Consider the following 115,343-nt stretch of genomic DNA (forward strand, 5'->3'; position numbering starts at 1 on the left):
ACTAGTTTTTCACGGCTTGCCGCTAACAATGGTGCTGGCACTGTGGAAAGCGCGGTAGACATCGCAGCTGTTTTTAATAATTGACGGCGGGAAAGGCGTGGCATTTTAGTTTCCTTTTGCTATCTCTTCATCAAGTTCGGCAATGCGTTTTTCCATTAGATCATGACAATAAGCCGCAAGATCGCGAACATTGTCTTTGGTATAGCCTGAAACATCGATTGGATCCATTATTTCGCAAATCACTTTGCCATTATCCCAACGATTTAAATTAATTTTGTTATGCGTGGTTGAACACACCACTGGAATAATTGGTACACCTGCTGAAATCGCCGCATGGAATGCACCCGTTTTAAAGGGTAATAAACCGCGACCGCGATTGCGAGTGCCTTCTGGGAACATCCAAATTGATAAATTATCTTTATTAATTCGTCGTGCAAGCTGTGACATCGTATTATGCGCTTTTGTGCGGTTTTCTCTATCCAAGAAAATATTGCCCGTTACCCAATATAAAATGCCGAAGAAGGGGATCCAAATTAAACTTTTTTTACCCACGCTTACTGTACGAGGTTGCACCATATAAGAGATTGTCACCATATCATAATTATTTTGATGATTACCGATATAAATGGCACGGCCAATCTGCTCTTGATTTTGAGGAACACGATGTTCTACTTTTAAGCCAAAAAGTGGATATAAACGCCCAAACCAACGAGCAACAATGCCTACGTTGCTTGGATTTTTAAAACGGATAAAAGAATAAATCGTACCCAGTACACAAATTAGAATACAGCAGATTAATACAAGGAAAATTCGAAGTAGTTTTAACATAAGGATGCCCTATACAAAATTTCGTTAAAGTATAGCAAATTCGATCTCAATATGTGCTAATCTAAACAAAAATCGTGGAATTTTTATGAAACATAGCTATTTTATTTCTGATTTGCATTTAAGCGAAACTCAGCCAGAATTGACCGCACTTTTTGTCGATTTTATGCAGAATCTTGCACCACAGGCTGAACGGCTTTACATTTTGGGTGATCTTTTTGATTTTTGGATTGGTGATGACGAGCAGTCTACATTGATTCAACAAGTTAAAGATTTAATTAAGTCTGTAAGTAATCAAGGTGTGCAATGTTATTTTCAGCACGGTAACCGTGATTTCTTGATTGGCGAACGTTTTTCAAAAGAAACAGGGATTCAGTTTTTACCTGATTATCAACTAATCACACTTTATGATAAAAAAATCTTACTTTGTCATGGTGATACACTTTGCATTGATGACGTGGCTTATCAACAGTTTCGTCGTAGAGTTCATCAAAAATGGCTACAACGTTTGTTTTTGTGCTTGCCATTAAAAGTGCGGTTGAAAATTGCGGAGAAAATTCGGGCAAAGAGTAATCAAGATAAACAAGCCAAATCACAGGAAATTATGGATGTAAACCAAGCCTTTACGACAGAAAAACTACAAGAGTTTGGAGTGAATTTATTAATTCACGGACACACACACCGTGAGGCAATTCATCAACAAGAAGGATTTACCCGAATTGTATTAGGGGATTGGCGAAAAAATTATGCATCAATTTTAAAAATTGATGAAAGCGGAGAATTTGGTTTTATTAAAGATTAGAAGTGCGGTAAAGCAAAAACTCGTTATTTTACTTAATGATACTAGAATAATATTTATCCATAAAATCGTACCTAAAAGCTGGCGGATAAGCCCAACTTTTAGATACAGATAAAAGTGCGGTTAATTTTAGGATTAGTTTTCTTTCGGTAAGCGAAGCAACGCATAAATTAATCCTCCCCACAATAAAGTAAGGGCTATGATCATCATAATAATTGCACCAGTAGTCATTTTATTCTCCTTTAGTTTCATCAATCGTTAATTTGGTTTCGCTTTTCCATTTTAAGCGAGAAAGGAAAAATGCCACGACAAGTAAGCTAATGGACATTCCCCAACCAAAGGTATTTACAAACCAGTTTGGATAACCTTCATAACCTTCAGAGAAGACTTTTGCCCCTTCGCTGAAAAGCATAAATGCTAAAACACCACTCGTTAATACAATGCATAAACGCCAGAAGAAACCTACTTTGAAAGATGACGTTTCATTTAAGTGATTACCCAATAAACCGAGTTTTTCATTTGCTACAATCGCAATTAAAGACGCAAATGCTACGGCAACAATACCGAAATAGTTCACAAATTTATCGAACACATCTAACATCGGTAAGCCAGTTGTTGTGCCGAATAAGATGACAGAAACTAGCATCATTGGTACACCCACGATGAATGTCACTTTTCCACGGCTAATGCGAATTTTATCCTGAATTGCGGAAATAATTACTTCGATAACTGAGATGAATGAAGTCAATGCGGCAAAGGTTAATGAACCAAAGAATAACATGCCTAGCACTTCGCCAAATGGTGCTTTGTTGATGATGGTTGGGAACGCAAAAAATGCTAAACCAATTCCGCCTTTTGCTACTTCGCTGACTTCTTGACCTTGCGCTGTAGCAATAAAACCTAATGCTGCAAATACGCCGATACCTGCTAACACTTCAAAGCTACTGTTAGCAAAACCTACAACCAAGCCACTACCCGTCAAATCGGATTCTTTTTTAAGATAAGAGGCGTAAGTCACCATAATCCCAAAGCCGATTGAAAGAGAGAAGAAGATTTGTCCATAAGCGGCAATCCACACACTCGGATTGGATAATTTTGTCCAATCTGGCGTAAATAATGCATCTAAACCTTTTGCCGCACCTGGTAAGAATAAGGAATAAATCACAAGCACCATAAACATCACGACGAGCACTGGCATTAATACGGAAGAGACCTTAGCAATTCCTTTTTGAACACCCATAGAAAGCACGCCTAAGGCAACAATCCACATCGCAATTAATGGTGCGGTTACCATACCAACAAATTCAAAGCTGATACCGTTTTTAATATCGCCCATTTTTAAAAATTCACCGATGAAGAAATCAATGGGTTTATCGCCCCACGCACCAGTGAAAGAAAAATAGGTGTAGCTTGCTGCCCAGCCTAATACTACAGCGTAATATAATCCGATGATGACATTCACCATCATTTGCCACCAGCCAAACACCTCAAAGTGAGGGCTAAAACGACGATAAGAAAGTGGTGCACCACCACGATGACGGTGCCCAATGGCATAATCTAAGAATAAAAGAGGAATCCCTGCGGTTAACAACGCGATAAGGTAAGGGATAATAAATGCGCCACCACCGTTTTCATAAGTGGTGTAAGGAAAACGCCAAATATTACCAAGACCAACGGCAGAACCAATTGCTGCCAGAATAAATGCGCGACGACCAGAAAAAGTCTCACGTTTTTGTGCTTTTGGGGCTGAGTGAGCCATAAATTATCCTATGTAAAAAATGAAAAGAGTTTCAATATAATGAAATCTAATCATCAGTCAATAAATAAGCCAAAAGAGCGGTAAAAATTCACGAATTTTTTAGGGGAAGAACAGGAATATTCAAAGCAAGCCAATTTTCACCGCACTTTTTTCGTTTTTTTTCGTGCCAAGCCCTACCAATGACTCGAAATTTCGCTACAATGCTGAACTTATCCCAAAATAAAAACAACAGGACGCAAACACAATGACAGGCGCACAACTCATTATGGCGTGCTTGAAAGCACACCATGTCACGACTCTTTTCGGCTATCCTGGTGGCGCAATTATGCCAACCTACGATGCCCTTTATGACGCAGGCTTAGATTACTTACTTTGTCGTAATGAACAAGGGGCTGCAATGGCTTCTAATCGCAAACCAAATAATGCGGTAATTTGTACTGATGTGGGGCAGCATAAAATGTGGTCAGCGCAACACATGTTACGCGTAGCACGTCACTGCGGATTTACCGTTACAACAATGGAAATGACACTCATTGAAACCCAAGTGCGGTTAAAAATCACCGTAAAATCTGACCGCACTTTAGATCTATTAGTGAATCAGTTGGTTAAGCTGCCGGATGTTTTAATGGTTAATTAATCATACAAACGAACCCTAAATTTTACTCGGAGAGATTATTTATGCCAAAACTACGTTCAGCGACCAGCACACAAGGTCGTAATATGGCAGGTGCACGTGCCTTATGGCGTGCAACAGGAATGAAAGAAAATGACTTTGGTAAACCGATTATTGCGGTGGTAAACTCTTTCACGCAATTCGTACCAGGGCATGTGCATTTAAAAGATATGGGACAGCTTGTTGCTGCAGAAATTGAAAAAGCGGGCGGCGTAGCAAAAGAATTTAACACCATTGCGGTGGATGATGGTATCGCAATGGGTCACGGTGGAATGCTTTATTCTTTACCAAGCCGTGATTTAATCGCTGATAGCGTGGAATATATGGTCAATGCGCACTGTGCTGATGCGATGGTGTGTATTTCCAACTGTGACAAAATCACCCCAGGAATGTTAATGGCGGCAATGCGTTTAAATATTCCAACTATCTTCGTTTCAGGCGGCCCGATGGAAGCAGGTAAAACTAAACTTTCTAATCAATTAATCCGCTTAGATTTAGTAGATGCGATGATTGAGGCAGCCGATCCGAATGTGTCAGATGAACGTATTGATGCCATCGAACGCAGTGCGTGTCCAACTTGTGGTTCTTGCTCTGGCATGTTTACCGCTAACTCAATGAACTGCTTAACTGAAGCCTTAGGTTTATCTTTACCTGGTAATGGTTCTATGTTGGCGACTCATGCTGACCGCAAAGAATTATTCTTAAAAGCAGGCCGTCAAATTGTCGAGCTTTGCAAACGTTATTACGAACAAGATGATGCAAGCGTATTGCCTCGTTCAATCGGTACTTTTGATGCCTTTGAAAATGCAATGAGCCTCGATATCGCAATGGGTGGTTCAAGTAACACTGTTTTACACTTATTAGCGGCAGCACAAGAAGCAGGCGTGGATTTTAAAATGGAAGATATTGACCGTTTATCGCGCAAAGTGCCTTGTTTAAGCAAAATTGCACCAAACACCAATAAATATCATATGGAAGACGTACACCGTGCAGGCGGTATTATGGGATTGTTGGGTGAATTAGATCGCGCTGGATTAATTCATAAAAATACACACACCGTGCTTGGAATGAGCATGGGAGAACAACTAGACCAATACGATATTATTCGCAATCAAGATGAAGAATTACATAAATTCTTCCGTGCAGGTCCTGCAGGTATCCGCACAACTCAAGCATTCTCACAAGATTGTCGCTGGGATACCGTCGATAATGATCGTGTAAACGGTTGTATTCGCAATAAAGAAAATGCAATTTCGCAAGAAGGTGGCTTAGCCGTATTATTCGGTAATCTCGCTGAAGACGGATGTATTGTTAAAACCGCTGGTGTAGATGAATCTATTTGGAAATTCACTGGCACGGCAATCGTATTTGAAAGCCAAGAAGATGCGGTTGCAGGCATTTTAGGTGGCAAAGTCAAAGAAGGTCATATCGTTGTTATCCGTTACGAAGGCCCTAAAGGCGGACCAGGTATGCAAGAAATGTTGTATCCAACCAGTTACTTAAAATCGATGGGCTTGGGCAAAAAATGTGCTTTATTAACGGACGGCCGTTTCTCTGGTGGTACATCAGGCTTGTCTATTGGACATGCCTCGCCAGAAGCTGCTTCTGGCGGTGCAATTGGCTTAGTACGCGATGGCGATATTATCAACATTGATATTCCAAATCGTGCAATTAACTTAGAAATGAGTAATGATGAACTCGCAGCACGCAGAGCCGAACAAGATCAAAAAGGTTGGCAGCCAGCTCACCGTGAGCGTGAAGTCTCTTTCGCATTGAAAGTATTCGGCCACTTTGCGACCTCAGCGGACAAAGGTGCGGTACGCGATAAAACATTATTAAAATAATTTAACGGTTCCCCCTCCTTCATAAGAGGGGGATAAAACAAAGGAAAAACTAACCGCACTTCATCATCAAAACAAACACTATGAAAAACTTACTCACCAATCCTCAACCTTCTCAATCAGATTATATCAATGCCATTGTTAAACTTGGTTCGCGCGTATATGAAGCTGCGCAAGTGACCCCTTTACAAAAAATGGGAAAACTTTCTGAACGACTGCACAATAATATCTGGATTAAACGAGAAGACCGTCAGCCAGTAAATAGTTTTAAACTACGCGGCGCTTACGCAATGATTTCTAGCCTTTCAGAGGAACAAAAAGCAGCAGGCGTAATAGCGGCATCTGCAGGTAACCATGCACAAGGCGTGGCATTATCGGCGAAACAATTAGGCTTAAAAGCATTAATTGTTATGCCACAAAACACCCCAAGCATTAAAGTGGATGCAGTGCGTGGTTTTGGTGGTGAGGTGTTGTTGCACGGTGCTAATTTCGATGAAGCCAAAGCAAAAGCCATCGAGCTTTCAAAAGAAAAAAACATGACATTTATTCCTCCATTCGATCATCCATTAGTGATCGCTGGACAAGGCACGTTAGCGATGGAAATGCTACAACAAGTGGCAGATTTGGATTATGTGTTTGTACAAGTCGGCGGTGGTGGCTTAGCTGCAGGTGTAGCAATTTTGCTTAAGCAATTTATGCCAGAAATTAAAATCATCGGTGTAGAATCAAAGGATTCTGCATGCTTAAAAGCCGCTCTCGATAAAGGCGAACCAACAGATTTAACGCACGTTGGATTATTTGCAGATGGCGTTGCCGTAAAACGCATTGGCGACGAAACATTCCGTCTATGTAAGCAATATCTTGACGATATGGTATTGGTCGATAGTGACGAAGTGTGTGCAGCAATGAAAGATTTGTTTGAGAACGTTCGTGCTGTTGCAGAACCATCAGGTGCATTAGGTTTGGCTGGTTTGAAAAAATATGTAAAACAAAACCATATTGAAGGCAAAAATATGGCGGCAATTTTGTCTGGCGCGAACTTGAATTTCCACACATTACGTTATGTATCTGAACGTTGTGAAATTGGTGAAAATCGAGAGGCTTTATTAGCCGTAACCATGCCTGAACAACCAGGTAGTTTCTTAAAATTTGCTTATGTATTAGGTAACCGAGCTGTAACCGAATTCAGTTATCGTTATGCAGATGATAAACGCGCTTGTGTGTTTGTTGGGGTAAGAACGACAAATGAGCAAGAAAAAGCAGATATTATTGCAGACCTCACGAAAAATGGTTTTGATGTTGAGGATATGTCTGATGATGATATTGCGAAAACGCATGTTCGCTATTTAATGGGGGGGCGCGCATCAAATGATAACGAACGTTTATATACCTTCGAATTCCCAGAGCAAAAAGGTGCCTTATTAAAATTCTTGGAAACCTTGCAAAATCGTTGGAATATTTCATTATTTCACTATCGTGCCCACGGCGCGGACTATGGAAATATCCTTGCTGGGTTCCAAATTGAACAACGCGAACAAGCAGAATTTGAACAGGTACTTGCCCAACTCAATTATGTTTTTGAAGATGTAACAGAAAGCAAATCTTATCGTTATTTCTTACGTTAATCCTATAAAAAAGGCGTGATATTTTTCACGCCTTTGTCTTATTCAAACTCTAATTCCACCGCACTTTCGCCGAGTAAATTCACCAATTCCGTCAGAATTTCATCTGTTGGAATGATCGACCATTGCACGCCTAAACGTAACAACGCACGACCTTTCGGACTTTGATAATACACATTAATCGGCAACGTTCCACCACTCACTGGCTCAAGTAATGCTTTAAGTTGTTTAATGAAACTTGGTGTAATTTGATGCTCAGAAAGACTAATAGCCAAGGATTTGACATAACGAGAACGAGCCTCATCTAAGGTCATTAACTCGCGCACCGTCATTTTCAAGCCACCAGAGAAATCATCAAAGCTCACCTGCCCTGAAGCAACAATCACTGTATCTTTTTGTAATTTCTCACCAAATTGTTCTAGACTTTCACCAAATAATGTTAAATCTAAGCGACCTGAACGGTCATCTAATGTGGCAATGCCTAAGCGATTGCCTTTTTTTGTGATTGCAATTCGTGATGCGACCAATAATCCCGCCACAGTGCTAATTTGTCCACGGCGATTTGGTGCGAGATCTTTCAACCGCGTCGATGTGTAATGGGAAAGTTCTTTCAAATAACGGCTAACAGGATGACTGCTTAAATAAAGACCTAAGGTTTCTCGTTCGCCATCAAGAATTTGTTTTTCAGTGTAAGGTGGTGTATTAGCATAGGCATTTTCCACTTCTTCATGGGTTTCAGTCAGCACACCGAACATATCCGTTTGTCCTATTGCTTCATCTTTCGCATGCTGATCGGACGCTCTAAGCGCATCTTCTAAATTCTTAGAAAGTGCGGCGCGATGTGGGCCTAATTTATCAAAGGCACCCGACATAATTAGGCTTTCAAAGGTGCGGCGGTTAATTTTTTTCAAATCTACACGAGCGCATAAATCGAATAAATCTTTGAAAATACCCCCTTCATTTCTTGCCGTCACAAGTGCTTCAATCGGGCCTTCTCCTACCCCTTTAATCGCACCAATACCATACACAATTTCGCCTTGTTCATTGACGCTAAAATGATGTTTACCAATATTAATATCGGGAGGTGTCACTTTTAAGCCCATACGTAAACATTCGTCGTACAACCCTACGATTTTATCCGTATTATCCATTTCAGATGTCATCACTGCAGCCATAAATTCCGCAGGGAAATGGGTTTTGAGCCAAAGGGTTTGGTAAGATACCAAGGCATAAGCCGCAGAGTGAGATTTATTAAAACCATAGCCAGCAAATTTTTCCACCAAGTCGAAAATCTTCATAGATAGCTCGCCATCAACACCGTTTTTCTCAGCCCCCTCTTTAAATACAGAACGCTGTTTTGCCATTTCTTCTGGTTTCTTTTTACCCATCGCACGGCGTAATAAGTCAGCCCCACCCAAGGTATAGCCAGCCAATACCTGTGCAATTTGCATCACTTGTTCTTGATACAAAATAATGCCGTAAGTCGGCTCAAGAATAGGTTTCAAACTTGCATGTTGATATTTTGCGTCAGGGTAAGATACTTCTTCTCGCCCGTGTTTACGGTCGATAAAGTTATCTACCATGCCCGATTGCAACGGGCCAGGACGGAACAATGCCACCAATGCAATAATATCTTCAAAACAGTCTGGCTGCAGACGTTTGATCAAATCTTTCATACCACGCGATTCCAGCTGGAATACTGCTGTGGTTTCGGCACGTTTAAGTAATTCAAAAGATTCAGGATCATCAAGTGGAATGGCGGCAATATCTACTCGAGGCTTGCCTTCACGCACCATACGAACATTAATCATATCCAATGCCCATTTTATGATGGTGAGAGTACGCAAGCCTAAGAAGTCGAATTTCACAAGCCCCGCATATTCCACATCATTTTTATCAAAGTGAGTAACTGGATGTAAGCCTTCATTATCACAATAGAGTGGTGAAAAATCAGTAATTAAGGTTGGCGAAATGACCACGCCACCTGCATGTTTACCTGCATTACGGGTCACGCCTTCCAGTTTACGTGCCATATCAATCAACGCTTGCACTTCTTCATCACTATCGTAAGCAGTCTGTAATTGCGGCTCGGCTTCAAATGCTTTGGCAAGGGTCATACCTGGATCTGGCGGAATCAATTTCGAAATACGATCAACGAAACCATACGGATGCCCCAGCACTCGCCCTACATCTCGAATAACCGCTTTCGCCGCCATTGTACCAAAGGTAATAATTTGTGATACCGCTCCACGACCATAGGTTTCAGTAACGTGTTCAATCACGCGATCGCGACCATCCATACAGAAATCCACGTCGAAATCGGGCATAGACACACGTTCTGGATTTAAGAAACGTTCAAAAAGCAAATCAAACTCTAGCGGATCTAAATCCGTAATTTTCAGGGCATAAGCCACTAATGAACCCGCACCAGAACCACGACCTGGACCTACTGGAATATCGTTATCCTTAGACCATTGAATAAATTCCATTACGATTAAGAAATAACCTGGGAACCCCATTTGGTTAATTACATCTAGCTCAACTTGCAAGCGTTCATCATATTTTGGTCGTTTTTCTAACCGCACTTTTTCATCAGGGAATAAAAAAGCTAAACGTTCTTCCAAGCCCCCTTTGGATTTTTGTACTAAGAAATCTTCTGTACTTAAATCGCCAGTTGGGAATTGAGGTAAGAAATATTGACCAAGACGCAAAGTGACACTACAACGTTGCGCAATTAATAAAGTATTTTCAAGAGCGGAAGGAATGTCAGCAAACAGCTTACACATTTCGTCTTCGCTGCGGAAATATTGCTGTGAGGTATAATATTTCGGACGTTTAGGATCGTCTAAAGTATAGCCATCGTGAATTGCTACGCGAATTTCGTGGGCTTCAAAATCCTCTGCATTCAAAAACATCACATCATTAGTTGCGACCAGTGGTAAATTACAACGTTCTGCTAATTTCAAAGCCGCTTGAATATAACGTTCTTCATTGGGGCGACCTGTACGACTTAATGCCAAATAAAAATGATCGGCAAAAAATTCTTGATAAAAAGCGACCGCACTTTCAATTTCGGCTACGTTTTCTTTCAACAATTTTTTACCCACATCGCCTTGCATTCCCCCTGATAAAATAATCACGCCCTCACGATGTTCAATTAACCAATCTTGATCAATATAAGGTAAATCGTTATAACCTCGTTGATAAGCCTTTGATAACAATAAAGTAATATTTTTATAGCCTTCATTATTTTTAGCCAGCAAAGTAAGATCAAAGTATTCATCGCCACATAATGGGCTTTTTACTTTTACATCAGCCCCGATAATAGGCTTCATACCCGAAGAAAGCATTTCGCCATAAAAACGTACCACACCACAAAAATTAGTAAAATCCGTTAATCCCATCGCGACCATTTCATTAGCTGCACAGGCTTTCACTAAAGGTTTCACTTTGACAATACTGTCAATCATCGAAAAATCTGTGTGCGTGCGAAGATGGACGAAACGAGGTTGGGATGACATTGAAAATCCTTAAAGTGCGGTTAAATTTTGCCGTAAATATTGGGGCGATATTATAGCGAATTTTTCAAACAAATTCCTACGATACAAATAGCGTTTCCAAATTAGCTCGGATAACCGATTGCGTGAATAAAAAATGTTAAGTAGATCAAAAAATTGATAATTAGCCGTTTTCATTTTGTTAGATTTCCGCTAGTCTAAGGGCGATTTTTTTATTTATTTCAACGAATAAGGGTAACGCTATGACAACACTTTTTGAGGTTGCACAACATTGGTTAAACCAAGATCCTGACGCAGAAACTCGTGCAGAATTAATCGCACTTTTAGATGCAGCAAAAGGCGGAGATAAAGCGGCAGAAGCAGAATTACATGCGCGTTTTGATGGTCGTTTACAATTTGGTACGGCAGGTTTACGTGGCCGTTTGCAAGCTGGCTCAATGGGGATGAACCGAGTTTTAGTTTCTCAAGCTGCTGGTGGTTTAGCGGAATATTTAAAAGGTTACGATAAAGAACCATCTATCGTAATTGGTTATGATGGTCGTAAAAACTCTGATGTATTTGCTCGTGACACGGCTGAAATTATGGCGGGTGCAGGCGTAAAAGCTTATTTATTACCTCGCAAATTACCGACTCCAGTTTTAGCTTATGCGATCCAATATTTTGATACCACTGCTGGTGTAATGGTAACAGCAAGCCATAACCCACCAGAAGATAACGGCTATAAAGTGTATTTAGGTAAAGCAAATGGCGGTGGTCAAATTGTTTCGCCTGCGGATAAAGAAATTGCCGCATTAATTGATAAAGTTGCGGCTGGCAATATCCAAGATTTACCACGTAGCGATAATTATGTGGTGTTAAATGATGAAGTGGTAGATGCGTACATTGCAAAAACTGCATCATTAGCTAAAGAGCCAGCTTGCGACATTAACTATGTTTATACCGCTATGCACGGTGTTGGCTATGAAGTTTTAAGTAAAACACTAGCAAAAGCAGGCTTACCACAACCTCACGTAGTAGCAGATCAAGTTTGGCCAGATGGCACATTCCCAACCGTGAATTTCCCAAATCCAGAAGAAAAAGGTGCGTTAGATTTAGCAATTAAAGTGGCAAAAGAAAAGAATGCTGAATTTATCATTGCTAATGACCCAGATGCAGACCGTTTAGCCGTTGCGGTGCCTGATACGCAAGGCAACTGGAAATCACTACACGGCAACGTAGTAGGCTGTTTCTTAGGTTGGTACTTAGCAAAACAATATCAAGGTAAACAAGGCACATTGGCTTGCTCGCTTGTTTCTTCTCCAGCACTTGCTGAAATTGCGAAAAAATATGGTTTCCAATCAGAAGAAACCTTAACTGGTTTCAAATATATCGGTAAAGTATCTGGCTTATTGTTTGGTTTTGAAGAAGCATTAGGCTATTTAGTTGATCCAGACAAAGTACGTGATAAAGACGGTATTTCTGCGGCAATCGTGTTCTTAGATCTTGTGCGTCACTTGAAAAAACAAGGCAAAACTTTAGCAGATTATGCTGATGAATTTACCAAAGAATTTGGTGCTTATGTGAGTGGACAAATCTCTATTCGAGTAAGTGATCTTTCAGAAATCGGAAAATTAATGACCGCACTTCGTAACAATCCACCAGCAGAAATCGCTGGCGTAAAAGTGGCACAATTTATCGACCATACTAAAACAGATCGTCAAAGCGATATCCTTGTATTCAACTTGGAAAATGGCGGACGCTTAATTGCTCGTCCTTCAGGTACTGAGCCAAAAATTAAATTCTACTTGGATGCACGCGGTAAAGATCCAAAAGATGCAGATCGCGTATTAGCAGAATTTGATGAAGGTGTTCGTCACATTCTTCGCCAAGATGCTTATGGCAAACAAGCTTGCTAATTAATCGCTTCTAAAAATAAAACGCACTTTGTAGAAAGTGCGTTTTTATTACTAACTTTTTTAGGTTAATCAAGCGTCTTTCTATTTTAATAAGGAATTATCGAGTGCCAAATCTTCATTTTTATTTACCCCTATACCACGTGCGATAACATTTTTGGCAATTTCGTGTGCATCTTCTAAGGAATGTTCCGTATAGCTTCCGCATTGATAGATATTTAATTCGGGAATAGCGGTTTGATCTTGTACACCTAAAACATCTTGCATTGAAGCTAACCAAGCCTCAGACACTTGCTGTTCATTTGGTGTGCCAATCAAAGACATATAAAATCCAGTACGACATCCCATCGGAGAAATATCAATAATTTCTATGCTATCGCCATTTAAGTGATCACGCATAAATCCAGCAAACAAATGTTCAAGTGTATGAATACCTCTTGGGGAAAGAATTTCTTTGTTTGGAATACAAAAACGTAAATCAAAAACAGTAATATTATCGCCTTTTGGCGTGCGCATCGTTTTTGCAATGCGTACTGCAGGCGCGTTCATTTTTGTGTGATCCACTTTAAAACTATCAAGTAATGGCATAAATTTTCCTTGTAAATCAGTTGGTTAAGAAATAATTTGAATAAATATTTCTTTTTTACAAATTTTAATGAACTTTATAGTAAGGTTCATTGTCTTATAGAACAAGCAACTTGCAGTTGTTTTAATAAAATTGGTTCCTTAGGTTATTGCCCCACATTTATTGTGGGGTTTCTTTTATACAAAAATTTTTATTTTGAACATTTTTAAAAAACTTTGAACTTTCTTATAAAGGCTTAGTCTTATAGTGCAAGCAACTTGCAGTTGTTTTAATAAAATTGGTTCCTTAGGTTATTTTCCCCACATTTATTGTGGGGTTTTTTCTTGCGCATTTTATAATAAGAATGGCGTACTAAAAAATAATAACGCAACATAACGAACCATTTTTCCCAAAAAGATAAAGAGGCTACTCGCTACAAAATTTAATCTTAACCAACCAGCTATGGCACAAAATAAATCGCCAATGACAGGTAGCCAGCTCAAAAGTAAAGCAATCGCCCCATAACGCCGTAGCTGATTTATTGCCCATAAAGTGCGGTAATTTTTGGGATCGAATTTTGGTATCCATCGCCCAATCCCGTAAGTAGTTAAACTCCCCAATCCATTGCCAAGCGTGGCGAAAAAAACGAGTGCCAATATATCTGTACTAAATAAAGATCCCAACACTAATTTAGGTACAGCAAGCGCAACAAATATAACTTCTGAATTACCTGGTAATACTGTTGCACTCAAAAACGCGCTGATAAACATAAGGCATAAGCTATTAGCCTGCCAAAAATCAGTACTAAAAAATGAAAAAATATCCATTATCTTGGCGAAATAATTTCTCGCGTGCGAACATCAAACACATCCATCCCCGCATTTAACCCCGCTTGCACGCCTAAATCCGCATCTTCAAATACGATACAACGACTTGGATTTGCTTGAATTAATTCAGCACAGCGTAAAAAGGTTTCTGGGTGCGGTTTATGCTCTTTTACATCGTTTGCACTGACAATGGCATTAAAGTAAGGTGCAATAGCCAGTTTATCCATCAACATATCAATAATTTTACGGTGTGAGCCAGAACCTAGAGCCATTGGCTTTTTCTGATGAAAATATTTAACAATTTCAAAGGTTGGTAATAACTTTGATTGAGTTGGTATAAGTTGATAAGACAACTCACGTTTTGCAGCAAGTACATCCTCAATTCTATCTAATGGCATATTCGCCGCTTTCATCATTTCCCCTGCAATAGTTTTAACCGTCGCCCCACCGAAGTTATACATAATTTGGCAATCAAATTCATAGCCAAATCGCTCTCCCACCATCGTCCAAGCCTGTGCATGCACGGGCATTGTATCAATTAAAGTTCCATCCATATCAAAAATCAATCCTTCATATGGATTGAACATTTTGTAATCTAACATTTTTACATCCTTACAAGTTTTTTACCATTTTGCTACAAAACTGTGATCTATGCACTGTTTTATTTTAGTAAAGTGCGGTAAATTAATGAACAAATTTTGAACTAACAAAAACAAATGCGGTTATTTAAGCAATTAGAACGTTGGAAAATTCGCAAGCAAATAAATCAATCTATTATTGATGTGATATTTCGTTTACGAGCTCGTTTAGCCAATTACTGGCAAGCGGATGTGAATACGCCTCAAGTGGATTTTATGCTGCTGCATATTGCTTGCAGTTTAGGTCGGATAGAACGGGGAGGTTGTGTTTCTCCGCTTTATTCAGAAATGCTAGAAGAAATTCAAAGTGCGGTCATTTTTCCACAAGTTTTAGCTATTCATCAAGATTTACTCAAATTAATGCCATTTTCCATTCCTGAAGCAGAACAAACTTATTTTTTAGTGAACATTCATTCTTTGGTTCTTGAACAGAAGCAATTGAAGTCTTTGAAATGAATTATGCGGATGCTTATTCAATTTATGGTATAAAAATGGAGATTGATTTAGTAAATAATCCATCAAGTTACTAAAAACATTAAGGAAATCTACCGCACTTTTAAGTAAAATAGCGCAATTTTCCAAAGAGATAATAAATATGAAAGCCAAATTAGTCAGTTTACTTGTGCAAGCAAATATAAAAATAAGCGATCAACAAATTCAGCAGTTGATTGATCTGGTCAATTTACTCAATAAATGGAATAAAGCTTATAATTTGACGTCGGTTCGTGATCCACAAGAAATGTTAGTCAAACATATTTTAGATAGTCTTGTAGTAAGTCCTTATTTACAAGGTGATCGTTTTATTGATGTGGGAACTGGCCCAGGTTTGCCAGGCCTGCCTTTAGCTATTATTAATCCTTCCAAACAATTTGTTCTTCTTGATAGTTTAGGTAAGCGTATCAGCTTTATTAGAAATGCTATACGTGAGCTTAGACTTACTAATGCAACCCCTGTTTTAAGTAGAGTAGAAGAATATCAACCTGAAGATAAATTTGATGGTGTACTCAGTCGTGCTTTTGCTTCACTAAAAGATATGACAGATTGGTGTCATCATTTACCAAAAGAAAATGGATATTTTTATGCATTAAAAGGGATTTATCAGGAAGATGAAATTAATGAATTGAATAAAAAATATACTATTCAAAAAGTGATTGAATTATCTGTTCCAGAGCTTATAGGCGAACGACATTTAATCGTTTTACGTTAAATAGTTACAATTTAGTAAAAAATTTCTAAAAGTGTGATTTAGTTAACGTTTTTCAGTGCTTTTTAAGTTGAATCTAATTTGATCAAATGTATAATTAGAGCGTTTTAAGGTTTTAAAAATGTCGAGAATTGTACAACAAGCGAAAGTTCAGTATCAAAAAGCTATTTTTATTGAAATAGTCATTATGCTGCTATTGGCTTGTTTTTTTGCTTTATGGCAAATGAAAAGTGCGTTTGATTTTTTATTCGGATTTCTTTCGGCATTAATTCCTTTCGGTGTTTTTGTGTATGTGGTTTTTTATAGAAAACAACATTTAGCCACAAAATTGACCGCACTTTATAAAGGAGAAGCAATAAAATTTGTTTTAACCGTTGTTTTTATTAGTATTTCATTTAAATACTTTTCGGTTACAAATTTTATTATTTTTTTTAGTGGTTTTTTTATTGCATTAATGTTGAATAATTTAGTTCCATTTTTGCTTCGCCGAATTTGATTTTTATACTTGTACTAAGGGTTTATTATGTCTGGACAAACAACATCGGAATACATTAGCCACCATTTATCCTTTCTCAAAACAGGGGATGGGTTTTGGAATGTTCATATAGATACGTTGTTCTTTTCTATTCTTGCTGCGGTTATTTTCCTATTTGTTTTTTCTCGAGTAGGGAAAAAAGCAACAACTGGCGTTCCAGGAAAAATGCAATGCTTAGTTGAAATTGTAGTGGAATGGGTTAATGGAATCGTGAAAGAAAATTTTCATGGTCCACGTAACGTAGTTGCGCCACTTGCATTAACCATTTTCTGTTGGGTATTCATCATGAATGCTATCGACTTAATTCCTGTTGATTTCTTACCTCAATTTGCAGGTTTGTTCGGTATTCATTATCTTCGTGCAGTGCCGACAGCAGATATTAGCGCAACTTTGGGTATGTCCATTTGTGTTTTCTTTTTAATTCTTTTCTACACAATAAAATCTAAAGGATTCAAAGGTTTAGTTAAAGAATATACGCTTCATCCATTCAACCATTGGGCGTTTATTCCTGTTAACTTTATTCTTGAAACGGTGACTTTATTGGCTAAACCAATTTCACTCGCATTCCGTTTGTTTGGTAACATGTATGCAGGGGAATTGATCTTTATTCTTATCGCTGTGATGTATTCCGCTAATATGGCCATTGCAGCATTAGGGATTCCGTTACATCTTGCTTGGGCTATTTTCCATATTTTGGTTATTACCTTGCAGGCTTTCATCTTTATGATGTTGACGGTTGTTTATTTAAGTATTGCTTATAATAAAGCAGATCATTAATCATTTTTTATTAACTGGCTCTAGGGCTAAAACTTAACTTCTATTGGAGAAAATTATGGAAACTGTAATTACAGCTACAATCATCGGTGCATCAATTCTTCTTGCATTTGCTGCATTAGGTACTGCAATTGGCTTTGCTATTCTAGGTGGTAAATTCTTAGAATCATCAGCTCGCCAACCAGAATTAGCATCTAGCTTACAAACTAAAATGTTTATCGTGGCTGGTCTTTTAGATGCGATTGCAATGATTGCTGTTGGTATTTCATTACTTTTCATTTTCGCAAACCCATTCATCGGTTTATTACACTAATCACCTTATTTGCTTATCAACGTAAAACAAGCATAGTAAGGAGGACGTTGTGAATTTAAATGCAACATTGATTGGTCAACTTATCGCATTCGCACTTTTCGTGTGGTTTTGCATGAAGTTTGTTTGGCCACCAATTATTAATGCGATTGAAACACGTCAAAGCCAAATTGCGAACGCTTTAGCGTCAGCTGAAGCAGCTAAAAAAGAGCAAGCAGATACGAAAAATCTTGTTGAACAAGAACTTTCAGCTGCAAAAGTACAAGCTCAAGACATTTTAGATGCTGCGAATAAACGTCGCAATGAAGTATTAGACGAAGTGAAGGCAGAAGCCGAAGAACTAAAAGCAAAAATTATTGCTCAAGGTTATGCAGAAGTAGAAGCAGAACGTAAACGTGTTCAAGAAGAATTGCGTCTTAAAGTGGCTTCATTGGCAGTGGCTGGTGCTGAGAAAATTGTGGGTCGTTCTATTGATGAAGCGGCAAACAATGACATTATTGATAAATTAGTTGCAGAGTTATAAGAGGCTTAGCTTATGTCAGAATTAACTACAATAGCTCGCCCTTATGCAAAAGCTGCATTCGACTTTGCCATTGAACAAAGTGCGGTGGAAAAATGGACTGAAATGTTAGGTTTTGCTGCAGCCGTAGCTGAAGATGAAACGGTAAAAGCTTACTTAAGTAGTTCTCTTTCTGCACAGAAATTAGCTGATACAGTAATTTCTATTTGTGGCGAACAATTGGATCAATATGGGCAAAATCTTATTCGGTTAATGGCTGAAAATAAGCGTTTGAGTGCTATTCCTGCGGTGTTTGAAGAATTTAAACATCATGTAGAGGAGCACCAAGCTATTGCAGAAGTTGAAGTAACCTCTGCGCAACCATTGAATGCAACACAAATCGAAAAAATTGCAGCTGCAATGGAAAAAAGATTAGCTCGCAAAGTGAAATTAAATTGCAACGTGGATAATGCACTGATTGCTGGTGTGATTATTCGTACTGAAGACTTTGTGATTGATGGAAGTAGCCGTGGGCAACTTACTCGTCTCGCAAATGAGTTGCAATTATAAGAGGAATACAAGATGCAACTAAATTCAACTGAAATTAGTGAATTGATTAAAAAACGCATCGCTCAATTCGACGTGGTCAGTGAAGCGCGTAATACAGGGACAATTGTTTCTGTAAGCGATGGTATTATTCGCATCCACGGTTTAAGCGATGTGATGCAAGGTGAAATGATCGCCTTACCAGGTAATCGTTATGCGATGGCACTTAACCTTGAACGTGATTCTGTTGGTGCTGTAGTTATGGGACCTTACGCAGATTTAGCGGAAGGTATGGAAGTTCAATGTACAGGTCGTATTCTTGAAGTACCAGTTGGTCGCGGTTTATTAGGTCGTGTAGTTAATACGCTTGGTCAGCCAATCGATGGTAAAGGCGAAATTGAAAACGATGGTTTCTCACCAGTAGAAGTGATTGCGCCAGGTGTTATCGATCGTCGTTCTGTTGATCAACCTGTTCAAACTGGTTATAAAGCTGTCGATTCTATGGTGCCGATTGGTCGTGGTCAGCGTGAGTTAATCATTGGTGACCGCCAAACTGGTAAAACTGCGTTAGCAATTGACGCAATTATTAACCAACGTAATTCTGGTATTAAATGTATCTATGTTGCGATTGGTCAAAAAGCCTCTACTATCGCAAATGTTGTGCGTAAATTAGAAGAACATGGTGCGCTTGCAAATACTATCGTGGTAGCTGCATCTGCATCTGAATCAGCAGCGTTACAATATTTAGCACCTTATGCTGGTTGTGCGATGGGGGAATATTTCCGTGATCGCGGTGAAGATGCGTTAATTGTTTATGATGATTTATCAAAACAAGCTGTAGCTTATCGTCAAATTTCATTATTATTACGTCGTCCACCAGGTCGTGAAGCCTATCCAGGTGATGTATTCTATTTACATTCTCGTTTACTAGAACGTGCTTCTCGTGTAAATGAAGATTACGTAGAAAAATTCACTAAAGGCGAAGTGAAAGGAAAAACAGGTTCTTTAACCGCACTTCCTATTATTGAAACCCAAGCTGGTGACGTATCTGCATTCGTTCCAACCAACGTAATCTCTATTACCGATGGTCAGATCTTCTTAGAATCTAACTTGTTTAACTCAGGTATTCGTCCTGCGGTAAACCCAGGTATTTCGGTATCTCGTGTTGGTGGTTCAGCGCAAACTAAAGTTATTAAGAAATTAGCGGGTGGTATTCGTACCGCGCTAGCTCAATATCGTGAATTAGCAGCGTTTGCACAGTTTGCATCAGATCTTGATGATGCGACTCGTAAGCAACTTTCTCACGGTGAAAAAGTAACTGAATTATTAAAACAAAAACAATTCGCGCCATTATCTGTTGCAGAACAAGCGGTTGTATTGTTTGCTGTTGAATTTGGTTATTTGGATGACGTGGAATTATCAAAAATTGCAAGTTTTGAGACCGCACTTTTAGATTATTCTAACCGTAATCACGCTGAGTTTATGCAAGAACTTAATAAAACCGGTAACTATAATGACGAAATCAAAGATACATTAAAAGGTATTTTGGATAGTTTTAAAGCGAATAGTGCTTGGTAGTAACGGAGAGATAAGATGGCAGGTGCAAAAGAGATAAAAACCAAAATTGCCAGTGTACAAAGTACACAAAAAATCACTAAGGCAATGGAAATGGTGGCGACCTCGAAAATGCGTAAAACGCAGGATCGTATGGCTGCATCTCGTCCGTATTCTGAAACTATCCGTAACGTTATTAGTCATGTGTCTAAAGCAAGTACCGGTTATAAACATCCGTTCTTAGTTGAGCGTGAAGTAAAGAAAATCGGTATCTTGGTTATTTCAACAGATCGTGGTATGTGTGGTGGATTAAATGTTAATTTATTCAAAACCACGCTTAACCAAATCAAAAATTGGAAAGAACAAAATATTTCTACAGATTTGGGCTTAATAGGTTCAAAGGGGATTAGTTTTTTCCGTTCCTTTGGATTTAATATCAAAGGTCAGCTTTCTGGTTTAGGCGATACGCCTGCGCTAGAAGAGTTAATTGGTGTGGCAAATACAATGTTTGATGCTTATCGTAATGGTGAAATTGATGCAATTTATATTGCATACAATAAATTTGTTAATACGATGTCGCAAAAACCTGTTGTACAACAGTTAGTTCCTTTACCAGAATCTAAAGACGATCATTTAAATGAAAGACAACAGACTTGGGATTATCTTTATGAACCAGAACCAAAGGCACTTTTAGATAGCCTTTTAGTTCGTTATTTAGAATCCCAAATTTATCAAGCGGTTGTAGATAATGTAGCTTCAGAACAAGCGGCTCGAATGGTAGCAATGAAAGCAGCAACGGATAATGCAGGTAATTTAATTAATGATCTGCGGTTGGTGTACAACAAAGCTCGTCAAGCAAGTATCACAAATGAATTGAATGAAATCGTAGCCGGTGCGGCGGCGATTTAAGAAAAGAGGAACGGTAATGTCAGCAGGAAAAATTGTACAAATCATCGGGGCGGTGATTGATGTTGAATTTCCACAAGATGCGGTGCCAAAAGTTTACGATGCATTAAAAGTTGAATCAGGTTTAACACTTGAGGTGCAACAACAATTAGGTGGTGGAGTAGTTCGTTGTATTGCATTGGGTACATCCGATGGTTTAAAACGAGGCTTAAAAGTAGAAAACACAAATAACCCAATTCAAGTACCAGTAGGCACAAAAACTCTTGGTCGTATTATGAATGTATTGGGCGAACCAATTGACGAACAAGGAGCAATTGGTGAAGAAGAACGTTGGGCTATCCACCGTTCGGCACCAAGCTATGAAGAACAATCAAACAGTACGGAATTATTAGAAACTGGTATTAAAGTAATCGACTTAATTTGTCCATTTGCTAAAGGTGGTAAAGTTGGTCTATTCGGTGGTGCGGGTGTAGGTAAAACCGTAAATATGATGGAGTTGATTCGTAATATTGCGATTGAGCATTCAGGTTACTCTGTATTTGCGGGTGTGGGCGAACGTACTCGTGAAGGTAATGACTTCTATCATGAAATGAAAGATTCTAACGTATTAGATAAAGTATCTTTGGTTTATGGTCAAATGAACGAGCCACCGGGTAACCGTTTACGTGTTGCATTGACTGGTTTGACTATGGCTGAAAAATTCCGTGATGAAGGTCGAGATGTATTATTCTTTGTGGATAATATCTATCGTTATACCCTTGCGGGTACGGAAGTTTCTGCATTATTAGGTCGTATGCCATCAGCGGTAGGTTATCAACCGACATTGGCAGAAGAAATGGGTGTGTTACAAGAACGTATCACTTCAACCAAAACAGGTTCTATCACTTCTGTGCAAGCGGTGTACGTACCAGCGGATGACTTAACTGACCCATCTCCGGCAACAACTTTCGCACACTTAGACTCAACAGTTGTATTAAGTCGTAATATCGCATCTTTAGGTATTTACCCTGCGGTTGATCCATTAGATTCAACTTCACGTCAGTTGGATCCACTTGTAGTTGGTCAAGAACATTATGATGTTGCTCGTGGTGTACAAGGTATTTTACAACGTTATAAAGAATTGAAAGATATTATTGCAATTCTTGGTATGGATGAATTATCTGAAGAAGATAAACTAGTGGTAGCACGTGCACGTAAAATTGAACGTTTCTTATCACAACCATTCTTCGTTGCAGAAGTCTTTACAGGTTCACCAGGTAAATACGTGACATTAAAAGACACCATTCGTGGCTTCAAAGGTATCTTAGAGGGCGAATATGACCATATTCCTGAACAAGCGTTCTATATGGTTGGTTCAATCGATGAAGTGTTAGAAAAAGCCAAAAATATGTAATCACTTCAAGTCATTTGAAGGAGAACAAAATGGCGACATTTAATTTAACAATAGTAAGCGCAGAGCAGAAAATCTTTGAAGGTGAAGTAAAACAAATTCAGGCAACTGGTGTGGAAGGGGAGCTTGGTATTTTGCCCGGACATACGCCATTGCTAACAGCAATTAAGCCTGGGATTGTTAAATTTACCCTTCAAGATGGAAATGAAGAAGTTATCTATGTTTCCGGTGGTTTTTTAGAGGTTCAACCAAATATTGTGACAGTGTTAGCAGATGTTGCTATCCGTGGTAGTGAATTAGATGCAGATCGTATTCACGAAGCAAAACGTAAAGCAGAAGAAAATATAGTATCTCACGGATCTGATGCAGATCACGACTTACTTGTTGCAAAACTTGCTAAAGAGTTAGCAAAACTTCGAGCTTATGAACTCACTGAAAAACTATTGAAAACAAGACGATAATTGAAAGTATAATATAGATGAAGTGAACTTCATTTAGTTTAAGGGCTAAGTTCTATAATTTTAGAACTTAGCCTTTTTGTTGTATAAGATTAACGATAAGTTTTTGTCTGAACTTTTTATCTAAATTAATTAGGATAATATTTACTCTTTTTTAGATAAAAAGTGCGGTAAATTTCTAGTTTGTTTTTAACCTACTACAAATGGCAAGTAACCCGCACGAATCGCAAATGGAATAGATGTAATAGTTATGCCTAATACCAATACGATAATTAAAGTCAGATTTCCTCCCCATACTTTGTATGGTAAATTGGTGTGAGTTCGACGAGCTTTCCAAACAAGGCTAACTGGCAATACTACGGCATAGAAGGCAAACATTTGACCTGCGTAGCCTAGTGCTAAAATAAAACCTTCTGGGTAAAATAATGCAAAAACAAGTGGTGGAATAAAAGTCAGCAAACCAAGTGAAATTCTGCCTGCTGTAACGTTAAATGAACGTTTTAGTAAATCTTCAATACATTCTAACAATCCTAATCCCACGCCTAAGAAAGAAGTGATAAGTGCTAATGTAGAAAATAATTTTACCGCACTTGCGATCACATTACTTCCAGTAATGGCAAAGGTTGCTTTTACTAAGCCATTTAAGGTGGCGTCTTCTTTTAAGATTTGTAAAAATTCATTTTGTGTGAGCAAGCCGTGCGTGGACAGTTGCCATAGAATATAAGCACAAAGTGTTATGGCAGAGCCGACCAAAATGGAGAAGCGTAATGCTTTTACATTGCCGCCTAAGTATTTGTTTAAACTTGGAATGGAACCATGGAAACCAAATGCTGTAAAGAAGACAGGGCTTGCAGAGATAATTAAAGCGTTATCAATTGGTGTCGCCATTAAGTTATCAAATTTGATTTCTGGCAACATTAAGATTAACACGATTGCAAAGACTGCAAGCATCACAAAAAATAACACGCGATTAATTTTATCTACGCTATGTGTACCGATGATGATAAATGAACCGAAAATCACAGTGAATAATAAAATGCTGACTTTATCGCCAAAACTTTCTGGTAATAAATCTTTTAGTAGTGAACCGCCACCACTAACATAAGCGGCAATTAACGCGTATAAGAAAATAATTAGCACTGCCGTAGCAACAATGCGTCCTGCTTTACTAAAATATTGTTCAGCGAGTGTACCGATACCAGCATCACTTTCCGCAGTTTGATAGAGTTCAACGAATAAAAGTGCGCTAAAAGTTAATAATGCCCAAAGCCCTAACAATAAGACTAAAGTAAAGCCGAAGCCGATGCCTGCAGAAGTGAGTGGCATAGCCAACATTCCTGCTCCAATCATCGTACCAGCAACAAGAAGTGTGCTGCCAACAGTTTTGTTCATTTTTGTTTCCTTATGGTGTAATGTAAAATTTACGATGATTGTATTGTATAATTTACAGTGTGTAAACAACAGAATACAAAATATCTTTATTATTTACCGCACTTTTCTTTTCCCTTTCTGTGTTCATCTCGTTAAAATACTTAGCGAATCAACTAAGACAAAGCTAAGACAAAATAGGAGAGCTTATGATTTACAGTATGACCGCCTTTGCACGCCTTGAAGTGAAAAAAGATTGGGGTGATGCAGTATGGGAAATTCGTTCCGTCAATCAACGTTATTTAGAAAACTTTTTCCGTTTGCCAGAGCAATTTCGCGGATTAGAGAACACCTTGCGTGAGAAACTTCGTCAAAGTCTTACTCGCGGTAAAATTGAATGTTCTTTGCGTATTGAAACAAAAAAACAAACAAATGCTGAATTGAATTTAAATAAAGAACTTGCGAATCAAGTCATTCAATCTTTGCAATGGATTAAAACTCAAGCTGGAGAAGGTGAAATTAATTTGACAGATGTGTTGCGTTATCCTGGTGTGGTGGAAGCGCAAGAGCAAGATTTAGATGCGATTAGTCAAGATTTATTGACAACCTTTGATGATTTACTGACCGATTTTATTGCAATGCGTGGTCGTGAAGGGGAAAAACTGAACGATATTATTCAACAACGCTTAGATGCCATTGCAGTGGAAGCGGATAAAGTGCGGTCACAAATGCCAGCAGTTTTACAATGGCAGCGTGAACGGTTATTGCAACGTTTTGAAGATGCTCAACTTAATCTTGATCCACAGCGTGTGGAACAAGAAATGATTTTACTCGCTCAACGTGTTGATGTGGCGGAAGAACTCGATCGTTTACAAATGCACGTGAAAGAAACTACGAATATTTTGAAAAAAGGCGGTGCAGTTGGGCGTAAATTAGATTTTATGATGCAAGAATTGAATCGTGAATCGAATACCCTTGCGTCTAAATCCATTAATGCGGATATTACGGCTTCTGCGGTGGAGCTAAAAGTGCTTATCGAACAAATGCGTGAGCAAATTCAGAATTTAGAATAGGAAAGCAGAATGTCTCAATTTATTTCTCTTACTCAATATCAACTGATTGAAGTACAGGGTGCGGATGTAGAAAAATATTTGCAAGGGCAATTAACTTCTGATGTTGTGCGATTAGCGAGTGGCGCAACGACGCTTACAGCTCACTGTGACCCAAAAGGTAAAATGAATGCAATTTACCGTTTGTTTAAAGTAAGTAGTGAACAATTCTTTTTGCTCGTTAAGAAAGATATTTTGCCAAGTGCTCTGGATGCTTTGAAAAAATATGCGGTATTTTCCAAAGTGAGTTTTGATTTACGTGATTGGCAAATCATCGGCGTAATAGGTGAAAAATGTGGAAAAATTACACCGCACTTTTCATTGGAAATTGATGGACAGCGTTCAATTTTATTAAATGAAACTGAATTACCCGTGAATTTTAATGGCGATGAAAAAATTTGGGAAGTAGCCGATATTCAAGCAGGATTGCCAAATTTAAGTCCGCAAACGCAAAATGAATTTATCCCACAAGCACTAAATTTACAGGCCGTTGAGCAAGCAATTTCTTTTACCAAAGGCTGTTATATTGGGCAAGAAACCGTGGCACGTGCGAAATATCGTGGGGCAAACAAACGTGCAATGTTTATTTTTAAAGCGCAAACTCAGCAGGAAGTGGAAATTGGCAGTGAAATCGAAATGCAGCTTGAAGCCAATTGGCGTAAGACTGGCACGATTACAAGTGCGGTCAATTTAGACGGTGTTTTATGGTTGCAAGTTGTGATGAATAATGACATAGATTCAGAGCAACAATTTAGATTGCCGAGTAATGAAATACTGTTAGAGCGAGTGCAGTTACCTTATTCGATTACTGAATAAGAAAGCAAAAAAGATCAGGCATTAACCTGATCTTTTTTTGTATTTAGTAAAGTACACGCGCACGAATTGTGCCATCAATTTCCTTCAATTTTGTCAGTAATGGCGATGCATCATTCGTTTCTACATCAACGACAACATAACCAATTTTTGGGTCAGTTTGTAAATATTGCGCGGCAATATTGAGGTTGGCTTCGACGAAAATTTGGTTCAGTTTGTTCAATATACCAGGGCGATTTTCGTGAATATGCAATAAGCGTTTTGTTCCCTCGTGCTCTGGTAAAGAGACTTCTGGGAAGTTTACCGAAGAAAGGGTTGATCCGTTGTCTGAATATTTGACAAATTTGCCTGCCACTTCAAAACCGATATTTTCTTGTGCTTCCGCTGTTGAGCCACCGATATGTGGCGTTAAAATCACATTATCAAATTCACGTAACGGCGAGACAAATTCTTCATTAATTGAAGCGGGTTCAACGGGGAATACATCAATTGCCGCACCGTGAATTTTACCGTCTTTTAAGGCTTGAGCAAGAGCATCAATATCTACTACTGTGCCACGCGCAGCATTGATCAAAATAGCCCCTTGTTTTAATTGTGCGATACGCGTTGCGTTCATTAAGTTTTTGGTGGAGGGCAGTTCTGGCACGTGTAGTGAAATCACATCGCAAGAACTAAGTAATTCTTCAAGACTACGAACCTGTTTTGCATTACCAAGCGGAAGTTTATTTTCAATATCGTAGAAATACACATCCATGCCTAATGATTCAGCAATAATACTTAATTGTGAACCAATGTGGCCGTAACCAATAATGCCTAATTTTTTTCCCCGCACTTCATGAGAGCCAGTCGCGGATTTATTCCAAACACCACGATGTACTTCGGCATTAGCCTGTGGCACATTGCGCATAAGTAATAAAATCTCGCCTAATACAAGTTCTGCGACGGAACGAGTGTTTGAGAATGGCGCATTAAATACAGGAATACCACGTGCTTTTGCTGCATTTAAATCCACTTGATTTGTACCAATGCAGAAACAGCCAACTGCGATTAATTTGGGTGCGGCTTCAATCATTTCTGCGGTTAAATGGGTGCGAGAACGTAAGCCGATGAAGTGTGCATCTTTAATGGCTTCTTTTAATTCATCGCCATCCAGTGCTTTTTTATAGTAATCGATATTGCTATAGCCTGCCGCGTGGAGCGTATCAAGTGCGCTTTGATGCACACCTTCAAACAATACAAATTTAATTTTTGATTTGTCGAGTGAAACTTTGTTTGTCATATTTACTTCCTTATGATTTTTATTATGAATTAGTCAATAATTTTGGCACCTTCAGGCGTGCCGACGATTACAACATCTGCGCCACGCAATGCGAATATCCCATTAGTGACGACACCTGCAACATTGTTTAATTCTTTTTCCATTTCAACTGGATTTAAAATACTGAAGTTGTGTACATCTAAAATCACATTGCCATTATCTGTAACCACGCCTTCACGATATTCAGGCGCACCGCCAAGTGCGGCTAATTTTCTGCCCACTTGTGAACGAGCCATTGGAATAACTTCAACTGGCAATGGGAAAGTCGAACCTAACACATCCACTTGTTTACTAGAATCTACAATACAAATAAATTTTTTCGCTAATGCCGCAACGATTTTTTCACGAGTAAGTGCCGCACCGCCGCCTTTAATCATCATTTTTTGTGGATTGATTTCATCTGCACCATCCACATAAATATCTAAGCTAGAGACATCATTTGCATTAAATACTTCGATCCCTTGTTTACGTAATAATTCTTCTGATGCTTTTGAAGCCGCAACTGCGCCTTGAATTTTATTTTTGATTGTACCCAAAGCCTCAATAAAGCAGTTCACCGTGGAGCCGCTTCCCACGCCAACAATTGTGTCAGCTTTTACATATTGTAATGCGGCTTGTGCGGCGAGTTTTTTCATTTCTAATTGATTCATTTCTTTTCCTTATTTCAATAAGTAAACGATTGCGTTACTTTATTACGAGCCTATCTAATAAACAAGTGTAATTTTTTAGCGGGCGTTTTTCTCAAGCAATGTTATTTCACAACTAGGCTATTTCATGATTAGGCTATTCTTCCGTTAAAAATAATTCCAAAAGTTCATTGAGAAATAACTTGCCGTGCTCAGTGATTTGCCAAGAATCAGCGTTTTCCACAATATAGTTTTGTTGAATGGCAAAATCAATTTGATTTTTCACCGCACTTTGCGACAAGCCTGTGTAATCTTCAAATTCTTGTTTGGGAACCGCTTCTAACAAACGAAAGCGATTCATAAAAAACTCAAAAGGGCGGTCAATTTCTTGCACGTTTTTTTCTTCGTAAAGATATTCGCCACGCAAATAACCTTTCGGGTGTTTGGTTTTAGAAAAGCGAGTAATCTCGCCATTCGGAAACGTCAATTTCCCGTGTGCGCCACAGCCAATGGCTAAATAATCCCCAAACCGCCAATAATTCAAATTATGTTTACACTGAAAACCTGTTTTTGCGTAAGCTGAGGTTTCATATTGCTGGTAGCCTGCCGCCGTTAAAAGTTGGTGACCTTGCTCAAAAATATCCCAAAGCGCATCATCATCTGGCAATTTAGGTGGGCGGTAAGCAAACATCGTATTTGGCTCAATAGTGAGCTGATACCAAGAAATATGGGGAGGGGATAGCTCAATCGCTTGACGAAGATCATCTAAAGCTTCTTCCAACGTTTGGTTCGGCAAGCCGTGCATTAAATCTAAATTGAAACTTTTTAGCCCAGAAACTTTCGCTAAATTGACCGCACTTTTTGCCTCTGCTACATTATGAATTCGCCCAAGACGCCGTAATTTGTCATCATTAAAACTTTGTATTCCCATAGAAATTCGCGTAATGCCTGCAGATACGTAACCTTTAAAACGTTCAGCTTCTACCGTGCCAGGATTAGCTTCTAATGTAATTTCAATATTATCTTCAAAATCAATCTGTTTTTTTATTTCCTTTAAAAGGTGTGTAATACTTTCTGATGAAAATAAACTTGGCGTACCGCCACCAATAAAAATCGAATGGAGTTTTCGTTGTTGAATGGAATTTTTAAAGCGTTGTAAATCAGCCTGCAAATCTTGCAGAAGATGATAAATATAGTCTTGTTCTGGTATATCGCCTTTTTGTGCGTGTGAATTAAAATCACAATAAGGACATTTTTGAACGCACCAAGGAATATGTATATACAAGGAAAGTGGAGGAAGTTGTAGCATTGTGTTATTAACAAGTTTTCAATTTGGAAAAGTATAAATTAACCTTGTGTAAAGATGAAATTTTCATCTCTAAAGTCAATAAAAGGGCTTGTTTTCACAAGCCCTAAAACATTCAATTAATTGACCGCTCTTTCCGATTTACTCGTCACTTTACGGCGTGGTGCTTTAGGTTTAGCCTCCACTTTAACAAACTCAATGCCTTCTGGTGGATTTTCCAACGCAAGACCAAGCACTTCATCAATGGTTTCTACCGCATGAATTGCAAGATTTTGTTTCACGTTTTCTGGAATTTCTTCAAGATCCTTAACGTTCTCTTTTGGAATTAATACGGTTTTAATTCCGCCACGATGTGCTGCAAGAAGTTTTTCTTTTAATCCACCGATTGGTAATACTTTACCGCGTAAACTGATTTCTCCCGTCATTGCCACATCAGCACGCACAGGATTACCTGTTAAACAAGAAACTAATGCAGTACACATTGCAATACCTGCACTTGGGCCATCTTTTGGTGTTGCACCATCTGGCACGTGAATGTGAATATCGCGTTTTTCATGGAACTCAGAATTAATACCTAATTTTTCAGCACGAGCTCGTACAACTGTCATTGCCGCTTGAATGGATTCTTTCATCACATCGCCTAATGAACCAGTGAAAGAAAGTTTTCCTTTACCCACAACGGAGGCTGTTTCAATGGTGAGTAAATCGCCGCCCACTTCTGTCCAAGCTAAACCAGTTACTTCGCCAATACGGTTTTGTGTGTCAGCTTTGCCAAATTCAAAACGTTTTACGCCAAGATAATCGTGCAGATTATCTGAATTTACCGTAATAGATTTAAGTTTTGGATTTACCAATAAATTTTTCACGGCTTTACGGCAGATTTTTGAAATTTCACGTTCTAGCCCACGCACGCCCGCTTCACGTGTGTAATAGCGGATAATATCTAAAATTGCACTTTCTTCGACGGTAAGTTCGCCTTTCTTCAAACCATTACGTTCAATTTGTTTGGCTAACAAATGACGCATCGCGATATTAAGTTTTTCATCTTCGGTATAACCAGAAAGACGAATCACTTCCATACGATCCAACAATGGGCCTGGAATATTCATAGAGTTTGATGTTGCCACAAACATCACATCAGAAAGATCATAATCCACTTCTAAATAGTGATCATTAAATGTGGTGTTTTGCTCAGGGTCTAATACTTCAAGCAATGCTGAGGCAGGATCGCCTCGCATATCGGATGCCATTTTATCGATTTCATCAAGCAAGAATAATGGATTTTTAACCCCCACTTTTGCCATCTTTTGAATTAATTTACCTGGTAATGCACCAATATAGGTTTTACGGTGACCACGGATTTCTGCTTCATCGCGAACACCGCCTAATGCCATCCGCACATATTTACGACCAGTGGCATTGGCAATGGACTGACCAAGAGAGGTTTTACCTACACCCGGAGGGCCAACTAAACAAAGAATCGGGCCTTTCACTTTGTTTAAACGAGCTTGTACTGCTAAATATTCAAGAATACGTTCTTTCACACGATCTAAACCATAGTGATCGGTATCTAAAACTTGCTGTGCTTTAACAATGTCTTTTTTCACTTTAGAACGTTGATGCCAAGGCACTTGGATCATCCATTCAATATAACTGCGTATTACGGTTGCTTCAGAAGACATCGCCGACATCATTTTAAGTTTTTGTAATTCATTTTCTACTTTGTCGCGTACCTCTGCCGGCATGCCTGCCGCTTCCACCTTTTGATGCAGTTGTTCAACTTCATCAATGGTATCTTCATTTTCTCCACCATCCATTTCTTTGCGAATGGCTTTAATTTGTTCGCTTAAATAATAGTTTCGCTGGCTTTTCTCCATTTGTTTTTTGACACGACCACGAATACGTTTCTCCACTTGAAGAATATCAGCCTCTGATTCCATCATACTAAGCAAATATTCTAAACGTTCTTGCACATTAGCGAGTTTTAACGCATTTTGTTTATGGCGAATGCTTACAGGGAGATGGGCTGCCATTGTGTCAGCTAAGCGATCAACATCATCAATACGTTGAAGGGCATTGAGAATATCTGCAGGCACTTTTTTGTTGAGGGTAAGATAATTTTCAAACTCAGAAAGCACCGCACTTTTTGCCACTACTAACTCTTTTTCATCGCCATAAGTGGTTTCGATAGGGGTAATTTGGGCAGAAAAGCATTTTTCGCCGTCTTCAAGGTTGTTAATTTTCGCGCGATTTTGACCTTCAACTAGCACTTTTACTGTGCCATCAGGTAATTTTAATAACTGAATAATGTTAGCAATAGTACCCACATCAAATAAATCTTCAGGGGTCGGTTCTTCTAAATCTGCTTCTCTTTGGGATACCAAAAGAAGCTGTTTATCATCATTCATTGCTTCTTCAAGGGCATTAATGGATTTTGCACGCCCTACAAAAAGTGGCATTACCATATAAGGAAAAACGACAACATCGCGTAATGGCAATACGGGCATTGTACGTTGGATATTCTTCGCCATAATTGGTCTCTCTTATAATTTCGTTCTGATAATTTGGGTAAATATGGGGGTAGGGAAAAGGAATTCAAGGAAAAGATTATAACAAAATCTGACTTATAAAGTGGGTTTCTAACAAAAAGAATTTTGGCAAATGAAGTGATAATGGCTAGAATAACGAAAAATTTTATTAAATTGCACAAAATATTGAATTATGTCCACGAAAAATAATTTTATTTTCCCCACCTATGTTCAAATGTATCCTTATTCTAAGGATCGCCCTTTTCTCAAACAAGTGCGGGAAAAATTACGCTATTATGGCTATAAATGGTTGTATCAAAAGCAATGTAACCAATTAGTGGATTTTCTTAATAAAGAAACGCAATGGCAGCCTTTATTTACACAAGATTATTATCGTATAAATACAATTTTGACTACTTTTTGCGATAAACGCTTTTCTGCTGCAGAACGTTTAACGGCGATTACGGAGAATTTACGTTTGGCAGAAGAAAAAATAGGGCGTTTGCTTTGCCAACAATTATTAGATCAACAACATATCGTGCTAACCCAATTAACAGAGGATTTGCGTTTATCTTTGAGTATCAATCATATCGATCCCTTTGAGGGATATTTTTCTATTAATATTCGCAATCAAAATAACGAACGAGTATATGATGCGTCTTTCACTTTTTTAAGCCCGAATAAATTGCTTATCGCCTCAATTCAAGGCCCCTCAAGTGGTAATGCTCAAGAGCTTATAAAACAAGCAACAAAAGCATTGCACGGTATGCGTCCAATGTTTATGTTGGTTAATGCGTTCAAAATGCTTGCTGAAAAATGGCAATGTGAGTTAGTGGGGATTCCGCACAAAGCACAAGGAAAATATCGTCTTTCTGCACGCAGTAAGATTTTGTTTAATTACGATGAATTTTGGCAAGAAAACCAAGGGGAATATCGCCATAATTATTGGCAATTACCTTTGGATATTGAACGCAAACAGTTAGAAGATATTGCAAGTAAAAAACGTTCTATGTATCGTAAACGTTATGAAATGCTAGACCAAATGGCATTGGATATTCAGCAACTCTAACGAAGAACGTGCGGTAAAAAAGTGCGGTCAAAACTTGATATAAAAGTCTTTAGTCAATTCAATAAACGCTTCAGTGTATTGATTGTCCTTATCATAAATTACCAATTGATCTTGCATTAAAACTTGGGGTTGTTTGGCAAAGGTAAGTAGCATTCTTTGTGGCGTTTTTCCTATTTTTGTAATAACATTCGTCTGTTTTATACAAAAAAGTGCGGTGGATTTTATGAGCGTTTTCCCCGCATTATAAGGCAAAACAAAACTTATTCTCCCATTTTCCGATAAGCGTGTGGCAGCCCATTCTAACCAATTTAAATGGCTTTGCTTGGTATAACGAGCCAATGCTCTTTCTTCATTTTTGCAAGCAATACCTTGTTCAAAATAAGGTGGATTTGCCACAATTAAATCAAAGGTTTGTTCAGTGGTTTGTAAAAAATGTTGTATATCCGCTTGAATAAGTTGAATGCGATTTTTCCACACCGAATTATTGATGTTTTCTTGTGCTTGTTTTGCTGCAATGGGATCGAGTTCAACCGCTTGAATTTGACAGTTTCCTTCAGTTCGTTGTGCTAACATTAAAGCCAATAATCCTGTGCCACTGCCCATATCTAAAATATTTTTACAATGTTTTACATCAGCCCAAGCACCTAACAAAATGCCATCAGTGCCGACTTTCATGGCACAAGAATCTTGATTGATATGGAATTGTTTAAAGGTAAATCCGTTCATAAATTTTTCGTAAATTGACCGCACTTTCAGGTATAATCCCCACTAATTTTAACAAAGAACCGCACAATAATGAATTTATCCCAATTTGAACAATTTGATCTTTCTCCTGAGCTTTTAAAAGCACTTGAGAAAAAAGGTTATTCCCGCCCAACAGCTATTCAAATGGAAGCCATTCCTGCCGCAATGGAAGCGCGTGATGTATTAGGCTCTGCACCAACGGGAACTGGGAAAACTGCTGCTTTTTTATTACCTGCGCTACAACATTTATTGGATTATCCACGCCGTAAACCGGGCTCTCCGCGTATTTTGGTATTAACACCAACCCGTGAATTGGCAATGCAAGTGGCAGAACAAGCGGAAGAGTTAGCGCAGTTCACTCATTTAAATATTGCGACAATTACAGGTGGCGTGGCGTATCAAAATCACGGTGATGTGTTCAATACCAATCAAGATTTGGTGGTGGCTACGCCTGGTCGTTTATTGCAATACATTAAGGAAGAAAATTTTGATTGCCGTTCCGTTGAAATGCTTATTTTTGACGAAGCCGATAGAATGTTACAAATGGGATTTGGGCAAGATGCAGAAAAAATTGCGGCTGAAACCCGTTGGCGAAAACAAACCTTGTTGTTTTCTGCAACCTTAGAAGGAGAATTATTGGTCGATTTTGCAGAGCGTTTATTGAGTGATCCTGTGAAAGTAGATGCGGAACCAAGTCGCCGCGAAAGAAAAAAAATCAACCAATGGTATTACCATGCAGACAGCAATGAACACAAAATCAAATTGCTCGCGCGTTTTATTGAAACTGAAGAAGTGACGCGTGGAATTGTGTTTGTTCGTCGTCGTGAAGATGCACGAGAACTTTCTGAAACATTGCGTAAACGAGGCATTCGTTCTGCGTATTTAGAGGGCGAAATGGCACAAACTCAACGTAACAATGCCATTGATAAGTTGAAATCAGGTATTGTGACGGTACTAGTTGCAACCGATGTGGCTGCACGTGGTATTGATATTGACGATGTAAGCCACGTTATGAATTTTGATTTGCCCTATAGTGCGGATACTTATTTACATCGAATTGGACGTACCGCGCGAGCAGGTAAAAAAGGCACGGCAGTCTCTTTTGTCGAAGCTCATGATTATAAGTTACTAGGTAAAATCAAACGCTATACCGAGGAAATTTTAAAGGCGCGCATTTTAGAGGGTTTAGAACCTCGTACTAAGCCACCAAAAGATGGCGAAGTGAAATCGGTAAGCAAAAAACAAAAGGCACGTATTAAAGAAAAACGTGAAGAAAAGAAAAAAACAGAGGCAAAGAAAAAAGTAAAATTGCGTCATAAGGATACGAAAAATATCGGCAAACGACGCAAGCCAAGTAGCAGTAATATTTAATTAGGTATGATTTAAATTCTGTTTTATATCACACTAGCAATGTGGATTTCTTGTATTTGTATTGACTAAATTACGCATTAATAAAGCGTAATTTAAGTTAATATCTTGTGGCACATTTAAAAACACAAAATGCCCATCACCTAGTGCGGCATTAACTGCTTCATTTTTACGATTTAGCATTTTTTCAATTTTGAAATTAATATTGCCTTGTGGCGTCATCATTTCTACCTTGTCGCCAAGTAAGAATTTGTTTTTTACTGCCACTTCTGCCATACCTTGTTCGTTACGTTTACCCGTAAATTCACCGACAAATTGCTGACGATCAGAAATAGAATAGCCGTATTCGTAGTTTTGGTATTCATCATGCGTATGACGACGTAAGAAACCTTCGGTATAACCACGGTGTGCAAGGGATTCTAACGTATCCATTAAATTTTCATCAAATGGTTTGCCTGCGGCTGCATCATCAATTGCCTTGCGGTAAACTTGAGCAGTTCTTGCACAATAATAAAATGATTTTGTACGGCCTTCGATTTTTAAAGAATGCACACCAAGTGTGGTCAATTTTTCCACATGTTGTACGGCACGTAGATCTTTTGAATTCATAAAGTAGGTGCCGTGTTCATCTTCAAACGCCGTCATTTGTTCGTCAGGCTTTTGTGATTCGGTATAAAGGAAAACTTTATCTGTTACTGCACCTTCGCCTAAAGTTGGAGCTACATTTTTGACTTCAATTTGTTGAGCAGGATCGATTTTTGGCACAATGTTGCCCACTTCATCGGTGGTGCCTTCTTCCATTTTGTATTCCCAACGGCAAGCATTAGTACAAGTGCCTTGGTTTGGATCGCGTTTGTTGATATAGCCAGAAAGCAAGCAACGACCAGAATACGCCATACATAATGCACCATGTACGAAAATTTCGAGTTCAATATCTGGCACCTGTTGGCGAATTTCAGCAATTTCATCGATTGAAAGTTCGCGCGATAAAATCACACGAGTTAATCCCATTTGTTTCCAGAATTTCACTGTTGCCCAGTTTACCGCATTTGCTTGCACAGAAAGATGAATATCAATATTAGGGAAATTTTCACGCACCAACATAATTAAGCCTGGATCAGACATAATTAAAGCATCTGGTTTCATATCGATGACAGGTTGTAAATCTTTAATAAAAGTTTTGAGTTTGGAATTATGGGGCGCAATGTTTACCACTACATAGAATTTTTTGCCAAGGGAATGGGCTTCATCGATCCCGATTTTCAAATTGGCGTGATTAAATTCATTGTTACGTACGCGCAAGCTATAACGAGGTTGGCCTGCATAAACGGCATCTGCACCATAAGCAAACGCATAGCGCATATTTTTAAGAGAGCCAGCAGGGGAAAGTAATTCTGGTTTGAATTGGGTTGTCATAATATTCTCTTGTCTGATTTCAGGTCAGGGATTTACACAAGGTAAATCGTTAGGTGGGGTATTGTAGAGAAAATATTTAGCTTGTAAAGGAAAGTGCGGTCAAATTCTTAGTAGAATTTTATGTAAAATTTAACCGCTTAATAGATTTTATTTAATTATACAAATCTTAGGATAGTAATTTATCTTTCGTTTCTGAAATAAACCACAACCCGACCAAGCTCAATACAGCGTTTAGGGTTAAATAAATGCCCACGCCTTTTAAACCATAGTTGGCGTTGAGTGGTAAAGCAATCACAGCAGCCACGCTTGCCCCGAATAAGCCTGCAATATTATAGGTTAAAGAGGCTCCTGAATAGCGAGCATGAGTGGGGAAGAGTTCAGGTAAAAAACTCGCTAATGGCCCATAGCCCATTCCAATTAAGCCCATACCGATGATTAAAAACCAAAACAGACTAGCAGTTGTACCGTTTTCGAGAAATAACGGTAAGGATAAACTAAAAATCGCAACGCCAACAGTTGTCCAAATTAACCAAGTTCTTCGTCCGATTTTATCGATATATTTACCCGAAGCGGCAATCGTTATTGCCAAAGAAACCGCACTTGCCATCAATAAAGCGGTGAAAATTTGTGGTGAAAATCCTAATCCCATTGCATAACCAGCTTCTGATACTGTTGGGGCAGATTTTGCATAAATTTGGCTAAAGGCAATCATAATATAGAACAGCACATAGCCTGCGATGCAAACCAACATTCCTAAGAAAAACGGCTTAAAATGAGTAGTGACAACTTCCAACATTGGTAAGCGTTTTGGTTGGGGTTTGTTGAGTGCGGCGAGGAAAATCGGGGCTTCAGTTAGTTTTAGGCGAACATATAAGCCAATTGCCACTAAGATAACGGAAGATAAAAACGGTATCCTCCACGCCCATTCCGCCATAGCTTCTTGCCCGAAAATTGCCGTAATGCCTAAGAATACGCTATTTGCTAACAACAAGCCAAGCGGTGCCCCTAATTGTGGGAAAGTGCCATACCAACCTCGTTTACCTTCGGGAGCATTTTCGACCGCAACTAACGCTGCACCGCCCCACTCTCCGCCTAAACCGATACCTTGCCCGATGCGACACAAACAGAGCAAAATTGTCGCCCAAATACCGATGCTGTCATAGGTTGGCAACAAACCAATAACCACAGTGGAAACGCCCATCAACAGCAAGCTCATCACAAAGGTATTTTTCCGCCCGAAACGGTCACCGAAATGCCCGAACAATATTGCTCCCAAAGGACGAGCAATAAAAGTGAGTGCTAAAGTGGAAAGTGCCGCAATCTGCCCTGAAAGTGGATCTGCGGCATGGAAGAATTGATGGTTAAATACCAATACCGCTGCCATTGCGTAAATGTAGTTATCGAAATATTCAATTGCTGTGCCGACCATCGTTGCCGTCGCAACCTGTTTTAGACTATTTTGCGTATTCATCGCTTGCCTCCCGTAATGCTTTTGTTGCTGCTTTAACATTTTCTGCTTGGCTGATGGCTGTAATTACTGCCACACCGTCCGCACCAAATTCTCGTAAGGTTTTAACGTGAGCTAACTTCACTCCACCAATTGCCACAAGCGGTTTAGTTATGCCCGCATTTCGCAAAGTTTGAATAAACGCCATTCCTAGCGTTGGCTTCGGATTCTCTTTTGATTGCGTTGGAAAAATCGGGCCAATTCCAAAATAATCAATTTCCGCTAAATTTTCCCCAATATTCGCCTCATCTAAACGATTCACCGACCAACCAATAATCAGCGGTTTATCTGTTTTAGCTCGAATCTCTTGCACTGGCATGTCGCTTTGCCCAACGTGAATACCATCCGCCTCGATTTCCAATGCTAAATCAACATTATCATCCACAATAAACGGTACGCCATATTCACGGCACAAATCACGACAATTAATCGCCAATTCCTTCTGTACTGAAGGCGTATGTTCTAACGAAAATTTGCCTTTATCCCGAAATTGAAAGCAGGTAATCCCGCCTTCTAACGCTTGTTTTAGCACGAATAATAAATTTTCTGACAAGTTCTCGCCCAAATGACGGCAATCTTGCGTGCCTGCCACAAAGTAAAGCGGTAAGATTTTTTGAATATTTTTCATCTTTCAATCCTTAAAGGCGACTGTAAGCCCAATGATTTGTCGGTCCGTGTCCTTGACCAATATTCAACGGGTGAGAAATCGCAGCGGTAATAAAATTTTTCGCTGTTTTTACCGCACTTTGCAACGGTTCACCTTTCGCCAATTCAGCGGTTAAACAGGCAGAAAAGGTGCAGCCTGTGCCGTGCGTATGAGGCGTATCAAAACGTGGACTTTGCAAAGCGAAATATTCGCCGTTTTGTAAAAGGATCCAATCTTGGCACAGCTCACTTTGCGAATTGAGCGAATGTCCACCCTTAATAATCACATTCTTCGCTCCCTGTTTTTGCAAGGCTTTTGCGGCTTGTTGAATACTGGTGTCGTCCACAATCGCAATCCCCGTTAACGCTTCCGTTTCGGGAATGTTCGGTGTAATCACGTCTGCCAACAGCAGCAATTTTTGGCTTAACGCACTCACCGCTTGCTGTTGCAATAACGGTGCCCCACCTTTGGCGATCATCACTGGGTCTAGCACCAGCGTGCCGAATGGTTTATCAGCAAGAAAATCGGCCACGCATTCAATAATTTCTGCATTGCCTAACATACCAATTTTGCAACTTGCAATCTGGAAATCATTTTTGACCGCTTCCAGTTGCGCTTGAATTGTTTTCAGTGGAATAGGGTGAATATCAAATACGCCAAGTGTGTTTTGTGCCGTAACTGCTGTAATTACGGATGTACCAAACACGCCGCGCATTTGGAAGGTTTTAAGATCCGCTTGAATGCCTGCACCACCGCCACTGTCTGACCCTGCGATGGTTAAAACTTGTTTCACATTACTCATTAATGCGCCCTCTTTGTCCAATGGTTTCAGGGGAAAGTGCAGCAAGCTCGTCCAACAAACGGATTTGGAACTGTCCCACTTGTGTGGTTAAGCCTTGCGCCGCACACTCGCCTGCAATGGTGTATGCTACACAGGCTTCTAATGTCGCAGAAAAATAATTCCCTTCACTTACCGCTAAAAAAGCCGCACACACGGCACTCAACAGACACCCCGAAGCCGTGACTTTCGGGAACAATGGCGTGCCGTTGTGAATGGTCGCAGTTTGTGTGCCATCGCTGACAATATCCACCACTCCGCTAATCAACACCGTACAGCCATGGCGTTGAGCCACTTTCTCGGCAACGGCTTTTAAATCCACTTCGCCTTGCCCTGCATCTACACCTTTTGCCTGCCATGCTTCTCCTGCAATCGCAGCCAGTTCACCTGCATTGCCACGAATCAGAGCAAATTTTACCTCGGCTAAAAGCTCACGAATGGTCTCACGGCGATAGCTCGTTGCCCCCACACCAACAGGATCTAATACCACAGGAATCCCAACCGCATTCGCGGTTTTGCCCGCTAATAACATCGCCTCTCGCTCCTTTCCAATCAGCGTGCCGATATTAATGACCAACGCTTGACTGATTTTCGGTACTTCCTGCATTTCTTCGACATTCGCCGACATCAATGGCGAAGCCCCCAATGCTAACAAGCCATTGGCACTAAAATTCGCTGCCACAATGTTGGTGATGTTATGAATGAGCGGATTCTGCTCACGGATTTTGGATAGATAGATGGATTTCATTTTGTCTCCTGTTGTTAAGCCAAATCCAACCCCATTTGCCAGAACGCAATTTCCATTCTGGTTGCGGTGGTGAAAATCTGTTGAATCTCGGCAAGTTGGCTTGGGTTTAGCGGTTTGCAAAGTGCGGTAAGAAAATCAACGGTTTCTTGGGCGGATTGTTGAAATTCCTCGCTCGCATAGGTATCAATCCACGTTTGATAAGGATTGCTTGGTAGTTTTGGATAATTTTCTGTGATGTAGCGGGCGACTTGTGCGTAACCCAAAGCACAAGGGGTCACGGCTGCATAAAGCTCAGCTAAACCGCCCGTCATGCCGCAATCAAGCAAATAGCGGGTATAAGCAATACAAGCGGCACTTTCTTGAGTAGCAAAAATCTCTTGTTCGCTAATGCCCCATTGGCGGCAATAATTTAAATGTAGTTGAATTTCTTGGCAAAGAATCTCTAAGGTTTTGCGAGGAATTTCCATTTCCGCAAAATTTTTTGCTTTATATACACCCAAAGCAAAGGCTCGACTATAGTGGAACAGATAGAGGTAATCCTGCTTCAAATAGTGTTGAAAACAAGCTTTTGGCAGCGTACCTTTTGCGAGCTGTTGCACAAATTCATGCTCAACATATTGCTTCCAATAAGGTTGCGCTTGCTGAATTAGTTGGTTGATCATCATTTTCCCTTACTGTAATTCGACAGCATAGTCTTTCAATTCAAGTGCTTTTGGAATCAAGCCTTTTTGATGCATAAATTCCGCCATTTGTTGATAACGTTTGGCATCCAATTGACGAGGTTTATTGGCTAAGAAGGGGAGCGTGTCTTTCCACGCTAGTTGGTTTAATGGCGTGTTGAGTTCATTCGGTTTATAGCTGACAAAGGCTTGCCATGCGTCATTTGGGTTGTTTTGTAGGTAGGTTGTAGCTTGTTCAAGTGCGGTTAAAAAAGCGGAAATTTTTTTAGAGGCAATATTGTTTTTGTTCGCTACTAAAATCAATTCATCATAAGCAGGCACGCCATATTGTTCAGGGAAGAATGCGATACCTTCTTGCTTTTCTAAAGCAAGCTGATTGAGTTCAAAATTACGAAATGCACCAATCACAGCATCCACTTGTCCAGTTAAAAGGGAGGGCGAAAGGGACCAATTTACATTCACTAATTCCACATCTTTATTGCTTAAACCAATAGAATGAAGCATTGTCTCAAGCAATCCATCTTCAAAACCGCTGACAGAATACCCCACTTTTTTACCTTTTAAATCAGCAAGGGTTTTCAAATTACTCTTTTTTAGCACCACTACGCTATTTAATGGATTTGAAATCAGTGAACCCACTCGTACTAAGGGTAAGCCTTCTGCCACTTGTTGATAAAGCTGAGGCTGATAACTCACGGCTAAATCAACTTTTCCTGCCGCCGCTAATTTCGGCGGTAATGCTGGATCAGCAGGTTCAATAATATTAACCTCAAGGTTATTTTTCTCAAAAAAACCTTTCTGCTGTGCCACAATGATGGCTGCGTGATCGGGGTTTACATACCAATCTAGCATTACGCTGATTTTCTCTTTTGCAAAGCTAGGAAGCGTGAGCATTAGCCCCATTACAAAGCTGAAATAACGGATGACTGTCTTCATTTTTTTCTCCTTTAATGAAAAGTTAAACAGACCAAATAAAACGATGTAATAGCCTATCAATACTGAAATATAAACAGAGTGAAATTGACACTAAAATTAGTAAGGCAGCAAACATTAAATCGACTTGCATTCGGGCATTGGCGTGAATCATCAAATACCCCAACCCTTCAGACGAACCTACCCATTCGCCCACCACCGCACCAATCGGGGCAACCGAAACGGCAATACGCAAGCCCGAAGCAAAAGCAGGTAAAGCCGCAGGTAATCGCACTTTAAGTAATAAACGCAAGGGGGAAATGTTAAAGGTTTTCGCCAGATCGAGCCACGCTTGTGGGGTGTTGCGTAGTCCATCATAACAAGCTGCCGTGACGGGGAAGTAGATAATCAGCACCGACATCACAATTTTGGATGCCATTCCATAGCCAAACCACAACACCAACAACGGTGCGATAGCAAACACAGGAATCGCTTGCGAAATGACCAAAATCGGCAATAACACGGCAGAAATTTGACGAGAAAATGAGAGCAACAACGCCGAAATCAACCCAAACAGAAAGCCTAACAACAGTCCTAAGCAGATTTCTAACAACGTGACTTGCGTATGTTGCCAAAGCAGCTCAGCGTGTGTGAACAACTGCTGCCCTACAGCTTGCGGTGAGGGAAAAATGTAGTGTGGGAAGCTGCCCAAGGTTGCAACCATTTGCCAGAGCATCAACAACACACCTACAATTAAAAGCGGTTTAAGTAGGCGAATTTTCATTGTTCGCCCCCTAATTCTCTCAATAATTGCTGCTGCAACGCCCATAAATTGGCTTGATGCAACTCACGCGGGGCGTTACCTTCGGGCAAAATTACCGCCGATAATGCTGTTTGATGAGTTTCAGGCGAACGCAGTACAAAAATACGATGGCTTAGTCGCAACGCCTCTTGCGGATCGTGGGTTACGAGCAGCACTGATTTATCTTCGAGCAGTTCAAGGGCTAAATCTTGAAGTTGATGGCGACTGATGGCATCAAGAGCGGAAAAAGGCTCATCTAGCAAAATCAAATCTGCCTCTTGCATTAAGGTGCGTGCCAAGGCAACCCGCTGTTTTTGCCCGCCTGAAAGTTGCGAACAAGGCTTGTGCCAATGTGCTGCCATTCCCACTTTTTCAAGCAACATTTTAGCTTTTTCAGTGGTTTTTGCAGATTTTCGCCCAAATAAGACCGCTTGCAATTGCACGTTATCGACAATTGATAGCCACGGATAAAGCGTCTCTTTTTGAGGCAACCACGCAATACGAATTGTCGGTTCAACTAGGATTTTCCCCTGCACCACGCCTTGCGTTTCAATGCCCGCCAGTAGTCGCAAAAGTGTCGATTTTCCCACGCCTGAACTGCCCAACAAGCTTACCCATTCGTTCGGCAACAGGGTTAAATTAAGATGCTCAAATAACGTTTGCCCATTAAATGCAAGACTCAAATCTTGAATACGCACCATCGCTCGCCTCAATGATTAAAGGGAATGCGTAATAAAAAAGAAAGGATAAGAAATGGAATGGAATGAAAAGAAAATGGATTTATTGGCATATTAGTTTCCTACGTCAGTGCTAACTGTTTCAGGTTCACGGGTATCATCTCAGCCTTTCGGCACCCCGACTAAAAGTGGGAAAAATTCTATACTGTAATGAAAAATAAAACAAGGCTGAATTTTATTGGCTTTGGTTTATGATTTTTTAGAAAAACTAAATTTATAAAAAATGCCTTTCCTATTTATGAACAGAAAGGCATTTTTATTGAATGAATTTCAGTGCTTTTTATTACTACAACATAATATATCGCAGAAATTAACCGCACTTTTTTATCTAAATGATTATTTTACGCGAGAGACGTATTCGCCAGAGCGGGTATCAACTCTGATTACTTCGCCGATTTGAACGAAAAGAGGTACTTTTACTACTGCACCAGTGCTTAATGTTGCGGGTTTACCGCCAGTGCCTGCGGTATCGCCTTTTAAGCCTGGGTCTGTATCGACGATTTCTAATTCAACAAAGTTTGGTGGAGTAACAGTAATTGGCGCGCCATTCCATAAAGTCACGATACAATCTGCTTGGTCTAATAACCATTTTTCTGCATCGCCTACAGCTTTTGCATCTGCAGAGTACTGTTCAAATGTTTCTGGGTGCATGAAATACCAAAACGCATCGTCTTTGTATGAATAAGTTAAGTTAAGATCCATAACATCAGCCGCTTCAACTGAGGTGCCAGATTTAAAGTTTACGTCTAATACTTTGCCTGAAATTAATTTACGAATACGAGTGCGAGTGAATGCTTGACCTTTACCTGGTTTTACAAATTCATTTTCAACGATTACACAAGGCTCGCCGTCTTGCATAAATTTTAGACCCGGTTTGAAATCACTGGTAGTATATGTGGCCATATTTGAAATATCCTAAAAATGAGAGATGGTTTGAAAAGTGCGTATTTTAACCCAAGAACCCGTCATTAGAGAAGAACAAAATTGGCTCACAATTCTAAAAAATGCCATTTCAGATCCTAAATTATTGCTAAAAGCCTTAAATTTACCAGAAGATGATTTTGAGCAATCTATTGCTGCGCGGAAACTTTTTTCGCTCCGCGTGCCACAACCTTTTATTGATAAAATGGAAAAAGGCAATCCGCAAGATCCCCTTTTCTTGCAAGTGATGTGCTCTGATTTAGAATTTGTGCAAGCGGAGGGATTTAGTACAGATCCCTTAGAAGAAAAAAATGCCAATGCGGTGCCAAATATTCTTCATAAATATAGAAATCGCTTGCTCTTTATGGCAAAAGGCGGTTGTGCAGTAAATTGTCGTTATTGTTTTCGCCGACATTTTCCTTACGATGAAAATCCAGGAAATAAAAAAAGCTGGCAGCTGGCATTAGATTACATTGCAGCACATTCTGAAATTGAAGAAGTGATTTTTTCAGGTGGCGATCCTTTAATGGCGAAAGATCACGAATTAGCGTGGCTAATAAAACATTTGGAAAACATACCGCACTTACAACGTTTGCGTATTCACACCCGTTTGCCTGTTGTCATTCCGCAACGAATTACTGATGAATTTTGCACTTTATTAGCAGAAACTCCTTTGCAAAAAGTGATGGTGACACACATTAATCATCCGAATGAAATTGATCAAATTTTTACTAATGCGATGCAAAAATTAAACGCCGTGAATGTCACGCTTTTGAATCAATCCGTTTTACTAAAAGGCGTGAATGATGATGCACAAATTCTAAAAATATTGAGTGATAAACTTTTCCAAACAGGCATTTTGCCTTATTACTTGCATTTGCTGGATAAAGTGCAAGGGGCGAGCCATTTTCTGATTAGCGATATTGAAGCTATGCAAATCTATAAAACCTTGCAATCTCTGACTTCTGGCTATCTTGTTCCTAAACTTGCACGAGAAATTGCGGGCGAGCCAAATAAGACTTTATACGCAGAATAAGATCCGATAAAATACGCATAATTTTTTGCCACACTTTAGTGGCTTCAATTTTCTGGTTAATCTCAATAACAGACATTATGCGTACTCTAGGGGGTTCTATGAATCAACATCAAAACGGATCGTCATCCCAAAATGAATTAGATTTAGGACTTAATCAAGCAGAGCCGATTACACCAAAGAAAGCAGTTCAGCCAAGTTCATCAATTTTAGGTAAAGCAAAAGGGTTGTTTACCAAAAAAAATCACGTGCAAACTAACTTTCAGCAACGTAAAGAACCCACTTTTGGGCATACTCCTGCTCAAGAAAGCACACCTTTTATTTCTAGCGAAACATTGAGAACGGAACAAGAGCCTGTTCTTCAAACAAATTCCACAGAAGAAAATATTTCTGCGGTTGATGAAGAAATCAATGCTGAAAATAACGCTGATGAAACCGTCGAAAAGGCTGAAAAACCTATTTTAGCTCAACCAGAAAAATGGAAAGTATTACAAGTATTGCCAGCAAAACATCGTCGTTTATTTATGGCTATTTTTGTGTTGGTTATTTTATTGATTATTTTCTTTGCATTAAAACCAAGTTCTGACACCGTTGAGTCTTTCACTCAATCTAACAGTAATGAAATTCCTGTGCAGTTCCAATCGTTAGATCAAAATCAACCAGTTGAAACCACGATTTTAGATAACCCTCCTGCACAAAATCAAATGCCAAATGAAATGGCTGCGGCATCTGTTGCACCTATGCAAGCAGCTCAAGCGGAACAGCCTCAAATGCAACCTGCACAAACGCAAACAGAACAGCCAAAACCAACTGTGCCTGTTCAGCCGATGAAAAAAGCGGTAGAGCCACAAGTTGCGCATAAAGATACCGCGAAAAAAGAAGTGAAAGTGGCGGAGAAAGCACAGGCTCCATCAAAAGCAACGGAACAAAACGTCGCTGAAACAGCAGGAAAAGCACCGATTGTTGAAGCCAAACCTGTTCAAGATAAAAAAGAAAAGAAAGTTCAAATCGTTGATGCAAAACCTGTGAGTAAATCTACAGCCTCTCGCCTTTCTGCAAAAACATTAACTGTGCCGAAAGGTGTTTCACTGATGCAAGTCTTCCGTGATAATCAACTTAATATTTCCGATGTAAACGCAATGAGCAAAGCGGCAGGGGCGGGAAATGTTTTAAGTAGCTTTAAATCTGGCGATAAAGTAACGGTATCTGTGAATAATCAAGGGCGAGTAAATGAAATGCGTTTATCCAATGGCGCGCGTTTTGTTCGTCAGTCTGATGGTTCTTATCGATATAAAAAATAATTTTTTGGGCGAGTAATCGCCTTTTTTCTTTTTAAATTCTTTTCTCAAGGTAGGATTTATGTTGAAAAAAACATCTCTTATTTTTACCGCACTTTTGCTGGCTGGCTGTACGCAAAATACGAATGTGACAACGCCCCAAGCGCAAAAAATGCAAGTAGAAAAAGTGGATAAAGCCTTACAAAAAGGCGAAGCTGACCGATATTTATGTCAAGATGATAAAGTTGTTCGAGTTGTACACGCCACGCATAAAAAATACAAAAAAAATTTGCATTATGTCACTGTCACTTTTCAAGGCGTATCAGAAAAACTCACCTTAATGATTTCTGAACGTGGTAAAAATTACGCTAATATTCGTTGGATGTGGCAAGAGCGTGATGATTTTAGTACGCTAAAAACAAATCTCGGCGAAATTTTAGCAACGCAATGTGTTTCACAAACAAGTGAACGCTTATCTGGACAATAATCGTGCAAAGCGAACTTCAACGTGGTTTTGTTTTGCATCGCCGCCCTTACAGTGAAACGAGCCTTTTAGTTGATTTATTCACTGAAGAAAGTGGGCGTTTAACAGTCATTGCAAAAGGGGCGCGCGCAAAGCGTTCATCTTGGAAATCGGTTTTGCAACCTTTCACACCTTTATTATTGCGTTGGACGGGAAAAAACGCATTGAAAACCCTTACCAAAGCTGAACCCGCCGCAATTACACTGCCTTTACAACAAATCGCCCTTTATAGTGGCTTTTATGTAAATGAATTACTCACTCGTGTTATTGAGTCTGAAACGCCAAATCCTGCGCTGTTTCAACATTATTTAAAATGCTTAACAGGCTTGGCAACGGAAACCAACGTTGAGCCAACATTGCGTCTTTTTGAATTTCAACTTTTACAAATTCTTGGTTACGGCGTGGATTTTCTGCATTGTGCAGGCTCTGGCGAGCCAGTGGATTTCTCAATGACATACCGTTATCGTGAGGAAAAAGGTTTCATTGCGTCTTTAGTGAAAGATAATCTCACGTTTTACGGTAGAGATTTGTTAGCCTTTGAAGCCCTCGATTTTTCTGATGATGCGGTACGTCAAGCAGCAAAACGCTTCACTCGTATTGCGCTGAAACCTTATCTTGGCGATAAACCGCTAAAAAGCCGAGAGTTATTTTCACAGCACATTCTCTTGTTAAAATGATTTTTTAAAAATGTAAAGCAAAAATAAAGGCAAACAATGTTTGCCTATGATGTTTATTCTAAACCGTTTTCACTTATTCCTGCTTTTGTGCTAAAAAATAATCCAGCAAAGCCGAAAACAAAGAAACTTATTGCAGAATAATATATTAACTGAATGCAATTTAAGACAGGCATATTTTCATTATTAAATGTAAGAACATCGCCTAAGGTAAAAGCATATCCAACACTTAATGACAAAAGCACAATAATTTTTCCAATTGTTCTTTCTATATTCATTACTTTTAATCCAAATAATGCAATTAAAAGTAAAACTATAAGAATTGCAGAACTGATAAATAGATCATTCATTTTACTATTTCTTAATTTCTTCTAACATTTCGCAACTATCAGATTTGCTATTTTTACAAGATTTTTGAAACCATAATATTGCTTTCTTTCTATTCTTCTTAGCTAAATAACTATAGCCGAGGACAAGTTGAGCCCCTGCAATCACAGGTTGGTTAAAGTCGTTAATAGGTGCGTTTGCTACAGATTCAGCATATTCTATAGCTTTAGAATAATTACCTGCACCCATTTCAATAGCTGCCTGAATTGCGTGCTTCGTCCTTGCATCTTCTATTTTTTGCTTGTTCAAGAGTGAATTCATAAGAGTAAGTAGATAAGCGCATTAATGATAAACCGAGTAATGCTGTAGTAACAGTTATTTTAAATTTGTTCATTTTTTATTCCTTATTATAGAAAATTTCTTAGCAAGATGTTTGTGTTATCTCTGTAAAGAGATAACACCAGTAAGTATACTTACTGGCAAATTGGCTATAAAAAGAGTATAAAAAAACAGCGATTACTGGCTTATATAAAGATGGAAATATCACTAGTGGTACAGTAAATGCTGTTGCCACCTTTGGGTTTTTACTATTTATTGTGGATCAATCAAATCTACTAATTTCATAATCACTTCATCGACTAAATAATCTTCTGCTTTTGTGGCAAATTTTGCTTGTCTCTCGTTTAAATCTAATGCACGAACTTGATGACATAAAATTACACCTGTTACTTTGCCTGATTGAGTACTATTTCCATCAATAACTACAGTGACATTTTGTGAACGAGCAAAATTCCCACCAGATGATATTGGACAACAAATAGCTGTTCCTAAAGCCTTATTAAGTAATTCATCTGAAACGACTATAAAATAATGCGGGTTACGTAATTCTTGCCCCTTAGTGGGATCTGGATCGACATACCAAATTTCGCCTTTTTTAGGCATTCGCATTACCATACCTCTTTTCCTGTTGGTTCAGATTGCGTGAAATTTGACACTGAAGCATTTAATGCTGTAATTTCTTGGCTATCAATATTTGACAATAGTTCAGCAACGGTTTTTCGTCCTCTTGCTTGACGTTTAATTGGTGTAAGCACAACGCACTCTCCCTGCGCTTCTAAGTTAATTTTATGACCAATTTGCCATCCCATTTGTTGTAAAATTGCCATCGGCACAGTTAATACGGCTGCTCCGCCTTGTTGTCTTAATGTCGCTTGCATAATATCCCTTTCTTTTTGTGTTACTTTGTGTAACATTGTGAGACTGTTTTTAGGAAATGTAAAGCAAAAATAAAATATCAATGAATAACTATTCTGCAATGTGTATACTCAACTAATTTGGCGCAATTCTTCAAACGATGGTTCTTCTTTATACCCCAAAGCAAAAAACAAAAAATGTTCAAACCATTACGGCGGATATTCTTGATTTAGATTATCAAGGTTTAGGCGTGGCGAAAATTAATGGTAAAACTTGGTTTATTGAAAATGCGCTTCCGCAGGAAAAAGTGGAATGTCGTATTTTGGAAGATAAACGACAATATGGACACGCCATTGTAAAAAAATGGCGAGTAAAAAGCCCAGAACGTTTAGCACCAAAATGTGCTTATTTTATGCGTTGTGGTGGTTGCCAAGGACAGCATATTCCCATTGAAATGCAGAGAAAAGCGAAAGAATCCGCATTGTTTAAGCGATTAAGCAAATTACAGTCAGAACCTATTTCATTCCAACCTATGATTTGTGGTGATGCTTGGGCATATCGTCGTCGTGTGCGTTTGAGTTTATGGTTTAACCCAAACACAAAACAAATCGACATGGGCTTTCGTCAGAAAAATACCAACGATTTAATACCCGTTCAATCTTGCGAAGTGGCAGAGCCTGCAATCAATCATTTACTGCCTAAATTAACCGCACTTTTAGAACAATTCTCTGCACCAAAACAGCTTGGGCATATTGAACTTGTGGCTGCCGATAATGGCGTCGCAATGTTGTTACGTTACACCAAAAACCTTGCGGAAATTGACCGCACTTTATTGCTCAAATTTGCTGAACAAGAAAAATTAATGCTGTTTTTACAAAGCGATGAAGGCATTGAACAAAACTATGGCGATTCACCTTATTATCAATTTTCTGATGGCATAAAATTACATTTTGATATTCGCGATTTTATCCAAGTAAATCGTGCATTAAATGAACGTATGGTAAATACAGCCTTGGATTGGCTTGAATTGAACCAACAGGATTGTGTGCTAGATTTATTTTGCGGCATGGGAAATTTTACGCTTCCTCTCGCCAAACGCGTGAAAAGTGCGGTAGGAATTGAAGGTGTTTTTGAAATGGTGCAAAAAGCGGCGCAAAATGCCGCAAGAAACCAAATCAAGAATATTGAATTTTTCCAAGCGGATCTTAACCAATCCTTTGTTGAACAACCTTGGGCTAAGCAGGCGTTCAATAAGATTTTGCTTGATCCTCCACGCAGCGGCGCAGCTTTCGCGTTAAATGCGTTGTGTGAGCTGAAAGCAGAGAAAATTTTATATGTGTCTTGTAATCCCGCAACATTAGTGCGTGATGCGGAAATTTTACGTGATTTTGGCTACAAGATTGAAAAAAGCTCAGTAATAGATATGTTTCCGCACACAGGGCATTTGGAATCAATAACCTTATTCACTACAAAATAACTCGGTTATTCGGTACAATCTCAACCCAAAATAAAAGTGGCAGGAAGCGACTTTCTTTTCATTAACAAGGGGGTGTTATGGTTGCTGTTCGTGGTTCTCATTTGTTAAATCCGCAGGATTTTGTGATTGAACAATGGTGTGCTGGCTTAAAACTGGCAGAACAAACAGAAAAAAGTTTGATCGATGCGTGGTATTACGCACGTGATTTAATGAATACCTATCCCGATGAAATGAAGAATGCGACCTTGATACTGCAGTCTGGCGTGGAAATGGTAGAAATTTTGCACGAACTGAATATGGATGCGGAAACCCTGCTTACTGCCATGTTGTTTCCTGTGGTTGCAAATAAATTAACAGACTGGGAAAGTCTAAAAGAAAAGTTTGGTGCGAAAATCACGAAATTGCTTAAAGGCGTGTTGGAAATGGATAATATTCGCCAACTCAATGCCAGTCATTCAGCTAATGCGTTACAAGTGGATAATGTTCGCCGTATGTTGTTGGCAATGGTGGACGATTTCCGCTGCGTAATCATTAAACTTGCTGAACGCATTACTTTCTTGCGTGATGCAGAGCATCGTTGCGCCGAAGAAGATAAAGTCCTTGCCGCCAAAGAATGTTCTAATATTTACGCCCCTCTTGCTAATCGTCTTGGGATTGGTCAGCTGAAGTGGGAGTTAGAAGATTACTGCTTCCGTTATCTCCATCCAGAACAATATCGTGCTATTGCTAAATTATTACAGGAACGTCGTCTTGATCGTGAACATTACATTGCTGATTTCGTTAGCGAGTTGAGTGGCTATTTACGTGAAAACATCGAGCAAGTGGAAGTCTATGGTCGTCCGAAACATATTTACAGCATTTGGCGAAAAATGCAGAAAAAGCATCTTGAGTTTAGCGGTTTATATGATGTCAGAGCGGTCAGAATTATCGTGCAAAAATTGCAAGATTGTTACACCGCACTAGGGATTGTTCATACTCAATTTAAACACTTACCCAAAGAATTTGACGATTATGTGGCGAACCCGAAACCGAACGGTTATCAATCTATTCATACTGTTGTTTTGGGTAAAGGCGGCAAGCCAATTGAAGTACAAATTCGAACCCAACAAATGCACGATGATGCAGAGTTGGGTGTGGCTGCACACTGGAAATATAAAGAGGGCAATACAGGCAGTATGTCTGCCTACGAAGAAAAAATTGCGTGGTTGCGTAAATTGCTAGCTTGGCAAGATGATATTACGGATTCTGGCGAAGTGATGGCTGAGTTACGCAGTCAAGTATTTGATGATCGTGTCTATGTGTTTACGCCAAAAGGCGAAGTGGTGGATTTGCCAACGGGATCTACACCATTAGATTTTGCTTATGCAATTCATAGTGAAATTGGTCATCGTTGCATCGGGGCAAAAGTAGCGGGACGTATTGTGCCATTTACCTATCAGCTACAAATGGGCGATCAAATCGATATTATTACCCAGAAAAATCCTAACCCGAGCCGTGACTGGTTAAACCCAAATTTAGGATTTACTCACACCGCAAAATCTCGAGCCAAAATTCAAGCGTGGTTTAAAAAACAAGATCGCGATAAAAATATTCCAGCGGGTAAAGAATTACTTGATAATGAATTAGCGCGTTTGAATTTAAGTATAAAGCAAGTGGAACCTTATGCGTTACCACGCTATAACTTGAAAAATTTGGACGATCTTTATGCGGGCATTGGCAGTGGCGATATTCGTTTAAATAACTTAATCAATTTCTTGCAAAGTAAATTGATTAAAGTGACCGCTGAAGAAGCTGATCAGGAAATTCTGCGTCACGTTGCTAACAAAAGTGCGGTAAATTCCCAGCAGAAATCTGAAAAGAACAATGGCTACGTAATTGTGGAGGGTGTAGGCAATCTTATGCATCATATTGCACGTTGCTGCCAGCCTATTCCTGGTGATGCGATTATTGGTTATATCACAATGGGGCGAGGTATTTCTATTCACCGAGCGGATTGCGAACAGTTCTTAGATTTGCAAGCTGCTCACCCAGAGCGAGTGGTGGAGTCTATTTGGGGAGAAAATTACGCAAGTGGTTTCCATATTAATATCCGTATTGTGGCAGGCGATCGCAATGGCTTATTGCGTGATATTACGACGGTTCTAGCAAATGAAAAAATTAGCGTATTAGGGGTGTCAAGCCGTGCTGATACCAAAAAACAGCTTGCTACCATTGATATGGAAATTGAACTCCATAATGTTGAAAGTTTAAGTAAAATATTGGCTCGATTAGCAAAATTAGATGACGTAATTGAGGCGAAACGTTTATAAAAATAGGAAAATTTATGTATAAAACGACGGGGCTAACCCATTTAATCAACTCCACTAAATATTCATTACAGGGCTTAAAAAGTGCGTTTAAAAATGAAACAGCTTTTCGCCACGAATGTTTTTTAGCCTGCATTTTAATTCCTCTTGCTTTCTTTTTAGGCGAAACAAAAATGGAAATTATCTTGATGATTTCTTCTGTTTTGCTTGTGATGGCGTTAGAACTTTTAAACAGTGCGGTGGAAGCTGTCGTTGATCGCATTGGTACAGAACGCCACGAACTTTCAGGACGTGCGAAAGATCAAGGCTCTGCATCGGTATTTATTGCTCTTTGTATTGTCGGTATCGTTTGGGGCGGAATTTTATTCTTCTAGCCCTCCAAAAGTGCGGTACGTTTTTACCGCATTTTTGATTTATCCAATCAAGTCAAAATCATTTATAAAAATAAGGAAAAATATGACCGCACTTTTAAAAATTGGTCTGGTGTCTGTTTCTGATCGCGCATCAGCAGGCGTGTATCAAGATCAAGGTATTCCAGAATTACAGGCTTGGTTAGAACAAGCGTTAGTAGATCCTTTCCATTTAGAAACAAGATTAATCCCCGATGAGCAGCCAGTTATTGAACAAACATTAAAAGAGCTAGTAGATGAACAAGGTTGCCATTTGGTGCTGACAACTGGTGGAACTGGGCCTGCAAAACGCGATGTCACGCCTGACGCCACCCTTGCGGTAGCAGATCGAGAAATGCCGGGTTTTGGCGAACAAATGCGTCAAGTGAGTTTGCATTTTGTGCCCACTGCAATTTTATCTCGCCAAGTGGGTGTGATTCGTAAGGAAAGCCTGATTTTAAATCTTCCGGGTCAGCCTAAAGCGATTAAAGAAACCTTAGAGGGCGTGAAAGATAAAGAAGGAAATGTACTTGTAAAAGGTATTTTCAGTGCTGTGCCTTATTGTTTGCAACTGATTAACGGCTTATATATTGATACCAAGCCTGAAATCATTGAAAGTTTCCGTCCTAAATCAGCAAGACGCGAAAATCTGGAGAAATAGCATGAAAAAAATCGAAGCAATGATTAAACCCTTTAAATTAGACGATGTGCGAGAAAGTCTTTCAGATATTGGGATTTCAGGTATGACAATCACGGAAGTACGCGGATTTGGTCGCCAAAAAGGTCATACAGAACTTTATCGTGGTGCGGAATATATGGTGGATTTTCTGCCGAAAGTGAAATTGGAAGTAGTGGTTCCTGATGAGCTTGTGGATCAATGTATTGAAGCTATTATTGAAACGGCACAAACAGGCAAAATCGGTGACGGCAAAATTTTTGTTTATAACGTTGAGCGAGCGATCCGCATTCGCACGGGCGAAGAAAACGAGGATGCGATTTAGTGCAAAATAATTTAAATTTACACCGCACTTTGCTTGGCATTGCTGCGGTAATTATTATCTTAGCTGGCGTAAAATTGGCGGCAGAAATTGTGGTGCCATTTTTACTATCGCTATTTATTGCGATAATTTGTTCGCCGATAATTAAGGCGATGACCCAACGCCGCGTCCCGCATTGGTTAGCCATTACTTTACTTTTCGTCTTGATTTCTTTGGTATTTTTCTTCTTAGTCGGGTTGATTAACAGCACAGCAAGAGAATTTACCCAATCTATTCCACAATATAAAATTTTGCTTTCACAACGCATAAGTGATTTGACTGCTTTATCGCAACGTTTCAATCTGCCTTTCACGCTTTCGCGTGAAACCATCCAAGAAAATTTTGACCCAAGCATCATTATGAATTTTGTGAGCCGAGTATTGCTCAATTTTTCTGGTGTGGTCAGTAATGTGTTTGTTTTAGTGTTGGTTGTGATTTTTATGCTTGCTGAAGCACCAACGATGAAACATAAATTTGCAATGGTAATTAGTTCAACTCCTCATGATGCAGCCAAAGAAGAACGCCATATTGACCGAGTTTTGCAAGGCGTAATTGGTTATCTTGGAATTAAAAGCATCACGAGCTTACTGACTGGTGTTGGGGTATTTATTTTGTTGGAAGCCTGTGGGGTTCAATATGCCATTTTGTGGGCAACCTTGAGTTTCTTGTTGAATTATATTCCGAATATTGGTTCTATCATTGCGGCTATTCCGATTATTGTGCAAGCCTTATTACTAAATGGTTTTGGTGTTGGCTTTGGCGTGGCAGTCGGTGTTATTGCGATCAATATGGTTGTCGGTAACATTATTGAACCTAAAATGATGGGGCAACGATTAGGGCTTTCAACCTTAGTAGTATTCCTTTCATTATTGTTTTGGGGATGGTTACTTGGAACAGTGGGAATGCTACTATCTGTTCCTTTGACGATGGCATTAAAAATTGCCTTGGAGTCCAGTCCCAATACAGCGAAATATGCCTGTCTATTGGGGGATGTCGAAGATTTCAAATAGATTTTAGAGATAAAAGTGCGGTGAATTTTCACCGCATTTTTTATGATAAGTCTTGCGGATCAACGTCCAAAATTAACCGCACTTGGCTGTTTTTTTCAAGTTCGGCTTGTTGATATTCTCTCAATGCTTTTTGCAACGTCATTCTTGACGGATGCTGCAATAATAACTGCCAGCGATATTGCCCTGCTTTTTTGCTGAACGGTGCAGGCATTGGGCCAAGCATTTGTAATCCCGCAATTTGCTTTGATTGAAAAAAATCTGCAATTTGGCTTAAGCAATTTTCTGCAAGCTCAGAATGTCTAGCCTGTGCTTTGAATAACGCCTGAAAAGTGAAAGGGGGTAATCCCATTGAATGGCGTAATTGTAAGGTTTCTTTGGCAAAAGCTTGATAACCATTTGCCAATAAGGTGGTAAGCAAAGGATGATCGGGATAATGTGTTTGTAGCACCACTTCGCCTTGTTTATCGGCACGTCCAGCTCGTCCAGCAACTTGAATATAAAGTTGAGCTAAACGTTCTTCTGCACGAAAATCCAGTGAAAATAATGCACTATCTACATTCACTAAGGCAACTAGGGTAACATTCGGAAAATGATGTCCTTTCGCCAGCATTTGTGTGCCAATCAAAATTTGACTTTTGCCTTGTTGAATATCTTCTAAATAACCTTCCAATTTTCCTTTACGCGAAGTATTATCGCGGTCGATTCGCGCTACAGAATAATTAGGGAATAGCATTTTTAAAGTTTCTTCTAATTGTTCCGTGCCGAGACCTGTGGTGACTAAATGAGTCGAGCCGCAATCGCCACATTGACGAGGAATAGTTTTTTGCGTGCCACAATGATGACAACGCAATACATTTTGATGCTGATGATAGGTATAAGGTTTTTCACAATGAGGGCATTGTGCGATCCAACCACATTCGTGGCAAAGCAATACGGGCGCAAAGCCACGACGATTTAAGAAAAGCAACACTTGATTGCCTTTTTCAAGGTGGGCTTTCATTCGTTCCAATAAGGGTTTTGAAAGCCCGTTTTGTATGTTTTGATTTTTCAAATCAATAACGAAATGACGAAGTGCGGTAGAATTTCCCGCTCTTTTTGATAAAACTAAATGTTGGTATTTGCCGTTTTGTACATTATTAATACTTTCTAAACTTGGCGTGGCGGAGCCCATTAATACCGCAATATTTAGTTTTTGAGCCAGTACAATCGCTAAGTCTCGCGCATGGTAACGCCAACTGTCTTGCTGTTTGTAAGATGAGTCGTGTTCTTCGTCTAAAATAATTGCACTAAGATTAGAAAATTGCGTGAACAATGCCGATCTCGTGCCAATAACAATGGCACTTTGTCCAGAGCGGGCGCGATCCCATACATAAAGCCGTTGCGTATCGGTTAAATTAGAATGCAGTACATCAATTTCTACATTAAAACGTGCTTTAAAACGGTGCACCGTTTGAGGTGTTAGCCCGATTTCGGGTACAAGCACTAATACTTGCTTACCCGATTTTAAAATTTCTTCAATATATTGCAGATAAATTTCTGTTTTGCCTGAACCTGTCACCCCATCGAGCAGCCATACATTGAAACCAGAATGAAAACGCAATTGACTAAACGCTAAGGCTTGTTGCTTATTTAAGGTTAAACGATTTTCAGCATTGACAATTGGGTTATCGCCTAAGCTTTGTTGCCAGCTTAGGGGCTTTGTTTGGAGAGTCATTTCCTCAATAAACCCTTTGGCTTTTAAGGCTGACCAAATCGCAGAGGAAAAATCATTATTGCCTTTTTCAAGATCAGTTTCAGATAAGCATTGTAGAGCTTTAACTTGCTTTTTCGAGCGTTTTAACAGGCCTTGTTCAAGGGCATTTTTCCCCTCATCCGTAATTCGCCAAAAAGTGCGGTCATTTTTCACCGCACTTTCGCCGTTACGTAATTTCACAGGCAAGGCTTGAAATAACACATCGCCTAATCCCGCTTGATAATAATTTGCTGCCCAATGCAGCCAATCCCAATAAATGGGCGTAAAAAGTGGTGTTAAATCCAATAGTTTAAGAATAGCTTTAAGCTTATCCTCTGGCACGTCCGATTTTGTCGGAAAATTAGCCACAATGGCGATGCGTTTTTGCGTACCAAAAGGCACAAGAACACGCATACCGATTTGTAATGAAACATCATCGGGGACGAGATAATCAAATAAACGAGGAAGCGGCACAGCCAGTGCCACTCGGACAATTTTCATAATCAACCTTGGGAAAAAATTTGCCCTATTATACGAGAAAAATTGGTATAATCGCCGCCAATTTTTTTCACGAATAACATTTTTATGACACAAACTTTTGCTGATCAAAAACGTAAAACCGTTGAAACCGCAGAATTTACCGAAGATGGCCGCTATAAACGCAAAGTCCGTAGCTTTGTGTTACGTACTGGTCGTTTGAGTGAATTTCAGAAAAACATGATGAATGATAACTGGGGAACACTTGGTTTAGATTATCAAACGGAACCTTTTGATTTTGCGAAGATTTATGGCAATGATAATCCAGTTGTATTAGAAATTGGCTTTGGGATGGGAAAATCGCTCGTGGATATGGCTTTTGCTAATCCAGACAAAAATTACCTTGGCATTGAAGTTCATACTCCAGGCGTTGGTGCTTGTATTGCTTATGCAGTGGAAAAAGGCGTCACGAATTTACGCGTGATCTGTCATGATGCAACGGAAATTTTACGTGACAGTATTGCAGATGGTGCACTTGGCGGTTTGCAATTATTTTTCCCCGATCCTTGGCATAAAGCAAAGCATCATAAACGTCGTATTGTTCAACCGCACTTTGTGACACAAGTTGTACAAAAATTAGCTGGAAATGGTTTTATCCATATGGCGACAGACTGGGAAAATTATGCAGAGCAAATGCTAGAGGTATTAAGCGCAAACACCGATTTAGTGAACACTTCGAAAAATGGCGATTATATTCCAAGACCAGATTTTAGACCTTTAACTAAATTTGAAGCCAGAGGCCACAGACTTGGACACGGTGTTTGGGATTTATATTTTGTGAAGAAATAAATCAGTTTTAGGCAAACACGATGCCTAATTGATGAATTTAATATAGAATACGCGTTTGAATATAACCTTAATAGGAGAAATATAATGTCTAAATCTTACAATCAACGCCAACGCAAAAAACTTCATTTTGCGGAATTTCAAGAACTGGGTTTTCTTGTCAATTTCCAATTTGCAGAAGGTACTGCGATTGAAACGGTAGATGAAATCGTTGATCGTTTTATTAACGAAGTGATTCAACCAAATGGATTAGCTTATGAAGGTAGCGGGTATTTACATTGGGAAGGTTTAGTTTGCCTAGAAAAAATTGGCAAATGCGATGAAAGCCATCGTGAAACTGTGAAAAAATGGTTAGAAACAAATGGTTTGCAACAAATTGAAGTAAGCGAATTATTTGATATTTGGTGGGAATATCCAGCAAAAGCAGAATAATCTAAATTGAAAGCAGCATAGCAAAAATCGCTATGCTGTTTTGTTTTAATCCCTTGCAAAATTCATTAAATCTTAGATTTTTTGATCTATAACAAATAAAGTTCAAATAATTGACAAACTACCTATTTTTGGTTGTTTTCATTTATTCATCGTAAACACATAATTCTTCGTCTACAGAAGCATTCAGAAATATTTAAAAGACATTATGACCGTTGAAAGTTTACCTCGCAGACAATTTTTACGCGGTAAATTTTCAACATTGAGCTGTTTAGAAAATAATCAAAAACAGAATTTTGTGGGTATTAGACCGCCTTGGTCTGTGGAAAATTCTATTTTTGTAGCGCAATGTACGCGCTGTGGCGACTGTCTTTCTGTCTGTGAAACCAATATTTTGGTAAAGGGCGATGCTGGTTTTCCTGAAGTGTGCTTTGATAATGGCGAATGTACTTTTTGTGGGAAATGTGTAGATGCCTGTAAACAGCCTATTTTTTATCCTCGTGACCAGTTACCTTGGTCACATAAAATCGACATTGGCGTAGCTTGTTTAACATTGCACCGTATTGAATGCCGAACTTGCCAAGATAATTGTCCAGCTAATGCGATTCGTTTTAAATTACAAATGGGTGGCGTAGCACAACCTTTAGTTAATTTTGATGCTTGTAATGGCTGTGGGGCTTGTGTACAAGGCTGCCCCGTGAATGCAATAACAATGAACGATCTAAAACAAAATGAATAATACAAATTTAATATTAGAAAATGCGAGAGATTGGCACGTTGTTGGATTGATCGTGCAAGGTAATCCAAAAAAATTATCAGCAATTCAAACCGCACTTTTAGCGATTGAGCATACTGAAATTCCGACTTTTGATGAAAAACTTGGGAAATTTGTGGTGGTAATGCAATCGCACGATCAGCATCTCTTGCTTGAAAAAATGGAAAGTGTGAAAGATATCGACGGTGTGATTAATGTATCGTTGGTGTATCACGAGCAAGATGAACAAAATAAATAATTTTAAAATCAAACGTTTAACGTGGGGGAAAACGCGATGAATTTAAGTCGTCGAGACTTTATGAAAGCCAATGCGGCTATGGCAGCCGCAACGGCAGCGGGGCTAACCATCCCAGTCAAAAATGTGGTTGCGGCTGAATCCGAAATTAAATGGGATAAAGGCGTATGTCGTTTCTGTGGTACTGGTTGTGCTGTGCTGGTTGGGACTAAAGATGGGCGTGTTGTGGCATCTCAAGGCGATCCTGATGCAGAAGTAAACCGTGGTTTAAACTGTATTAAAGGCTATTTCTTACCGAAAATTATGTACGGTAAAGATCGTTTAACGCAGCCGCTTTTACGTATGACAAACGGAAAATTTGATAAGAACGGCGATTTTGTGCCAGTTTCTTGGGATTTTGCGTTCAAAACAATGGCTGAGAAATTCAAAGAAGCGTTTAAAAAGAACGGGCAAAATGCAGTGGGTATGTTTAGTTCTGGACAATCAACCATTTGGGAAGGTTATGCGAAGAACAAACTTTGGAAAGCAGGTTTCCGTTCTAACAACGTAGACCCGAATGCACGTCACTGTATGGCGTCTGCAGCGGTTGCATTTATGCGTACTTTTGGTATGGATGAACCAATGGGTTGTTATGATGATATTGAACAGGCAGATGCTTTTGTTCTTTGGGGCTCAAATATGGCGGAAATGCACCCAATTTTGTGGTCGCGCATTACTGATCGCCGTATTTCTAATCCTGATGTTCGTGTCACTGTGCTTTCTACTTACGAACATCGTAGTTTTGAACTTGCCGATCACGGTTTGATATTTACACCGCAAACTGATTTGGCAATTATGAACTATATCATCAATTATCTTATTCAAAATAATGCGATTAATTGGGATTTTGTTAATAAACATACCAAATTTAAACGCGGAGAAACGAATATTGGCTATGGTTTGCGTCCAGAGCATCCGTTAGAAAAAGACACGAATTATAAAACAGCTGGGAAAATGCACGATTCTTCTTTTGAAGAATTAAAGCAACTTGTCTCAGAATATACTGTGGAAAAAGTGTCGAAAATGTCTGGGTTAGATAAAGTTCAGTTAGAAACTTTAGCGAAACTTTATGCCGATCCAACGAAGAAAGTGGTTTCCTACTGGACAATGGGCTTTAACCAACATACACGTGGTGTGTGGGTAAACCAATTAATCTACAATATTCATTTACTTACTGGAAAAATTTCAATTCCGGGTTGTGGGCCATTTTCATTAACTGGTCAGCCTTCTGCTTGTGGTACAGCACGTGAAGTAGGTTCATTCCCTCATCGTTTACCGGCAGACTTAGTGGTAACTAATCCTAAACACCGTGAAATTGCTGAACGTATTTGGAAATTACCAAAGGGGACGGTTTCTGAAAAAGTGGGGCTACACACAATTGCACAAGACCGTGCAATGAATGATGGCAAAATGAATGTGTTATGGCAAATGTGTAACAATAATATGCAAGCAGGGCCAAACATTAATCAAGAGCGTTTGCCAGGCTGGCGTAAAGAAGGCAACTTCGTGATTGTTTCAGATCCTTACCCAACTGTATCCGCACTTTCCGCTGACTTAATTCTTCCAACGGCAATGTGGGTAGAAAAAGAGGGGGCTTACGGTAATGCAGAACGTCGTACTCAATTCTGGCGTCAGCAAGTCAAAGCACCAGGCGAAGCAAAATCAGACTTATGGCAATTAATGGAGTTCGCAAAATACTTTACGACTGATGAAATGTGGACAGAAGAATTACTTGCACAAATGCCTGAATATAGAGGTAAAACTTTATATGAAGTGCTTTTCAAAAATGGTCAAGTAGATAAATTCCCATTGAGCGAACTTGCTGAAGGCCAATTAAACGATGAATCAGAATATTTTGGTTACTACGTTCACAAAGGTTTATTTGAAGAATACGCTGAATTTGGTCGTGGTCACGGTCACGATTTAGCTCCATTTGATATGTATCATAAAGCGCGTGGTTTACGCTGGCCAGTTGTAGAAGGTAAAGAAACCTTGTGGCGTTACCGTGAAGGCTATGATCCGTATGTTAAAGAAGGGGAAGGTGTGGCTTTCTATGGTTATCCTGATAAGAAAGCGATTATTCTAGCTGTACCTTATGAACCACCAGCTGAGTCACCAGATAATGAATACGATTTATGGTTATCAACAGGTCGTGTTCTTGAACATTGGCATACGGGTACAATGACACGCCGTGTACCAGAATTGCATCGCGCATTTCCAAATAATTTAGTATGGATGCACCCATTAGATGCACAAGCACGTGGTTTACGTCACGGCGATAAAATTAAGATTTCATCTCGTCGAGGCGAAATGATTTCTTACTTGGATACTCGCGGGCGTAATAAACCACCTCGTGGCTTAGTATTTACCACTTTCTTTGATGCAGGTCAGCTTGCAAATAATTTAACGTTAGATGCGACAGACCCAATTTCAAAAGAAACCGACTTCAAAAAATGTGCGGTAAAAGTGGAAAAGGCTGCGTAAAAACGATGTAAAAATCAACCGCACTTTATTTTCTCTCACCAATAAAAGAGGAAGATGAAAGTGCGGTTAAAATTTAAAAAGAAAATGAAGAAACCCGCTCTCAATCCTGAACGTAGAAAATTTCTCAAAGAAGCAACCCGTACTGCGGGTGGTTTAGCTGGCGTTGGGATTTTGTTGGGATTGCAGCAAAATCAAAGTCTTGCGCGCGAAGGTGTGCCATTACGTCCGCCCTTTGCTTTGCAAGATGCAAAAGCGTTTTCTGCCGCTTGTATTCGTTGTGGGCAATGTGTTCAAGCCTGCCCTTACGATATGTTGCATTTAGCATCTTTATTATCGCCAGTAGAAGCGGGAACACCGTATTTTATTGCGCGTGATAAACCTTGTGAAATGTGTCCTGATATTCCTTGTGCAAAAGCCTGTCCTAGTGGTGCATTAGATCGTCAAGCAACGGATATTAATGAATCGCGTATGGGGCTGTCAGTACTGTTAGATCACGAAACTTGCTTAAATTATCAAGGATTACGTTGCGATGTTTGTTATCGGGTTTGTCCATTAATCGATAAAGCGATTACATTGGAAAAACAACATAATCCACGTTCTGATAAGCACGCCTTATTTATTCCAACAGTACATTCTGATGCCTGTACTGGATGTGGAAAATGCGAGCAAGCTTGTGTGTTAGAAGAAGCAGCGATTAAAATTTTACCAATGGATCTGGCAAAAGGTATGTTAGGTAAACATTATCGTTTAGGTTGGGAAGAAAAAGCGAAAGCTGGCCATTCTCTTGCACCTAAAGATATGATTTCGTTACCAACTCGCACGCCAGAAAGAACAGCTGTAATTCCTGAACCAGCAGAACCCGTGCTTGCGCCTATTTTAGGGAGTGGCAAATAATGGCAAATGCACCAAAATTTGCAGGGAAAGAGGCTCGAGAAAAATGGGGCTGGTGGTATGCAAACCGCTTTTTGTTTTGGCGTCGATTAAGCCAACTCAGCATTCTTGCGATGTTTTTGAGTGGCCCTTATTTTGGCGTGTGGATTTTAAAAGGTAATTATAGTGGTAGTTTATTACTCGATACTATTCCACTAAGTGATCCTCTAATTACCGCTGAAAGCTTGGCTGCAAGACATTTACCAGATGCCCTCACTTTAATTGGTGCTGCAGTTATTGTGTTATTTTACGCAGTACTTGGTAGTAAAGTGTTTTGTGGTTGGGTATGCCCACTAAATGTTGTGACTGACTGTGCTGCGTGGCTTCGCCGTAAGTTAGGCATTCGCCAAACAGCAAAAATTTCGCGCGGTTTACGTTATGGCATTCTTGTGCTTATTTTACTAGGCAGTAGTGTCAGCGGAATGTTGCTTTGGGAATGGGTTAATCCAGTGGCTGCACTTGGTCGAGCTTTTGTATTCGGTTTTGGTGCAACGGGTTGGTTATTACTTGTTATTTTTCTTTTTGATTTATTGATTGCAGAACATGGCTGGTGTGGACATCTTTGCCCAATTGGTGCTGCTTATGGTGTGATTGGTGCAAAAAGTTTAATCCGTATTAAAGTGATTGATCGTGCTAAATGCGATAATTGTATGGATTGCTACAATGTTTGTCCCGAAGCCCAAGTGTTACGTTCGCCTTTACACGGAAAAAAAGACGAAAGCCTACTCGTGCTTTCCAAAGATTGCATCAGCTGCGGACGTTGTATTGACGTTTGCGCTGAAAAAGTTTTTAAATTTTCGACCAGATTCGATCATTCAGGGGAGTGATTAATATGACTAAACAGGTATCTAAAATTTTAGCGGGATTATTTACCGCACTTTTTGCTGGCTCACTGATGGCATCTGATGCACCAGCAGTGGGAAAAGATTTAACTCAAGCGGCTGAAAATATTGCACCCGCATTTCACAATCCACCGCGTCAAAGCGAATTACCCGCATTGAACTATGTAAATCAACCTCCAATGGTTCCACATAGTGTGGCAAACTATCAAGTGACAAAAAATGTAAATCAATGTTTAAATTGTCACAGCCCAGAAAATTCTCGTTTGAGCGGTGCAACTCGAATCAGCCCAACTCACTTTATGGATCGTGATGGAAAAGTAGGTTCAAGTTCATCGCCACGTCGTTATTTCTGTTTACAATGCCACGTTTCTCAAGCAAACGTAGATCCAATTGTTCCAAATGATTTCAAACCGATGAAAGGTTACGGAAACTAATTTAAGAGGTCTATATGTCTGAGAAAAAACCAAATATCTTAAAGCGTTTCTGGCAATGGTTTAGAAAACCAAGCCGTATGGCAATTGGTACGATTATTATCTTATCGGCTATTGGCGGTATTCTTTCTTGGGTTGGTTTTAACTATGGTTTAGAGAAAACCAACACAGAACAGTTCTGTGCAAGCTGCCATATGCAAGATGCTTATCCAGAATATTTACATAGCGTGCATTATCAAACTCGTACTGGCGTGGGGGCAAGTTGTCCAGATTGTCACGTACCACACGAATTTGGTGCAAAAATGAAACGTAAAATTATAGCGGCTAAAGAAGTATATGCTCACTATACTGGAAAAGTGGATACCTTAGAAAAATTCAATGCGCATCGTTTAGAAATGGCTCAAAATGAATGGGCTCGTATGAAAGCTAACGATTCTAAAGAATGTCGTAATTGCCATAATGTGGATCGAATGAATTTCAATGATCAACGTTCTGTGGCAGCACGTATGCACCAAAAAATGAAAACTGAAGGTAAAACTTGTATCGACTGTCACAAAGGTATTGCACACCAATTACCTGATATGAGTGGCGTTGAGTCAGGCTTCAAAGACGAGAAGTGATTTTCTAAAAATAGGCTGAAAAAATACCGCACTTTTTTCAGCCTATTATAAATTTAGGTAGTTTATAAAAAATCTGCACTTTAATTCGCTGATTTATTTAGCCTTTAAGGTGCAGCTTAATTATATTTTCTAAAGTGCGGTTAATTTTTTGATTATTTTTAGCCTAAAATTTTATCTAACTCTTGGCTAACTTCTTCCACTTTTTGTGTACCGTCTAAACGGAAATATTGAGTATTGCCCGCTTTTGCTTCTGCTTGGTAATAATCAATTAATGGGCTGGTTTGTTTATGATATACGGCTAAACGATCTAACACAGTTTCTGGTTTATCGTCTGCACGAATAATTAAATCTTCGCCAGTTACATCATCTTTACCTTCCACTTTCGGTGGATTATAAACGATGTGGTAAGAACGACCAGATGCTTGGTGTACACGGCGACCGCTCATACGTTCAACAATCACTTCGTCTGGTACATCAAATTCTAAAACAAAATCAATTTTAACACCTGAATCTTTTAGAGCATCCGCTTGTGGAATGGTACGAGGGAAACCATCTAACAAGAAACCATTTGCGCAGTCAGGTTGTGCAATACGATCTTTTACAAGCGCAACGGTTAATTCATCTGGTACTAATTTACCTTCATCCATTAATGCTTTAGCTTGTTTGCCAAGTTCAGTCCCCGCTTTGATTGCAGCACGGAACATATCACCAGTTGAAATTTGTGGGATACCAAATTTGTTCATAATAAATTGTGCTTGAGTGCCTTTACCTGCACCCGGCGCACCTAAAAGAATAATTTTCATAAAAATCTCCATTAATAAAAAACGTGATTAAGATACTGATAAAGCATAGTGCGGTCAAATTTTTTATAATTTTTACCGCACTTTTATACAGAGCTGGTCTTATGATTTTGTTGATTCCAAGGTGCTACCCAAAATAAACAAAGCATGCCTGGAATCGCTAAAAATAAACAAAACCAAAAATACTGATAATACCCCACTGCTCCCACTACATAACCAGAAAGCATACCTAAAACTTTACTAGGCAAAGCTGAAAGGCTTGTAAAAAGTGCAAGTTGCGTTGCAGTATAAAGAGGATTACTCTCACGCGCCATAAAAGCCACAAAAGCCGCGGTGCCAAGTCCAACGCCAATATATTCTGCGGCAATCACAACACCTAGTTTCCATAACTCGGCTGATGTAATAACATCAAAATGACCGAAAGCAGACAACCAAATAAACCCACCAATTGTTACCATTTGTACAAGCCCAAATAGCCACAATGCACGGTTAATACCCAGTTTTAGCATTATCATACCACCAGCAAGCCCAGATAAAATACTTGACCAAAGTGCGGTACTTTTTACAACAATTGCTATATCCTCTTTGCTAAAGCCCATATCATAAATAAATTTGGTTTGTAGCGTTGTGGCAAAAGAATCCCCGAACTTATACAAAAACAAAAACAGTAAAAAACCGATAGCCTGAATAACGCCCTTACGCTGGAAAAATTCTTGTAATGGAATCCAAAATGCTTGATAGAACGGCTGATTAGATTGCTGCATGTCTATTTTTGGCTCTTTGGCTAAAAATAACGTCATAAAGATGCCCACTAACATACAAAGTGCGGTCCATAAAAAGACGGTTTCCCAAGGATAAATCGCCGCCAAATAGAGCGATAATCCACCCGGAATTAATCCTGCAATTCGATAAGCATTAATATGAATAGTGTTTCCCAAACCTAATTCATGATCAGTCAAAATTTCACGACGATACGCATCCAACACGATATCTTGTGTGGCTGAAAAAAAGGCGATAAGCAACGCAATATTTGCCACCACGCTCAGTTGTGTGAGCGGATCAAACAGGCTAATTATGTAAAGTAAAATCAATAATGCCACTTGTGAAAGCAGCATCCAGCTACGACGACGCCCTAAAAAACTCGGGAAATAACGATCCAATAATGGTGCCCACAAAAATTTTAATCCATAAGGCAACATCACACCGGTTACCGCACCAATAAGCTCAATTGAGAGATGCTTATCCGTCAGCCAAACAGGCAACATTTGCAATAACACAAATAATGGCAAACCAGAATTAAAACCTGTGAATACGCAAATCAACATTTTGCGCGTAAAAATTTGGGAAGAAAGGGAATTTGACATAAAGTGCGGTTAATTTTGGTTGTATTTTAGAAACTTCGCCTTTCAATTAAAGGATAAGTGTAAAAATTAGGGGATTTTTAATCATTCCCCCAATGTTTAGCATTCTTCTTCCTAAAAAAGAAAAACAAATATTAGAGAATATTAATCTCTATACCCTTTTGGATTATTTTTCTGCCAGTTCCACGTGTCTTGCATCATTTTTTCAAGACCACGTTCTGCCACCCAACCAAGCTCTTTTGCAGCTAAACTAGGATCAGAATAACAAGTGGCAATATCGCCAGCGCGGCGTTCTACAAGTTTATATGCAATTGTAATATCGTTGGCTTTTTCAAAGGCTTTTACCATATCTAATACGGAATAACCATGACCTGTACCAAGGTTATAAATATGTAAACCAGCATCATTTTCATGACGTTGAAGTGCTTTTAAATGCCCAACGGCTAAATCAACTACATGAATATAATCACGCACCCCAGTTCCATCGTGAGTGTCATAATCACTACCAAATACAGAAAGCTGTGCTAATTTTCCAATAGCGACTTGGCTAATATAAGGTAATAAATTATTTGGAATACCATTTGGATCTTCACCAATTAAGCCACTTTCATGCGCCCCAACTGGATTAAAATAACGCAAGATAGTCATACTAAATTTGGGTTCCGCTTTTGCTGTATCGCGTAAAATCTGTTCAACCATATATTTAGAGGTACCATAAGGGTTGGTTGTACCGCCCACTTCGCAATCTTCTGTAATTGGAATAATTTTTGGATCACCGTAAACTGTTGCAGATGAGCTAAATACAAAGTTCCAAACACCCGCTTTTTTCATTTCTTGAATTAATACAAGGGTGCCAGCGACATTGTTCATGTAATATTCTGTCGGCTTTTGAACACTTTCCCCTACGGCTTTTAACCCTGCAAAGTGAATAACAGAGCTAATCTCATTTTCTGCAAAAATTTTTTGTAACAAAGTACGATCTAAAATATCGCCTTCATAAAACTTTGCGTCTTTGCCCGTAATTTGTTTTACGCGTTCAAGGGATTTTGGCGATGAATTGCAAAGATTATCTAATACCACCACCTCTTTGCCAGCATTTAATAATTCTACAACTGTGTGAGAACCGATATAACCGGTACCACCTGTCACTAAAATGGCCACAATGATCTCCTTATTAATTATTGAGACTAAAAAAATTATATCACTATTTTGTGTGATAAGAACGATGTCTTGTATGCCCTTGCGGTGGTACCGCACGTTTTAAACGATATGGTTTCGGCAGTTCAAGCAAGGCTTCTGTTTCATATTGGCTCACAGGGATAGAATGGCCAATATATTCTTCAATTGCCGGTAAATTCATCGCATATTCTTCGCAAGCAAAACTAATAGAAACGCCACTTTCCCCTGCTCGTCCAGTACGGCCAATTCGATGAACGTAATCTTCTCGATCATCGGGTAAATCATAATTGAAAACATGCGTCACATCAGAAATATGCAAGCCACGAGCAGCCACATCTGTTGCTACTAAAATATCTAAATTACCATCAGTAAATTGTTTTAATAAGGACAAACGTTTTTTCTGTGCTACATCGCCAGTCAGTAAGCCAACACGATGCCCATCAGCAGCCAAATAACCCCAAATTTCTTCACAACGATGTTTCGTATTCGCAAACACAATACAACGCTCAGGCCATTCATCTTCCATTAAGGTTAAGAGAAGTGCCATTTTATCCTGATTAGATGGATAAAAAAGTTCTTCTTTAATGCGATGACCTGTTTTTTGTTCCGGTTCTATTTCAATATATTCAGGGTCATTCATATCCTCGAATGCTAATTCACGCACTTTATAAGAAAGCGTCGCTGAAAATAACATCGTTAAACGAGATTGCGGAACGGGGCATTTACGCAATAAATAACGAATATCACGGATAAATCCAAGATCGAACATTCGATCCGCCTCATCTAGCACGACAACTTGAATTTCATCTAAACCAATTACGCCTTGTTTTACATAATCAATGACTCGCCCCGTCGTACCAATCAAAATATCGACGCCACGCTCAATCGCTTGTAGTTGTTTATCATAACCATCGCCACCATAGGCAAGTGCGGTCTTTAATTCACAGGCTTTTGCAAGAAATTCTGCGTCATTACTAATCTGCACCGCTAATTCTCGAGTAGGTACTAAAATCAAAGCTCTTGGGTGAGGATATTCAAGATTAGGATCTTGGTGAGTTAAAAGATGGTGAAAAGTAGCCGTTAAAAAAGCCATTGTCTTGCCTGTACCAGTTTGAGCTTGTCCTGCGACATCTCGTCCATTTAAACTGATAGGCAAGGATAAAGCCTGAATTGGGGTACAAAAATCAAAGCCTTTTTTTGCCAAAGCACCTCGCACAATCGGATGTAGAGGAAGAGCGGAGAATCGTTGTTGGCTTAAATAATCTTGTTGCATAAAAATCACATTTTAGAATAATAAAATTACGTTTAGCATAGCATGCTTAGGGAAAATCCTCAAAAAAGGAGTGCACTTATAAAAATTAACCGATAGGGTTTCCTATCGGTTAATCTCTATTTAATGCTCCATTCGTCACTCACATTTGGATCCATTGCAAAATCAGCAGTATCACTTGGAATCGCTTTTTCTTCAGCCGCCCATTCGCCAAGATCGATTAATTGGCAACGTTTGCTACAAAAAGGTCGAAAAGTACTTTCATTTGTCCAAGGCACCGATTTTTGGCAAATCGGACAAGGTACTTCAATTATTTCGTCAGACATTTTTATTTTCCGCTTGTTGTAAATAAAACTGGTGCAATTCTAGCACCTTTTGCTGCAAGTGCGGTAAGTTTTGAGCCAGTTCAGCATCATTGTTAATCACATCATCTGCCCATTTTAAACGCGCTTGTTGAGAAACTTGAGAATTCATAATCCGTTGAATTTGTTCAAAATTATTGTTATCTCGTTGAGCTGAACGAGCAAGTTGAGTTTGTGGACTCACATCCACCACCAAAATACGATCACAAAGTGCGGTCAATTTATTTTCTATTAATAAAGGGACGACAAATAATGTGTAAGGCGCAGTTTGTTCAGAAAGTTGTTGTTTCATTCGTTCACGAATAGCGGGATGTAAGAGATTATTTAACCACTGTTTTTCTTCATCATGATGAAACACTATTTCACGTAAAGCTGCACGATTAAGCTCGCCTTGATCCGTTAAAATTTGAGTACCAAAATGTTCAACAATTTTTGACAATAAGGGAGAATCTTTCTCGACGACTTCTCTAGCAACCACATCCGCATCCACTAGAGGTACGCCAAGATCAGCAAATAAATTAGCAATCGTTGTTTTACCACTACCAATGCCACCAGTTAAGCCAACAATATAAGTCATATAATTTCCCATAAAAAATAAGCGGCGATATTAATCGCCGCTAACCATATAATCAACGAAAGAAAATAAATCATTTCGGATAAACTGGAAGACGTTTACAAATTGCTAATACTTTTTCTTTAGTTTCAGCAATCACTTGTTCTTCATTTTCTTTGCCTAAAGCATCTAAAACATCACACATCCAGCCTGCTAATTCACGAACATCATTTTCATTGAAACCACGGCGAGTCACGGATGGTGTGCCTACACGGATACCTGAAGTAACAAATGGTTTTTGCGGATCGTTTGGCACAGCATTTTTATTCACGGTAATATTTGCTTTGCCTAATGCCGCATCAGCTGCTTTACCTGTTAATCCTTGTTTAATGAAACTTACTAAGAACAAGTGGTTTTCAGTACCATTTGATACAACGTCATAACCACGTTGTTTAAATACATCAACCATTGCTTTCGCATTTTTGATTACATTTGCTTGGTATTCTTTATATTGAGGCTCTAATGCTTCTTTAAAGCAAACTGCTTTTGCCGCAATAATATGAACTAATGGACCACCTTGATTTGCAGGGAATACGGATGATTGTAATTTTTTGTAGATTTCTTCATCGCCACAAGATGAAAGAATTAAACCACCACGTGGGCCGCCTAATGTTTTGTGGGTGGTAGTGGTTACAACATGTGCGTGCGGAAGTGGATTTGGATATAAACCCGCTGCAATTAATCCTGCTACGTGTGCCATATCCACAAATAAATACGCACCAACTTCATCTGCGATTTCACGCATTTTCGCCCAATCCACAACTTGTGAATAAGCCGAGAAACCAGCAACGATAAGTTTTGGTTTACATTCTAATGCTTTTTGACGAACATCTTCATAATCAATTAAGCCATCCGCAGTGATTCCATAAAGCACAGAGTTATAAATCTTGCCAGAGAAACTGACTTTTGCACCGTGAGTTAAGTGACCACCGTGAGCCAAATCCATACCTAAAATAGTATCGCCTGCATTAATCAACGCACCATACACTGCAGCGTTTGCTTGTGAACCAGAGTGCGGTTGAACATTCACGTAATCTGCACCAAATAATTCTTTCGCACGATCAATGGCTAACTGCTCCACAATGTCTGCATACTCACAACCACCGTAATAACGTTTACCTGGATAGCCTTCAGCGTATTTATTAGTGAATTGTGAACCTTGAGCTTCCATCACACGTGGACTCGCATAGTTTTCAGATGCAATGAGTTCGATATGCTCTTCTTGACGACGATTTTCATCTTGGATCGCTTGCCACAATACTGGATCGTAATCAGCAATAGTCATATTTCTTGTAAACATTGTGTTCTCCTGTTATATAATTTATGGTAGATAGTTTAACTGTTTATGGATAAAAACTTAATTAAAATTTCATTCCTAAATTTTCATTACTTAAATGAAATTAATTCATCATAATGATATGAATTATTTTTGCAACTCTCGTTCCACAGCCCTATAACCAATATCTCGACGATAAAAACGCCCTGTCCATTGAATCTGCTCAGCCAATTTTAAGGCTTTCTGTTGTGCCTCAAATACGCTTTCACCTAATGCCGTAGCACAAAGCACACGACCGCCATTTGTAACTAATTTGCCTTCTTGTTCTGAGACACCCGCTAAGAAAACTTTCTCGTTTTTGACCGCACTTTTAGGCAATCCGCTTATTTCATCGCCTCTGCGATAATCTTTTGGGTATCCCTCTGCAGCCAATACGATACCTAAAGAAGCCTGTGGATTCCACTGTGATGTTACTTCATCTAATTTGCCGTCACATGCTTTAAGACAGAGTTCAACAAGGTCTGATTTGAGACGTAGCATTATTGGCTGGGTTTCTGGATCGCCAAAACGGCAGTTAAATTCGATCACTTTCGGCTGACCGTTTGGCATAATCATTAATCCTGCATACAGAAAACCGGTGTAAACATTGCCTTCTTCCGCCATGCCATTAACCGTCGGATAAATCACTTCCCGCATAATGCGACTATAAATTTCGGGTGTTACCACAGGTGCAGGCGAATACGCGCCCATACCGCCTGTATTTAATCCCGTATCATTTTCGCCAACACGTTTATGATCTTGGCTAGTCGCCATAGGCTCAACATTTTTACCGTCTACCATTACGATAAAACTGGCTTCTTCGCCATCTAGAAACTCTTCAATTACTACTTGGCTCCCCGCTTCGCCAAAGGCATTGCCAGAAAGCATATCATGCACAGCGTTTTCCGCCTCTTGCAAGGTCATCGCAACGATTACGCCTTTACCCGCAGCTAAACCATCTGCTTTAACGACAATTGGTGCGCCTTTCTCACGCAAGTAAGCCAATGCTGGTTCGACTTCGGTAAAGTTTTGATATTCCGCTGTTGGAATTTTATGACGAGCAAGAAAATCTTTAGTAAATGCTTTGGAACCTTCCAATTGCGCCGCTGCTTGAGTTGGGCCAAAAATTTTCAATCCTGCCTTGCGAAATGTATCAACAACACCAATTACTAACGGAGCTTCAGGGCCAACAATGGTTAATCCAATTTGTTTATCTTGAGCACATTTCACTAAGGCTGGAATATCTGTCGCAGAAATATTCACGTTTTCTACTTTGTGTTCCAATGCAGTGCCAGCGTTACCCGGTGCGACAAAAACTTTATCTGCTAATGGAGATTGTGCAGCTTTCCAAGCCAGAGCGTGTTCACGACCGCCGTTTCCGATGATAAGAATGTTCATAATAATCCTTGCGTTTGTGAATCACCGAGGGTAAGTATACCCACGGTTAAGCATAATTGTTCCCCTTTGGGGAACATTACTCTTGCCCTTTAGGGCAAAATTATAACTAACCTAGGGTAACTTGTTACCCTAGGTCCCTCCTGCAATATTTAATGTCTAAAATGTCGCATCCCAGTTAATACCATGACCATATTATGTTCATCTGCAGCATCGATGACTTCTTGATCGCGCATTGATCCACCTGGATGAATAACACATTGAATACCTACTTTCGCCGCTGCATCAATACCGTCACGGAATGGGAAGAATGCATCAGAAGCCATTACACAACCGGCTACGGTTAAACCTTCATCTTTCGCTTTAATACCTGCAATCTTCGCAGAATATACGCGACTCATTTGACCTGCACCAATGCCAACAGTTTGATTATCTTTAGCGTAAACAATAGCATTAGATTTCACAAATTTTGCTACTTTCCAGCAGAATAATAAGTCTTTTAATTCTTGTTCAGTTGGCTGACGTTTACTCACCACTTTTAAATCATCCAAACCAACCATACCTAAATCAGCATCTTGTACTAATAAACCACCATTTACACGTTTGAAATCTAAACGTTCAGAACGTGAGGTCAATCCTCCACATTCAAGCAAACGGACATTTTTCTTGCGTTTCATTACTTCTTGCGCTTCAGCAGAAACTTTCGGTGCAATAATCACTTCGACGAATTGGCGTTCCACAATTTCATTTGCTGTTTTTTCATCTAATTCACGGTTAAAAGCAAGAATTCCGCCAAATGCAGACGTTGGATCGGTTTGGTAAGCGCGATGATAAGCGTCTAAAATATCCTTACCTAACGCCACACCACAGGGATTAGCGTGTTTAACGATAACACAAGCTGGCTCGTCAAATTCTTTCACGCATTCAAGTGCTGCATCAGTGTCGGCAATATTATTGTAAGACAAGGCTTTACCTTGCAGTTGATTAGCTGTAGCCACGCTCGCTTCTTGCACATTTAAATCAACATAGAAGGCGGCATTTTGATGGGAATTTTCGCCATAACGCATGGTTTGTTTACGCACGAAATTAAGATTTAAAGTGCGTGGAAATTGACCGCACTTCGCATTCGCCTCTTCTTCCTCTGCAATATGATAAGGTTTTACTAACTGACCGAAATAGTTGGCAATCATAGAATCATATTGAGCGGTATGTTCAAATGCTTTAATCGCAAGGTCAAAACGAGTTTCAAAAGTTAGGCTGTTTTGGTGTTTATCCATTTCTGTAAGAATGGCGTTAAAATCATTATTATTAACTACGATTGCTACATCTTTGTGGTTTTTCGCCGCAGAACGCACCATTGTTGGCCCCCCAATATCGATATTTTCTACTGCATCAGTCAAGGTGCAATCTGGTTTAGCAACTGTAGCTGCAAAGGGATATAAATTCACAACAACCATATCAATGCCTTCAATACTATGTTGTTGCATAATGGCATCGTCCGTACCACGACGACCAAGAATCCCGCCGTGTATTTTTGGATGTAAGGTTTTTACTCGACTGTCCATCATTTCAGGAAAACCTGTGTAATCAGACACTTCAATTACAGGTAAACCATTTTGTGCTAAAAGTTTTGCCGTTCCGCCTGTTGAAAGTAGTTTTACACCGCGTTTAACTAAACCTTGAGCAAACTCTACAATACCCGTTTTATCAGACACACTCAGTAAAGCCTGACGAATTGGACGATCTGCCATTGTATTTTCCTTTCATTAAATAGTTAAAAATAAGCGATGAGAATTATAACGCAAACGTTTGCTTAAATATAGAAAAGATTAAATATAATTTCTTAAAGTGCGGTAAAAATACGATAAATTTCAGGCATAAAAAAGCCCACATAAATGTGGGCAAAAATAAGGATAAAATTATGAAACTACAACTAAACTACTTTTTAAAAAACTTATTATCTAAAGCACAAGCACCTGCGCCAGAAAATACAAAATATAGAAAGAGAAGTGAGTAAAGTAATGCAAGTTCGCCGCCATTTGCAATTGGGAAAAATAGATTTCCTTTTCCTGCTACGTGCATAAAGAAATAGGCATATGCCATTTCCCCTGACAAAATAAACGCAGCTTGGCGTGTAAATAAACCTAAGATTAATAAAATGGAACCAACAATTTCAATTACGCCTGCCACTAGTAGCATTGGATCGCCTACTGCACCATTTCCTCCAGTCATAGAAATTGGAAATTCCAAAAATTTTGCCGTGCCGTGTAAAATAAACATATAAGCGACAACGATACGTAAAAATGCCAAGAAATACGGGCGATATTTTTCAAGATTGTTCATTTTGCTTTCCTTTTGTTTAAAGATGAATTAAAACGGCGTCATATTAATCTTTAACGGATAGTCAAACAATAATTAAAATTGAAAAATACTTTTTACCAAAAGTAAAAAATAACTAAAGTAGCTTTTCAATCCAATTAGAAAAAGCATCAGCATCCATAAAGCCCGTTACTCTACTTCCTTTAATTTCATTATTTTGCTGATCAAAAAATAAAATCGTAGGCAATCCCATCACATTAAAGCGTTCCATTAATGCTTTATTTTCTGGGCTATTCTTTGTCATATTCACTTGTAACAATAAGATATTTTGAAATTGCTGTTGCACTTGTGGATCTGAAAACGTCAGCTTTTCAAATTCTTTACAAGCAACACACCAATCCGCGTATAAATCCAACATAGCAATTGAATGCGGATTTTCCGCTAAAGTGCGGTCAAGTTCTTCAGTATTTTTAATTTGCTTAAATTTAACTTGAGAAACAGGCATATTTTCTACCGCACTTTGTGTTGTAGTTTGAGTTTGCCAAATCCAATTTTGCAGGGGTTGTACAGTAACCATAGCCAACGCAAAACTAATAATTTTAATAACATAGCCAAAACCGTTCTTAGACATCTGCAACGCAAACCAAATAAAAAATACTGTCGCTAACCCAGCCCATAAGCGAGGTTCCCATACTTCAGGCAAAATACGAGAAAGTAAAAACACAGGTAACGCCAACATAACAAAGCCGAATGTTTGTTTTACGGTATTCATCCATTCGCCTGATTTTGGCAAAATTTTATTACCAAACAATGTGATTAACATTAGCGGCACGCCCATACCCAGTGCAAGTAAATAAAGGGTTGCTGCACCTGTGAATAAATCGCCACTTTGTGCCACATAAAGTAAAGCGCCAGAAAGAGGTGCAGATGTGCAAGGTGATGCCACAAGCCCAGCAATCATTCCCATTGCAAAGGCACCGCCAAAAGCACCCGATGTTTGTTTTTGGCTCCACGTATTTAGTTTATTTTGTAAGCTATTTGGCAATTGAATAGTAAATAAGCCAAACATTGAAAGGGCAAGCACAACAAATAAAATAGAAAGCCCAATCATCACATAAGGATGTTGCAAAGCAATTTGGAACGGCAAACCGATGGCTGCCACTGCAAGCCCTAACAAAGTGTAAGTCAGTGCCATACCTTGAACGTAAAGAAAAGCTAAACTAAACGCACGCATCATATTTGGACGTTGTTGCTGACCGATAACAATAGCAGAAAGCAACGGTAACATTGGCAATACGCAAGGCGTAAAAGCCAGTCCCAATCCCAATAAAAAGAAACCGAAAATTGCCCATTTACTATGGAATAAACCATCAGCTAAACGATCTTGTTCAGATAAAAGTGCGGTATTTTTTTCAACTGTTTTTTCGACAATTTGCTCTTGAGAAAGAGCTAAATCGCCAATTCGCAATACTTTAGTTTCAGGCGGATAGCAAAAACCTTCGGTACATCCTTGATAAGTAATTTCAACCTTATCATCAGCATTATTAAATGTTCCGCTAAATATTCCATCAATTGAGTGAGTAAAAACTTGCACTTCGCCAAAATAAGGATCTTGATGTAATTCCGCTGCCTGTTGGGTATGTAAAGAGAGAGAATTTGATTTACCGACTAACTCAGCACTAATTTTATCTTGATACAAATAATAGCCATCGGCAATATCCCAATGGGCTTGTAACTGGCTTTTATCTGTAGATAAAGTAGCAGAAAAAGCAAAAGCATCATCTACTTTTAAAAAGGTTTGTTTTTTATCGAATAAACCTGAATTAGCCGCAAAAGCAGTGAAAATCAGCGTAAAAAAAAGAAAGAGTTTTTTCATAGAATTGAGTGTAAAAATATAGATGCTCGAAATTCTATCACAAAGAAAGTTGAATACCTAAAACTATGATTTAGATCACAAAAAGGAAAATCAGGTAAAAAAAATACCGCACTTTTTTATTGTTACAATAATTTTGCACAGCTAGAATGATAGCTTTGATAGCATACGCCAAAATAAGTATAAGGATGGAAAATGGCTACTCCAAAAATTCTCGTTGTTGAAGATGAAATCGTCACTCGAAATACGCTTAAAGGGATTTTTGAAGCGGAAGGATATGATGTATTTGAAGCAGAAAATGGTGTTGAAATGCATCATATATTGACAAATCATAATATTAATTTGGTTGTGATGGATATTAATTTACCAGGTAAAAACGGCTTATTATTGGCAAGAGAACTCCGTGAAGAATTAAGCTTACCTCTTATTTTTTTAACTGGTCGAGATAATGAAGTGGATAAAATTTTAGGTCTGGAAATTGGTGCCGACGATTATTTAACCAAACCTTTTAACCCTAGAGAACTGACTATCCGCGCACGTAATCTATTGCATCGTACAATGCCACATCAAGAAAAAGAAAATACATTTGGTCGAGAATTCTATCGTTTTAATGGTTGGAAATTAGACCTAAATAGCCACAGTTTAATTACACCAGAAGGACAAGAATTCAAACTTCCTCGCAGTGAATTCCGTGCAATGTTACATTTCTGTGAAAATCCAGGAAAATTGCAAACGCGCGAAGAATTGCTGAAAAAAATGACGGGACGAGAGTTAAAACCTCAGGATCGTACCGTAGATGTCACAATTCGACGTATCAGAAAACATTTTGAAGATCATCCAAATACTCCAAATATCATTATGACTATACATGGAGAAGGCTATCGTTTTTGCGGAGATATTGAATAAAGTGATTTTTCTACATAAAAATTCCTTTTTGAAATTCATTTCCTATTTTGTTAGAATTCGCACACTTTTCAGTATCTAATGGAAAGTGAGTTCGGATGAAGGTAGCTGGAGAGTGGGGAATTGACCCCACACCGACGATGTAAAATCTTTCAGGTGCGATGGCAGGGACTGTTACTGGACGAACCCTTGGAGAGATCCATTTTAGAAATGGACGCCGAAGGCGCAAAAGAGCGGTTAATTTTTCAATCGTTTTTCAAACGCTCAGGCAAAAGGACAGGGGCAAAAGACAATCTATCGTAAGTGTGGAAATTATCTATTTTTCACCGCACTTTCTTTTCCATTGTATCTTTTCGTCTTCTTGTCGTGTTTATTTTTGATTTAAACGACGAGGAATCACATGACAATTGAGTCAATTCTTTCAGCTATTGATAGCTTTATTTGGGGTGCACCGCTACTTATATTATTATCTGGTACAGGACTCTATTTAACGTTACGCTTAGGCTTTATTCAAATTCGCTACTTACCACGCGCACTAGGTTATTTGTTCAAAAAAGATAAAGGTGGAAAAGGAGATGTTTCCTCTTTTGCCGCACTTTGTACTGCATTAGCAGCAACAATTGGAACGGGTAATATTGTGGGCGTGGCAACTGCGGTACAAGCAGGTGGGCCAGGGGCTATTTTTTGGATGTGGCTGGTTGCTTTGTTAGGAATGGCAACAAAATATGCCGAATGTTTACTCGCAGTTAAATATCGTGTTCGTGATAAAAATGGCTTTATGGCTGGCGGCCCGATGTATTACATTGAACGCGGACTAGGTATTAAATGGCTGGCAAAATTATTTGCATTATTTGGTGTAATGGTTGCCTTTTTCGGGATTGGTACATTCCCACAAGTCAATGCAATAACTCACGCGATGCAAGACACTTTTAACATTCCCATTTTAGTTACAGCAATTATTGTTACACTTTTAGTCGGCTTAATCATTCTTGGCGGAGTTAAACGTATCGCAACCGCATCATCAGTAATTGTGCCGTTTATGGCGATTTTATACGTCACGACTTCACTGGTTATTATCCTTTTGAATATAGAAAAAGTACCAGATGCGATTTTATTGATTATTGATAGTGCTTTTGATCCGCAAGCTGCATTAGGCGGTGCCGTAGGGCTTACTGTAATGAAAGCGATTCAATCAGGCGTTGCGCGCGGCATTTTCTCCAATGAATCTGGTTTAGGAAGCGCACCAATTGCAGCCGCAGCGGCACAAACTCGTGAGCCTGTTCGTCAAGGTTTAATTTCTATGACAGGAACATTCTTGGATACCATTATTGTTTGTACAATGACAGGTATTGTATTGGTATTAACGGGAGCGTGGAACAATCCTGAATTAGCAGGTGCTACCGTCACAAACTATGCCTTTGTGCAAGGTTTAGGTACTTCAATTGGCGCAACGATTGTAACAGTCGGCTTATTATTTTTTGCATTCACGACTATTTTAGGTTGGTGTTATTACGGGGAACGTTGTTTCGTTTATCTTGTGGGTATTCGTGGCGTAAAACTATATCGTCTAGCTTATATTATGTTGGTTGGTTTAGGGGCATTCTTACACTTAAATTTAATCTGGATTATCGCCGATATTGTAAATGGTTTGATGGCTTTCCCAAATCTTATCGCGCTTATTGGATTGCGAAAAGTGATCGTTGAAGAAACAAAAGATTATTTTCAACGTTTAAAAATTAATCATTATGATCAAGATGAAGTGATAAAATAGTTAAATAAAAGGTGCTGTTCAGCAAATTCTGTGAAACAGCACCTTTATTTTTCTATTTTTAATCAGCACTATAATATAATTTTCCGATTTCAATTTTTTGACGACCCGTATCTTCTCGCCATTTATTACTATCACGTAAAGAATACACACAACCGCAATATTCTTGTTGATAGAATCGCTCACGCTTACTAATCTCAATCATACGCTGTGAACCACCTTCCTTGCGCCAATTATAATCCCAATAAACTACATTATCATATTTTTCCGCCGCACGATGTCCACAGCCATTGATTTGATTCATATCTTTCCAGCGAGAAATTCCCAAGCAACTAGTAAATACAGGGAAACCGTGTTTATGTGCATATTCAGCCGTTTTTTCAAAACGCATATCAAAACACATTGTGCAGCGAATACCTCTTTCAGGCTCCCACTCCATTCCTTTGGCACGATCAAACCAATTTTGACGATCGTAATCAGCATCAATAAATGGAATACCAAATTTTTTTGCAAAACGGATATTTTCTTCTTTACGAATCAAATATTCTTTGAGTGGATGAATGTTTGGATTATAAAAATAAATTGTAAATTCAATGCCTGATGCAATAATTGCTTCCATCACTTCGCCAGAGCAAGGCGCACAACAAGAATGCAAAAGGAGCTTATTGTGTCCATCTGGCAACTCAAGTTTTTCACGAATAAAAGGTGCGTTAGGATCCTTACGGATTTTTTGTTTTCGCGGTTTAGCTTGAAAATTGACCGCACTTATTTCTAGTTTAGGTTGAAGTTCTGTATTCATAAAGTTTAATTAAAATTAATGGGTTCAAGTATATAAGCTAAATTATGGACTAATAATTTCTATCCACAGACAAATATGCCAATGAAATCAAGGCTTGTTTGTATTCACTTTCTGGCAAAATTTCGATTGTATCTACTGCTTTTTGAGCCTCTTCTTTTGCACGATTCATCGCATAATCTAAAGACTTATGCTCAGCCATAATAGCTAATACTTCATCAATATCTTCACGTTTACCGCCTTGCTCAATCGCTTCGCGAATTAAAGCTGCCTGTTGAGCATTACCATGACGCATAGCATGTAGCAGAGGAAGGGTTGGTTTTCCTTCAGCTAAATCATCGCCTACATTTTTACCCAGAGCTTGTGCATTTGCACTATAATCCAATACATCATCCACAAGCTGAAATGCAGTTCCAAGATAACGCCCATAATCTTGTAAAGCCTTTTCTTGAGCTTCTGTTCCACCGGCGACAATTGCCGCAGCCTGTCCAGCCACTTCAAACAAACGCGCAGTTTTACTATAAATTACACGCATATAATTAGCTTCACTCGTTTCAGGATCATTAACATTCATTAACTGCTGAACTTCGCCTTCCGCTAAAACGTTAGTCGCATCCGCCATAATACTTAAAATTTTCAATGATTCTAATTTTGCAACTAATTGAAATGCACGCGTATAAATAAAATCGCCTACCAACACACTCGCCGCATTGCCAAATTCAGCATTCGCCGTAGCACGCCCACGACGCATATCAGATTCATCTACTACATCATCGTGTAATAAAGAAGCGGTATGAATAAATTCAACAAAAGTAGCACAAGTAATTGAATTAGATCCTTCGAACCCTAAAGATCGAGCTGCAAGCACTGCGATCAACGGGCGTATCCGCTTACCGCCACCTTGAACAATATAAAAACCTAACTGTCCTATTAGCGGTACATCTGAATTAAGCTGAGCAAGAATATTTTGATTAACTTTGTGCATATCGGGATCTGCAAGTTTCTGGATCGCGTCTATGCTCATAAGATCTTGTTTCTTCATTTTTTCATCAATTATTAGTCAAAAGTGCGGTGCATTTTACCCGAATTTTCAGACTTTCTGAAATCAATCCGCAAATGAAGGGAATTTTTTTATTTTATTGTAAATAAATTCTTGCCATAGGTAGGATTTTTCCGTAGAATTTGCCACCTATTTTATATGAATTTTTAAGTGTGGACTGCTAAAGAGCAGAGAAACACAATTAAGCGGAGTATTTATGTACGCAGTTTTCCAAAGTGGCGGTAAACAACACCGTGTGAGCGAAGGTCAAGTTGTTCGTTTAGAAAAACTTGAACTTGCAACTGGCGAAACAGTTGAGTTCGATTCTGTGTTGATGGTCGTTAATGGTGAAGATGTTAAAATTGGTGCACCAGTAGTTGCTGGTGCAAAAGTAGTGGCTGAAGTTGTTGCACAAGGTCGTGGCGAGAAAGTTAAAATCGTTAAATTCCGTCGTCGTAAACACAGCCGTAAACAACAAGGTCATCGTCAGTGGTTCACAGAAGTGAAAATCACTGGGATTCAAGCATAATTTCAGAGGAGATCAAGTAGATGGCAACTAAAAAAGCTGGTGGTTCAACTCGTAACGGTCGCGATTCTGAAGCTAAACGCCTTGGTGTTAAACGTTTCGGTGGCGAGTCTGTATTAGCAGGTAGTATTATTGTTCGCCAACGTGGTACTAAATTCCACGCAGGTAACAACGTAGGAATGGGAAGAGATCACACCTTATTTGCAACCGCAGATGGCAAAGTTAAATTTGAAGTAAAAGGCGAGAAAAGCCGTAAATACGTAAGTATTGTTACTGAATAATTTAAAATCTATTCCATTGAAACGCCCTACAATTTTGTGGGGCGTTTTGTCTTTTTCTTAATTTCACATAAGTGAGAACGCAATGAAACAACAACCTTTACTAGGCTTTACCTTTGCACTTATTGCTGCAATGGCTTGGGGGTCATTGCCTATTGCTTTGAAACAAGTTTTGTCTGTAATGAATGCGCAAACTATCGTATGGTATCGTTTCATTATTGCTGCAGTTTCATTATTGGCTTTACTTGCTTATAAAAAACAATTACCTGAATTAATGAAAGTTCGTCAATATGCGTGGATTATGCTTATTGGAGTAATTGGTCTTACCGGCAATTTTCTATTATTTAGTAGCTCGCTGAATTACATTGAACCGTCAGTTGCACAAATTTTTATTCATTTATCCTCTTTTGGAATGCTCATCTGCGGTGTACTGATCTTCAAAGAAAAATTAGGGTTGCACCAAAAGATCGGGCTTTTCTTATTGTTAATTGGTCTAAGTTTATTCTTTAATGATCGTTTTGCTGTATTTTCTGGACTAAATCAGTATTCAACAGGTGTCATTTTAAGTATAGGGGGCGCTCTTATTTGGGTCGCTTATGGAATGGCGCAAAAATTAATGTTACGTAAATTTAATTCACAACAAATCTTGCTAATGATGTATTTAGGTTGTGCCATAGTCTTTATGCCGATGGCTGAATTCTCGCAAGTGCAAGAACTCACACCTTTAGCTCTGATTTGTTTTATTTACTGCTGTTTAAATACCTTAATTGGATACGGCTCTTATGCGGAAGCTCTTAATCGTTGGGATGTATCAAAAGTCAGCGTTGTTATCACTCTTGTACCTCTTTTCACAATCCTATTTTCCCATATTGCCCATTATTTTAGCCCATCAGATTTTGCACCCCCAGAATTGAATAATATTAGCTATATTGGCGCATTTGTTGTAGTATGCGGGGCAATTTTATCCGCAATTGGACATAAATTATTACCGCATAGAACTCATTAAAGTGCGGTTTATTTTGGAGAAGTTTTAATGAAATTTATTGATGAATCCCTTATTCGAATTGAGGCTGGGGATGGTGGTAACGGTTGCGTAAGTTTCCGTCGAGAGAAATTTATTCCGAAAGGCGGCCCTGATGGTGGCGACGGTGGCGATGGTGGCGATGTCTATTTACAAGCCGATGAAAACCTCAATACCTTAATCGATTATCGCTTTAATAAACGCTTTGCCGCAGAGCGTGGAGAGAATGGACGGAGTTCAGATTGTACAGGACGTCGCGGTAAAGATATTATTTTACCTGTTCCCGTGGGAACTCGTGCTATTGATAACGACACCAAAGAAACCTTGGGGGATTTAACCCAACATGGTCAAAAAATGTTGGTAGCTAAAGGCGGTTATCATGGCTTAGGGAATACCCGTTTCAAATCATCGGTAAACCGTGCACCGCGTCAAAAAACAATGGGAACACCGGGCGAAAAACGCGATTTATTATTGGAATTAATGCTACTTGCTGATGTGGGAATGCTCGGTTTACCTAATGCTGGTAAATCCACTTTTATTCGTGCCGTTTCAGCAGCCAAACCAAAAGTTGCAGATTATCCATTTACTACCTTAGTACCAAGTCTCGGTGTTGTGAAAGTGGATGACTCACACAGTTTCGTAGTCGCTGATATTCCCGGATTAATTGAGGGCGCAGCAGATGGTGCTGGGTTAGGAATTCGTTTTTTAAAACATCTAGAACGTTGTAGAGTGCTTATTCATTTAGTCGATATTGCTCCAATTGATGGATCTAATCCAGCAGATAACATAGCTATTATTGAATCTGAACTTTTCCAATACAGTGAAAAACTATCAGAAAAACCGCGTTGGTTGGTATTCAATAAAATTGATACGATGAGCGATGAAGAAGCTGAAGAGCGAGCCAGAGAAATTGCTGAACAATTAGGTTGGGAAGAAGATTATTACTTCATTTCAGCGGCAACAGGGAAAAATGTTTCTCCACTTTGTCGTGATATTATGGACTTTATCATAGCGAATCCACGCGAAGCTGAAATACAGCAAGTTGCACCTGAAGAAGTAAAATTCAAATGGGAGGATTATCATCAAGAACAACTAGCAGAGCATCAATTTGATGATGACGAAGATTGGGATGATGATTGGAGCGAAGAAGACGATGAAGGAATTGAGTTCATCTATAAACCTTAAGAAAGTCTAATTTTGTAAGCATTAAAAATTTAAAAGCACCTAAAACTTTTAGGTGCTTTTTGCTATCAATTAACGCTCAGAAATTTCAGAATCAGTAAAGAAATAAGCAATTTCACGATTTGCACTTTCTATACTATCTGATCCGTGAACTGAGTTTTCACGCTGACTTAATGCAAAATCTTTACGAATTGTACCTTCTGCTGCAGTTTCTGGATTCGTTGTACCAATCAAAGTGCGGTAATCTTTCACTGCATTTTCTTTTTCAAGAACAGAAACCACTATCGGTGAAGACATCATATAATCGACCAAAGGAGCAAAAAATTCTTTGCCTTGATGTTCTGCATAAAAGCCTTCAGCCTGCTCACGAGTTAAGCGTACCATTTTAGAGGCTATGATTTTAAAGCCATTTTGCTCAAAACGAGTTAAGATCGCCCCAATTAGATTACGCTTTACCGCATCAGGTTTAATGATCGAAAAAGTTCTTTCTGTCATCACATCTCCTTACTTCAATGATCTTGATAACATTAAATTTGCTAAAGTTTGCACACCAATTCCTGTTGCCCCAACAGCCCATAAATCACTACCAGATTTACGATAAGTCGCGGAGCAATCAATATGCAACCAATTTTGTTTATAATTTTTTACAAAATACGATAAAAATGCCGTTGCTGTGCTTGCCCCAGCTCCAACTGGAACCGAACCAATATTAGCAATATCGGCAAAAGATGAATTAATTTGTGAACGATGAAAATCTTCAAATGGTAAACGCCAGAAAGGTTCATTTTCCTCTTGTGCTGATTGGAAAAGATTCTTCACGAGATCATCATCCATAGATAATACAGAATGATAGTCATTTCCTACCGCCACTTTTGCTGCGCCAGTTAAAGTCGCACAATCAATAATAAAACCTGGATTTTGACTATCCGCTTCAATTAATCCATCAGCTAACACCAAACGACCTTCCGCATCAGTATTCAGCACTTCTGTGCTCACGCCATTTTTATAAGTAATAATATCGCCTAGCTTAAAGGCATTATTGCTTATCAAATTCTCTGCACAACATAAATACAATTTAACACGTTGATTTAATCCACGAGCGATAGCGAAACCTAAAGCCCCTGTTAATAATGCTGCCCCGCCCATATCAGTTCGCATTGTACTCATTCCATCACTTGGTTTAATGCTGTAGCCGCCACTGTCAAAGGTAATCCCCTTGCCAACTAAACAAGCTAACACGGGCGCATTCGGATCTTGTGTTGGATTAAAATCAAGTTGCAACATAGCGGGCAAGTTAGCAGAGCCTTTCCCTACTGTCCAAATTCCGTAATAACCTTGTTGCTCAAGTTCCTCTCCAGAAATAATCTTAAAACTTACCGCACTTTTTTCATTATAAATGTCCGCTTGGTTTAAGATAAATTCAGCCGCACGCTCCGCTAATTTAACTGGCGTTAGACTTTGTGCTGGTTCATTAATAATTCCACGCACAAAATCGCCACATTCAATACGTGCTAACAATTCATCTTGCGGTTCATCATCTAAATGTGGAAACTCAATCGCGTAATCTTGTTTTGCGGTATAAAAACCTTGATAAAACGCCCAGCAAAATTCTAAATCCCATCCTTCACCGACTAATTCCACATCTTTAATCCCCTGCCCACGTAATTTACGAGCAACTTGTTGAACTAAAGTGCGGTCAGTTTTTTCATTATTTTTTAAATGAATCGTAGCTTTATTAGAGTCAAAGCTCAAAATCGCATTTTTTCCCCAAGCGTCATTCGCTAAGGTATTTGAAAGTGTAATTTGCATATTTATTCCCCCATATATAAACAAAATAAATTTAGAAACTATACCAGCTTTATTTCTGATAGTTAATTATTTGGCATTATTCACTCACTTTTTGACACCAATCTTGATGATTTAAATACCAAATTACCGTTTTTCTTAATCCAGATTCAAAAGTCTCTTTAGGCACCCAACCTAACTTATCATTGATTTTACTTGTATTAAGCGCATAACGAAGATCGTGACCTGGTCTATCTTGCACATAGCAAATTAAATCTTCATATTTATCAATAGGTTTTGGTTTATTAGGTAAAAATTCTTCCAATAAAGAACAAATAGAACGCACCACTTCAATGTTGGACTTTTCATTATTTCCGCCAATATTATAGGTTTCCCCAATAGTTCCTTTCGTCAAAACGTTATATAGTGCATCAATATGATCTTCAACAAATAACCAATCTCTAATTTGTAAACCATCACCATAAATAGGCAGTGTTTTTCCCTCTATCGCATTTAAAATCATCAATGGAATTAATTTTTCAGGATACTGATACGGGCCATAATTATTTGAACTATGTGTAATGATTGTCGGTAACCCATATGTTCTATACCAAGCCTGCACAAGATGATCGCTTGCCGCCTTTGAAGCAGAATAAGGGCTACTAGGTTTATAAGCTGATGTTTCAGTAAATAAACCTTTATTACTTTTTAAATCGCCATAAACTTCATCGGTGGAAATATGTAGAAATCGAAATCTGGATTTTTTTTGATTATCTAAACGCTGCCAATAGTTTAGAGTCGATTCAAGTAGGCTGTAAGTGCCTACAATGTTAGTTTGTATAAACGCTGAAGAAGCGTTTATAGAACGATCAACATGGCTTTCAGCGGCAAGATGGATAACGGCATCAGGTTGATATTGTGCAAAAATATAAGACAACGCCTTAGTATCACAAATATCTGCTTGTACAAAAGCATAACGTGGATGGTTTTCTACAGTTTTAAGTGAGGATAAATTTCCTGCATAAGTCAGCTTATCAACATTTACGATCTTATTATGTGTCTTTTCAAGAAGATAACGGACAAGCGCAGAACCAATAAAACCCGCTCCACCAGTGACTAGAATTGTTCTATTTGTATTCGACATTTTTACCCGAGTCTCGTTATAAACAATTTCAAACGAAAAGTGCGGTAAATTCTACCGCACTTTTAAAAATGATTTCATCAATGATTACGCATAATACATCTCAAACTCAACTGGATGTGGTGCCATATTTAAACGTTCCACTTCTTTACGTTTGATACCGATAAACGCATCAATAAAATCTTTAGCAAATACGCCACCTTGTGTTAAAAATTCATAGTCTTTTTCTAATGAATTCAATGCTTCTTCTAACGAGCTTGCCACTGCTGGAATATCTTTTAATTCTTCTGGAGGAAGATCATAAAGGTTTTTATCCATTGCATCGCCTGGGTGGATTTTGTTTACTACACCATCAAGACCAGCCATCAATAATGCAGCAAATGCTAAATATGGGTTTGCTAAAGGATCTGGGAAACGCGCTTCTATGCGAATCGCTTTTGGATTGGTTACAGCAGGGATACGAATTGAGGCAGAACGATTACTTGCAGAATAAGCCAACAATACAGGTGCTTCATAACCCGGCACTAAACGTTTATATGAATTAGTACTTGAATTAGTGAACGCATTTAAGGCTTTAGCGTGCTTAATGATACCGCCGATGTAGTAAAGTGCGGTTTCAGAAAGACCTGCATATTTATCGCCTTGGAAAATGTTTTTACCGTCTTTACTTAACGACATATTACAGTGCATACCCGAACCATTATCTCCAGTAATTGGTTTTGGCATAAAACATGCTGTTTTGCCATGCTCCAATGCCACATTTTGCACCACATATTTATAGATTTGGGTTTCATCCGCTTTTAAAGTCAGTGTATTGAACTTAGTCGCAATTTCATTCTGCCCTGCAGTCGCCACTTCATGATGATGGGCTTCGATGACTAATCCCATTTCTTCTAAAATCAAGCACATTTCAGAACGAATATCGTGCGCACTATCAATTGGTGCAACGGCACAATATCCGCCTTTTTTCAATGGACGATAAGCATTATTACTTTCTTCATATTTTTTATTCGTGTTCCAAGCAGCTTCTATATCATCAATAGAAAAAGACGCTTTGTTCATTGATACATTAAAACGCACATCATCAAATAAGAAGAATTCAGGCTCTGGGCCGAAAAAAGCTTGATCCGCAATGCCAGTTGAACGCATATAATTTTCTGCACGAATTGCAATAGAGCGCGGATCGCGATCATAGCTTTGCATTGTCGTTGGTTCATAAACACTACAACGAATAGAAAGCGTTGGAATTTGCGCGAATGGATCGACAACTGCGGTTTCAGCCATTGGCATAAGCAACATATCGGCTTTATTAATGGTTTTCCATCCTTCTACAGAGGAACCATCAAACATCTTGCCGTCTTCAAACATATCTTCATCAACAAGGCTAACTGGGATAGAAACACCATGTTCTTTACCTTTAATGTCAGTAAAACGAAGCAATACAAACCTAATATCATTCTCTTCGATCAATTTAAACACGGAAGCAATGGCATCTGACATAGTAGATCCTCTTTCTATATAAAAAATTAAGTAAGCATTATAGTCTAATCAAATCTGACTTTCATTAGATTTGTTGTGGCGTTATAGTAAAAAGCACGGAAAGCCTGTATAATAGCTGCTATTAAAAATAAGTTGTATTTTATTCAATGAACGGTACAATATGCCCAATCAATCAATCAATCAATCAATCAATCAATCAATCAATCAATCAATCAATCAATCAATCAATCAATCAATCAATCAATCAATCAATCAATCAATCAAAGTCTGTCATTATTGCAGGTAATGGAACAAGTTTAAAATCAATTGACTATAGTTTATTACCTAAAGATTATGATGTTTTCCGTTGCAATCAATTTTATTTTGAAGATCATTATTTTCTTGGTAAGAAAATAAAAAAGGTATTTTTTAATTTTTCTGTAATTTTTGAACAATACTATACGTTTCTGCAATTAATTAAAAATAATGAATATGAATATGCTGATATTATTTTGTCATCTTTTCTGAATTTAGGGGATTCAGAATTAAAGATAATCCAGCGTTTAGAAAAATTATTACCACAAATTGATCTTGGTCATAACTATTTAAAAAAACTACGAGCTTTTGATGCTCATTTACAATATCACGAACTATATGAGAATAAGAGGATTACATCAGGCGTCTATATGTGTGCAGTGGCAACTGCTATGGGTTATAAAGATCTTTATTTGACAGGCATTGATTTTTATCAAGAAAAAGGGAATCCTTACGCATTTCATCATCAAAAAGAAAATATTATTAAATTATTACCTTCTTTTTCACAAAATAAAAGTCAAAATGATATCCATTCTATGGAATATGATTTAAATGCACTTTATTTCTTACAAAAACATTATGGTGTAAATATTTACTGTATTTCGCCAGAAAGTCCTCTATGTAATTATTTTCCTTTATCACCACTGAATAACCCATTTACTTTTATTCCTGAAGAAAAGAAAAATTACACGCAAGATATTTTAATTCCGCCGAAGTTTGTATATAAAAAAATTGGTATATATTCCAAACCAAGAATTTACCAAAATCTGGTTTTTCGGTTGATCTGGGATATATTACGTTTACCTAATGATATAAAAAAAGCTTTGAAAGCAAAGAAAATGAGACTACGCAAATAAACCTGAGGTATAATGCCTCGTTTTCTTCAACATAAGACAACAACCTATATTAGGATTAGGTGCAGTAAATTGCACCTTTTTTATAAAATCATATACCGTGCAAAATTGCACCTTACTCGAAGCATTAGATAATGAAAAACGAAATTGATATTAAAAAACTCCGTAACATCGCAATTATTGCGCACGTAGACCATGGTAAAACCACTCTTGTAGATAAACTTCTGCAACAATCTGGTACTTTTGAATCTGCACGTGGTGATGTAGATGAACGCGTTATGGACTCAAATGATCTTGAAAAAGAACGTGGCATTACAATTCTTGCAAAAAATACCGCGATTAACTGGAATGACTACCGTATTAACATCGTGGATACTCCAGGACACGCCGACTTCGGTGGCGAAGTTGAACGTGTGCTTTCTATGGTAGATTCTGTTCTATTAGTTGTTGATGCGTTTGATGGCCCAATGCCACAAACGCGTTTCGTGACTCAAAAAGCATTTGCTCACGGATTAAAACCAATCGTGGTCATCAATAAAGTTGATCGCCCTGGTGCGCGTCCTGACTGGGTTGTAGATCAAGTATTCGACTTATTTGTCAATCTTGGTGCAAGCGATGAACAGTTAGACTTCCCAATTATCTATGCTTCAGCATTAAATGGTGTTGCAGGTCTTGAACACGAAGATTTAGCGGAAGATATGACGCCATTATTTGAAGCCATTGTGAAATATGTAGAACCGCCCAAAGTAGAACTTGATGCGCCATTCCAAATGCAAATTTCACAATTAGACTACAACAACTATGTAGGCGTTATCGGCATTGGTCGTATTAAGCGTGGTTCAATTAAACCAAATCAACCTGTTACTATCATCAATAGTGAAGGAAAAACTCGTCAAGGTCGTATCGGTCAAGTACTTGGTCATCTTGGTTTACAACGTTATGAAGAAGACGTTGCTTATGCAGGCGATATTGTTGCGATCACGGGTTTAGGAGAATTAAATATTTCAGATACGATTTGTGATATTAACGCAGTTGAAGCACTGCCATCATTAACTGTTGATGAACCAACAGTAACCATGTTCTTCTGTGTAAACACCTCTCCATTTGCAGGGCAAGAAGGAAAATATGTCACATCACGTCAAATTCTTGAACGTTTAAATAAAGAATTGGTTCACAACGTGGCATTACGCGTAGAAGAAACCCCAAACCCAGATGAATTCCGTGTTTCTGGTCGTGGGGAATTACATCTTTCTGTATTAATTGAAAATATGCGTCGTGAAGGTTATGAACTTGCCGTTTCTCGTCCTAAAGTAATCTATCGTGATATTGACGGTAAAAAACAAGAGCCATACGAACAAGTAACTATCGATGTGGAAGAACAGCATCAAGGTTCAGTGATGGAAGCATTGGGTATCCGTAAAGGTGAAGTTCGAGACATGTTGCCTGACGGTAAAGGCCGCGTTCGCTTAGAATATATCATTCCTAGCCGCGGATTAATTGGTTTCCGTGGCGATTTTATGACCATGACTTCTGGCACAGGCTTACTTTACTCAAGCTTTAGCCACTATGATGAAATCAAAGGTGGAGATATTGGCCAACGTAAAAATGGTGTATTAATCTCAAACGCAACAGGTAAAGCACTGGGTTACGCATTATTTGGCTTACAAGAACGTGGTAAGTTAATGATTGATGCAAACGTGGAAGTTTATGAAGGGCAAATTATCGGTATTCATAGTCGTTCAAACGACTTAACTGTAAACTGCTTACAAGGTAAAAAACTGACCAATATGCGTGCGTCAGGTAAAGACGATGCGATTGTGCTGACTACACCTGTAAAATTCAGTCTTGAACAAGCCATTGAATTTATCGATGACGATGAATTAGTGGAAGTGACACCTGAATCGATTCGTATCCGTAAAAAACTTTTAACGGAAAACGATCGTAAACGGGCAAATCGTACAACGACAAGTACTAGCACGCATTAATAAACAACTTTAGCACGAAAATTTGTAAAAAAATTAACCGCACTTTGGGGATACAACTAAAGTGCGGTTATTTTTATGCTCAATTTACTAAGGCGAAAGTCTTTCTCTAATCCAATTATCGCTTTCTTTACGATAACGAATGCGATCATGTAAACGGCTTGGTCGCCCTTGCCAAAATTCCACGGTTTCTGGCACGACTAAATAGCCGCCCCAATAATCTGGTCGAGGCACGTTTAACGGATGTTTAGCAACAACCAATGCGGCTTTTGCTAGTAAAGATTTATAATTAGAAATCACCGCACTTTGTTCACTTGCCCAAGCACCTATACGACTGGTGTAAGGTCGGGTAGCAAAATATTTATCGGATTGTTCTGCTGAAATTTTAACCGCCTTACCTTCAATCCGCACTTGGCGTTCCAATTCAGGCCAAAAGAAAGTCAGCGCGACATAAGGATTACTCTCAATACAGCTGCCTTTTCGGCTAAGATAATTGGTAAAAAAGACAAAACCTTGTTCAGTGACTTCTTTTAGCAAAACCATTCGGCTATTTGGGCGACCTTGTTCATCAACAGTCGCAATATTCATTGCGGTAGGCTCATTAACTTGCGCATGAATTGCCTCTTTCTGCCACTGTTCAAATTGCGAAATTGGATTTTCATAGCAATCATTTTGTGAAAGCACGCGTTTAGTATATTCATCACGAATATTGTGTAATTCCATTTTCTCTCCTTTCAAATTTGATGAAAAATGCAAGTAGAATAAAGACCCTAAAAGCATTCGTCAATTACCATAAAATATAAAACGCAAATGTAATCAACTCTTGCAATTATTAGAAATATGCGTATCATCTAGCCCCCTATATTCAACCTCGGGTTCCCTAACCCCGATTTATTTAAACTAAAAAGGTACAACATGAAATTAAACTCTCCGATCTTTAATGATCAACAAAAACGTCGTGCAATCATCTGGCTCAGCTTTTTCCACATATTCATCATTGCCGCAAGCAATTACTTTGTTCAAATCCCTTTTGAAATCACGCTAAAATTGACCGCACTTGGTGCAGCAAACGATTTTTCCTTCCACAGCACTTGGGGAACGCTCACATTCCCATTTATCTTTTTAGCTACCGATTTAACTGTACGTATTTTCGGTGCGGAAGATGCGAGAAAAATCATCTTCGTGGTGATGTTTCCTGCACTTATTGTAAGTTACGTCATATCGGTTTTATTCTCTGAAAGCAAATTCCAAGGTTTTGAATCATTAACGCATTTTGATCTGTTTGTATTCCGTATTGCTATTGCGAGCTTTGCCGCTTACGTGGTAGGACAATTACTGGATGTGATCGTATTTAACCGCTTACGCCAGTTAAAAACTTGGTGGGTGGCGCCAACTAGCTCAATGACATTTGGCTCAATGGCGGATACGTTTGTTTTCTTCAGTGTAGCCTTCTATCAAAGTGCCGATCCGTTCATGGCTGAACACTGGGTACAACTCGGCTTTGTAGATTACCTGTTTAAGCTATTTGTCGGCATTATATTATTCGTACCAGCCTATGGCGTAGTATTAAATGTTATTTTACGAAAACTACAAATGCTCGTAACAGAACGCGTTCCTGCATAAACTAAATTTCTGGCGCATATAAAACAATTAACCCCGCTCTTTTGAGTGGGATTAATTGTTTTTGAAATACTGCAAATAAAAATTAAATTAATTTAACAGGTACTTTTACGACTAATTTTTTTATTTTTTCTGTTTTTCCATTCACTACACAGCAAGGTTTATGCGGTTCGTAAGGATAGAATACAGCGAACATTTTTGGTTTCATTGTAACGGTGAATTTATCATCAATATCTGCACAAAGTTGATAATCATCCGCTTCGTTATAAGATTCATATTTAGACAAATCAGGATAATTAGCGCCAACTTCTATATTTTCCATACCGCGGATTAACACCTGAACATCTAAGTATTCATGATGTAACTCTGCTTTTTTACTGCTTGGTTCTGCTGTTTCTGGTTCCATTACGTTCATATAAATTTGATCGTTAATATCATGGCGACCATTTTCTAACGCATTCAAATCTAACGTATTCAAATAATCACATACTTCAGCAATCGCTTTTGGTAAACCAACTTTAAAATTTGGGCTGGTTAAGCTGCTAATAATCATAGAATTTTCCTTATAGTGGATAAAAGTTATCCTATGATACCAAGTCGGTTAAATGAAATAAAGTTACCAATCACACAAAAACCTCTGTATAATGCTTAGGCTTTATTTTCTACATTAGCGTGCGGCTATCAAAAGAAATTTTTAAACGCCCAAAGTGCGGTCATTTTTTCGAAAGATTTCTTTTGCTAGTCGCAATCTGGAAAATAAGGCATTGTTTTTAATATAAATTTTAAGGAAAACATTGTGAATCCAATTGTTAAACAATTTAAATACGGTCAGCATACCGTAACCCTAGAAACTGGCGCAATTGCACGTCAAGCAACTGCTGCGGTCATGGCAAGCATGGACGATACCACGGTATTCGTTACTGTTGTGGCTAAAAAAGATGTAAAAGAAGGTCAAGACTTCTTCCCATTAACCGTAAACTACCAAGAGCGTACTTATGCGGCGGGTAAAATCCCTGGTGGTTTCTTCAAACGTGAAGGTCGTCCATCTGAAGGCGAAACTTTAATTGCACGTTTAATCGACCGTCCAATTCGTCCATTATTCCCAGAAGGTTTCTTCAACGAAATCCAAGTTGTGGCAACTGTAGTTTCTGTAAACCCACAAATCAGCCCTGACTTAGTGGCAATGATCGGTGCTTCTGCAGCATTAACCTTATCTGGTGTGCCTTTCAATGGTCCTATCGGTGCGGCGCGCGTTGGTTTTATCGATAACCAATTCGTATTAAACCCAACAATGGCTGAACAAAAACAAAGCCGTTTAGACTTAGTAGTTGCAGGTACTGACAAAGCCGTATTAATGGTTGAATCTGAAGCCGACGTTTTAACTGAAGAACAAATGTTAGCGGCGGTCGTATTCGGTCATCAACAACAACAAGTTGTAGTTGAAGCAATCAAAGAATTTGCAAAAGAAGTGGGCAAACCACGTTGGGATTGGGTTGCGCCACAACCAAACACAGATTTAATCAACAAAGTAAAAGCGATTGCTGAAGCACGTTTAGGCGATGCATACCGCATTACTGAAAAACAAGCACGTTACGAACAAATCGATGCGATTAAAGCAGATGTGATTGCACAAATCACAGCTGAAGATGAAGAAATCAGCGAAGGTAAAATCGTGGATATTTTCACCGCACTTGAAAGCCAAATCGTTCGTGGCCGTATCATTGCAGGCGAACCACGTATTGATGGTCGTACCGTTGATACCGTTCGTGCATTAGATATTTGTACTGGTGTATTACCACGTACTCACGGTTCTGCAATTTTCACCCGTGGTGAAACGCAAGCATTAGCTGTTGCAACGTTAGGTACTGAACGTGATGCACAAATCATTGATGAATTAACAGGCGAACGTCAAGATCACTTCTTATTCCATTATAATTTCCCTCCATATTCTGTAGGCGAAACAGGAATGATCGGTTCTCCAAAACGTCGTGAGATCGGTCACGGTCGTTTAGCAAAACGTGGTGTAGCGGCTGTTATGCCTAGCCTTGCGGAATTCCCGTATGTTGTGCGTGTTGTATCTGAAATTACTGAATCTAACGGTTCTTCTTCTATGGCATCGGTATGTGGTGCGTCTTTAGCATTAATGGATGCGGGTGTACCAATCAAAGCTGCTGTTGCAGGAATCGCAATGGGCTTAGTGAAAGAAGAAGATAAATTCGTGGTGCTTTCAGATATTTTAGGCGATGAAGACCATTTGGGCGATATGGACTTTAAAGTGGCAGGTACACGTGAAGGTGTCACTGCGCTTCAAATGGACATCAAAATTGAAGGTATCACACCTGAAATTATGCAAATTGCATTAAACCAAGCGAAAAGTGCACGTATGCACATTCTTGGAGTAATGGAACAAGCAATCCCTGCTCCACGCGAGGATATTTCTGACTATGCACCACGTATCTATACAATGAAAATTGATCCTAAAAAAATCAAAGATGTGATTGGTAAAGGTGGTGCAACAATCCGTTCACTAACTGAAGAAACTGGCACTTCTATCGATATTGATGACGATGGTACAGTGAAAATTGCCGCAGTCGATGGAAATGCTGCGAAAAATGTAATGGGACGCATTGAAGAAATCGTTGCAGAAGTTGAAGCTGGCGCAATTTATAAAGGTAAAGTCACTCGTCTTGCTGATTTTGGTGCATTCGTCGCAATCGTTGGAAATAAAGAAGGTTTAGTTCATATTTCTCAAATTGCAGAAGAGCGCGTAGAAAAAGTTAGCGATTACCTCCAAGTGGGTCAAGAAGTAAACGTAAAAGTTGTTGAAATAGATCGTCAAGGTCGTATTCGTTTAACAATGAAAGACTTGGCTCCAAAACAAGAAACTGAAATTAACCAAGAAATGTCTTCCGAAGAACAAGAATAATCTTGGAATATCGAATCAAAACTTGGTAGCGATCGCTGCCAAGTTTTGTTGTTTTCCAACTTTTAGGCATAAAGAAAGCAAATGCGGTGTTTTCGCTTATCTCGCCATTTTATAGTCTATTTATTTAGCTTATGTGCGATCTTACTCCTTGTAGGCTGTGTTCAGTCTAGGGGCGGTTTTGTGTCTAAAAATCATGTCGTGTTGGCTGAACAAAATCCGAATACTCACTTTGAACAAGAAGTGATGATCGTACGATTAAGCCAAGTACTACTGGTTGGAAAAATGAGTAATGAAGAACGTGCATCGCTACATTTTGAACGTGGCGTACTCTATGATTCCCTTGGATTATGGGGACTTGCTCGTTACGATTTTACTCAAGCCCTTGCTTTACAGCCTAAAATGGCATCTGTGTACAATTACTTAGGGCTTTATTTATTGCTTGAAGAAGATTACGACGGCGCATTGGATGCTTTCAATACGGTGTTTGAATTAGATTCAGGTTATGACTATACCCACCTTAATCGTGGTTTAAATTTTTATTATGTAGGGCGCTACCATCTTGCTCAGCAAGATTTCTTACAGTTCTACCAAGCCGATACAAAAGATCCCTATCGTGTCTTATGGCTATATTTGAACGAACAAAAATTAAAACCACAAGAAGCCCAAACAAACCTTGTTGAACGAGCAAAAGGGCTATCAGAGGACTTCTGGGGTACACATATCGTTCAATATTACTTAGGACACATTTCTGTAGAAGAATTACAACAACGTGCGAGTGAATTTGCTGAAAATTCACAACAATATGCTGAAATTCTCACAGAAACCTATTTTTATCTAGCAAAACAAAAACTCAATGTAGGGCTAGTAGATGAAGCGGCTGCTTTATTTAAACTAGCTATGGCAAATCAGGTTTATAACTTTGTTGAGTATCGTTTTGCTGCGTTTGAACTAATGAAATTAAAACCGGTTCAAACAGAAGACGAAAAAGAAGAGAAAAGTGCTGTGGCAAAATAAGTACTTAGGGTAGGTATACCCTAAGTTATGCAAAGCGGTTCTCCTTTGGAGAACTGCTCTCCTCCAATGAGGCAGCACCAAAATTAGCCTAGAGTATATTTACCCTAGGACTACGTTTTAATAGCAACATAAACCCGAAAGCCCGTTGAGTTTTCCTTATTTATATTCGAGTATTTTAATGACTGACAAAATTACTTTTAATGACTTAGGCTTACCTGAGTTCATCTTAAAAGCTGTTTCTGACTTAGGTTTTGAAACCCCTTCTCCAATTCAACAAGCTTGTATCCCACATTTGCTCAGTGGCAATGATGTGCTAGGTATGGCACAAACGGGTAGTGGTAAAACCGCTGCTTTTGCACTACCTTTATTAGCACAAATCGATCCAAGTGAAAAACATCCACAAATGTTAGTAATGGCACCTACTCGCGAACTTGCTATTCAAGTTGCCGATGCTTGCGAACAATTTGTTAAATATGCGCATGGCACTCGAATTGTTACCTTATATGGCGGGCAACGTTATGATATCCAACTTCGTGCATTAAAACAAGGCGCACAAGTGGTTGTGGGTACACCAGGTCGTATTCTTGACCATATTCGCCGCGGAACATTAAATCTTTCTGAACTTCGTTTTATCGTATTAGATGAAGCCGATGAAATGCTACGTATGGGGTTCATTGATGATGTAGAAACCGTGATGGCTGAATTACCAGAAAATCATCAAACTGCGTTATTCTCTGCAACAATGCCTGAACCGATCCGTCGTATTACGAAACGTTTTATGAATGATCCGAAAGAAGTGAAGATCAAAGTTAATAACGAAAATGCTCCAGATATTGAGCAAAGTTGTTGGTATGTGCACGGCGTACGTAAAAATGAAGCCCTTCTTCGTTTCTTAGAAGTGGAAGATTTTGATGCGGCGATTATTTTTGCTCGCACTAAAACCGGTACTTTAGACATTACAGAACTACTTGAGAAAAATGGTTTCCGTTCCGCCGCACTTAATGGCGATATGACACAACAATTACGCGAACAAACCCTCGATCGCTTACGTAATGGCAGTTTAGATATTGTTGTCGCAACCGATGTGGCTGCTCGTGGTATTGATATTGAACGTATCAGCCTTGTGGTAAACTACGACATTCCGCTGGATGCAGAATCTTATGTACATCGAATTGGGCGTACTGGTCGTGCAGGTCGTTCTGGTCGTGCTTTATTATTCGTTGAACCTCGTGAGCGTCGTTTACTTCGTAATATTGAACACCTAATGAAAAAAGGTATCAATGAAGTAGAATTGCCAAATCATCTTGTGTTACAAGAATGCCGCCGCAAAAAATTCGTTGCAAAAATTACGAAACAACTCGAGCATCACGATTTAGAGCAATATCGTAGTTTATTAGAAGACTTATTCACAGCCGATCAAGATCAAGAAGATATTGCTGCTGCAATGTTAATGTTGTTACAAGGTAAACAAAAATTAATTCTTCCACCTGATCCGTCAATGGAAAAACGTCGTCGTGAACGTAATGAATGCGGTGATCGCCGTGAAAATCCACGTTCAGCTGAACGTCGTGGCGAGCGTAAAGGCTACGGAAATCCACGACCAATGGATTTATATCGTATCGAAGTCGGTCGTGCAGATGGTGTAGAAGTTCGTCATATCGTTGGTGCGATTGCTAACGAAGGCGATATTAACAGCCGTTATATTGGTCATATTAAACTTTATGATGATTACACTACCGTTGAATTGCCACAAGGTATGCCGAAAGAATTATTGCAACAATTCGGAAAAACACGCGTATTGAATAAACAAATGCAAATGTCTTTCTTAGGTGCAGTAAAATCCGATAATTCCCGTGGCGGTGATGATTTTAACGGTAAACGTAAAGGCCGTGGGGGCGATTTCCGTGGAGAACGCGGACGTAATGAACGAAATGGTGACAATCGTGGAAATCGTAAATTTAATGAAAAAAGTAACCGCACTTTTAGCGACAAACCACGCCGTGATCGTAGATCATCATTCTAAAAATAAATAGTCTGATATTTTACATACGCTTAGCCTCTTGAACCTCAAGGGGCTTTTTATTGTCTATAGTGAAAGTTTTGGCTACAATCCCATAACTTTTTTATATAGGAAAAATCATTGAAAGGTCTTTTTTTACGTATTATTACTGCTCTAGCTTTATTATTTTGGGCTATTGATATGGTATTCCCATGGCAATTTTTACGTCATACTGAAGAAAATCATTATGCTGCAATTCAAGCTAGGGGATCACTTTATGTAGGTACAATAAATAACCAGATTTCTTATTTTACCAATAAAGATGGTGAACGAGGCTTTGAATATGAATTAGCCAAAGCATTTGCTGATTCACTAGGTGTAGAACTCGAAATGAAAACTTTCGATAATCAAGAGCAGTTATTTGATGAACTTGATAAACATAATATTGATTTAGCTGCCGCCCATCTTTTATACCATCCTAAAAATGCGGAACGTTTCCAAATAGGCCCAGCATATCATTCTGCTTCATGGCAATTAGCTTATCGAAAAAATGAAAATCGTCCTAAAAATTTAGGTAACGTAAAGAAAGATATTTATATCTCAAATAATTTAGCATTAGAAGAAACGTTAAAAGAATTACAAAAACAATATCCACAATTAACTTGGAAAAGAAATCAAACACTTACTCAAGAAGAACTATTACTACAATTGGCTGAAGGCAAAATTCCTTACGTTATTGCAAATTCTATTGATATTGCTGCAATGCAACAAATAAAACCAGAATTAGCCATTGCCTTTGATATTACTGATGAAGCAAACGTTCACTGGTATTTACCCAATAAATCCTACCACGATCTGCAAACGGCTTTACTCAATTTTATGAATAATGCCGAAGAAACGGGGCTTTTAGATAATTTAAAAGAAAAATATTTAGGACATATTTCACAATTTGATTACGTGGATACGCGTTCTTATATGAACGCGATTGAAAATACACTGCCACAATATTCACCGCTTTTTGAAAAATATCAGGGAGAATTAGATTGGCGGTTACTCGCAGCAGTGGCTTATCAAGAATCCCATTGGGATCCTCACGCAACATCGCCAACTGGCGTACGTGGCATAATGATGCTCACCAAAAATACCGCACAACATATGAAAATCAGTGATAGAACAAATCCTGAACAAAGTATTAAAGCAGGTTCAGAATATTTACACTGGTTGATTAGTCAGCTTCCTGAAAGCATTGAAAAGGAAGAAAAAATTTGGTTTGCCTTAGTTGCCTATAACATAGGACTCGGTCACTTAATTGACGCACGTCGTTTAACTCAAAATCTTGGAGGAAATCCAGATAATTGGCTCAATGTGAAAAAAAATCTGCCTTTATTAGCAGAAAAACGCTATTATTCCCAACTCAAATACGGCTATGCTCGAGGCTATGAAGCCTATCAATATGTGGAAAATATTCGCCGCTATATGAATAGCATCGTAAATTATCATCGAGTCCAAGAAAATCAAACAATAAATGATAATGCAAGCAACGAAAGTGCGGTTAAAAATTTAGAAGAAATAAAAGAAAATAAGGATTAATAAAATGTTAAAACGCAAAACTTTTCTTAAAAAGAAAGCTAATTTACAACAAAGTTCTTTATCACGAAATCTACGTTTAAGACGTTTAAAACACCGCAAACAACAACAATTTTCGAGACATTCATTGCAATTTGTCGTACAAGAAATTTGTTGTTAATTAATCTATTTTTTATCAAAATAAAGAAAAAAATAACCGCACTTTTTTATATAATTTATATCATTAAAGTGCGATCTTTGTTTTACAATAATCGTAAAATATAGTGTTAAATTTTATAGATTAATCAATATTTTATTCTGATTTTATCCCTAAGTTTCCAATTTTCACACCGACTAGACCAATAGATACGGGATCAAAATAATCCCCTAAAAATTTAAACAATTCATTTAACTCTGTAAAAGAACGCTGAATTTTTATTTGATCCTCCACTTTACGCACAAATTCATAGCGTATGTTATTTTCTTCAAAATAAGCCGTTAGAGTTAAATAAATCCTTTCAAAGAAATGGCTTTTTGCCCCCTCCTCTCCGGGATCACTAATACGCACATTCCACGTATTATTAAGTAGAATTTGAGGCTGTTTTGACATATTTTACTCCTTATTATTTTTAACCTAAGAAAAACCCGATTATAAAGTTTCTGTAATCAAAAAATTTATAATCGGGCTTTTCAAACATTTTCCCTGGGTGTTTCACTTTACGTTGGTAACTGCCTTTCCCTTTACGTTTTTTCTCAACACGCTGACGAAATAATTTATCGCCTAGCAATGCCATCACTGCATTATCTTTTATCACGCCTCGAGTATGCTGATAAACGGTTTCATTTTCAACCGCACTTTTTTGTTGCTTTGCCATAATTTTTCCTCAAAAAAGCCGCAGAAGGATTTCCACGGCGGGAGTATTATACTCGCAAACGTTTAGATTACAAAATCTCAAGTACACTTTCTGGTGGACGCCCTATTTTAGCTTTATCGCCATTTATAACAATTGGGCGTTCAATAAGTGCTGAATGTTCACTCATGGTTTTTAATAATTCAGCTTGAGAGAGCTCTAAATTATCTAAATTTAAGCTTTTATATAAATCATCTTTCGTTCGCATCATTTGACGAACATCATCAATGCCTAATTTTTTGGCAATGCTTTGTAATTCATTAACGGAATATTGCTTTTGTAAATACAGTTCAATTATTGGCTGAACACCTTGATTTTCTAATAATGCTAGCGTTTCACGGCTTTTTGAGCAATGTGGGTTGTGATAAATAATAACAGACATAGGATTTCCTTTTAGTAGCTATAAACACTGTAAATTTTAACTTATAATGGCGAAAAATACTTATAGGAAAAGAAATTATGCTAGAAATGTTAAAAAGCTGGTACTCGCGCCGTTTAAGTGATCCGCAAGCGATGGGACTATTAGCAATATTATTATTTGGCTTTATCTCCATTTATTTTTTTGGAGATTTAATCGCACCTTTGTTAATTGCTCTAGTACTATCCTATTTACTAGAAATGCCAATCAATTTTTTAAATCAATATTTAAAATGCCCAAGAATGTTAGCGACAATTCTTATTTTCGGTAGTTTTATTGGTCTAGCAGCAATTTTCTTTTTGGTATTGGTGCCAATGTTATGGAATCAAACTATTTCCTTATTAAGTGATTTGCCCGCTATGTTTAATAAATCTAATGAATGGCTACTCAATTTACCCGAAAATTATCCTGAACTTATTGATTATTCAATGGTTGATTCTATTTTCAATTCTGTACGAGAAAAAATCCTTGGTTTTGGTGAATCAGCTGTAAAACTTTCTTTAGCCTCCATCATGAACTTGGTTTCTTTAGGAATTTATGCCTTTTTAGTACCATTAATGATGTTTTTTATGTTGAAGGATAAATCAGAACTTTTACAAGGCGTGAGCCGTTTCTTACCGAAAAATAGAAACTTAGCCTTCAAAGTATGGAAAGAAATGCAACAGCAAATTTCTAATTACATTCACGGAAAATTATTAGAAATACTGATTGTTACTTTAATCACTTATATTATTTTCTTAATTTTCGGGCTAAATTATTCGCTCTTATTGGCTTTTGCGGTGGGCCTTTCAGTTCTCGTCCCTTATATTGGCGCAGTTATTGTCACTATTCCTGTTGCATTGGTTGCTTTATTCCAGTTTGGAATCAGCCCAACATTTTGGTACATCATTATTGCTTTTGCTGTAAGCCAACTTTTAGATGGAAATCTCCTTGTGCCTTATTTATTTTCTGAAGCCGTGAATTTACATCCATTAATTATTATCATTTCAGTATTAATTTTTGGCGGTTTATGGGGATTTTGGGGCGTATTTTTTGCCATTCCTTTAGCCACTTTAGTAAAAGCCGTAATAAATGCCTTACCTCAAGATTAAATAATTTTTGAATTTTAAGTACTCTTAGAGGTTTTTATATAAATAAAAAATAGTTAATCGTAAATTTTCGATTAACTATTTTTTTAATTTATTCTAAACGTAAATTAACTAAGGTAATTCATCAATTCCTTTATCTACTTTAGGTGGGATCATATGCTCACGACGTAAACCAACATCGTATGCAATGGCGATGGCAACAAAAATTGAAGAATAAGTACCAAATCCAATACCTACAAGTAACGCCAAAGAGAAGTTATGAATTGATGGACCGCCAAAGAAGAACAATGCGATCACAACAACTAATGTGGTAACCGAAGTAATGATAGTTCTTGATAAAGTTTGCGTTAAAGAAATATCAATAATATCAATCGTATCTAATCGTCTAATTTTTCGGAAATTTTCACGAACTCTGTCAAATACCACAATACTATCGTTAATAGAGTAACCCACCACAGATAAAATCGCGGCGACAAAAGTGAGATCAATTTCAATTTGTAATGCAGAGAATACCCCTAGCGTAATAATTACGTCGTGCGCAAGAGAAGCTATACCACCAAAACCTAAACGCCATTCAAAACGTGACCCCACATAAATAAGCACCATTGCTAATGTCGCTAAAGTTGCATATACCGCACCTTGTGCTAATTCTTCGCCAACGTTTGGGCCAACAAATTCAATACTGCGAATTTGAATGTCTTTATCTACATTCTGTAGCATATTTTTGACGTGTTCACCAATGGTAGAATCATTATTACTTGCAGGTAAACGAATCATTACATCTTGAACCGATCCTGTGGTTTGAACAACTGGGCTTTCAATTCCATTTTCGTGAAGTTTATTACGGATTTGTTCAAGATTAGCGGATTGCGAGAAGTGGGTATCAAATACCACTCCACCAGTAAAATCTAAGCCCCAGTTAAATCCTTTGGTAATAATAAAAAATAGAGAAATTACCATTAAAAGTGCGGATAATATATAACCCAATTTACGCACTTTCATAAATTCAGTCAATGGGAACGGGAGCTTGATCCCATTGATTTCACGGATAAAATGTCCGCCTTTATCTTTTGTAAAAAGTTTCATCATTTCCCACCTAAATTAATAATTTTTTAAGTTGTTTACCGCCGTAAAGGGCATTAACTAATGCGCGAGTACCTGTAATCGCGGTAAACATAGAAATCGCAACACCAAGTGAAAGCGTAATCGCAAAACCTTGAATTGGGCCTGTTCCTACCGCGTATAGAATAATTGCGGTTAAGATTGTGGTTAAGTTTGCGTCAAAAATAGAAGTAAATGCGCCGTTATAACCTTCATTAATCGCTTGCTGAATTGAACGACCATTACGAATTTCTTCTTTAATACGTTCAAAAATTAATACGTTCGCATCTACTGACATACCTAAAGTTAAAACGATACCCGCAATACCTGGCATTGAAAGCGTCGCTCCGGGTAAAATAGACATTAATCCCATAAGTAATACGATATTAATAACAAGTGCAAAACTTGCAATCACACCAAACATTTTGTAGTAAAACAACATAAAAGCAATAACCGCAACTAATCCCCAAAGGCTCGCATTAATCCCTTGTTCTACATTTTGCGCACCTAATGATGGGCCAATTGTTCGTTCTTCAACAATTTGAATTGGTGCAATTAATGCGCCAGATTTCAACAAGGTAGAAAGATTATGCGCTTCGGCAATACTATCAACACCAGTAATTTGGAAATTAGAACCAAAACGCCCTTGAATTGTTGCAACATTAATGACTTCTTCATGCTTTTCTAAAATGGTTTTGCCATTTTCATCTTTTTTACCGTTATCTTTATATTCAACATAAAGCGTTGCCATTGGTTTTTTGTAATATTTTTTAGTGGTCTGAGACATAATCTCGCCACCTTCGCTATCCAAGGTTACACTTACTTGCGGCGTACTTGAATGCTGATCTAAACCAGAGCTTGAATTAATAATATGCTCCCCACCTAATACGGCACGTTTAAATAATGCTACAGGATGACCTTGGCGATCATATTTAACTTCCGAATCAGCTGGTAACATATTACGAGAAATAGCATCGGCTGTAACATTTTGATTTACGATACGAAACTCAAGTGTTGCCGTTGCCCCTAAAATTTCTTTTGCACGTGCAGTGTCTTGAACACCTGGTAATTCAATCACAATACGCTCCGCACCTTGACGTTGAATTACTGCTTCTACAACCCCTAATTCAGCAACACGTTTACGTAAAATCGTTAAATTTTGCTCAATGGCTAAGTCGCGTGCTTCATTTAATGCTGCAGTAGATAGCCCTAAATTAATACTATCAGCATCAGGCTCAGTAATGTCTAATGTTGGATGCAATTGGCGAATAATTCGCTCAGCTTTAGCACGCTGGCTTACATTAGCTAAGGTTATCAACGTACCAAAATGCTCAGTATTTTTAATAGCAGTATATTGAATTTTTTCTTTACGAAGTTCGCCACGCAAACTGTCTTGTAACTGCTCTTGGCGTTTTACAAGTGCTGCATTCATATCCACTTCCATCAAAAAACGAACCCCACCGCGTAAATCCAATCCCCATTTCATTGGGTTAGCACCAAACATACTTAACCAAGCTGGAGTCGCAGGAGCAAGATTTAATGCAGTGGTGTAATTATTGCCAAGACGTTCAGCAATTTTATCTTTAGCAAGAAGTTGATCATCGGTATTAGTAAAACGAGCTAGAATTGAGCCATTCTCAAGCACGATAGATTTGGTTGGAAGATTATTGGTTTTAAGCACATCTTGAACTTGTCCAAGCACGCTAGTATTCGCTTCTTGACCGCGTGTACCGGAAATTTGCACCGCAGGATCTTCACCATAAATATTTGGAAGAGAATATAAAATCCCGATGGCCACAATAAAAATAACCATCAAATTCTTCCATAATGGATAACGGTTTAACATAGTTTTCCTTTTCTTTTCTAACGCACAGAGCCACAATGCGTGGCTCTGGAAAATAATTTAACGTTACTCTTAAAGTGATTTTAATGAACCTTTAGGAAGAACGCTCACAATGTAGTTACGATTAATCGTAATTTCTGTCGTGTCGTTTAACGCAATCACGATGCTATCGCTACCTTCGGTTACTTTAGTAATTTTGCCGATTAAACCACCAGCAGTTAAAACTTCAGTACCTTTTGCAAGCTCAGACATCAATTTTTTATGTTCTTTATTGCGTTTAGCTTGCGGGCGATAAATCATAAAGTAGAAAATTAAACCGAAGATCACGAAAATAAATAGCGTGGACATTGGGCTTTGTGCTTCCATTGTGTTTTCCTTATTAATTTAAGTTAAAAATTTTGCGTAAAATACCATAAATTGCTTCATTGGGAAAGGCGAACCATCCTCAATATTCACTGTTATATAAAATGACTGAAAATATTGATTGTTTATCGTTCATTTCTTGAACATCATTGAACTTATCAATGAAATATATACTGTGGAAAAATGATGATTGACAATATTATTTAATGGAGAATGATTTTGATCAAAATTTAGGCTCAAATTAATCTGACAGATATTTTAACTTAAAAAGATCTGTCAGATTGAGTTTGAGCTTCTATAAAGAATATTTCTATTTCACTGATAAAAAACGCTTAATTACCATTCATAACCATAAGCAGCACCAAGCATAACATCTTTCTTACCAGACATATTAGATGCACCGCTGAGTTTGATAATGTGTTTACCATTATCCGTCACGTGGGAGTATCCAACAGCTAAGGCTTGTTCGCCGCGATAATGTGTAGCCGCCGTGCCGATGGAAGATTTACCATTAGTCGAGGTTGCGGCAATAGCCCCATCGCACCAGCAATGGCTGCACCACGACGACCTCGACGATCAATTTCATCAACTTTTGTCGCTTTTGAACCTAAACCTATCGCAGTTGCATCACTATCACTTGCTTCAGAATTTACACCTATAGCGGTAGATAGATTGCCTGTAGCTTTCGCATTATATCCCACTGCAGTACCCACATAACCTGCTTGTGCGTTGTTCCCAATAGCTGTACCACCAGCACCATTTGTGCCAAATTTTTGTTCTAATTGGTAATTCGATTAATCAATGTGTTGTATTCTTCTTGTGTGAGAGTAACATTATCCTCCCACGCAGGCACACTTAAAACAGAAAAAAGAGAAAGGAAAATAAGAGAAATTTTCGCACTAAAGTGCGGTTGATTTTTGCTGTGTTTTGCTAAATTATGGCTGGCAGATTGTACATCATAAGTTAATTCCTTTTTGTTATATTTGTTTAAAAAATTTCATTGTTTCTTATAAAAAAGAAGTCGTGAATTCTACTTAAACGCTCAACAAAAAGCTATAAAATGAAGACTTATCTAAAATACCACTTCGCTAACAACACACCCGCATTCACCGCAATGTTTAGGCCTGATTTAATTGGGCTTGCGAGCGTTAAACGCACTTGCGTGTCTTCTGGCGTCGCCAAACTTTCCGTAAAACTTTCACTTAGCACAAAAACCACTTTATTTTTTAACCGCACTTTATCCAACGGTTCGCCTTGTTTATTGTGCGATACGTGAATAATTTGATAGCCTGATTCACGCAATTGCATCAAAGCCGAATCAATATAATCTGTTTCTAGCACACGAATGTATTCCGCGCCACCTTCTGCTACACGCATTGAGGCTGCTGAATACAGATTTTCCACATTATCGGCAACAATATTTTTCACGCCAAAATAAGCACAAGTACGCAATACGCCACCAATATTTTGTGCATTATTCACATTGTCCAATAGCACTAAACAATCCTCGTTACGAGGAATATCCAAATATCCTTGCAACGTAAAAGCACGCGGTTTCTTCACCAATAAGCAAATGCCACCGTGATGTTCTGTTCCGCTCACGCGAGCTAATTCTTCGCTATCTACAATATGATAAGCCTTTTTGTTTTCAGCTAAATAACTCAATACTTCGCCAATTTTGTGTGACATTTGTACGGTTGCCCACAATCGAACAATACTTTGAGCGCGTTCAGCAAATAAAGCTAAACAGGCATTTTCACCGTAAACTTTCATTTCTTCTGCACGGTTTTTCTTAATTTTTTCAGGTGCTCGAGGAGAAAGTGCACCCGTTTTCTTTTCTTTTGTTTTATAAACCGTACCCGTACTTTTTATCGTCACTTGAACCTTAGGTTTTTCTACATTTTTATTTGATGGCGCACGAGATAAAGAAAGTTGCGTAATTTTAGTTTCTTTCACTTCTTGTTTATCACGAGAAAAACGAGATTTTTCGTTTCTCTTTCCATTAAATTTATCATTAAAGTGCGGTCGATTTTGGCTTGGTTTTTCTCGATACTTTTCCCCCTCTGAGCGTTCTTGAAAGGTTTTGCCTGCGGATTGAAAAGACGGTTTGCGTTTGTCGTTCATAGGGTTTTCCTGAATTAAAATGGCTATTATTTAGCCAAAAAATGCTAAAATTTGTGAGCATTATAACGAAAAAAAGCCTTTTTTCTATTAATAAGCACGTGAAATATTGTAAACTAGCACACTAGTCTTCAATCACGAGATGGATTATGTTAATCAATAAAACCAAACGAGCTGAACAAAATTTAAATAATTTGCCATTCCTTGCTTTGCAAGCTGAGCAAATTGAATTTTTGGGTAGCCCGGCTGAATTTAAAACTCAAATTATTGAATTAATCAGAAACGCAAAAAAACGTATTTATGTCACCGCACTTTATTGGCAAAAAGATGAAGCGGGACAGGAAATCCTCGATGAAATTTATCGCGTGAAGCAAGAAAATCCACACTTGGATGTAAAAATTCTAATAGATTGGCATCGCGCACAACGCAATTTATTAGGTGCGGAGAAATCTGCCACCAATGCAGATTGGTATTGCGAGCAACGCCAAACTTATCAGTTACCAGATGACCCAAATATGTTCTTTGGCGTGCCAATTAACACGCGCGAAGTTTTTGGTGTATTGCACGTTAAAGGCTTTGTATTTGATGATACGGTGCTGTATAGCGGTGCAAGCATTAATAATGTCTATCTTCATCAACTTGAAAAATATCGTTATGACCGCTATCAAAAAATCACTCATGCCGAATTAGCTGATTCGATGGTAAATTTCATCAATGATTACTTGTTAGATTTCAGTGCCGTTTATCCACTTGATGTGACCAACCGCCCTAGAACTAAAGAGATCCGCAGCAATATTCGCATTTATCGCAAAGACCTTGCTCAAAATGGAAAATATTCATTAAAAAGTGCGGTGAAATTACCAAATGTTTTAAGCGTATCGCCATTGTTTGGCTTAGGCGCATCGGGCAACGAATTAAATCAAGTGATTGAAGATTTATTCTTGCAAGTGCAAGAAAAATTGGTGATTTGTACACCATACTTTAATTTCCCACGCACATTGCAACATAAAATAGCAACGTTGTTGGAAAATGGTAAACAAGTAGAAATTATTGTTGGCGATAAAGTCGCAAACGATTTTTATATTCCACCAGAACAACCATTTAAAATGGTAGGGGCGTTACCTTATCTTTATGAAAGTAATCTTCGCCGTTTCTGTGAAAAATTTGAGACTCAAATTGAAAGAGGTCAGCTTGTGGTGCGTTTGTGGCGTGATGGCGATAATACCTACCACTTAAAAGGTGTGTGGGTAGATGATCGTTATATTTTACTTACGGGCAATAATCTTAACCCTCGAGCGTGGCGTTTGGATGCAGAAAATGGCTTATTAATTTACGACCCACAACAACAACTTTTAGCCCAGGTGGAAAAAGAGCAAAACCAAATTCGCCAACATACAAAGGTATTAAAATATTACACTGAATTAGAAGAATTGAATCAATACCCAGAACCAGTGCAAAAACTTCTGAAAAAATTTGCACGGATTAAAGCAGATAAATTAGTGAAAATGATTCTGTAATTATAAGAAAAGTTTTATATTTTTTCTTAAATTCGCTTCCAGTATTAATCTGATAAATTCTGTGGTAATCGTTCAAGAATAGCTTTCCAATAGGTCGAAGAACGTAAATTATTTTTACGGATGCAATCCACTACTGCATCGGCATTTCCCTCAAGACAAATTTGTTGCATTTCTAAGTAAAATTGCTTTGTTAATTCACGGTGTGTTTTTTCTTTAAAAAATAACAATCCTATTCGCTGATAAACGCCTTTTAAACTATTGAAAATTAAACGATAAAAGGGTTTGTTGGCAACAACAGTGAATTGACGAAATAATTGGTAATCAAATTCTGTGTAATCTTGTGCTGTGTTTTGTAATTGCCCTAATTCAGCAAAAAGTGCGGCAGATTTTTGAGGAGAATTCTTTACGGCTTCATAAATGTAAGATTCCGACATTTTACTACGTAAAGACAGCATATTATCAATAATTAAGGGCGCGGATTGCATATCTAAAGCAATTAGGGTTTCAATAATATTCGGCCCAGCAGCATCCCAAATATTATTTACTTTAGTGGGTTTGCCGTGCTGAATTGTTAGCCAACCATCACGAGCCAAACGTTGTAAAACTTCACGTAAGGTAGTGCGAGTTACACCAATCTTATCGGCTAAATCACGTTCTGATGGTAAATTACTGCCCGCAGGAAAAACATCTTGCCAAATACTTTTTACAATATATTCCTCTGCTAAAGCAGCTGGACTTTGGGCTTTTAAAATATCGTTATTGTTTTGCATTACAATTAAAAATCAGATAAAAATCAAAAAAAATGCAATTTTATAAAAAAATTACTTGGTTTTTATTATCCTTTAAAGGGGGATATATTACAATGTTCAGGTGATAAAAATAATGGAGTTCACTATGACAAATACTCAGGCTTTTATGAAAAACTTTCTTGGGGCAAGTCCAGACTGGTACAAACTTGCCATTGTGGTTTTTCTTATTATAAATCCAATTGTTTTCTTTTTTATCAGTCCTTTTATTGCGGGTTGGTTACTCGTTGCAGAATTTATTTTCACATTGGCAATGGCATTAAAATGCTATCCGCTTCAACCAGGTGGTCTATTAGCAATTGAAGCTATTATTATCGGAATGACAAATGCCAAACACGTCAAAGCAGAAATTATGGCAAACTTTGAAGTGATCTTGCTACTGATGTTTATGGTGGCAGGTATTTTCTTTATGAAACAATTACTGCTTTATGTATTTACTAAATTACTTGTCAAAATTCGTTCTAAAATTGCACTTTCTATTGCCTTTTGTTTTAGTGCTGCTTTTTTATCGGCTTTTCTCGATGCTTTAACGGTTGTAGCTGTTATCATTAGTGTCGCAATGGGATTCTATGGTGTGTATCACAAAGTTGCATCAGGCAATAATTTAATTGATGCGGTTGATATTTCAGACGATAGAAAAATTATTGAACAACAGCACGAAATCTTAGAAAAATTCCGTGCATTCTTACGTAGTTTAATGATGCACGCGGGTGTAGGTACTGCACTTGGTGGTGTAATGACCGTTGTTGGAGAACCACAAAACTTAATTATTGCAGAACAAGCAAAATGGAACTTTATGGAATTTTTCTTACGTATGGCACCCGTGACTATTCCTGTATTTATCTGCGGATTACTCACTTGTTTCTTAGTCGAAAAATTCAAATTATTTGGTTATGGCGAGAAATTACCAGACGAAGTGTGGAAAATCTTATCAGATTTAGACCGCACTAATTCAGAAAAAATGTCTAAACAAGATAAAATTAAATTAGGTATGCAAGCGTTAATCGCAATTTGGTTAATTCTTGGATTAGCATTCCATCTTGCCGCAGTCGGTTTAATTGGTTTAAGTATCATCATTTTTGCTACTTCCTTCACTGGTGTGACGGATGAACATACTATTGGTAAAGCCTTTCAGGAATCTTTACCCTTTACTGCATTGCTCGTTGTATTCTTTTCTGTTGTTGCAGTAATTATTGATCAAAAACTTTTTTCACCAATTATTCACTTCGTTCTTTCTGCGGAAGAAAATACACAACTTGCTTTATTCTATGTGTTTAATGGCTTGCTTTCTTCTATTTCTGATAATGTATTTGTTGCAACGGTTTATATTAACGAAGCTAAAGCTGCACTGACTAACGGCGTTATTGCACCGCATCAATTTGAATTGCTTTCTGTTGCCATTAATACAGGTACAAACTTACCGTCAGTTGCAACACCAAATGGACAAGCTGCTTTCTTATTCTTATTGACTTCATCACTTTCGCCATTAATTCGCCTTTCTTATGGCAGAATGGTTTATATGGCTTTGCCTTACACGATTGTACTTTCAATCATTGGTTTACTGGCTATTGAATTTATTTTACCAGCTGCCACAATTTGGTTAGCAAGTTTAGGTTTAATTTTGCCAATTTAAGGAGAAAAAATGCTCGCGCTATTAAAACAATTTTCTGAAAAACGTTTTGTGTGGTTTTTATTGGCTTTTTCAAGTTTAGCCTTAGAATCTACCGCACTTTACTTCCAATATGGAATGGGCTTACAACCTTGTGTGCTTTGTGTTTATGAACGTTTAGCAATGATTGGCTTATTTGTAGCGGGCATTATCGCTTTACTTCAACCTCGCGTTTTCATCCTTAGATTAATCGCCTTGGTTTTAGGCTTATTCAGCAGTATTAAGGGCTTATTAATTTCGTTTCGTCATCTTGATTTGCAAATAAATCCAGCCCCTTGGAAACAATGTGAGTTTATTCCAAACTTTCCCGAGACTTTACCATTTCATCAATGGTTTCCATTTATATTTAACCCGACTGGCTCTTGTAATGAAAGCCAATGGTCATTATTTGGTTTAACGATGGTGCAATGGCTGGTGGTTATTTTTTCACTATATGTGGTTATTCTTACATTATTGTTAATTGCTCAAGTGATTAAAACACGGAAACAAAGAAGATTATTTAACTAAAAAATACGGTGAAATTTCACCGTATTTTTTATTACATTAAAATCAACCGCATTTTATTCTACGGTAACTGATTTTGCTAAGTTACGAGGTTGATCTACGTCAGTACCTTTAATTAAAGCCACATAATAAGAAAGCAATTGCATTGGAATGGTATAAAAAATTGGTGCAACAATATCATTGACTTTTGGCATCGTGATGATTTTCATTCCTTCACTTGGCGTAAATCCTGCTTCTTTATCGGCAAATACATATAATTGACCACCACGAGCTCGCACTTCCTCAATGTTCGATTTTACTTTCTCTAATAATTCATTATTTGGTGCAACGACAATCACTGGCATATCGGCATCAATTAACGCTAATGGTCCGTGTTTCAATTCTCCCGCCGCATAGGCTTCAGCGTGAATATAAGAAATCTCTTTCAATTTCAAAGACGCCTCTACCGCAATAGGATAAAATTCGCCACGACCTAAGAAAAGTGAATGATGTTTTTCAGCAAAATCCTCTGCTAATGCTTCAATTTCTGAATCAAAGGCTAACGCTTTTTCAATTTCAGCAGGTAAGGATTGCATTGCTTTAATAATTTCACGTTCTTTTTCTGCAGAAATATGACCTTTAACTTTACCAAGTGCCGTCACCA

General features: G+C 38.6%; 115 protein-coding genes and 2 riboswitches (2 of these 117 only partly in view). Of the genes, 56 read left to right on the plus strand and 59 right to left on the minus strand.

Translation table 11 applies throughout. From position 1 onward, the window contains the following. Positions 1 to 104: the 5' portion of a multicopper oxidase domain-containing protein gene (locus ACPT8Q_RS02290; RefSeq protein ID WP_425622300.1), read on the minus strand. 1,306 nt of this gene lie to the left of the window's left edge; only the first 104 of its 1,410 coding nucleotides appear in the window; the start codon lies at positions 102 to 104; the stop codon falls past the left edge of the window. Between the two features lies 1 nt (position 105). Further along, a complete protein-coding gene (locus tag ACPT8Q_RS02295; RefSeq protein WP_425622301.1) occupies positions 106 to 828 on the minus strand; it encodes a 1-acylglycerol-3-phosphate O-acyltransferase in 723 nt (240 codons plus the stop codon). Between the two features lie 85 nt (positions 829 to 913). Here ACPT8Q_RS02295 and lpxH point away from each other — a divergent pair, with 85 nt between their 5' ends. Next, a complete protein-coding gene (gene lpxH, locus ACPT8Q_RS02300) occupies positions 914 to 1,627 on the plus strand; it encodes a UDP-2,3-diacylglucosamine diphosphatase (RefSeq protein ID WP_038440219.1) in 714 nt (237 codons plus the stop codon). A gap of 132 nt (positions 1,628 to 1,759) precedes the next feature. On the opposite strand, the gene ACPT8Q_RS02305 is transcribed toward lpxH, so the two are convergent. After that, on the minus strand, positions 1,760 to 1,855 hold the full coding sequence (locus tag ACPT8Q_RS02305; protein WP_005648534.1) for a methionine/alanine import family NSS transporter small subunit: 96 nt from the start codon (positions 1,853 to 1,855) through the stop codon (positions 1,760 to 1,762). A 1-nt stretch (position 1,856) separates the two neighbouring features. Further along, a complete protein-coding gene (locus ACPT8Q_RS02310; protein WP_005652302.1) occupies positions 1,857 to 3,383 on the minus strand; it encodes a sodium-dependent transporter in 1,527 nt (508 codons plus the stop codon). Between the two features lie 244 nt (positions 3,384 to 3,627). Here ACPT8Q_RS02310 and ACPT8Q_RS02315 point away from each other — a divergent pair, with 244 nt between their 5' ends. From ACPT8Q_RS02315 to ilvA, 3 genes are all read left to right on the plus strand, one after another. Further along, positions 3,628 to 4,020 carry an ACT domain-containing protein gene (locus tag ACPT8Q_RS02315; RefSeq protein WP_038440217.1) on the plus strand — a complete coding sequence of 131 codons (393 nt, stop codon included), beginning with the start codon at positions 3,628 to 3,630 and terminating at the stop codon, positions 4,018 to 4,020. A gap of 41 nt (positions 4,021 to 4,061) precedes the next feature. After that, positions 4,062 to 5,900: a dihydroxy-acid dehydratase gene (gene ilvD / locus ACPT8Q_RS02320; protein WP_038440216.1), complete on the plus strand. Its 1,839-nt coding sequence runs from the start codon at positions 4,062 to 4,064 to the stop codon at positions 5,898 to 5,900. A gap of 80 nt (positions 5,901 to 5,980) precedes the next feature. Then, positions 5,981 to 7,522, plus strand: coding sequence for a threonine ammonia-lyase, biosynthetic (ilvA, locus tag ACPT8Q_RS02325; RefSeq protein WP_038440215.1), 1,542 nt, complete (start codon positions 5,981 to 5,983; stop codon positions 7,520 to 7,522). Positions 7,523 to 7,560: 38 nt separating this feature from the next. On the opposite strand, the gene dnaE is transcribed toward ilvA, so the two are convergent. Further along, the gene (gene dnaE, locus ACPT8Q_RS02330) at positions 7,561 to 11,040 is read right to left on the minus strand and encodes a DNA polymerase III subunit alpha (RefSeq protein WP_061671321.1); all 3,480 of its coding nucleotides are present in this window, start codon (positions 11,038 to 11,040) and stop codon (positions 7,561 to 7,563) included. Positions 11,041 to 11,279: 239 nt separating this feature from the next. Between dnaE and ACPT8Q_RS02335 the strand changes: the two genes are divergently transcribed. Then, positions 11,280 to 12,932, plus strand: a complete 1,653-nt coding sequence (locus tag ACPT8Q_RS02335) for a phospho-sugar mutase (RefSeq protein ID WP_050948805.1) — start codon at positions 11,280 to 11,282, stop codon at positions 12,930 to 12,932. An 81-nt stretch (positions 12,933 to 13,013) separates the two neighbouring features. Here the strand turns inward: ACPT8Q_RS02335 and luxS are convergent, their stop codons facing one another. The 3 genes from luxS to ACPT8Q_RS02350 all read right to left on the minus strand — a co-directional run bounded on the left by luxS (position 13,014) and on the right by ACPT8Q_RS02350 (position 14,923). After that, positions 13,014 to 13,517, minus strand: coding sequence for an S-ribosylhomocysteine lyase (gene luxS / locus ACPT8Q_RS02340; RefSeq protein WP_050948806.1), 504 nt, complete (start codon positions 13,515 to 13,517; stop codon positions 13,014 to 13,016). A gap of 330 nt (positions 13,518 to 13,847) precedes the next feature. Further along, complete coding sequence (locus tag ACPT8Q_RS02345) at positions 13,848 to 14,321, minus strand: YqaA family protein (protein ID WP_050848076.1); 474 nt, start codon at positions 14,319 to 14,321, stop codon at positions 13,848 to 13,850. Then, positions 14,321 to 14,923, minus strand: a complete 603-nt coding sequence (locus ACPT8Q_RS02350) for a beta-phosphoglucomutase family hydrolase (RefSeq protein ID WP_005666454.1) — start codon at positions 14,921 to 14,923, stop codon at positions 14,321 to 14,323. Before ACPT8Q_RS02350 ends, ACPT8Q_RS02345 begins: the two co-directional genes overlap by 1 nt. A gap of 114 nt (positions 14,924 to 15,037) precedes the next feature. Here ACPT8Q_RS02350 and ACPT8Q_RS02355 point away from each other — a divergent pair, with 114 nt between their 5' ends. The 11 genes from ACPT8Q_RS02355 (at position 15,038) to ACPT8Q_RS02405 (ending at position 23,138) form a co-directional block, all read left to right on the plus strand. Next, positions 15,038 to 15,415: a PRD domain-containing protein gene (locus ACPT8Q_RS02355; RefSeq protein ID WP_048946801.1), complete on the plus strand. Its 378-nt coding sequence runs from the start codon at positions 15,038 to 15,040 to the stop codon at positions 15,413 to 15,415. A 139-nt stretch (positions 15,416 to 15,554) separates the two neighbouring features. Beyond that, positions 15,555 to 16,166 carry a 16S rRNA (guanine(527)-N(7))-methyltransferase RsmG gene (gene rsmG / locus ACPT8Q_RS02360; RefSeq protein ID WP_021034464.1) on the plus strand — a complete coding sequence of 204 codons (612 nt, stop codon included), beginning with the start codon at positions 15,555 to 15,557 and terminating at the stop codon, positions 16,164 to 16,166. Positions 16,167 to 16,284: 118 nt separating this feature from the next. Beyond that, positions 16,285 to 16,659, plus strand: coding sequence for an ATP synthase subunit I (locus ACPT8Q_RS02365; RefSeq protein ID WP_050848074.1), 375 nt, complete (start codon positions 16,285 to 16,287; stop codon positions 16,657 to 16,659). A gap of 27 nt (positions 16,660 to 16,686) precedes the next feature. Continuing rightward, entirely contained in the window at positions 16,687 to 17,475 is a 789-nt protein-coding gene (atpB, locus tag ACPT8Q_RS02370) for a F0F1 ATP synthase subunit A (RefSeq protein ID WP_005629251.1), read from the plus strand. Positions 17,476 to 17,530: 55 nt separating this feature from the next. Continuing rightward, the gene (gene atpE / locus ACPT8Q_RS02375) at positions 17,531 to 17,785 is read left to right on the plus strand and encodes a F0F1 ATP synthase subunit C (protein ID WP_005629249.1); all 255 of its coding nucleotides are present in this window, start codon (positions 17,531 to 17,533) and stop codon (positions 17,783 to 17,785) included. Positions 17,786 to 17,834: 49 nt separating this feature from the next. Next, positions 17,835 to 18,305 (plus strand): F0F1 ATP synthase subunit B, encoded by a 471-nt coding sequence (gene atpF, locus ACPT8Q_RS02380; RefSeq protein WP_005649414.1) that lies wholly within the window; start codon positions 17,835 to 17,837, stop codon positions 18,303 to 18,305. A gap of 12 nt (positions 18,306 to 18,317) precedes the next feature. Beyond that, entirely contained in the window at positions 18,318 to 18,851 is a 534-nt protein-coding gene (gene atpH, locus ACPT8Q_RS02385; protein WP_005649413.1) for a F0F1 ATP synthase subunit delta, read from the plus strand. A gap of 12 nt (positions 18,852 to 18,863) precedes the next feature. Further along, a complete protein-coding gene (atpA, locus tag ACPT8Q_RS02390) occupies positions 18,864 to 20,405 on the plus strand; it encodes a F0F1 ATP synthase subunit alpha (RefSeq protein ID WP_005686966.1) in 1,542 nt (513 codons plus the stop codon). 15 nt (positions 20,406 to 20,420) lie between these two features. Next, positions 20,421 to 21,290 (plus strand): F0F1 ATP synthase subunit gamma, encoded by an 870-nt coding sequence (gene atpG / locus ACPT8Q_RS02395; RefSeq protein WP_050848073.1) that lies wholly within the window; start codon positions 20,421 to 20,423, stop codon positions 21,288 to 21,290. Between the two features lie 16 nt (positions 21,291 to 21,306). Then, a complete protein-coding gene (gene atpD / locus ACPT8Q_RS02400; protein WP_021034460.1) occupies positions 21,307 to 22,680 on the plus strand; it encodes a F0F1 ATP synthase subunit beta in 1,374 nt (457 codons plus the stop codon). 29 nt (positions 22,681 to 22,709) lie between these two features. Further along, positions 22,710 to 23,138, plus strand: a complete 429-nt coding sequence (locus tag ACPT8Q_RS02405; RefSeq protein ID WP_050847423.1) for a F0F1 ATP synthase subunit epsilon — start codon at positions 22,710 to 22,712, stop codon at positions 23,136 to 23,138. A gap of 186 nt (positions 23,139 to 23,324) precedes the next feature. On the opposite strand, the gene ACPT8Q_RS02410 is transcribed toward ACPT8Q_RS02405, so the two are convergent. Further along, a complete protein-coding gene (locus ACPT8Q_RS02410) occupies positions 23,325 to 24,527 on the minus strand; it encodes an aromatic amino acid transporter (RefSeq protein ID WP_050848072.1) in 1,203 nt (400 codons plus the stop codon). Positions 24,528 to 24,712: 185 nt separating this feature from the next. On the opposite strand from ACPT8Q_RS02410, the gene ACPT8Q_RS02415 reads away from it, so the two are divergent. Then, entirely contained in the window at positions 24,713 to 25,576 is an 864-nt protein-coding gene (locus tag ACPT8Q_RS02415; protein WP_050948808.1) for a YicC/YloC family endoribonuclease, read from the plus strand. Between the two features lie 9 nt (positions 25,577 to 25,585). Next, positions 25,586 to 26,428 (plus strand): YgfZ/GcvT domain-containing protein, encoded by an 843-nt coding sequence (locus ACPT8Q_RS02420; protein ID WP_050948809.1) that lies wholly within the window; start codon positions 25,586 to 25,588, stop codon positions 26,426 to 26,428. Between the two features lie 43 nt (positions 26,429 to 26,471). Here the strand turns inward: ACPT8Q_RS02420 and serA are convergent, their stop codons facing one another. The 4 genes from serA to lon form a co-directional block, all read right to left on the minus strand. Continuing rightward, positions 26,472 to 27,704, minus strand: coding sequence for a phosphoglycerate dehydrogenase (serA, locus tag ACPT8Q_RS02425; protein ID WP_050847421.1), 1,233 nt, complete (start codon positions 27,702 to 27,704; stop codon positions 26,472 to 26,474). Between the two features lie 29 nt (positions 27,705 to 27,733). Beyond that, complete coding sequence (gene rpiA / locus ACPT8Q_RS02430) at positions 27,734 to 28,393, minus strand: ribose-5-phosphate isomerase RpiA (protein ID WP_050848068.1); 660 nt, start codon at positions 28,391 to 28,393, stop codon at positions 27,734 to 27,736. A gap of 133 nt (positions 28,394 to 28,526) precedes the next feature. Further along, complete coding sequence (gene hemW, locus ACPT8Q_RS02435) at positions 28,527 to 29,678, minus strand: radical SAM family heme chaperone HemW (protein WP_050948810.1); 1,152 nt, start codon at positions 29,676 to 29,678, stop codon at positions 28,527 to 28,529. A 116-nt stretch (positions 29,679 to 29,794) separates the two neighbouring features. Further along, a complete protein-coding gene (gene lon, locus ACPT8Q_RS02440; protein ID WP_050948811.1) occupies positions 29,795 to 32,206 on the minus strand; it encodes an endopeptidase La in 2,412 nt (803 codons plus the stop codon). A 190-nt stretch (positions 32,207 to 32,396) separates the two neighbouring features. Here lon and ACPT8Q_RS02445 point away from each other — a divergent pair, with 190 nt between their 5' ends. Next, a complete protein-coding gene (locus tag ACPT8Q_RS02445) occupies positions 32,397 to 33,272 on the plus strand; it encodes a VirK/YbjX family protein (RefSeq protein ID WP_050948812.1) in 876 nt (291 codons plus the stop codon). 27 nt (positions 33,273 to 33,299) lie between these two features. On the opposite strand, the gene ACPT8Q_RS02450 is transcribed toward ACPT8Q_RS02445, so the two are convergent. Next, positions 33,300 to 33,998 carry a tRNA1(Val) (adenine(37)-N6)-methyltransferase gene (locus tag ACPT8Q_RS02450; protein WP_050948813.1) on the minus strand — a complete coding sequence of 233 codons (699 nt, stop codon included), beginning with the start codon at positions 33,996 to 33,998 and terminating at the stop codon, positions 33,300 to 33,302. A gap of 69 nt (positions 33,999 to 34,067) precedes the next feature. On the opposite strand from ACPT8Q_RS02450, the gene srmB reads away from it, so the two are divergent. Next, positions 34,068 to 35,387 carry an ATP-dependent RNA helicase SrmB gene (gene srmB, locus ACPT8Q_RS02455; protein ID WP_050948814.1) on the plus strand — a complete coding sequence of 440 codons (1,320 nt, stop codon included), beginning with the start codon at positions 34,068 to 34,070 and terminating at the stop codon, positions 35,385 to 35,387. A gap of 33 nt (positions 35,388 to 35,420) precedes the next feature. Here the strand turns inward: srmB and yegQ are convergent, their stop codons facing one another. The 10 genes from yegQ to efp all read right to left on the minus strand — a co-directional run bounded on the left by yegQ (position 35,421) and on the right by efp (position 44,573). After that, positions 35,421 to 36,800 (minus strand): tRNA 5-hydroxyuridine modification protein YegQ, encoded by a 1,380-nt coding sequence (gene yegQ / locus ACPT8Q_RS02460; protein WP_050948815.1) that lies wholly within the window; start codon positions 36,798 to 36,800, stop codon positions 35,421 to 35,423. Between the two features lie 166 nt (positions 36,801 to 36,966). Next, a complete protein-coding gene (locus ACPT8Q_RS02465; RefSeq protein WP_050948816.1) occupies positions 36,967 to 38,271 on the minus strand; it encodes an MFS transporter in 1,305 nt (434 codons plus the stop codon). Further along, positions 38,255 to 38,935, minus strand: coding sequence for a thiamine phosphate synthase (gene thiE / locus ACPT8Q_RS02470; RefSeq protein WP_050948817.1), 681 nt, complete (start codon positions 38,933 to 38,935; stop codon positions 38,255 to 38,257). Before thiE ends, ACPT8Q_RS02465 begins: the two co-directional genes overlap by 17 nt. A 10-nt stretch (positions 38,936 to 38,945) precedes the next feature. Continuing rightward, a complete protein-coding gene (gene thiD / locus ACPT8Q_RS02475; RefSeq protein ID WP_050948818.1) occupies positions 38,946 to 39,755 on the minus strand; it encodes a bifunctional hydroxymethylpyrimidine kinase/phosphomethylpyrimidine kinase in 810 nt (269 codons plus the stop codon). Continuing rightward, entirely contained in the window at positions 39,748 to 40,539 is a 792-nt protein-coding gene (thiM, locus tag ACPT8Q_RS02480) for a hydroxyethylthiazole kinase (protein WP_050948819.1), read from the minus strand. The genes thiD and thiM overlap by 8 nt, the downstream gene beginning before the upstream one ends. A gap of 14 nt (positions 40,540 to 40,553) precedes the next feature. Next, a complete protein-coding gene (tenA, locus tag ACPT8Q_RS02485) occupies positions 40,554 to 41,201 on the minus strand; it encodes a thiaminase II (protein WP_050948820.1) in 648 nt (215 codons plus the stop codon). Between the two features lie 9 nt (positions 41,202 to 41,210). Next, the gene (locus tag ACPT8Q_RS02490; protein WP_050948821.1) at positions 41,211 to 42,155 is read right to left on the minus strand and encodes an ABC transporter substrate-binding protein; all 945 of its coding nucleotides are present in this window, start codon (positions 42,153 to 42,155) and stop codon (positions 41,211 to 41,213) included. A gap of 22 nt (positions 42,156 to 42,177) precedes the next feature. Further along, positions 42,178 to 42,915 carry an ABC transporter permease gene (locus ACPT8Q_RS02495; RefSeq protein ID WP_050948822.1) on the minus strand — a complete coding sequence of 246 codons (738 nt, stop codon included), beginning with the start codon at positions 42,913 to 42,915 and terminating at the stop codon, positions 42,178 to 42,180. Then, complete coding sequence (locus ACPT8Q_RS02500) at positions 42,912 to 43,634, minus strand: ABC transporter ATP-binding protein (RefSeq protein WP_050948823.1); 723 nt, start codon at positions 43,632 to 43,634, stop codon at positions 42,912 to 42,914. The genes ACPT8Q_RS02495 and ACPT8Q_RS02500 overlap by 4 nt, the downstream gene beginning before the upstream one ends. Positions 43,635 to 43,712: 78 nt before the next feature. Continuing rightward, positions 43,713 to 43,801: riboswitch (TPP riboswitch) on the minus strand. A 205-nt stretch (positions 43,802 to 44,006) separates the two neighbouring features. Continuing rightward, positions 44,007 to 44,573: an elongation factor P gene (gene efp / locus ACPT8Q_RS02505; RefSeq protein ID WP_005544066.1), complete on the minus strand. Its 567-nt coding sequence runs from the start codon at positions 44,571 to 44,573 to the stop codon at positions 44,007 to 44,009. 37 nt (positions 44,574 to 44,610) lie between these two features. On the opposite strand from efp, the gene epmB reads away from it, so the two are divergent. From epmB to recO, 4 genes are all read left to right on the plus strand, one after another. After that, on the plus strand, positions 44,611 to 45,627 hold the full coding sequence (epmB, locus tag ACPT8Q_RS02510; protein ID WP_050948824.1) for an EF-P beta-lysylation protein EpmB: 1,017 nt from the start codon (positions 44,611 to 44,613) through the stop codon (positions 45,625 to 45,627). Positions 45,628 to 45,725: 98 nt separating this feature from the next. Then, positions 45,726 to 46,925 carry an opacity-associated protein OapA gene (oapA, locus tag ACPT8Q_RS02515; protein WP_050948825.1) on the plus strand — a complete coding sequence of 400 codons (1,200 nt, stop codon included), beginning with the start codon at positions 45,726 to 45,728 and terminating at the stop codon, positions 46,923 to 46,925. A 58-nt stretch (positions 46,926 to 46,983) separates the two neighbouring features. Then, on the plus strand, positions 46,984 to 47,388 hold the full coding sequence (locus ACPT8Q_RS02520; RefSeq protein WP_050948826.1) for an MliC family protein: 405 nt from the start codon (positions 46,984 to 46,986) through the stop codon (positions 47,386 to 47,388). Positions 47,389 to 47,390: 2 nt separating this feature from the next. Then, positions 47,391 to 48,101, plus strand: a complete 711-nt coding sequence (recO, locus tag ACPT8Q_RS02525; protein ID WP_050948827.1) for a DNA repair protein RecO — start codon at positions 47,391 to 47,393, stop codon at positions 48,099 to 48,101. A gap of 53 nt (positions 48,102 to 48,154) precedes the next feature. Here recO and ACPT8Q_RS02530 read toward each other — a convergent pair whose 3' ends face one another. The 4 genes from ACPT8Q_RS02530 to ACPT8Q_RS02545 all read right to left on the minus strand — a co-directional run bounded on the left by ACPT8Q_RS02530 (position 48,155) and on the right by ACPT8Q_RS02545 (position 49,642). Beyond that, a complete protein-coding gene (locus tag ACPT8Q_RS02530; RefSeq protein WP_050948828.1) occupies positions 48,155 to 48,448 on the minus strand; it encodes a hypothetical protein in 294 nt (97 codons plus the stop codon). 4 nt (positions 48,449 to 48,452) lie between these two features. Further along, complete coding sequence (locus tag ACPT8Q_RS02535; RefSeq protein ID WP_230304890.1) at positions 48,453 to 48,734, minus strand: hypothetical protein; 282 nt, start codon at positions 48,732 to 48,734, stop codon at positions 48,453 to 48,455. 282 nt (positions 48,735 to 49,016) lie between these two features. Next, the gene (locus ACPT8Q_RS02540; RefSeq protein WP_230304889.1) at positions 49,017 to 49,373 is read right to left on the minus strand and encodes a type II toxin-antitoxin system PemK/MazF family toxin; all 357 of its coding nucleotides are present in this window, start codon (positions 49,371 to 49,373) and stop codon (positions 49,017 to 49,019) included. Beyond that, positions 49,373 to 49,642: an AbrB/MazE/SpoVT family DNA-binding domain-containing protein gene (locus tag ACPT8Q_RS02545; RefSeq protein WP_061671317.1), complete on the minus strand. Its 270-nt coding sequence runs from the start codon at positions 49,640 to 49,642 to the stop codon at positions 49,373 to 49,375. Before ACPT8Q_RS02545 ends, ACPT8Q_RS02540 begins: the two co-directional genes overlap by 1 nt. Positions 49,643 to 49,779: 137 nt before the next feature. Between ACPT8Q_RS02545 and rlmD the strand changes: the two genes are divergently transcribed. The 6 genes from rlmD to ACPT8Q_RS02575 all read left to right on the plus strand — a co-directional run bounded on the left by rlmD (position 49,780) and on the right by ACPT8Q_RS02575 (position 55,838). Then, positions 49,780 to 51,096 carry a 23S rRNA (uracil(1939)-C(5))-methyltransferase RlmD gene (rlmD, locus tag ACPT8Q_RS02550; RefSeq protein ID WP_061671316.1) on the plus strand — a complete coding sequence of 439 codons (1,317 nt, stop codon included), beginning with the start codon at positions 49,780 to 49,782 and terminating at the stop codon, positions 51,094 to 51,096. A 77-nt stretch (positions 51,097 to 51,173) separates the two neighbouring features. Beyond that, positions 51,174 to 53,405: a GTP diphosphokinase gene (relA, locus tag ACPT8Q_RS02555; protein WP_061671315.1), complete on the plus strand. Its 2,232-nt coding sequence runs from the start codon at positions 51,174 to 51,176 to the stop codon at positions 53,403 to 53,405. 14 nt (positions 53,406 to 53,419) lie between these two features. Then, on the plus strand, positions 53,420 to 53,776 hold the full coding sequence (locus ACPT8Q_RS02560; protein ID WP_005635165.1) for a diacylglycerol kinase: 357 nt from the start codon (positions 53,420 to 53,422) through the stop codon (positions 53,774 to 53,776). An 82-nt stretch (positions 53,777 to 53,858) separates the two neighbouring features. Next, complete coding sequence (gene mog / locus ACPT8Q_RS02565; protein WP_005647046.1) at positions 53,859 to 54,452, plus strand: molybdopterin adenylyltransferase; 594 nt, start codon at positions 53,859 to 53,861, stop codon at positions 54,450 to 54,452. A 1-nt stretch (position 54,453) separates the two neighbouring features. Next, positions 54,454 to 54,792, plus strand: a complete 339-nt coding sequence (gene glnB, locus ACPT8Q_RS02570; protein WP_005627040.1) for a nitrogen regulatory protein P-II — start codon at positions 54,454 to 54,456, stop codon at positions 54,790 to 54,792. Then, positions 54,792 to 55,838: an AI-2E family transporter gene (locus ACPT8Q_RS02575; protein ID WP_061671314.1), complete on the plus strand. Its 1,047-nt coding sequence runs from the start codon at positions 54,792 to 54,794 to the stop codon at positions 55,836 to 55,838. The genes glnB and ACPT8Q_RS02575 overlap by 1 nt, the downstream gene beginning before the upstream one ends. Positions 55,839 to 55,878: 40 nt before the next feature. Here ACPT8Q_RS02575 and priA read toward each other — a convergent pair whose 3' ends face one another. Then, entirely contained in the window at positions 55,879 to 58,071 is a 2,193-nt protein-coding gene (gene priA / locus ACPT8Q_RS02580; RefSeq protein WP_425622302.1) for a primosomal protein N', read from the minus strand. Positions 58,072 to 58,155: 84 nt separating this feature from the next. Between priA and trmB the strand changes: the two genes are divergently transcribed. The 9 genes from trmB (at position 58,156) to ACPT8Q_RS02625 (ending at position 65,678) form a co-directional block, all read left to right on the plus strand. Then, complete coding sequence (gene trmB, locus ACPT8Q_RS02585; protein WP_050948836.1) at positions 58,156 to 58,896, plus strand: tRNA (guanosine(46)-N7)-methyltransferase TrmB; 741 nt, start codon at positions 58,156 to 58,158, stop codon at positions 58,894 to 58,896. 84 nt (positions 58,897 to 58,980) lie between these two features. Next, positions 58,981 to 59,325: a YggL family protein gene (locus ACPT8Q_RS02590; protein ID WP_044345390.1), complete on the plus strand. Its 345-nt coding sequence runs from the start codon at positions 58,981 to 58,983 to the stop codon at positions 59,323 to 59,325. A gap of 205 nt (positions 59,326 to 59,530) precedes the next feature. Continuing rightward, a complete protein-coding gene (gene napF / locus ACPT8Q_RS02595) occupies positions 59,531 to 60,061 on the plus strand; it encodes a ferredoxin-type protein NapF (RefSeq protein ID WP_044345389.1) in 531 nt (176 codons plus the stop codon). Further along, positions 60,054 to 60,335, plus strand: a complete 282-nt coding sequence (locus ACPT8Q_RS02600) for a chaperone NapD (protein ID WP_005654036.1) — start codon at positions 60,054 to 60,056, stop codon at positions 60,333 to 60,335. The genes napF and ACPT8Q_RS02600 overlap by 8 nt, the downstream gene beginning before the upstream one ends. 36 nt (positions 60,336 to 60,371) lie before the next feature. Further along, positions 60,372 to 62,855, plus strand: a complete 2,484-nt coding sequence (gene napA / locus ACPT8Q_RS02605) for a nitrate reductase catalytic subunit NapA (protein WP_044345386.1) — start codon at positions 60,372 to 60,374, stop codon at positions 62,853 to 62,855. Between the two features lie 54 nt (positions 62,856 to 62,909). Then, positions 62,910 to 63,749, plus strand: a complete 840-nt coding sequence (gene napG, locus ACPT8Q_RS02610) for a ferredoxin-type protein NapG (RefSeq protein ID WP_050948837.1) — start codon at positions 62,910 to 62,912, stop codon at positions 63,747 to 63,749. Then, positions 63,749 to 64,612, plus strand: a complete 864-nt coding sequence (gene napH, locus ACPT8Q_RS02615; RefSeq protein ID WP_050948838.1) for a quinol dehydrogenase ferredoxin subunit NapH — start codon at positions 63,749 to 63,751, stop codon at positions 64,610 to 64,612. Before napG ends, napH begins: the two co-directional genes overlap by 1 nt. A 5-nt stretch (positions 64,613 to 64,617) precedes the next feature. After that, positions 64,618 to 65,061 carry a nitrate reductase cytochrome c-type subunit gene (locus ACPT8Q_RS02620; protein ID WP_005659933.1) on the plus strand — a complete coding sequence of 148 codons (444 nt, stop codon included), beginning with the start codon at positions 64,618 to 64,620 and terminating at the stop codon, positions 65,059 to 65,061. 14 nt (positions 65,062 to 65,075) lie between these two features. Further along, positions 65,076 to 65,678 (plus strand): cytochrome c3 family protein, encoded by a 603-nt coding sequence (locus ACPT8Q_RS02625; protein WP_005649107.1) that lies wholly within the window; start codon positions 65,076 to 65,078, stop codon positions 65,676 to 65,678. 158 nt (positions 65,679 to 65,836) lie between these two features. Here ACPT8Q_RS02625 and adk read toward each other — a convergent pair whose 3' ends face one another. The 11 genes from adk to ACPT8Q_RS02680 all read right to left on the minus strand — a co-directional run bounded on the left by adk (position 65,837) and on the right by ACPT8Q_RS02680 (position 78,168). Further along, complete coding sequence (adk, locus tag ACPT8Q_RS02630) at positions 65,837 to 66,481, minus strand: adenylate kinase (RefSeq protein ID WP_005631284.1); 645 nt, start codon at positions 66,479 to 66,481, stop codon at positions 65,837 to 65,839. Between the two features lie 83 nt (positions 66,482 to 66,564). Next, positions 66,565 to 67,842 carry an MFS transporter gene (locus ACPT8Q_RS02635; protein WP_076773429.1) on the minus strand — a complete coding sequence of 426 codons (1,278 nt, stop codon included), beginning with the start codon at positions 67,840 to 67,842 and terminating at the stop codon, positions 66,565 to 66,567. 141 nt (positions 67,843 to 67,983) lie between these two features. Next, positions 67,984 to 69,000 carry a UDP-glucose 4-epimerase GalE gene (galE, locus tag ACPT8Q_RS02640; RefSeq protein ID WP_050948840.1) on the minus strand — a complete coding sequence of 339 codons (1,017 nt, stop codon included), beginning with the start codon at positions 68,998 to 69,000 and terminating at the stop codon, positions 67,984 to 67,986. Between the two features lie 43 nt (positions 69,001 to 69,043). Beyond that, positions 69,044 to 70,291: an ATP-dependent RNA helicase RhlB gene (gene rhlB / locus ACPT8Q_RS02645; protein WP_061671313.1), complete on the minus strand. Its 1,248-nt coding sequence runs from the start codon at positions 70,289 to 70,291 to the stop codon at positions 69,044 to 69,046. A 116-nt stretch (positions 70,292 to 70,407) separates the two neighbouring features. After that, positions 70,408 to 70,614: a DNA gyrase inhibitor YacG gene (gene yacG, locus ACPT8Q_RS02650; protein ID WP_005645697.1), complete on the minus strand. Its 207-nt coding sequence runs from the start codon at positions 70,612 to 70,614 to the stop codon at positions 70,408 to 70,410. Beyond that, on the minus strand, positions 70,607 to 71,227 hold the full coding sequence (gene coaE, locus ACPT8Q_RS02655; RefSeq protein WP_050948842.1) for a dephospho-CoA kinase: 621 nt from the start codon (positions 71,225 to 71,227) through the stop codon (positions 70,607 to 70,609). The genes yacG and coaE overlap by 8 nt, the downstream gene beginning before the upstream one ends. A gap of 70 nt (positions 71,228 to 71,297) precedes the next feature. Next, positions 71,298 to 72,563 (minus strand): serine hydroxymethyltransferase, encoded by a 1,266-nt coding sequence (gene glyA / locus ACPT8Q_RS02660; RefSeq protein WP_050948843.1) that lies wholly within the window; start codon positions 72,561 to 72,563, stop codon positions 71,298 to 71,300. Between the two features lie 123 nt (positions 72,564 to 72,686). After that, the gene (gene purD, locus ACPT8Q_RS02665) at positions 72,687 to 73,976 is read right to left on the minus strand and encodes a phosphoribosylamine--glycine ligase (RefSeq protein WP_050948844.1); all 1,290 of its coding nucleotides are present in this window, start codon (positions 73,974 to 73,976) and stop codon (positions 72,687 to 72,689) included. A gap of 149 nt (positions 73,977 to 74,125) precedes the next feature. Then, positions 74,126 to 75,724 carry a bifunctional phosphoribosylaminoimidazolecarboxamide formyltransferase/IMP cyclohydrolase gene (purH, locus tag ACPT8Q_RS02670; protein ID WP_050948845.1) on the minus strand — a complete coding sequence of 533 codons (1,599 nt, stop codon included), beginning with the start codon at positions 75,722 to 75,724 and terminating at the stop codon, positions 74,126 to 74,128. A 187-nt stretch (positions 75,725 to 75,911) separates the two neighbouring features. Further along, positions 75,912 to 76,316 carry a DoxX family protein gene (locus tag ACPT8Q_RS02675; protein WP_005655793.1) on the minus strand — a complete coding sequence of 135 codons (405 nt, stop codon included), beginning with the start codon at positions 76,314 to 76,316 and terminating at the stop codon, positions 75,912 to 75,914. A 112-nt stretch (positions 76,317 to 76,428) separates the two neighbouring features. Continuing rightward, on the minus strand, positions 76,429 to 78,168 hold the full coding sequence (locus ACPT8Q_RS02680; RefSeq protein WP_050948846.1) for a protein-disulfide reductase DsbD: 1,740 nt from the start codon (positions 78,166 to 78,168) through the stop codon (positions 76,429 to 76,431). Between the two features lie 192 nt (positions 78,169 to 78,360). Here ACPT8Q_RS02680 and arcA point away from each other — a divergent pair, with 192 nt between their 5' ends. Next, the gene (arcA, locus tag ACPT8Q_RS02685) at positions 78,361 to 79,071 is read left to right on the plus strand and encodes a two-component system response regulator ArcA (protein ID WP_005655790.1); all 711 of its coding nucleotides are present in this window, start codon (positions 78,361 to 78,363) and stop codon (positions 79,069 to 79,071) included. 176 nt (positions 79,072 to 79,247) lie between these two features. Next, a riboswitch (glycine riboswitch) is annotated at positions 79,248 to 79,358 on the plus strand. Positions 79,359 to 79,468: 110 nt separating this feature from the next. After that, positions 79,469 to 80,839: an alanine/glycine:cation symporter family protein gene (locus tag ACPT8Q_RS02690; protein WP_050948847.1), complete on the plus strand. Its 1,371-nt coding sequence runs from the start codon at positions 79,469 to 79,471 to the stop codon at positions 80,837 to 80,839. Positions 80,840 to 80,897: 58 nt separating this feature from the next. Here the strand turns inward: ACPT8Q_RS02690 and ACPT8Q_RS02695 are convergent, their stop codons facing one another. Both ACPT8Q_RS02695 and ispB read right to left on the minus strand, forming a co-directional pair. Next, positions 80,898 to 81,635 (minus strand): epoxyqueuosine reductase QueH, encoded by a 738-nt coding sequence (locus ACPT8Q_RS02695; RefSeq protein ID WP_050948848.1) that lies wholly within the window; start codon positions 81,633 to 81,635, stop codon positions 80,898 to 80,900. Positions 81,636 to 81,684: 49 nt separating this feature from the next. Continuing rightward, positions 81,685 to 82,674 carry an octaprenyl diphosphate synthase gene (gene ispB / locus ACPT8Q_RS02700; RefSeq protein ID WP_050948849.1) on the minus strand — a complete coding sequence of 330 codons (990 nt, stop codon included), beginning with the start codon at positions 82,672 to 82,674 and terminating at the stop codon, positions 81,685 to 81,687. 214 nt (positions 82,675 to 82,888) lie between these two features. Between ispB and rplU the strand changes: the two genes are divergently transcribed. From rplU to cgtA, 4 genes are all read left to right on the plus strand, one after another. Continuing rightward, complete coding sequence (rplU, locus tag ACPT8Q_RS02705; RefSeq protein WP_005655781.1) at positions 82,889 to 83,200, plus strand: 50S ribosomal protein L21; 312 nt, start codon at positions 82,889 to 82,891, stop codon at positions 83,198 to 83,200. Between the two features lie 20 nt (positions 83,201 to 83,220). Continuing rightward, the gene (gene rpmA / locus ACPT8Q_RS02710) at positions 83,221 to 83,478 is read left to right on the plus strand and encodes a 50S ribosomal protein L27 (RefSeq protein WP_005539872.1); all 258 of its coding nucleotides are present in this window, start codon (positions 83,221 to 83,223) and stop codon (positions 83,476 to 83,478) included. A gap of 82 nt (positions 83,479 to 83,560) precedes the next feature. Next, positions 83,561 to 84,481, plus strand: coding sequence for a DMT family transporter (locus ACPT8Q_RS02715; protein ID WP_050948850.1), 921 nt, complete (start codon positions 83,561 to 83,563; stop codon positions 84,479 to 84,481). 27 nt (positions 84,482 to 84,508) lie between these two features. Continuing rightward, a complete protein-coding gene (gene cgtA / locus ACPT8Q_RS02720; RefSeq protein WP_050948851.1) occupies positions 84,509 to 85,681 on the plus strand; it encodes an Obg family GTPase CgtA in 1,173 nt (390 codons plus the stop codon). Positions 85,682 to 85,750: 69 nt separating this feature from the next. Here cgtA and ndk read toward each other — a convergent pair whose 3' ends face one another. From ndk to glnA, 4 genes are all read right to left on the minus strand, one after another. Beyond that, a complete protein-coding gene (gene ndk / locus ACPT8Q_RS02725; protein WP_050948852.1) occupies positions 85,751 to 86,173 on the minus strand; it encodes a nucleoside-diphosphate kinase in 423 nt (140 codons plus the stop codon). 9 nt (positions 86,174 to 86,182) lie between these two features. Continuing rightward, positions 86,183 to 87,487, minus strand: coding sequence for an aminopeptidase PepB (pepB, locus tag ACPT8Q_RS02730; protein WP_050948853.1), 1,305 nt, complete (start codon positions 87,485 to 87,487; stop codon positions 86,183 to 86,185). A 76-nt stretch (positions 87,488 to 87,563) separates the two neighbouring features. Then, entirely contained in the window at positions 87,564 to 88,607 is a 1,044-nt protein-coding gene (gene rfbB / locus ACPT8Q_RS02735) for a dTDP-glucose 4,6-dehydratase (protein WP_061671312.1), read from the minus strand. Between the two features lie 84 nt (positions 88,608 to 88,691). Next, complete coding sequence (gene glnA, locus ACPT8Q_RS02740) at positions 88,692 to 90,104, minus strand: type I glutamate--ammonia ligase (protein WP_005666098.1); 1,413 nt, start codon at positions 90,102 to 90,104, stop codon at positions 88,692 to 88,694. Positions 90,105 to 90,250: 146 nt separating this feature from the next. Here glnA and ACPT8Q_RS02745 point away from each other — a divergent pair, with 146 nt between their 5' ends. Both ACPT8Q_RS02745 and typA read left to right on the plus strand, forming a co-directional pair. Beyond that, entirely contained in the window at positions 90,251 to 91,255 is a 1,005-nt protein-coding gene (locus ACPT8Q_RS02745) for an alpha-2,3-sialyltransferase (RefSeq protein WP_167799865.1), read from the plus strand. 131 nt (positions 91,256 to 91,386) lie between these two features. Then, complete coding sequence (gene typA, locus ACPT8Q_RS02750; protein WP_005666104.1) at positions 91,387 to 93,237, plus strand: translational GTPase TypA; 1,851 nt, start codon at positions 91,387 to 91,389, stop codon at positions 93,235 to 93,237. Between the two features lie 87 nt (positions 93,238 to 93,324). On the opposite strand, the gene pdxH is transcribed toward typA, so the two are convergent. Continuing rightward, a complete protein-coding gene (pdxH, locus tag ACPT8Q_RS02755; protein WP_005666106.1) occupies positions 93,325 to 93,957 on the minus strand; it encodes a pyridoxamine 5'-phosphate oxidase in 633 nt (210 codons plus the stop codon). Positions 93,958 to 94,149: 192 nt separating this feature from the next. On the opposite strand from pdxH, the gene ACPT8Q_RS02760 reads away from it, so the two are divergent. Continuing rightward, positions 94,150 to 94,857, plus strand: coding sequence for a 7-cyano-7-deazaguanine/7-aminomethyl-7-deazaguanine transporter (locus ACPT8Q_RS02760; protein ID WP_050948856.1), 708 nt, complete (start codon positions 94,150 to 94,152; stop codon positions 94,855 to 94,857). Between the two features lie 82 nt (positions 94,858 to 94,939). Here ACPT8Q_RS02760 and nanQ read toward each other — a convergent pair whose 3' ends face one another. Continuing rightward, a complete protein-coding gene (nanQ, locus tag ACPT8Q_RS02765) occupies positions 94,940 to 95,407 on the minus strand; it encodes an N-acetylneuraminate anomerase (protein ID WP_021034404.1) in 468 nt (155 codons plus the stop codon). Between the two features lie 243 nt (positions 95,408 to 95,650). On the opposite strand from nanQ, the gene pnp reads away from it, so the two are divergent. The 4 genes from pnp (at position 95,651) to mltF (ending at position 102,383) form a co-directional block, all read left to right on the plus strand. Continuing rightward, positions 95,651 to 97,780: a polyribonucleotide nucleotidyltransferase gene (pnp, locus tag ACPT8Q_RS02770; RefSeq protein ID WP_050948857.1), complete on the plus strand. Its 2,130-nt coding sequence runs from the start codon at positions 95,651 to 95,653 to the stop codon at positions 97,778 to 97,780. 81 nt (positions 97,781 to 97,861) lie between these two features. Further along, positions 97,862 to 98,794 carry a lipoprotein NlpI gene (gene nlpI / locus ACPT8Q_RS02775; protein WP_050948858.1) on the plus strand — a complete coding sequence of 311 codons (933 nt, stop codon included), beginning with the start codon at positions 97,862 to 97,864 and terminating at the stop codon, positions 98,792 to 98,794. Positions 98,795 to 98,972: 178 nt separating this feature from the next. Continuing rightward, positions 98,973 to 100,817 carry a DEAD/DEAH box helicase gene (locus tag ACPT8Q_RS02780; RefSeq protein WP_050948859.1) on the plus strand — a complete coding sequence of 615 codons (1,845 nt, stop codon included), beginning with the start codon at positions 98,973 to 98,975 and terminating at the stop codon, positions 100,815 to 100,817. 117 nt (positions 100,818 to 100,934) lie between these two features. Next, entirely contained in the window at positions 100,935 to 102,383 is a 1,449-nt protein-coding gene (gene mltF / locus ACPT8Q_RS02785; RefSeq protein ID WP_050948860.1) for a membrane-bound lytic murein transglycosylase MltF, read from the plus strand. A 289-nt stretch (positions 102,384 to 102,672) separates the two neighbouring features. Here mltF and ACPT8Q_RS02790 read toward each other — a convergent pair whose 3' ends face one another. From ACPT8Q_RS02790 to arsC, 3 genes are all read right to left on the minus strand, one after another. Further along, positions 102,673 to 102,969, minus strand: a complete 297-nt coding sequence (locus ACPT8Q_RS02790; RefSeq protein WP_021034398.1) for a DUF5377 family protein — start codon at positions 102,967 to 102,969, stop codon at positions 102,673 to 102,675. 19 nt (positions 102,970 to 102,988) lie between these two features. Next, positions 102,989 to 103,234 carry an alternative ribosome-rescue factor A gene (locus ACPT8Q_RS02795; protein ID WP_046067560.1) on the minus strand — a complete coding sequence of 82 codons (246 nt, stop codon included), beginning with the start codon at positions 103,232 to 103,234 and terminating at the stop codon, positions 102,989 to 102,991. 67 nt (positions 103,235 to 103,301) lie between these two features. Next, the gene (arsC, locus tag ACPT8Q_RS02800; RefSeq protein ID WP_050948861.1) at positions 103,302 to 103,652 is read right to left on the minus strand and encodes an arsenate reductase (glutaredoxin); all 351 of its coding nucleotides are present in this window, start codon (positions 103,650 to 103,652) and stop codon (positions 103,302 to 103,304) included. 77 nt (positions 103,653 to 103,729) lie between these two features. Here arsC and ACPT8Q_RS02805 point away from each other — a divergent pair, with 77 nt between their 5' ends. Then, a complete protein-coding gene (locus ACPT8Q_RS02805; RefSeq protein WP_050848128.1) occupies positions 103,730 to 104,779 on the plus strand; it encodes an AI-2E family transporter in 1,050 nt (349 codons plus the stop codon). A 108-nt stretch (positions 104,780 to 104,887) separates the two neighbouring features. Here the strand turns inward: ACPT8Q_RS02805 and secF are convergent, their stop codons facing one another. From secF to ACPT8Q_RS02835, 6 genes are all read right to left on the minus strand, one after another. Beyond that, complete coding sequence (gene secF, locus ACPT8Q_RS02810) at positions 104,888 to 105,862, minus strand: protein translocase subunit SecF (RefSeq protein ID WP_050848127.1); 975 nt, start codon at positions 105,860 to 105,862, stop codon at positions 104,888 to 104,890. Positions 105,863 to 105,872: 10 nt separating this feature from the next. Further along, positions 105,873 to 107,723, minus strand: a complete 1,851-nt coding sequence (gene secD, locus ACPT8Q_RS02815; protein WP_050948862.1) for a protein translocase subunit SecD — start codon at positions 107,721 to 107,723, stop codon at positions 105,873 to 105,875. A 69-nt stretch (positions 107,724 to 107,792) separates the two neighbouring features. After that, positions 107,793 to 108,086, minus strand: a complete 294-nt coding sequence (yajC, locus tag ACPT8Q_RS02820; protein ID WP_005645638.1) for a preprotein translocase subunit YajC — start codon at positions 108,084 to 108,086, stop codon at positions 107,793 to 107,795. A gap of 333 nt (positions 108,087 to 108,419) precedes the next feature. Beyond that, positions 108,420 to 108,614, minus strand: a complete 195-nt coding sequence (locus ACPT8Q_RS02825; RefSeq protein ID WP_080358474.1) for a YadA C-terminal domain-containing protein — start codon at positions 108,612 to 108,614, stop codon at positions 108,420 to 108,422. Next, entirely contained in the window at positions 108,539 to 108,796 is a 258-nt protein-coding gene (locus tag ACPT8Q_RS02830) for a hypothetical protein (RefSeq protein ID WP_050848125.1), read from the minus strand. Before ACPT8Q_RS02830 ends, ACPT8Q_RS02825 begins: the two co-directional genes overlap by 76 nt. 355 nt (positions 108,797 to 109,151) lie before the next feature. Beyond that, the gene (locus ACPT8Q_RS02835) at positions 109,152 to 110,207 is read right to left on the minus strand and encodes a tRNA/rRNA methyltransferase (protein ID WP_050948863.1); all 1,056 of its coding nucleotides are present in this window, start codon (positions 110,205 to 110,207) and stop codon (positions 109,152 to 109,154) included. A gap of 146 nt (positions 110,208 to 110,353) precedes the next feature. On the opposite strand from ACPT8Q_RS02835, the gene pssA reads away from it, so the two are divergent. Further along, a complete protein-coding gene (gene pssA / locus ACPT8Q_RS02840) occupies positions 110,354 to 111,721 on the plus strand; it encodes a CDP-diacylglycerol--serine O-phosphatidyltransferase (protein ID WP_050948864.1) in 1,368 nt (455 codons plus the stop codon). A gap of 44 nt (positions 111,722 to 111,765) precedes the next feature. On the opposite strand, the gene fadR is transcribed toward pssA, so the two are convergent. Next, positions 111,766 to 112,491: a fatty acid metabolism transcriptional regulator FadR gene (gene fadR / locus ACPT8Q_RS02845; protein ID WP_050847365.1), complete on the minus strand. Its 726-nt coding sequence runs from the start codon at positions 112,489 to 112,491 to the stop codon at positions 111,766 to 111,768. Positions 112,492 to 112,615: 124 nt separating this feature from the next. On the opposite strand from fadR, the gene nhaB reads away from it, so the two are divergent. Together nhaB and dsbB are read left to right on the plus strand one after the other, a co-directional pair. Continuing rightward, positions 112,616 to 114,160, plus strand: a complete 1,545-nt coding sequence (nhaB, locus tag ACPT8Q_RS02850; RefSeq protein WP_050848122.1) for a Na(+)/H(+) antiporter NhaB — start codon at positions 112,616 to 112,618, stop codon at positions 114,158 to 114,160. 9 nt (positions 114,161 to 114,169) lie between these two features. Then, on the plus strand, positions 114,170 to 114,703 hold the full coding sequence (gene dsbB, locus ACPT8Q_RS02855) for a disulfide bond formation protein DsbB (RefSeq protein ID WP_021034389.1): 534 nt from the start codon (positions 114,170 to 114,172) through the stop codon (positions 114,701 to 114,703). Between the two features lie 53 nt (positions 114,704 to 114,756). Here dsbB and glmS read toward each other — a convergent pair whose 3' ends face one another. Beyond that, positions 114,757 to 115,343, minus strand: partial view of a glutamine--fructose-6-phosphate transaminase (isomerizing) gene (glmS, locus tag ACPT8Q_RS02860; protein ID WP_021034388.1) — the 3' portion only. 1,246 nt of this gene lie beyond the right edge of the window; only the last 587 of its 1,833 coding nucleotides appear in the window; the start codon falls outside the window, past its right edge; its stop codon occupies positions 114,757 to 114,759.

Source organism: Haemophilus sp. HN_Hi10 (genome assembly GCF_049821985.1).
GTDB classification, from domain to species: domain Bacteria; phylum Pseudomonadota; class Gammaproteobacteria; order Enterobacterales; family Pasteurellaceae; genus Haemophilus; species Haemophilus influenzae_D.

Coding starts and splice junctions, on each gene's coding strand:
- ACPT8Q_RS02295 (WP_425622301.1), bottom strand. CDS start 828: ATGTTAAAACTACTTCGAATTTTCCTTGTATTAATCTGCTGTATTCTA.
- lpxH (WP_038440219.1), top strand. CDS start 914: ATGAAACATAGCTATTTTATTTCTGATTTGCATTTAAGCGAAACTCAG.
- ACPT8Q_RS02305 (WP_005648534.1), bottom strand. CDS start 1,855: ATGACTACTGGTGCAATTATTATGATGATCATAGCCCTTACTTTATTG.
- ACPT8Q_RS02310 (WP_005652302.1), bottom strand. CDS start 3,383: ATGGCTCACTCAGCCCCAAAAGCACAAAAACGTGAGACTTTTTCTGGT.
- ACPT8Q_RS02315 (WP_038440217.1), top strand. CDS start 3,628: ATGACAGGCGCACAACTCATTATGGCGTGCTTGAAAGCACACCATGTC.
- ilvD (WP_038440216.1), top strand. CDS start 4,062: ATGCCAAAACTACGTTCAGCGACCAGCACACAAGGTCGTAATATGGCA.
- ilvA (WP_038440215.1), top strand. CDS start 5,981: ATGAAAAACTTACTCACCAATCCTCAACCTTCTCAATCAGATTATATC.
- dnaE (WP_061671321.1), bottom strand. CDS start 11,040: ATGTCATCCCAACCTCGTTTCGTCCATCTTCGCACGCACACAGATTTT.
- ACPT8Q_RS02335 (WP_050948805.1), top strand. CDS start 11,280: ATGACAACACTTTTTGAGGTTGCACAACATTGGTTAAACCAAGATCCT.
- luxS (WP_050948806.1), bottom strand. CDS start 13,517: ATGCCATTACTTGATAGTTTTAAAGTGGATCACACAAAAATGAACGCG.
- ACPT8Q_RS02345 (WP_050848076.1), bottom strand. CDS start 14,321: ATGGATATTTTTTCATTTTTTAGTACTGATTTTTGGCAGGCTAATAGC.
- ACPT8Q_RS02350 (WP_005666454.1), bottom strand. CDS start 14,923: ATGTTAGATTACAAAATGTTCAATCCATATGAAGGATTGATTTTTGAT.
- ACPT8Q_RS02355 (WP_048946801.1), top strand. CDS start 15,038: ATGCGGTTATTTAAGCAATTAGAACGTTGGAAAATTCGCAAGCAAATA.
- rsmG (WP_021034464.1), top strand. CDS start 15,555: ATGAAAGCCAAATTAGTCAGTTTACTTGTGCAAGCAAATATAAAAATA.
- ACPT8Q_RS02365 (WP_050848074.1), top strand. CDS start 16,285: ATGTCGAGAATTGTACAACAAGCGAAAGTTCAGTATCAAAAAGCTATT.
- atpB (WP_005629251.1), top strand. CDS start 16,687: ATGTCTGGACAAACAACATCGGAATACATTAGCCACCATTTATCCTTT.
- atpE (WP_005629249.1), top strand. CDS start 17,531: ATGGAAACTGTAATTACAGCTACAATCATCGGTGCATCAATTCTTCTT.
- atpH (WP_005649413.1), top strand. CDS start 18,318: ATGTCAGAATTAACTACAATAGCTCGCCCTTATGCAAAAGCTGCATTC.
- atpA (WP_005686966.1), top strand. CDS start 18,864: ATGCAACTAAATTCAACTGAAATTAGTGAATTGATTAAAAAACGCATC.
- atpG (WP_050848073.1), top strand. CDS start 20,421: ATGGCAGGTGCAAAAGAGATAAAAACCAAAATTGCCAGTGTACAAAGT.
- atpD (WP_021034460.1), top strand. CDS start 21,307: ATGTCAGCAGGAAAAATTGTACAAATCATCGGGGCGGTGATTGATGTT.
- ACPT8Q_RS02405 (WP_050847423.1), top strand. CDS start 22,710: ATGGCGACATTTAATTTAACAATAGTAAGCGCAGAGCAGAAAATCTTT.
- ACPT8Q_RS02410 (WP_050848072.1), bottom strand. CDS start 24,527: ATGAACAAAACTGTTGGCAGCACACTTCTTGTTGCTGGTACGATGATT.
- ACPT8Q_RS02415 (WP_050948808.1), top strand. CDS start 24,713: ATGATTTACAGTATGACCGCCTTTGCACGCCTTGAAGTGAAAAAAGAT.
- ACPT8Q_RS02420 (WP_050948809.1), top strand. CDS start 25,586: ATGTCTCAATTTATTTCTCTTACTCAATATCAACTGATTGAAGTACAG.
- serA (WP_050847421.1), bottom strand. CDS start 27,704: ATGACAAACAAAGTTTCACTCGACAAATCAAAAATTAAATTTGTATTG.
- rpiA (WP_050848068.1), bottom strand. CDS start 28,393: ATGAATCAATTAGAAATGAAAAAACTCGCCGCACAAGCCGCATTACAA.
- hemW (WP_050948810.1), bottom strand. CDS start 29,678: ATGCTACAACTTCCTCCACTTTCCTTGTATATACATATTCCTTGGTGC.
- lon (WP_050948811.1), bottom strand. CDS start 32,206: ATGGCGAAGAATATCCAACGTACAATGCCCGTATTGCCATTACGCGAT.
- ACPT8Q_RS02445 (WP_050948812.1), top strand. CDS start 32,397: ATGTCCACGAAAAATAATTTTATTTTCCCCACCTATGTTCAAATGTAT.
- ACPT8Q_RS02450 (WP_050948813.1), bottom strand. CDS start 33,998: ATGAACGGATTTACCTTTAAACAATTCCATATCAATCAAGATTCTTGT.
- srmB (WP_050948814.1), top strand. CDS start 34,068: ATGAATTTATCCCAATTTGAACAATTTGATCTTTCTCCTGAGCTTTTA.
- yegQ (WP_050948815.1), bottom strand. CDS start 36,800: ATGACAACCCAATTCAAACCAGAATTACTTTCCCCTGCTGGCTCTCTT.
- ACPT8Q_RS02465 (WP_050948816.1), bottom strand. CDS start 38,271: ATGAATACGCAAAATAGTCTAAAACAGGTTGCGACGGCAACGATGGTC.
- thiE (WP_050948817.1), bottom strand. CDS start 38,935: ATGAAAAATATTCAAAAAATCTTACCGCTTTACTTTGTGGCAGGCACG.
- thiD (WP_050948818.1), bottom strand. CDS start 39,755: ATGAGTAATGTGAAACAAGTTTTAACCATCGCAGGGTCAGACAGTGGC.
- thiM (WP_050948819.1), bottom strand. CDS start 40,539: ATGAAATCCATCTATCTATCCAAAATCCGTGAGCAGAATCCGCTCATT.
- tenA (WP_050948820.1), bottom strand. CDS start 41,201: ATGATCAACCAACTAATTCAGCAAGCGCAACCTTATTGGAAGCAATAT.
- ACPT8Q_RS02490 (WP_050948821.1), bottom strand. CDS start 42,155: ATGAAGACAGTCATCCGTTATTTCAGCTTTGTAATGGGGCTAATGCTC.
- ACPT8Q_RS02495 (WP_050948822.1), bottom strand. CDS start 42,915: ATGAAAATTCGCCTACTTAAACCGCTTTTAATTGTAGGTGTGTTGTTG.
- ACPT8Q_RS02500 (WP_050948823.1), bottom strand. CDS start 43,634: ATGGTGCGTATTCAAGATTTGAGTCTTGCATTTAATGGGCAAACGTTA.
- efp (WP_005544066.1), bottom strand. CDS start 44,573: ATGGCCACATATACTACCAGTGATTTCAAACCGGGTCTAAAATTTATG.
- oapA (WP_050948825.1), top strand. CDS start 45,726: ATGAATCAACATCAAAACGGATCGTCATCCCAAAATGAATTAGATTTA.
- ACPT8Q_RS02520 (WP_050948826.1), top strand. CDS start 46,984: ATGTTGAAAAAAACATCTCTTATTTTTACCGCACTTTTGCTGGCTGGC.
- ACPT8Q_RS02530 (WP_050948828.1), bottom strand. CDS start 48,448: ATGAATGATCTATTTATCAGTTCTGCAATTCTTATAGTTTTACTTTTA.
- ACPT8Q_RS02540 (WP_230304889.1), bottom strand. CDS start 49,373: ATGCGAATGCCTAAAAAAGGCGAAATTTGGTATGTCGATCCAGATCCC.
- ACPT8Q_RS02545 (WP_061671317.1), bottom strand. CDS start 49,642: ATGCAAGCGACATTAAGACAACAAGGCGGAGCAGCCGTATTAACTGTG.
- rlmD (WP_061671316.1), top strand. CDS start 49,780: ATGGTTCTTCTTTATACCCCAAAGCAAAAAACAAAAAATGTTCAAACC.
- relA (WP_061671315.1), top strand. CDS start 51,174: ATGGTTGCTGTTCGTGGTTCTCATTTGTTAAATCCGCAGGATTTTGTG.
- ACPT8Q_RS02560 (WP_005635165.1), top strand. CDS start 53,420: ATGTATAAAACGACGGGGCTAACCCATTTAATCAACTCCACTAAATAT.
- mog (WP_005647046.1), top strand. CDS start 53,859: ATGACCGCACTTTTAAAAATTGGTCTGGTGTCTGTTTCTGATCGCGCA.
- glnB (WP_005627040.1), top strand. CDS start 54,454: ATGAAAAAAATCGAAGCAATGATTAAACCCTTTAAATTAGACGATGTG.
- priA (WP_425622302.1), bottom strand. CDS start 58,071: ATGAAAATTGTCCGAGTGGCACTGGCTGTGCCGCTTCCTCGTTTATTT.
- trmB (WP_050948836.1), top strand. CDS start 58,156: ATGACACAAACTTTTGCTGATCAAAAACGTAAAACCGTTGAAACCGCA.
- ACPT8Q_RS02590 (WP_044345390.1), top strand. CDS start 58,981: ATGTCTAAATCTTACAATCAACGCCAACGCAAAAAACTTCATTTTGCG.
- napF (WP_044345389.1), top strand. CDS start 59,531: ATGACCGTTGAAAGTTTACCTCGCAGACAATTTTTACGCGGTAAATTT.
- ACPT8Q_RS02600 (WP_005654036.1), top strand. CDS start 60,054: ATGAATAATACAAATTTAATATTAGAAAATGCGAGAGATTGGCACGTT.
- napA (WP_044345386.1), top strand. CDS start 60,372: ATGAATTTAAGTCGTCGAGACTTTATGAAAGCCAATGCGGCTATGGCA.
- napG (WP_050948837.1), top strand. CDS start 62,910: ATGAAAGTGCGGTTAAAATTTAAAAAGAAAATGAAGAAACCCGCTCTC.
- napH (WP_050948838.1), top strand. CDS start 63,749: ATGGCAAATGCACCAAAATTTGCAGGGAAAGAGGCTCGAGAAAAATGG.
- ACPT8Q_RS02620 (WP_005659933.1), top strand. CDS start 64,618: ATGACTAAACAGGTATCTAAAATTTTAGCGGGATTATTTACCGCACTT.
- ACPT8Q_RS02625 (WP_005649107.1), top strand. CDS start 65,076: ATGTCTGAGAAAAAACCAAATATCTTAAAGCGTTTCTGGCAATGGTTT.
- adk (WP_005631284.1), bottom strand. CDS start 66,481: ATGAAAATTATTCTTTTAGGTGCGCCGGGTGCAGGTAAAGGCACTCAA.
- ACPT8Q_RS02635 (WP_076773429.1), bottom strand. CDS start 67,842: ATGTCAAATTCCCTTTCTTCCCAAATTTTTACGCGCAAAATGTTGATT.
- rhlB (WP_061671313.1), bottom strand. CDS start 70,291: ATGCAACAAGATTATTTAAGCCAACAACGATTCTCCGCTCTTCCTCTA.
- yacG (WP_005645697.1), bottom strand. CDS start 70,614: ATGTCTGACGAAATAATTGAAGTACCTTGTCCGATTTGCCAAAAATCG.
- coaE (WP_050948842.1), bottom strand. CDS start 71,227: ATGACTTATATTGTTGGCTTAACTGGTGGCATTGGTAGTGGTAAAACA.
- glyA (WP_050948843.1), bottom strand. CDS start 72,563: ATGTTTACAAGAAATATGACTATTGCTGATTACGATCCAGTATTGTGG.
- purD (WP_050948844.1), bottom strand. CDS start 73,976: ATGAACATTCTTATCATCGGAAACGGCGGTCGTGAACACGCTCTGGCT.
- purH (WP_050948845.1), bottom strand. CDS start 75,724: ATGGCAGATCGTCCAATTCGTCAGGCTTTACTGAGTGTGTCTGATAAA.
- ACPT8Q_RS02675 (WP_005655793.1), bottom strand. CDS start 76,316: ATGAACAATCTTGAAAAATATCGCCCGTATTTCTTGGCATTTTTACGT.
- ACPT8Q_RS02680 (WP_050948846.1), bottom strand. CDS start 78,168: ATGAAAAAACTCTTTCTTTTTTTTACGCTGATTTTCACTGCTTTTGCG.
- arcA (WP_005655790.1), top strand. CDS start 78,361: ATGGCTACTCCAAAAATTCTCGTTGTTGAAGATGAAATCGTCACTCGA.
- ACPT8Q_RS02690 (WP_050948847.1), top strand. CDS start 79,469: ATGACAATTGAGTCAATTCTTTCAGCTATTGATAGCTTTATTTGGGGT.
- ACPT8Q_RS02695 (WP_050948848.1), bottom strand. CDS start 81,635: ATGAATACAGAACTTCAACCTAAACTAGAAATAAGTGCGGTCAATTTT.
- ispB (WP_050948849.1), bottom strand. CDS start 82,674: ATGAAGAAACAAGATCTTATGAGCATAGACGCGATCCAGAAACTTGCA.
- rplU (WP_005655781.1), top strand. CDS start 82,889: ATGTACGCAGTTTTCCAAAGTGGCGGTAAACAACACCGTGTGAGCGAA.
- rpmA (WP_005539872.1), top strand. CDS start 83,221: ATGGCAACTAAAAAAGCTGGTGGTTCAACTCGTAACGGTCGCGATTCT.
- ACPT8Q_RS02715 (WP_050948850.1), top strand. CDS start 83,561: ATGAAACAACAACCTTTACTAGGCTTTACCTTTGCACTTATTGCTGCA.
- cgtA (WP_050948851.1), top strand. CDS start 84,509: ATGAAATTTATTGATGAATCCCTTATTCGAATTGAGGCTGGGGATGGT.
- ndk (WP_050948852.1), bottom strand. CDS start 86,173: ATGACAGAAAGAACTTTTTCGATCATTAAACCTGATGCGGTAAAGCGT.
- pepB (WP_050948853.1), bottom strand. CDS start 87,487: ATGCAAATTACACTTTCAAATACCTTAGCGAATGACGCTTGGGGAAAA.
- rfbB (WP_061671312.1), bottom strand. CDS start 88,607: ATGTCGAATACAAATAGAACAATTCTAGTCACTGGTGGAGCGGGTTTT.
- glnA (WP_005666098.1), bottom strand. CDS start 90,104: ATGTCAGATGCCATTGCTTCCGTGTTTAAATTGATCGAAGAGAATGAT.
- ACPT8Q_RS02745 (WP_167799865.1), top strand. CDS start 90,251: ATGAACGGTACAATATGCCCAATCAATCAATCAATCAATCAATCAATC.
- typA (WP_005666104.1), top strand. CDS start 91,387: ATGAAAAACGAAATTGATATTAAAAAACTCCGTAACATCGCAATTATT.
- pdxH (WP_005666106.1), bottom strand. CDS start 93,957: ATGGAATTACACAATATTCGTGATGAATATACTAAACGCGTGCTTTCA.
- ACPT8Q_RS02760 (WP_050948856.1), top strand. CDS start 94,150: ATGAAATTAAACTCTCCGATCTTTAATGATCAACAAAAACGTCGTGCA.
- nanQ (WP_021034404.1), bottom strand. CDS start 95,407: ATGATTATTAGCAGCTTAACCAGCCCAAATTTTAAAGTTGGTTTACCA.
- nlpI (WP_050948858.1), top strand. CDS start 97,862: ATGCGGTGTTTTCGCTTATCTCGCCATTTTATAGTCTATTTATTTAGC.
- ACPT8Q_RS02780 (WP_050948859.1), top strand. CDS start 98,973: ATGACTGACAAAATTACTTTTAATGACTTAGGCTTACCTGAGTTCATC.
- ACPT8Q_RS02790 (WP_021034398.1), bottom strand. CDS start 102,969: ATGTCAAAACAGCCTCAAATTCTACTTAATAATACGTGGAATGTGCGT.
- ACPT8Q_RS02795 (WP_046067560.1), bottom strand. CDS start 103,234: ATGGCAAAGCAACAAAAAAGTGCGGTTGAAAATGAAACCGTTTATCAG.
- arsC (WP_050948861.1), bottom strand. CDS start 103,652: ATGTCTGTTATTATTTATCACAACCCACATTGCTCAAAAAGCCGTGAA.
- ACPT8Q_RS02805 (WP_050848128.1), top strand. CDS start 103,730: ATGCTAGAAATGTTAAAAAGCTGGTACTCGCGCCGTTTAAGTGATCCG.
- secF (WP_050848127.1), bottom strand. CDS start 105,862: ATGAAACTTTTTACAAAAGATAAAGGCGGACATTTTATCCGTGAAATC.
- secD (WP_050948862.1), bottom strand. CDS start 107,723: ATGTTAAACCGTTATCCATTATGGAAGAATTTGATGGTTATTTTTATT.
- yajC (WP_005645638.1), bottom strand. CDS start 108,086: ATGGAAGCACAAAGCCCAATGTCCACGCTATTTATTTTCGTGATCTTC.
- ACPT8Q_RS02835 (WP_050948863.1), bottom strand. CDS start 110,207: ATGAACGACAAACGCAAACCGTCTTTTCAATCCGCAGGCAAAACCTTT.
- pssA (WP_050948864.1), top strand. CDS start 110,354: ATGTTAATCAATAAAACCAAACGAGCTGAACAAAATTTAAATAATTTG.
- fadR (WP_050847365.1), bottom strand. CDS start 112,491: ATGCAAAACAATAACGATATTTTAAAAGCCCAAAGTCCAGCTGCTTTA.
- nhaB (WP_050848122.1), top strand. CDS start 112,616: ATGACAAATACTCAGGCTTTTATGAAAAACTTTCTTGGGGCAAGTCCA.
- dsbB (WP_021034389.1), top strand. CDS start 114,170: ATGCTCGCGCTATTAAAACAATTTTCTGAAAAACGTTTTGTGTGGTTT.